110 protein-coding genes, 1 tRNA gene, 1 other RNA gene, 2 pseudogenes and 1 riboswitch (1 of these 115 only partly in view) are annotated in these 113,074 nt (G+C 73.8%); of the genes and pseudogenes, 71 read left to right on the top strand and 43 right to left on the bottom strand.

The window, feature by feature from the left end:
* Positions 1-475 carry the 3' end of a S1C family serine protease gene (locus ACI794_RS08315; protein WP_456601530.1) on the top strand. It extends 1,055 nt beyond the left edge of the window, so only the last 475 of its 1,530 coding nucleotides appear in the window; the start codon falls outside the window, past its left edge; its stop codon occupies positions 473-475.
* 61 nt (positions 476-536) lie between these two features.
* Positions 537-899, top strand: coding sequence for a twin-arginine translocase TatA/TatE family subunit (locus tag ACI794_RS08310; protein WP_456580761.1), 363 nt, complete (start codon positions 537-539; stop codon positions 897-899).
* A 219-nt stretch (positions 900-1,118) separates the two neighbouring features.
* On the opposite strand, the gene ACI794_RS08305 is transcribed toward ACI794_RS08310, so the two are convergent.
* Complete coding sequence (locus ACI794_RS08305) at positions 1,119-2,270, bottom strand: Mrp/NBP35 family ATP-binding protein (RefSeq protein ID WP_456601529.1); 1,152 nt, start codon at positions 2,268-2,270, stop codon at positions 1,119-1,121.
* A 154-nt stretch (positions 2,271-2,424) separates the two neighbouring features.
* Here ACI794_RS08305 and ACI794_RS08300 point away from each other — a divergent pair, with 154 nt between their 5' ends.
* Both ACI794_RS08300 and ACI794_RS08295 read left to right on the top strand, forming a co-directional pair.
* Positions 2,425-3,114, top strand: coding sequence for an AzlC family ABC transporter permease (locus tag ACI794_RS08300; protein WP_456580759.1), 690 nt, complete (start codon positions 2,425-2,427; stop codon positions 3,112-3,114).
* Positions 3,111-3,422: an AzlD domain-containing protein gene (locus ACI794_RS08295; protein WP_456580758.1), complete on the top strand. Its 312-nt coding sequence runs from the start codon at positions 3,111-3,113 to the stop codon at positions 3,420-3,422. The genes ACI794_RS08300 and ACI794_RS08295 overlap by 4 nt, the downstream gene beginning before the upstream one ends.
* 101 nt (positions 3,423-3,523) lie before the next feature.
* Here the strand turns inward: ACI794_RS08295 and ACI794_RS08290 are convergent, their stop codons facing one another.
* Positions 3,524-4,069 carry a DUF1003 domain-containing protein gene (locus tag ACI794_RS08290; RefSeq protein ID WP_456601527.1) on the bottom strand — a complete coding sequence of 182 codons (546 nt, stop codon included), beginning with the start codon at positions 4,067-4,069 and terminating at the stop codon, positions 3,524-3,526.
* Positions 4,062-5,300 carry a magnesium transporter MgtE N-terminal domain-containing protein gene (locus tag ACI794_RS08285; RefSeq protein WP_456616114.1) on the bottom strand — a complete coding sequence of 413 codons (1,239 nt, stop codon included), beginning with the start codon at positions 5,298-5,300 and terminating at the stop codon, positions 4,062-4,064. The genes ACI794_RS08290 and ACI794_RS08285 overlap by 8 nt, the downstream gene beginning before the upstream one ends.
* 24 nt (positions 5,301-5,324) lie before the next feature.
* Here ACI794_RS08285 and ACI794_RS08280 point away from each other — a divergent pair, with 24 nt between their 5' ends.
* From ACI794_RS08280 to ACI794_RS08265, 4 genes are all read left to right on the top strand, one after another.
* Complete coding sequence (locus ACI794_RS08280) at positions 5,325-6,200, top strand: PhzF family phenazine biosynthesis protein (protein ID WP_456616113.1); 876 nt, start codon at positions 5,325-5,327, stop codon at positions 6,198-6,200.
* Positions 6,197-7,165, top strand: a complete 969-nt coding sequence (locus tag ACI794_RS08275; protein ID WP_456601525.1) for a DMT family transporter — start codon at positions 6,197-6,199, stop codon at positions 7,163-7,165. The genes ACI794_RS08280 and ACI794_RS08275 overlap by 4 nt, the downstream gene beginning before the upstream one ends.
* Positions 7,166-7,269: 104 nt before the next feature.
* The gene (locus ACI794_RS08270; protein WP_456616112.1) at positions 7,270-8,223 is read left to right on the top strand and encodes an HpcH/HpaI aldolase/citrate lyase family protein; all 954 of its coding nucleotides are present in this window, start codon (positions 7,270-7,272) and stop codon (positions 8,221-8,223) included.
* Positions 8,224-8,456: 233 nt separating this feature from the next.
* Complete coding sequence (locus ACI794_RS08265; RefSeq protein WP_456616111.1) at positions 8,457-8,654, top strand: hypothetical protein; 198 nt, start codon at positions 8,457-8,459, stop codon at positions 8,652-8,654.
* 10 nt (positions 8,655-8,664) lie between these two features.
* Here the strand turns inward: ACI794_RS08265 and ACI794_RS08260 are convergent, their stop codons facing one another.
* Positions 8,665-9,027: a DUF4190 domain-containing protein gene (locus ACI794_RS08260; RefSeq protein WP_456601522.1), complete on the bottom strand. Its 363-nt coding sequence runs from the start codon at positions 9,025-9,027 to the stop codon at positions 8,665-8,667.
* A gap of 162 nt (positions 9,028-9,189) precedes the next feature.
* Here ACI794_RS08260 and ACI794_RS08255 point away from each other — a divergent pair, with 162 nt between their 5' ends.
* Positions 9,190-10,392 (top strand): acyl-CoA dehydrogenase family protein, encoded by a 1,203-nt coding sequence (locus ACI794_RS08255; RefSeq protein ID WP_456616110.1) that lies wholly within the window; start codon positions 9,190-9,192, stop codon positions 10,390-10,392.
* Positions 10,393-10,469: 77 nt separating this feature from the next.
* Here the strand turns inward: ACI794_RS08255 and ACI794_RS08250 are convergent, their stop codons facing one another.
* Complete coding sequence (locus ACI794_RS08250) at positions 10,470-11,174, bottom strand: DUF4230 domain-containing protein (RefSeq protein WP_456616109.1); 705 nt, start codon at positions 11,172-11,174, stop codon at positions 10,470-10,472.
* 324 nt (positions 11,175-11,498) lie between these two features.
* On the opposite strand from ACI794_RS08250, the gene ACI794_RS08245 reads away from it, so the two are divergent.
* From ACI794_RS08245 to ACI794_RS08235, 3 genes are all read left to right on the top strand, one after another.
* Positions 11,499-12,434, top strand: a complete 936-nt coding sequence (locus ACI794_RS08245) for a quinone oxidoreductase family protein (protein ID WP_456601519.1) — start codon at positions 11,499-11,501, stop codon at positions 12,432-12,434.
* 81 nt (positions 12,435-12,515) lie between these two features.
* On the top strand, positions 12,516-12,827 hold the full coding sequence (locus ACI794_RS08240; protein ID WP_456580748.1) for an EthD family reductase: 312 nt from the start codon (positions 12,516-12,518) through the stop codon (positions 12,825-12,827).
* An 82-nt stretch (positions 12,828-12,909) separates the two neighbouring features.
* Positions 12,910-17,250: an FtsK/SpoIIIE domain-containing protein gene (locus tag ACI794_RS08235; RefSeq protein WP_456616108.1), complete on the top strand. Its 4,341-nt coding sequence runs from the start codon at positions 12,910-12,912 to the stop codon at positions 17,248-17,250.
* Between the two features lie 69 nt (positions 17,251-17,319).
* On the opposite strand, the gene ACI794_RS08230 is transcribed toward ACI794_RS08235, so the two are convergent.
* A complete protein-coding gene (locus ACI794_RS08230) occupies positions 17,320-17,616 on the bottom strand; it encodes a WXG100 family type VII secretion target (RefSeq protein WP_456616107.1) in 297 nt (98 codons plus the stop codon).
* Between the two features lie 178 nt (positions 17,617-17,794).
* Between ACI794_RS08230 and ACI794_RS08225 the strand changes: the two genes are divergently transcribed.
* The 3 genes from ACI794_RS08225 (at position 17,795) to ACI794_RS08215 (ending at position 22,259) form a co-directional block, all read left to right on the top strand.
* A complete protein-coding gene (locus ACI794_RS08225; RefSeq protein WP_456616106.1) occupies positions 17,795-19,333 on the top strand; it encodes an acetolactate synthase large subunit in 1,539 nt (512 codons plus the stop codon).
* A gap of 101 nt (positions 19,334-19,434) precedes the next feature.
* The gene (locus ACI794_RS08220; protein WP_456580744.1) at positions 19,435-20,886 is read left to right on the top strand and encodes an esterase; all 1,452 of its coding nucleotides are present in this window, start codon (positions 19,435-19,437) and stop codon (positions 20,884-20,886) included.
* A gap of 179 nt (positions 20,887-21,065) precedes the next feature.
* Positions 21,066-22,259: an MFS transporter gene (locus tag ACI794_RS08215; RefSeq protein ID WP_456601516.1), complete on the top strand. Its 1,194-nt coding sequence runs from the start codon at positions 21,066-21,068 to the stop codon at positions 22,257-22,259.
* Positions 22,260-22,270: 11 nt separating this feature from the next.
* Here the strand turns inward: ACI794_RS08215 and ACI794_RS08210 are convergent, their stop codons facing one another.
* Positions 22,271-22,939: a hypothetical protein gene (locus tag ACI794_RS08210; protein ID WP_456616105.1), complete on the bottom strand. Its 669-nt coding sequence runs from the start codon at positions 22,937-22,939 to the stop codon at positions 22,271-22,273.
* Positions 22,940-23,080: 141 nt separating this feature from the next.
* Positions 23,081-23,218, bottom strand: coding sequence for a hypothetical protein (locus ACI794_RS08205; RefSeq protein WP_456616104.1), 138 nt, complete (start codon positions 23,216-23,218; stop codon positions 23,081-23,083).
* A 115-nt stretch (positions 23,219-23,333) separates the two neighbouring features.
* Here ACI794_RS08205 and ACI794_RS08200 point away from each other — a divergent pair, with 115 nt between their 5' ends.
* From ACI794_RS08200 to ACI794_RS08190, 3 genes are all read left to right on the top strand, one after another.
* Complete coding sequence (locus ACI794_RS08200) at positions 23,334-23,840, top strand: SDR family NAD(P)-dependent oxidoreductase (protein ID WP_456616103.1); 507 nt, start codon at positions 23,334-23,336, stop codon at positions 23,838-23,840.
* A 190-nt stretch (positions 23,841-24,030) separates the two neighbouring features.
* Positions 24,031-24,528 (top strand): GtrA family protein, encoded by a 498-nt coding sequence (locus ACI794_RS08195; protein WP_456616102.1) that lies wholly within the window; start codon positions 24,031-24,033, stop codon positions 24,526-24,528.
* 110 nt (positions 24,529-24,638) lie between these two features.
* Positions 24,639-25,145, top strand: coding sequence for an OsmC family protein (locus ACI794_RS08190; RefSeq protein WP_456601512.1), 507 nt, complete (start codon positions 24,639-24,641; stop codon positions 25,143-25,145).
* A 16-nt stretch (positions 25,146-25,161) separates the two neighbouring features.
* Here ACI794_RS08190 and codB read toward each other — a convergent pair whose 3' ends face one another.
* The 3 genes from codB to ACI794_RS08175 form a co-directional block, all read right to left on the bottom strand.
* Positions 25,162-26,469: a cytosine permease gene (codB, locus tag ACI794_RS08185; RefSeq protein WP_456616101.1), complete on the bottom strand. Its 1,308-nt coding sequence runs from the start codon at positions 26,467-26,469 to the stop codon at positions 25,162-25,164.
* Positions 26,466-26,954, bottom strand: a complete 489-nt coding sequence (locus tag ACI794_RS08180; RefSeq protein WP_456580737.1) for a nucleoside deaminase — start codon at positions 26,952-26,954, stop codon at positions 26,466-26,468. Before ACI794_RS08180 ends, codB begins: the two co-directional genes overlap by 4 nt.
* Before the next feature lie 152 nt (positions 26,955-27,106).
* Positions 27,107-28,483 (bottom strand): aminotransferase class V-fold PLP-dependent enzyme, encoded by a 1,377-nt coding sequence (locus ACI794_RS08175; RefSeq protein WP_456616100.1) that lies wholly within the window; start codon positions 28,481-28,483, stop codon positions 27,107-27,109.
* Positions 28,484-28,593: 110 nt separating this feature from the next.
* Between ACI794_RS08175 and ACI794_RS08170 the strand changes: the two genes are divergently transcribed.
* The 7 genes from ACI794_RS08170 (at position 28,594) to ACI794_RS08140 (ending at position 35,227) form a co-directional block, all read left to right on the top strand.
* Positions 28,594-30,801: a putative bifunctional diguanylate cyclase/phosphodiesterase gene (locus ACI794_RS08170; RefSeq protein ID WP_456601509.1), complete on the top strand. Its 2,208-nt coding sequence runs from the start codon at positions 28,594-28,596 to the stop codon at positions 30,799-30,801.
* A 202-nt stretch (positions 30,802-31,003) separates the two neighbouring features.
* Positions 31,004-32,224, top strand: a complete 1,221-nt coding sequence (locus ACI794_RS08165) for a CpaF family protein (protein ID WP_456616099.1) — start codon at positions 31,004-31,006, stop codon at positions 32,222-32,224.
* Positions 32,221-33,084 carry a type II secretion system F family protein gene (locus ACI794_RS08160; protein WP_456616098.1) on the top strand — a complete coding sequence of 288 codons (864 nt, stop codon included), beginning with the start codon at positions 32,221-32,223 and terminating at the stop codon, positions 33,082-33,084. Before ACI794_RS08165 ends, ACI794_RS08160 begins: the two co-directional genes overlap by 4 nt.
* Entirely contained in the window at positions 33,081-34,022 is a 942-nt protein-coding gene (locus ACI794_RS08155) for a type II secretion system F family protein (protein ID WP_456601492.1), read from the top strand. Before ACI794_RS08160 ends, ACI794_RS08155 begins: the two co-directional genes overlap by 4 nt.
* Positions 34,023-34,051: 29 nt before the next feature.
* The gene (locus ACI794_RS08150; RefSeq protein ID WP_456580731.1) at positions 34,052-34,258 is read left to right on the top strand and encodes a hypothetical protein; all 207 of its coding nucleotides are present in this window, start codon (positions 34,052-34,054) and stop codon (positions 34,256-34,258) included.
* Between the two features lie 70 nt (positions 34,259-34,328).
* Entirely contained in the window at positions 34,329-34,763 is a 435-nt protein-coding gene (locus tag ACI794_RS08145; protein WP_456616131.1) for a TadE family protein, read from the top strand.
* Positions 34,760-35,227 carry a hypothetical protein gene (locus tag ACI794_RS08140; protein WP_456616097.1) on the top strand — a complete coding sequence of 156 codons (468 nt, stop codon included), beginning with the start codon at positions 34,760-34,762 and terminating at the stop codon, positions 35,225-35,227. The genes ACI794_RS08145 and ACI794_RS08140 overlap by 4 nt, the downstream gene beginning before the upstream one ends.
* Positions 35,228-35,282: 55 nt before the next feature.
* Here the strand turns inward: ACI794_RS08140 and ACI794_RS08135 are convergent, their stop codons facing one another.
* The 6 genes from ACI794_RS08135 to ACI794_RS08110 all read right to left on the bottom strand — a co-directional run bounded on the left by ACI794_RS08135 (position 35,283) and on the right by ACI794_RS08110 (position 43,203).
* Positions 35,283-36,587 carry a class III lanthionine synthetase LanKC N-terminal domain-containing protein gene (locus ACI794_RS08135; RefSeq protein ID WP_456616096.1) on the bottom strand — a complete coding sequence of 435 codons (1,305 nt, stop codon included), beginning with the start codon at positions 36,585-36,587 and terminating at the stop codon, positions 35,283-35,285.
* Positions 36,588-36,768: 181 nt separating this feature from the next.
* Entirely contained in the window at positions 36,769-37,059 is a 291-nt protein-coding gene (locus ACI794_RS08130) for a hypothetical protein (protein ID WP_456616095.1), read from the bottom strand.
* 102 nt (positions 37,060-37,161) lie between these two features.
* Positions 37,162-39,375 (bottom strand): RiPP maturation radical SAM C-methyltransferase, encoded by a 2,214-nt coding sequence (locus ACI794_RS08125; RefSeq protein WP_456616094.1) that lies wholly within the window; start codon positions 39,373-39,375, stop codon positions 37,162-37,164.
* 336 nt (positions 39,376-39,711) lie between these two features.
* A complete protein-coding gene (locus ACI794_RS08120; protein ID WP_456616093.1) occupies positions 39,712-41,295 on the bottom strand; it encodes a helicase HerA-like domain-containing protein in 1,584 nt (527 codons plus the stop codon).
* A 67-nt stretch (positions 41,296-41,362) separates the two neighbouring features.
* Positions 41,363-42,970, bottom strand: coding sequence for an esterase/lipase family protein (locus tag ACI794_RS08115; RefSeq protein WP_456616092.1), 1,608 nt, complete (start codon positions 42,968-42,970; stop codon positions 41,363-41,365).
* Positions 42,967-43,203 (bottom strand): hypothetical protein, encoded by a 237-nt coding sequence (locus ACI794_RS08110; RefSeq protein ID WP_456616091.1) that lies wholly within the window; start codon positions 43,201-43,203, stop codon positions 42,967-42,969. The genes ACI794_RS08115 and ACI794_RS08110 overlap by 4 nt, the downstream gene beginning before the upstream one ends.
* Before the next feature lie 750 nt (positions 43,204-43,953).
* Here ACI794_RS08110 and ACI794_RS08105 point away from each other — a divergent pair.
* Together ACI794_RS08105 and ACI794_RS08100 are read left to right on the top strand one after the other, a co-directional pair.
* Positions 43,954-44,559: a DUF305 domain-containing protein gene (locus ACI794_RS08105; protein ID WP_456601477.1), complete on the top strand. Its 606-nt coding sequence runs from the start codon at positions 43,954-43,956 to the stop codon at positions 44,557-44,559.
* Positions 44,560-44,725: 166 nt separating this feature from the next.
* Positions 44,726-44,926 (top strand): hypothetical protein, encoded by a 201-nt coding sequence (locus ACI794_RS08100; protein WP_456601476.1) that lies wholly within the window; start codon positions 44,726-44,728, stop codon positions 44,924-44,926.
* Between the two features lie 91 nt (positions 44,927-45,017).
* On the opposite strand, the gene ACI794_RS08095 is transcribed toward ACI794_RS08100, so the two are convergent.
* Together ACI794_RS08095 and ACI794_RS08090 are read right to left on the bottom strand one after the other, a co-directional pair.
* Positions 45,018-46,529 carry a tannase/feruloyl esterase family alpha/beta hydrolase gene (locus ACI794_RS08095; RefSeq protein WP_456616090.1) on the bottom strand — a complete coding sequence of 504 codons (1,512 nt, stop codon included), beginning with the start codon at positions 46,527-46,529 and terminating at the stop codon, positions 45,018-45,020.
* Between the two features lie 341 nt (positions 46,530-46,870).
* Positions 46,871-47,107: a hypothetical protein gene (locus tag ACI794_RS08090; protein WP_456616089.1), complete on the bottom strand. Its 237-nt coding sequence runs from the start codon at positions 47,105-47,107 to the stop codon at positions 46,871-46,873.
* 68 nt (positions 47,108-47,175) lie between these two features.
* Between ACI794_RS08090 and cutA the strand changes: the two genes are divergently transcribed.
* The 3 genes from cutA (at position 47,176) to ACI794_RS08075 (ending at position 50,530) form a co-directional block, all read left to right on the top strand.
* Positions 47,176-47,502 (top strand): divalent-cation tolerance protein CutA, encoded by a 327-nt coding sequence (cutA, locus tag ACI794_RS08085; RefSeq protein ID WP_456601474.1) that lies wholly within the window; start codon positions 47,176-47,178, stop codon positions 47,500-47,502.
* Between the two features lie 127 nt (positions 47,503-47,629).
* A complete protein-coding gene (locus ACI794_RS08080; protein ID WP_456616088.1) occupies positions 47,630-49,396 on the top strand; it encodes a putative bifunctional diguanylate cyclase/phosphodiesterase in 1,767 nt (588 codons plus the stop codon).
* 111 nt (positions 49,397-49,507) lie between these two features.
* Complete coding sequence (locus tag ACI794_RS08075) at positions 49,508-50,530, top strand: esterase/lipase family protein (protein ID WP_456616087.1); 1,023 nt, start codon at positions 49,508-49,510, stop codon at positions 50,528-50,530.
* 23 nt (positions 50,531-50,553) lie between these two features.
* On the opposite strand, the gene ACI794_RS08070 is transcribed toward ACI794_RS08075, so the two are convergent.
* A complete protein-coding gene (locus ACI794_RS08070) occupies positions 50,554-50,844 on the bottom strand; it encodes a DUF6343 family protein (protein ID WP_456580718.1) in 291 nt (96 codons plus the stop codon).
* Positions 50,845-50,890: 46 nt separating this feature from the next.
* Between ACI794_RS08070 and prfB the strand changes: the two genes are divergently transcribed.
* The 11 genes from prfB (at position 50,891) to ACI794_RS08015 (ending at position 61,799) form a co-directional block, all read left to right on the top strand.
* A complete protein-coding gene (gene prfB, locus ACI794_RS08065; protein WP_456601470.1) occupies positions 50,891-52,000 on the top strand; it encodes a peptide chain release factor 2 in 1,110 nt (369 codons plus the stop codon).
* 209 nt (positions 52,001-52,209) lie between these two features.
* Positions 52,210-52,890 carry a cell division ATP-binding protein FtsE gene (gene ftsE, locus ACI794_RS08060; RefSeq protein WP_456601552.1) on the top strand — a complete coding sequence of 227 codons (681 nt, stop codon included), beginning with the start codon at positions 52,210-52,212 and terminating at the stop codon, positions 52,888-52,890.
* A gap of 57 nt (positions 52,891-52,947) precedes the next feature.
* Positions 52,948-53,832, top strand: a complete 885-nt coding sequence (gene ftsX, locus ACI794_RS08055) for a permease-like cell division protein FtsX (RefSeq protein ID WP_456580716.1) — start codon at positions 52,948-52,950, stop codon at positions 53,830-53,832.
* A 137-nt stretch (positions 53,833-53,969) separates the two neighbouring features.
* The gene (gene smpB, locus ACI794_RS08050) at positions 53,970-54,446 is read left to right on the top strand and encodes an SsrA-binding protein SmpB (RefSeq protein WP_456616086.1); all 477 of its coding nucleotides are present in this window, start codon (positions 53,970-53,972) and stop codon (positions 54,444-54,446) included.
* 58 nt (positions 54,447-54,504) lie between these two features.
* Positions 54,505-55,425 carry an NADP-dependent oxidoreductase gene (locus ACI794_RS08045; RefSeq protein ID WP_456616085.1) on the top strand — a complete coding sequence of 307 codons (921 nt, stop codon included), beginning with the start codon at positions 54,505-54,507 and terminating at the stop codon, positions 55,423-55,425.
* Positions 55,425-56,318 carry an amidohydrolase family protein gene (locus tag ACI794_RS08040; RefSeq protein WP_456601468.1) on the top strand — a complete coding sequence of 298 codons (894 nt, stop codon included), beginning with the start codon at positions 55,425-55,427 and terminating at the stop codon, positions 56,316-56,318. The genes ACI794_RS08045 and ACI794_RS08040 overlap by 1 nt, the downstream gene beginning before the upstream one ends.
* Positions 56,315-56,695, top strand: coding sequence for a VOC family protein (locus tag ACI794_RS08035; RefSeq protein WP_456616084.1), 381 nt, complete (start codon positions 56,315-56,317; stop codon positions 56,693-56,695). The genes ACI794_RS08040 and ACI794_RS08035 overlap by 4 nt, the downstream gene beginning before the upstream one ends.
* 45 nt (positions 56,696-56,740) lie before the next feature.
* Positions 56,741-57,739, top strand: a complete 999-nt coding sequence (locus ACI794_RS08030) for an N-acetyltransferase family protein (RefSeq protein ID WP_456616083.1) — start codon at positions 56,741-56,743, stop codon at positions 57,737-57,739.
* 9 nt (positions 57,740-57,748) lie between these two features.
* Positions 57,749-58,627, top strand: coding sequence for an SCO6745 family protein (locus tag ACI794_RS08025; protein WP_456616082.1), 879 nt, complete (start codon positions 57,749-57,751; stop codon positions 58,625-58,627).
* Positions 58,628-58,718: 91 nt separating this feature from the next.
* Complete coding sequence (locus ACI794_RS08020; protein ID WP_456616081.1) at positions 58,719-60,368, top strand: SLC13 family permease; 1,650 nt, start codon at positions 58,719-58,721, stop codon at positions 60,366-60,368.
* Between the two features lie 279 nt (positions 60,369-60,647).
* Positions 60,648-61,799: a magnesium and cobalt transport protein CorA gene (locus tag ACI794_RS08015; protein WP_456580709.1), complete on the top strand. Its 1,152-nt coding sequence runs from the start codon at positions 60,648-60,650 to the stop codon at positions 61,797-61,799.
* A 16-nt stretch (positions 61,800-61,815) separates the two neighbouring features.
* Here the strand turns inward: ACI794_RS08015 and ACI794_RS08010 are convergent, their stop codons facing one another.
* Together ACI794_RS08010 and ACI794_RS08005 are read right to left on the bottom strand one after the other, a co-directional pair.
* A complete protein-coding gene (locus tag ACI794_RS08010) occupies positions 61,816-62,715 on the bottom strand; it encodes an aminotransferase class IV (protein WP_456616080.1) in 900 nt (299 codons plus the stop codon).
* A gap of 4 nt (positions 62,716-62,719) precedes the next feature.
* Positions 62,720-63,457, bottom strand: coding sequence for a sulfotransferase-like domain-containing protein (locus ACI794_RS08005; protein ID WP_456616079.1), 738 nt, complete (start codon positions 63,455-63,457; stop codon positions 62,720-62,722).
* Between the two features lie 106 nt (positions 63,458-63,563).
* Here ACI794_RS08005 and ssrA point away from each other — a divergent pair.
* Positions 63,564-63,941: a transfer-messenger RNA gene (ssrA, locus tag ACI794_RS08000) on the top strand.
* A 34-nt stretch (positions 63,942-63,975) separates the two neighbouring features.
* Here ssrA and ACI794_RS07995 read toward each other — a convergent pair.
* Positions 63,976-64,860, bottom strand: a complete 885-nt coding sequence (locus tag ACI794_RS07995; RefSeq protein WP_456616078.1) for an alpha/beta fold hydrolase — start codon at positions 64,858-64,860, stop codon at positions 63,976-63,978.
* A 14-nt stretch (positions 64,861-64,874) separates the two neighbouring features.
* Positions 64,875-66,344: an NAD(P)/FAD-dependent oxidoreductase gene (locus ACI794_RS07990; RefSeq protein ID WP_456616077.1), complete on the bottom strand. Its 1,470-nt coding sequence runs from the start codon at positions 66,342-66,344 to the stop codon at positions 64,875-64,877.
* 856 nt (positions 66,345-67,200) lie between these two features.
* Positions 67,201-67,295: riboswitch (SAM riboswitch) on the top strand.
* Between the two features lie 6 nt (positions 67,296-67,301).
* On the opposite strand from ACI794_RS07990, the gene ACI794_RS07985 reads away from it, so the two are divergent.
* From ACI794_RS07985 to ACI794_RS07955, 7 genes are all read left to right on the top strand, one after another.
* The gene (locus tag ACI794_RS07985; protein ID WP_374201310.1) at positions 67,302-67,376 is read left to right on the top strand and encodes a putative leader peptide; all 75 of its coding nucleotides are present in this window, start codon (positions 67,302-67,304) and stop codon (positions 67,374-67,376) included.
* 137 nt (positions 67,377-67,513) lie between these two features.
* Positions 67,514-68,530 carry a methionine ABC transporter ATP-binding protein gene (locus ACI794_RS07980; RefSeq protein WP_456616076.1) on the top strand — a complete coding sequence of 339 codons (1,017 nt, stop codon included), beginning with the start codon at positions 67,514-67,516 and terminating at the stop codon, positions 68,528-68,530.
* Complete coding sequence (locus ACI794_RS07975; RefSeq protein ID WP_456583120.1) at positions 68,527-69,186, top strand: methionine ABC transporter permease; 660 nt, start codon at positions 68,527-68,529, stop codon at positions 69,184-69,186. The genes ACI794_RS07980 and ACI794_RS07975 overlap by 4 nt, the downstream gene beginning before the upstream one ends.
* Before the next feature lie 62 nt (positions 69,187-69,248).
* The gene (locus tag ACI794_RS07970; RefSeq protein ID WP_456616075.1) at positions 69,249-70,064 is read left to right on the top strand and encodes a MetQ/NlpA family ABC transporter substrate-binding protein; all 816 of its coding nucleotides are present in this window, start codon (positions 69,249-69,251) and stop codon (positions 70,062-70,064) included.
* Positions 70,065-70,185: 121 nt separating this feature from the next.
* Positions 70,186-70,749, top strand: a complete 564-nt coding sequence (locus ACI794_RS07965) for a TetR/AcrR family transcriptional regulator (protein ID WP_456601444.1) — start codon at positions 70,186-70,188, stop codon at positions 70,747-70,749.
* 22 nt (positions 70,750-70,771) lie between these two features.
* Positions 70,772-71,983, top strand: a complete 1,212-nt coding sequence (locus tag ACI794_RS07960; RefSeq protein ID WP_456616074.1) for an MFS transporter — start codon at positions 70,772-70,774, stop codon at positions 71,981-71,983.
* A gap of 40 nt (positions 71,984-72,023) precedes the next feature.
* On the top strand, positions 72,024-73,538 hold the full coding sequence (locus ACI794_RS07955) for an adenylate/guanylate cyclase domain-containing protein (RefSeq protein WP_456601443.1): 1,515 nt from the start codon (positions 72,024-72,026) through the stop codon (positions 73,536-73,538).
* A gap of 98 nt (positions 73,539-73,636) precedes the next feature.
* On the opposite strand, the gene ACI794_RS07950 is transcribed toward ACI794_RS07955, so the two are convergent.
* Both ACI794_RS07950 and ACI794_RS07945 read right to left on the bottom strand, forming a co-directional pair.
* On the bottom strand, positions 73,637-74,695 hold the full coding sequence (locus ACI794_RS07950; protein WP_456601442.1) for a potassium channel family protein: 1,059 nt from the start codon (positions 74,693-74,695) through the stop codon (positions 73,637-73,639).
* Positions 74,696-74,770: 75 nt separating this feature from the next.
* A complete protein-coding gene (locus ACI794_RS07945) occupies positions 74,771-76,513 on the bottom strand; it encodes a class I adenylate-forming enzyme family protein (RefSeq protein ID WP_456616073.1) in 1,743 nt (580 codons plus the stop codon).
* 82 nt (positions 76,514-76,595) lie between these two features.
* On the opposite strand from ACI794_RS07945, the gene ACI794_RS07940 reads away from it, so the two are divergent.
* From ACI794_RS07940 to ACI794_RS07930, 3 genes and pseudogenes are all read left to right on the top strand, one after another.
* On the top strand, positions 76,596-77,447 hold the full coding sequence (locus ACI794_RS07940) for a patatin-like phospholipase family protein (protein ID WP_456601440.1): 852 nt from the start codon (positions 76,596-76,598) through the stop codon (positions 77,445-77,447).
* Positions 77,448-78,099: 652 nt separating this feature from the next.
* Positions 78,100-78,636 (top strand): annotated as a pseudogene (locus tag ACI794_RS07935) (glycerophosphodiester phosphodiesterase family protein); the annotation flags it as partial.
* Between the two features lie 70 nt (positions 78,637-78,706).
* Positions 78,707-79,408 carry a glycerophosphodiester phosphodiesterase family protein gene (locus ACI794_RS07930; RefSeq protein ID WP_456616072.1) on the top strand — a complete coding sequence of 234 codons (702 nt, stop codon included), beginning with the start codon at positions 78,707-78,709 and terminating at the stop codon, positions 79,406-79,408.
* A gap of 88 nt (positions 79,409-79,496) precedes the next feature.
* On the opposite strand, the gene ACI794_RS07925 is transcribed toward ACI794_RS07930, so the two are convergent.
* Positions 79,497-81,092 carry a long-chain-fatty-acid--CoA ligase gene (locus ACI794_RS07925; protein ID WP_456616071.1) on the bottom strand — a complete coding sequence of 532 codons (1,596 nt, stop codon included), beginning with the start codon at positions 81,090-81,092 and terminating at the stop codon, positions 79,497-79,499.
* 62 nt (positions 81,093-81,154) lie between these two features.
* On the bottom strand, positions 81,155-81,808 hold the full coding sequence (locus tag ACI794_RS07920) for a TetR/AcrR family transcriptional regulator (RefSeq protein ID WP_456601436.1): 654 nt from the start codon (positions 81,806-81,808) through the stop codon (positions 81,155-81,157).
* A 108-nt stretch (positions 81,809-81,916) separates the two neighbouring features.
* Here ACI794_RS07920 and ACI794_RS07915 point away from each other — a divergent pair, with 108 nt between their 5' ends.
* The 3 genes from ACI794_RS07915 to ACI794_RS07905 are packed head-to-tail and all read left to right on the top strand — an operon-like array spanning position 81,917 to position 85,028.
* The gene (locus tag ACI794_RS07915) at positions 81,917-83,137 is read left to right on the top strand and encodes an acyl-CoA dehydrogenase family protein (RefSeq protein WP_456616070.1); all 1,221 of its coding nucleotides are present in this window, start codon (positions 81,917-81,919) and stop codon (positions 83,135-83,137) included.
* Complete coding sequence (locus tag ACI794_RS07910) at positions 83,134-84,132, top strand: acyl-CoA dehydrogenase family protein (protein ID WP_456616069.1); 999 nt, start codon at positions 83,134-83,136, stop codon at positions 84,130-84,132. Before ACI794_RS07915 ends, ACI794_RS07910 begins: the two co-directional genes overlap by 4 nt.
* Positions 84,129-85,028 carry an enoyl-CoA hydratase-related protein gene (locus ACI794_RS07905; RefSeq protein WP_456601433.1) on the top strand — a complete coding sequence of 300 codons (900 nt, stop codon included), beginning with the start codon at positions 84,129-84,131 and terminating at the stop codon, positions 85,026-85,028. The genes ACI794_RS07910 and ACI794_RS07905 overlap by 4 nt, the downstream gene beginning before the upstream one ends.
* An 89-nt stretch (positions 85,029-85,117) precedes the next feature.
* On the opposite strand, the gene ACI794_RS07900 is transcribed toward ACI794_RS07905, so the two are convergent.
* The 4 genes from ACI794_RS07900 to ACI794_RS07885 all read right to left on the bottom strand — a co-directional run bounded on the left by ACI794_RS07900 (position 85,118) and on the right by ACI794_RS07885 (position 89,306).
* Entirely contained in the window at positions 85,118-85,756 is a 639-nt protein-coding gene (locus ACI794_RS07900; protein WP_456601432.1) for a response regulator, read from the bottom strand.
* A gap of 1 nt (position 85,757) precedes the next feature.
* Positions 85,758-87,761 (bottom strand): sensor histidine kinase, encoded by a 2,004-nt coding sequence (locus tag ACI794_RS07895; RefSeq protein WP_456616068.1) that lies wholly within the window; start codon positions 87,759-87,761, stop codon positions 85,758-85,760.
* Between the two features lie 172 nt (positions 87,762-87,933).
* The gene (locus tag ACI794_RS07890; RefSeq protein WP_456616067.1) at positions 87,934-88,575 is read right to left on the bottom strand and encodes a hypothetical protein; all 642 of its coding nucleotides are present in this window, start codon (positions 88,573-88,575) and stop codon (positions 87,934-87,936) included.
* Between the two features lie 119 nt (positions 88,576-88,694).
* Complete coding sequence (locus ACI794_RS07885; protein ID WP_456616066.1) at positions 88,695-89,306, bottom strand: hypothetical protein; 612 nt, start codon at positions 89,304-89,306, stop codon at positions 88,695-88,697.
* A gap of 182 nt (positions 89,307-89,488) precedes the next feature.
* Here ACI794_RS07885 and ACI794_RS07880 point away from each other — a divergent pair, with 182 nt between their 5' ends.
* Positions 89,489-90,643, top strand: a complete 1,155-nt coding sequence (locus ACI794_RS07880) for a sensor histidine kinase (RefSeq protein WP_456616065.1) — start codon at positions 89,489-89,491, stop codon at positions 90,641-90,643.
* On the top strand, positions 90,640-91,320 hold the full coding sequence (locus ACI794_RS07875; protein ID WP_456616064.1) for a response regulator: 681 nt from the start codon (positions 90,640-90,642) through the stop codon (positions 91,318-91,320). The genes ACI794_RS07880 and ACI794_RS07875 overlap by 4 nt, the downstream gene beginning before the upstream one ends.
* A gap of 7 nt (positions 91,321-91,327) precedes the next feature.
* Here ACI794_RS07875 and ACI794_RS07870 read toward each other — a convergent pair whose 3' ends face one another.
* A complete protein-coding gene (locus ACI794_RS07870) occupies positions 91,328-91,828 on the bottom strand; it encodes a MarR family winged helix-turn-helix transcriptional regulator (protein ID WP_456601426.1) in 501 nt (166 codons plus the stop codon).
* 82 nt (positions 91,829-91,910) lie between these two features.
* On the opposite strand from ACI794_RS07870, the gene ACI794_RS07865 reads away from it, so the two are divergent.
* Complete coding sequence (locus tag ACI794_RS07865) at positions 91,911-92,480, top strand: YceI family protein (protein WP_456601425.1); 570 nt, start codon at positions 91,911-91,913, stop codon at positions 92,478-92,480.
* 124 nt (positions 92,481-92,604) lie between these two features.
* Here ACI794_RS07865 and ACI794_RS07860 read toward each other — a convergent pair whose 3' ends face one another.
* Positions 92,605-93,132 (bottom strand): GNAT family N-acetyltransferase, encoded by a 528-nt coding sequence (locus tag ACI794_RS07860; RefSeq protein WP_456601424.1) that lies wholly within the window; start codon positions 93,130-93,132, stop codon positions 92,605-92,607.
* 58 nt (positions 93,133-93,190) lie between these two features.
* On the opposite strand from ACI794_RS07860, the gene ACI794_RS07855 reads away from it, so the two are divergent.
* From ACI794_RS07855 to ACI794_RS07845, 3 genes are all read left to right on the top strand, one after another.
* Positions 93,191-93,532, top strand: coding sequence for a hypothetical protein (locus tag ACI794_RS07855; RefSeq protein WP_456601423.1), 342 nt, complete (start codon positions 93,191-93,193; stop codon positions 93,530-93,532).
* A 100-nt stretch (positions 93,533-93,632) separates the two neighbouring features.
* A complete protein-coding gene (gene typA, locus ACI794_RS07850; RefSeq protein WP_456601422.1) occupies positions 93,633-95,525 on the top strand; it encodes a translational GTPase TypA in 1,893 nt (630 codons plus the stop codon).
* Between the two features lie 316 nt (positions 95,526-95,841).
* Complete coding sequence (locus ACI794_RS07845; protein WP_456601421.1) at positions 95,842-96,279, top strand: DUF5994 family protein; 438 nt, start codon at positions 95,842-95,844, stop codon at positions 96,277-96,279.
* 152 nt (positions 96,280-96,431) lie between these two features.
* Here ACI794_RS07845 and ACI794_RS07840 read toward each other — a convergent pair whose 3' ends face one another.
* Entirely contained in the window at positions 96,432-97,409 is a 978-nt protein-coding gene (locus tag ACI794_RS07840) for a sulfite exporter TauE/SafE family protein (protein ID WP_456601420.1), read from the bottom strand.
* A gap of 340 nt (positions 97,410-97,749) precedes the next feature.
* Complete coding sequence (locus ACI794_RS07835) at positions 97,750-98,313, bottom strand: sigma-70 family RNA polymerase sigma factor (protein ID WP_456616063.1); 564 nt, start codon at positions 98,311-98,313, stop codon at positions 97,750-97,752.
* A 74-nt stretch (positions 98,314-98,387) separates the two neighbouring features.
* Here ACI794_RS07835 and ACI794_RS07830 point away from each other — a divergent pair, with 74 nt between their 5' ends.
* The 5 genes from ACI794_RS07830 to ACI794_RS07810 are packed head-to-tail and all read left to right on the top strand — an operon-like array spanning position 98,388 to position 103,323.
* Positions 98,388-99,032: a zf-HC2 domain-containing protein gene (locus ACI794_RS07830; RefSeq protein WP_456616062.1), complete on the top strand. Its 645-nt coding sequence runs from the start codon at positions 98,388-98,390 to the stop codon at positions 99,030-99,032.
* On the top strand, positions 99,029-100,810 hold the full coding sequence (locus ACI794_RS07825; protein WP_456601419.1) for a copper resistance CopC family protein: 1,782 nt from the start codon (positions 99,029-99,031) through the stop codon (positions 100,808-100,810). The genes ACI794_RS07830 and ACI794_RS07825 overlap by 4 nt, the downstream gene beginning before the upstream one ends.
* Positions 100,811-100,850: 40 nt before the next feature.
* Positions 100,851-101,582, top strand: a complete 732-nt coding sequence (locus tag ACI794_RS07820) for a YcnI family protein (protein ID WP_456616061.1) — start codon at positions 100,851-100,853, stop codon at positions 101,580-101,582.
* Positions 101,579-102,250: an SCO family protein gene (locus ACI794_RS07815; protein ID WP_456616060.1), complete on the top strand. Its 672-nt coding sequence runs from the start codon at positions 101,579-101,581 to the stop codon at positions 102,248-102,250. Before ACI794_RS07820 ends, ACI794_RS07815 begins: the two co-directional genes overlap by 4 nt.
* Entirely contained in the window at positions 102,247-103,323 is a 1,077-nt protein-coding gene (locus ACI794_RS07810; RefSeq protein WP_456616059.1) for a hypothetical protein, read from the top strand. Before ACI794_RS07815 ends, ACI794_RS07810 begins: the two co-directional genes overlap by 4 nt.
* Positions 103,324-103,340: 17 nt before the next feature.
* Here the strand turns inward: ACI794_RS07810 and ACI794_RS07805 are convergent, their stop codons facing one another.
* From ACI794_RS07805 to ACI794_RS07790, 4 genes are all read right to left on the bottom strand, one after another.
* Positions 103,341-104,063 (bottom strand): phosphocholine cytidylyltransferase family protein, encoded by a 723-nt coding sequence (locus ACI794_RS07805; protein WP_456601415.1) that lies wholly within the window; start codon positions 104,061-104,063, stop codon positions 103,341-103,343.
* A gap of 79 nt (positions 104,064-104,142) precedes the next feature.
* Positions 104,143-105,276 (bottom strand): CDP-glycerol glycerophosphotransferase family protein, encoded by a 1,134-nt coding sequence (locus tag ACI794_RS07800; protein WP_456616058.1) that lies wholly within the window; start codon positions 105,274-105,276, stop codon positions 104,143-104,145.
* Positions 105,273-106,046 carry an HAD family hydrolase gene (locus tag ACI794_RS07795; RefSeq protein WP_456616057.1) on the bottom strand — a complete coding sequence of 258 codons (774 nt, stop codon included), beginning with the start codon at positions 106,044-106,046 and terminating at the stop codon, positions 105,273-105,275. Before ACI794_RS07795 ends, ACI794_RS07800 begins: the two co-directional genes overlap by 4 nt.
* A gap of 41 nt (positions 106,047-106,087) precedes the next feature.
* Complete coding sequence (locus ACI794_RS07790; RefSeq protein WP_456601412.1) at positions 106,088-107,680, bottom strand: mannitol dehydrogenase family protein; 1,593 nt, start codon at positions 107,678-107,680, stop codon at positions 106,088-106,090.
* 425 nt (positions 107,681-108,105) lie between these two features.
* Between ACI794_RS07790 and ACI794_RS07785 the strand changes: the two genes are divergently transcribed.
* The 4 genes from ACI794_RS07785 to ACI794_RS07770 all read left to right on the top strand — a co-directional run bounded on the left by ACI794_RS07785 (position 108,106) and on the right by ACI794_RS07770 (position 109,955).
* Entirely contained in the window at positions 108,106-108,888 is a 783-nt protein-coding gene (locus tag ACI794_RS07785; protein ID WP_456616056.1) for a M23 family metallopeptidase, read from the top strand.
* A gap of 29 nt (positions 108,889-108,917) precedes the next feature.
* Positions 108,918-109,352: a helix-turn-helix domain-containing protein gene (locus ACI794_RS07780; RefSeq protein WP_456601410.1), complete on the top strand. Its 435-nt coding sequence runs from the start codon at positions 108,918-108,920 to the stop codon at positions 109,350-109,352.
* A 10-nt stretch (positions 109,353-109,362) separates the two neighbouring features.
* Positions 109,363-109,776 carry a VOC family protein gene (locus ACI794_RS07775; protein ID WP_456616055.1) on the top strand — a complete coding sequence of 138 codons (414 nt, stop codon included), beginning with the start codon at positions 109,363-109,365 and terminating at the stop codon, positions 109,774-109,776.
* Positions 109,777-109,882: 106 nt separating this feature from the next.
* A tRNA-Ala gene (locus tag ACI794_RS07770) sits at positions 109,883-109,955 on the top strand.
* Positions 109,956-110,155: 200 nt separating this feature from the next.
* On the opposite strand, the pseudogene ACI794_RS07765 reads toward ACI794_RS07770, so the two are convergent.
* The 3 genes and pseudogenes from ACI794_RS07765 to ACI794_RS07755 all read right to left on the bottom strand — a co-directional run.
* A pseudogene (locus ACI794_RS07765) lies at positions 110,156-111,178 on the bottom strand (site-specific integrase); the annotation flags it as partial.
* A 74-nt stretch (positions 111,179-111,252) separates the two neighbouring features.
* Complete coding sequence (locus ACI794_RS07760; protein ID WP_456616054.1) at positions 111,253-111,495, bottom strand: helix-turn-helix domain-containing protein; 243 nt, start codon at positions 111,493-111,495, stop codon at positions 111,253-111,255.
* A 171-nt stretch (positions 111,496-111,666) separates the two neighbouring features.
* A complete protein-coding gene (locus tag ACI794_RS07755) occupies positions 111,667-111,876 on the bottom strand; it encodes a hypothetical protein (protein ID WP_456616053.1) in 210 nt (69 codons plus the stop codon).
* Between the two features lie 607 nt (positions 111,877-112,483).
* On the opposite strand from ACI794_RS07755, the gene ACI794_RS07750 reads away from it, so the two are divergent.
* Positions 112,484-112,717 carry a hypothetical protein gene (locus ACI794_RS07750; RefSeq protein ID WP_456616052.1) on the top strand — a complete coding sequence of 78 codons (234 nt, stop codon included), beginning with the start codon at positions 112,484-112,486 and terminating at the stop codon, positions 112,715-112,717.
* The last annotated feature ends 357 nt before the right edge of the window (positions 112,718-113,074 follow it).

The following is a 113,074-nucleotide window of genomic DNA, read 5'->3' as shown; positions in this document are numbered from 1 at the left end:
CGCCGTCATCAGCGCCGTGCAGACCGACGCGCCGATCAACCCGGGCAACTCCGGCGGGGCACTGGTGGACGCCGAGGGCGCGCTCGTCGGCATCAACACGGCGATCGCCTCCACCGGGGCGGGCGGGTCCATCGGCCTGGGCTTCGCCATCCCGGTGGACACCATGAAGCGGATCGTCGAGCAGCTCATCGCGACCGGCTCGGCCGTGCACGCCACGCTCGGCGTCAACGCCCGCTCGGTCACCGACGGCACCCGCGACGGCGCCCTCGTGGTCAACGTCGAGCCGGGCAGCCCGGCGGCCCAGGCGGGGATCCGCGAGGAGGACGTGATCATCGCCGTCGACGACACGAGGGTCGGCAGCTCCGAGGAGCTCTCCGTCGCCGTCGACGCCCGGCAGCCCGGCGACGTCGTCGCGGTCGAGCTCGTCCGGGGCGGCAGCTCGCGCACGGTCGAGGTGACGCTCGGGGCCGCGTAGGCCGGCGGGGCGGCTACGCTGACCACCGTCAGCGCTGGCGGCCGGAGGAGCGGGGAGCGCGGTGTTCGACTCGATCGGCTGGGGCGAGATCCTGGTCCTGGCGCTCGCGGCGCTCTTCATCTTCGGGCCCGAGCGGCTCCCCGACCTCGCGAAGGAAGCGGCGGCCGGGCTCAAGCGCATGCGCGGTGCCATCACCGGCGTCCGCGCGCAGGTCAACGACTCCCTGGGTGAGGACTTCGAGGGCCTCCGCGACCTGGACCTGCGCAAGTACCACCCGCGCACCTTCATCCGCGAACAGCTGCTCGGCGACGACGAGCCGCCGGTCTCCGCGGCCAGGGCGGGCGGCGCGACGGCCGCGACGGTGGTCGCCGCCCAGGCCCGCGACCGCAGCGTCCCCCCGCCCTTCGACGTCGACGCGACGTAGTCCCAGGGGCCGGCACAGGCCTTCCAGGCCGCGCGCTCGCCCCCCGCCGCCGGGATCAGGTGACCTGATCGTCGCGCGTCCTCCCTCAGGGCAGACGGTGAGGGAGGACGCGCCGCGGGGAGGGAGGACGACGGCGCGAGCGGACGGGCCCGGTCCTGAGACGCCGCGGGGCCGGTCCCCGGACGTCCGGGAACCGACCCCGCGAGGGTCGTGCACCGCTCAGTGGCGGACCGGGGTCAGCCCCAGCGACATGCCCGAGAGCCCGCGCTGGCGGACGGCGAGGCCTTCGGCGATCTTCTCCAGCGCCTGCGCCGCGGGGGAGTCCGGGTCGGCGAGCACGATCGGCGCACCGGCGTCGCCGGCCTCGCGCAGCCGGGTGTCCAGCGGGATCTGGCCGAGCAGCGGCACCCGGGCACCGAGGGTGCGGGTCAGCGCGTCGGAGACGGTCTGCCCGCCACCGGAGCCGAACACCTCGACGCGCGAGCCGTCGGGGAGGTCCATCCAGCTCATGTTCTCGATGACGCCGACGACCTGCTGGTGGGTCTGGGTGGCGATCGCACCGGCCCGCTCGGCCACCTCGGCGGCGGCCAGCTGCGGGGTCGTGACGACGAGGATCTCGGCGTTCGGCAGCAGCTGCGCGATGGAGATCGCGACGTCGCCGGTGCCGGGCGGGAGGTCGAGCAGCAGCACGTCGAGGTCGCCCCACCAGACATCGGCCAGGAACTGCTGCAGGGCGCGGTGCAGCATCGGCCCGCGCCACACGACCGGGGTGTTGCCCGGGGTGAACATGCCGATCGAGATGACCTTCACGCCCATGGACTGCGGCGGCATGATCATGTTGTCGACCTGCGTGGGCTTGTCGTCGACGCCCAGCATCCGCGGCACCGAGTGGCCGTAGATGTCGGCGTCCACGACGCCGACCGAGAGCCCGCGCTTGGCCAGGGCCGCGGCGAGGTTCACGGTGACGCTGGACTTGCCGACGCCGCCCTTGCCGGAGGCGACGGCGTAGACGCGGGTGAGCGAGCCGGGCTGCGCGAAGGGGATCACCGGGTCCGCGGCGTCGGTGCCGCGCACCGTCTTCCGCAGCTCGGCGCGCTGCTCGTCGTTCATCACGTCGAGGGCGACCTGCACCGAGGTCACCCCCGGGACCGCGCCCACGGCCTGGGTGACCCGGTTGGTGATCGTCTCCCGCATGGGGCAGCCGGCGACGGTCAGGTAGACCTCGACGGCGACCGAGCCGTCGGGCCCGATCCGCACGTCCTTGACCATGCCGAGCTCGGTGAGCGGGCGGTTGATCTCGGGGTCCTGGACGGTGGCCAGGGCGGCGTTGACGGCGTCGAGCGCGGGTGTGCCGGTCAGCTGGTCGGACATCGTGTTCGTCTGTCTCCTCACGAGCGGGGGACCGGCGTCCGGTGGTCGCGGCCGGAGCGGCGACCCGCGCGATCGGTCGCCTGCCACTCTACGGCGGCACGCGGACCCGACGGCCCGGCGGAGGGTGATCTGGGGCGCAACTAGGGTCGTCGTCGTGCAGCCCGACCGTGCCGAGACCCTGCGGGACGCGGTGGGCCTCGGGCTCGCCGTCGGCCTCTACGGGGTGGCGTTCGGCGCCGCGGCCGACGCCGCCGGGCTGGACCTCTGGCAGGCGGTGGTGCTGTCGGCGGTGATGTTCACCGGCGCCTCGCAGTTCGCGCTCATCGGCGTGCTCGGCGCCGGCGGCAGCCCGCTGGCCGCCGTCGGCAGCGCGTTGCTGCTGGGCACCCGCAACACCGTCTACGGCGTGCGCCTGGTGCCGCTGCTGCGTCCCCGGGGCGCGCTGCGCCGGGCGGGCTCGGCGCACTGGGTCATCGACGAGACGACGGCCCTCGCGCTGGCCGCACCCGACCGCGCCCTGGCCCGCCTGGCGTTCCTCGTCGGGGGCGCCACCCTCTACCTCACCTGGAACGTGACGACGGCGGTCGGCGCGCTGGGTGCCGCGGCGCTCGGCGGCACGGCGCGGGCGGCCCTGGACGCCGTCGTCCCGGCGGCATTCCTCGCGCTGCTGTGGCCCCGGCTGGGACGTGGCTTCGCCGAGCCCGCGGTGCAGCGACGGGTCGCGGTCGGGGGAGCGGTCGTCGCGCTCGCGCTCACCCCGTACGTGCCGCCCGGGGTGCAGGTGGTCGCCGCGGTCGTCGCCGTGGCCCTGGCCGGGCGCCCGCGACGGGCGGTGGCCCCGTGAGCGCGACCTGGACCGCGGTGCTGGTCGCCTCGGCCGGCTGCTACCTGCTCAAGCTGGCGGGGCTCTCGGTGCCCGCGGCCTGGGTGGAGCAGCCGTGGGTGGCCCGGGTCGTGGACTTCGTGCCCGCCGCGCTGCTGGCCGCGCTGGTCGTCGTCCAGGGGCTGACCAGCGGTGACCGGATCGTGGTGGACGGCCGCCTGGCCGGCCTGGTGGTGGCCGCGCTGGCCCTGGCGCTGCGCGCGCCGTTCATCGTGGTGCTGCTGCTCGCCGGCGCGGCGGGCGCGGGGGTGCACCTCCTCACGGGCTGACGCGCGCGTCGGACTGCGCCGGCGCGCTGGTCCACCCGGTGCGGGGCGTGGTCGACGCCGTGGTGGCGCTGTTGCTCGTGGTCGTCCTGGGCCGGGCCTGGCTAGACCGGGGCCGCGCCGCCGCGCGCCTCGGCCTCCTCGCGCTCCCGCCTCTTGCGCTTCTTCTCGCGCTTCTCGCTGTCGTCGCCGTCCTCGCTGGCGAGGCGGTTGAGCTCGCCGCGGATGAAGTCGCGGGTCGCGAGCTCGCCGACGGCCACCCGCAGCGCCGCGAGCTCGCGGGCCAGGTACTCGGTGTCCGCGCGGGTCGACGCCGCCCGAGCCCGGTCTTCCTCCGCCTGCACGCGGTCGCGGTCGGCCTGCCGGTTCTGCGCCAGCAGGATCAGCGGCGCGGCGTAGGCGGCCTGGGTCGAGAAGGCCAGGTTGAGCAGGATGAAGGGGTAGGGGTCCCAGCGCAGCCGCACCGCGAAGACGTTGAGCGAGATCCAGACGACGACGAGGATCGTCTGGACGGCCAGGAACCGGCCGGTGCCCAGGAACCGTGCGATGCCCTCGGCGAACTGGCCGACGGCGTCGGGGTTGAGGCGCAGGAAGCTGCCGAACCGGTGGGCGCCGCTGCGGGGGACGTCGAGCCGCGGGCCGTCAGCCACGGCGGGCCCGCTCCCGCCAGTCGTCGGGGAGCAGGTGGTCGAGGACGTCGTCCACGCTGACCGCGCCCACCAGCCGGCCCTGCGCGTCGACGACCGGGGCGGCGACGAGGTTGTAGGTCGCGAAGTAGTGGGTGACCTCGGCCAGGGGGGTCTCGGGCTTGAGCGGTTCGAGGTCGTCCAGCACGCCGCTCACCAGCGTGGATGGTGGCTCGCGCAGCAGCCGCTGGATGTGCGCGAGCCCCAGGTAGCGGCCGGTCGGCGTGGCCGACGGCGGGCGGCAGACGTACACCTGGCTGGCCAGCGACGGGGTGATCTCCTCCTGTCGCACCCGCGCCAGCGCCTCGGCGATCGTCGCGTCCGGGGAGAGGATGACCGGCTCGCTGGTCATCATCCCGCCGGCGGTGTCCTCGGAGTACTTGAGCAGCTGGCGCACGGACTCGGCCTCGTCGGGCTCCATCAGCTCCAGCAGCCGGTTCCGGTCGACGGCGTGCAGCTCGGAGAGCAGGTCCGCGGCGTCGTCGGGGTCCATCTCCTCGAGGACGTCGGCGGCCCGGCTCTCCTGGAGGGTGCCGAGGATGGTGATCTGCTCGGCCTCGGGGAGCTCGCCGAGGACGTCGGCCAGCCGCTCGTCGTCCATGGCCTCGGCGACCTCGTGCCGCCGCTTGATCGGCAGCTCCTGCAGGGCGTGGGCCATGTCCGCGGCGTTGAGCTCGCGGTAGGTGGCGATCAGCGTCTCGGCGCCCTGCCCGGTCTGCGGCAGCGCGAGCCCGGTCACCTCGTCCCACTCCAGCTGGTGGAGCTGGCCGCGCCGGCCGAGCCGGCCGGGCTCCTGGACGGCGACGCGGGAGAGCAGCCAGTCGCCGGTGCGGGTCTGCTCGATGGCGGCGTCGACGACCGACGCGGGGCGCCCGGACTCGTTGATCGTCACCCGCCGGTCGAGCAGCTCGCCGAGCACCAGGGTCTCGCCGGCCCGCTGCTCGAACCGCTTGAGGTTGAGCGTGCCCGAGGCGAGCAGCACCGCGCCCGGGTCCAGGGTCGTCACACGGCCCATCGGGACGAAGATCCGCCGCCGCGCGACCACCTCGACCACGAGGCCGAGCACCCGGGGGCAGGCCGTCCCGACGCGCAGGCCCACGACGACGTCGCGCACCTTGCCGACCCGGTCGCCGTTGGGGTCGAAGACGGTCAGCCCGGCGAGCCGGGAGACGTACGCCCTCGTCGCCGTGGTCACGGTCGGAAGGCTACCGTCGGGGCCGTGGCTGCCCCGGTCGAGCTGGACTACGAGGTCGTCGACGTCTTCGCCCCGCGTGCGTTCGCGGGCAACCCGCTGGCCGTGGTGTTCGGGGCGGACGAGCTGACGACGGAGCAGTGCCAGGCCCTGGCGAACGAGTTCGCGCTCTCGGAGACCTCCTTCCTGTGCGCCCCGACCGAGCCCGGGGCCGACTACCGGGTGCGGATCTTCACCCCCTACGCCGAGCTCCCGTTCGCCGGCCACCCGAGCGTCGGTGCGGCGCACACGCTGGTGCGCACCGGGCGGCTGCCGGCGGGCCTGCTGCGCCAGGAGTGCGGTGCCGGGGTGCTCGACGTCGTGGTGGACGGCGAGGGCGCGACCCTCTCCGGCGGCCGGCCCACCCTCGACGACGGTCCCCCCTCCGCCGCGCTCGCCTCGGCGCTCGGCCTGGACGCGGACGACCTCACCGGTGTGCCCGCCGACGTCGCCGGCTGCGGCCTGCCGTTCGCCTACCTCTCGGTCTGCCCCGACGCCGTCGACCGCGCCGCCCCCGAAGCCAAGGCGCTCGCCGGGTTCGACGTGGGGGAGGGAGTGTCGGTGCTCTCCTGGGACGCCGCCACGGCCACCGCCCGCGCGCGGGTTTTCGCCCGCGACCTGGTCTGGGGCGAGGACCCGGCCACCGGCTCGGCGGCCCTCGGCGCCGGGGTGTGGCTGGTGGAGAGCGGCTTGCTCGCCGGTGAGGGCACGTCCGGCTACACCGTGCGGCAGGGGGAGCGGATGGGGCGTCCCTCGGTCCTCGAGTGCACCGTCACCGCCGCGGGCAGCCGGGCGGTCGCCGCCACGGTGCGTGGCGCGGTCGTGCCGGTCGCGTCCGGCCGCATCCGGGTGCCCCGCTGGTGAAGGACCCCGTTCCCCTCGCACCTCGCTCCGCTCGGCGGGAACCTCTGGACGGGGCCGGCACCGCCTGGGCGCTGCACCGTCCGGGGGGCCGGGAGTTCGGCCTGCTCGCCCTCGCGGTCGTCGGCGTCTCGCTGTCGGCGCCGCTGACCGCGATGGTCGCCGCGCCGATGCTGGCGCTGGCCTTCTGGCGCAACGCCGCCGGCGCCGCACTCCTCGTCCCCGTGCTCCTCACCGGTGAGCGGTCCACCCTCACCGGGCTCCGGTGGCGCGACCTGCGGAGCTCCGTCGTCGCGGGGTTCTTCCTCGCGGCGCACTTCGCCGCGTGGCTGCCCAGCCTGTCGATGACCACCGTCGCCGCCTCGGTCGCGCTGGTCACCACGACCCCCATCTGGACGGCGCTCGCCGCGCGGGTCTCCGGGGTCCGGCTGCCGGCCGCGGTGTGGTGGGGGCTGCTCCTCGCGTTCGCCGGCGTCGTCCTCATCGTGGGGGTGGACGTGACGGTGAGCGCGGAGGCGCTCGCCGGTGACGCGCTGGCCCTGCTCGGGGCGATCTGCGCGGGCGGGTACGTGCTCGCGGGGGCCCGCGCTCGGCAGCGGCTGGCGACCTCCGCGTACGCCGTCGTCTGCTACTCGGTCTGCGCGGTCGTGATCGCCGTCGCCGCCCTGCTCGTCGACGCGCCGCTGACCGGGTTCGAGGCGCGCGACTGGTGGCTGATCGCGGCGATCACCGTCTCCGCCCAGCTGTTCGGCCACACGCTGCTGAACCTGGTGCTCTCCTCCGTGGGCCCCACCGTGGTGAGCCTCGCCGTCCTGCTGGAGGTGCCGGGCGCGCTCCTGTTCGCCCTGGTGCTGCTGCAGCAGGTGCCCCCGCTGCTCGCGCTCCCCGGGGTGCTCCTCGTGGTGGCCGGGGTGGCGCTGGTGGTGCGGGCCGGCCGCCCGACGACGCTGGTCGAGCCCGCCACCTGAGAAAGGCCACCGTCGCCCGACGGCCGATGATCAATGCGGGTCCGTGGCCGGGGATCGTCGTCGCTACCCTCCGGTGACCAACGTCGTCGACCAGCGGAGGCACCGTGGCCGAGCTCCGATCCCGTCGTTCCAACCTCGCCGTCCCGGGCAGCAACCCCCGGTTCCTGGAGAAGGCCAAGGGCCTGCCGGCCGACCAGGTGTTCCTCGACCTTGAGGACGCCTGCGCGCCGCTGGCCAAGCCCGGCGCCCGCAAGAACATCGTCGCGGCGCTGAACGAGGGCGGCTGGGGCGACAAGATCCGGACCGTCCGCGTCAACGACTGGACGACGGAGTGGACGTTCCAGGACGTGCTCGAGGTCGTGGGCGACGCCGGCGCCAACCTCGACTGCATCATGCTGCCGAAGGTCCAGGACGCCGCCCAGGTCAAGGCGCTGGACATGCTGCTCACCCAGATCGAGAAGAGCAACGGGCTCGAGGTCGGCCGCATCGGTATCGAGGCGCAGATCGAGACGGCGCAGGGCCTGATCAACGTCAACGACATCGCCTTCGCCAGCAACCGCATCGAGACGATCATCTTCGGCCCCGCCGACTTCATGGCCAGCATCAACATGAAGTCGCTGGTCGTGGGCGCGCTGCACCCCGACTACCCGGGGGACCCGTTCCACTACATCCTCATGCAGATCCTCATGGCCGCCCGCGCCCGCGGCGTGCAGGCCATCGACGGCCCCTTCCTGCAGGTCCGCGACGTGCCCGCCTTCGAGGAGGTCGCCAAGAGGTCGGCGATGCTCGGCTTCGACGGCAAGTGGGTGCTGCACCCGGGCCAGATCGACGCCGCCAACGAGATCTACGCGCCGTCGCAGGAGGACTACGACCACGCCGAGCTGATCCTCGACGCCTATGACTGGGCGACGTCGGAGGCCGGTGGCAAGAAGGGCTCCGCGATGCTCGGCGACGAGATGATCGACGAGGCCAGCCGCAAGATGGCCCTGGTCATCGCCGGCAAGGGGCGGGCCGCCGGGCTGCAGCGGACGTCGTCCTTCACCCCGCCGGAGGCGTGACCTCCTCCGAGGGACACGAGACGGCGGCCGCCCGGTGGGTCCGGGTGGCCGCCGTCGTCGGGCCGGTGTGAAGTCGATACCGAACCGACCGCAAATGCGGGGACGCGCCCGGTGACGACCCGTCGCCGAGTGGTCCGGCGGGCGCCGTGATGGCTTGTGGTGCCGGCGGCCTGCGCGGACCGTGTCCGCTGGAGCACCGTCAGCGCCCGGAAGCGTGGCGAGAGGTGAGGTCGATGGCCGAGGACGTCATCACGCGGGAAGCCGACCGCACGATCCATGCCATGTTGGCGGCGTCGGGCGGCAAGCCCGTCATCCAGATCATCGTCGACCCCGAGGCCGACACCACCACCATCCAGAGCGTCGGGTTCGAGCACGCGAAGATCCCGAACATCATCCACACGCTCGGGCGCGTGCTCGTCGGCGAGATCTAGCCGGGGCGCCTCAGGGGCCGAAGCCCCCGCTGGAGAGGGCCGCGAAGGCGACGATCCAGAGCAGGATGATCAGCACGAAGAAGCCGGTGACCAGGCCGCCGACGATGATCCCGGCCAGCGCGAGCCCGGCGCCGTCCTCGCCGGTCTGGCGGATCTGCCGGCGGGCGACGATGCCCAGGACCAGCCCCGCGGGCGCGAAGACGAACGCCATGATCAGCGCGAGGATCGCCAGGGTGTTGGTGGGCCGGCCCCACTGCGGGGGGCCGTACCCGGGTGGCGGGCCGTAGGGCTGCCCGTAGCCGGGCGGCGGCCCGTAGCCCGGCGGGGGGCCGTAGCCGGGGCCGCCCTGGGGCGGCTCGTCGCGGGAGGTCACGCGGGGCACGCTAGCTCGCGCCGGCCGCCGGCGGTCCGACCCCCGCGAGTTCGCCTGCACGCCGTCGCCCGCGGGGAGTGACCGAGGGCACGCAGAGCCGGGGGGCCGGGTGCTCCATACTCACCGGTAACCCGGACACCGGAGTCCCCGAGGAGCGAACCTGTGACCCGTCTGGCCCAGACCGCCGACCTGACCGACATCCAGCAGGAGATCCTGTCGACGGTCAGGAGCTTCGTCGACAAGGAGATCATCCCGCACGCGCAGGAGCTCGAGCACGGCGACGTCTACCCGCAGGAGATCGTCGACGGGCTCAAGGAGCTCGGGATCTTCGGGCTGATGATCCCCGAGGAGTACGGCGGCCTCGGCGAGTCGCTGCTCACCTACGCGCTCGTGGTCGAGGAGATCGCCCGCGGCTGGATGAGCGTCTCCGGCGTCATCAACACGCACTTCATCGTCGCGTACATGATCAAGCAGCACGGCACGCAGGAGCAGAAGGACCACTACCTGCCCCGCATGGCCACCGGTGAGGTGCGCGGTGCGTTCTCGATGTCCGAGCCGGGCCTCGGGTCCGACGTCGCCGGCATCCGCACCAGGGCAGTACGTGACGGCGACGGTGACACCTATGTCATCGACGGCCAGAAGATGTGGCTGACCAACGGCGGCAGCTCCACCCTCGTCGCGGCGCTCGTGCGCACCGACGAGGGCGCGGACAAGGCCCACCAGAACCTCACCACGTTCCTCGTCGAGAAGCCGGCCGGCTTCGGCGAGGTCAAGCCGGGGCTCACCATCCCCGGCAAGATCGACAAGATGGGCTACAAGGGCGTCGACACCACCGAGCTGGTGTTCGACGGCTACCGTGCCGAGGCCGCCGACATCCTCGGCGGCGCGCCGGGCAAGGGCTTCGCCCAGATGATGGACGGCGTCGAGGTCGGCCGGGTGAACGTCGCCGCGCGCGCCTGCGGCATCTCCATCCGCGCCTTCGAGCTCGCCGTCGCCTACGCCCAGCAGCGGGAGACCTTCGGCAAGCCGATCGCCCAGCACCAGGCGATCGCCTTCCAGCTGGCCGAGATGGCGACCAAGGTCGAGGCCGCGCACCTGATGATGGTCAACGCCGCCCGCCTCAAGGACGCCGGCAAGCGCAACGACGTCGAGGCCGGCATGGCCAAGCTGATCGCCAGCGAGTACTGCGCCGAGGTGACCACGCAGTCGTTCCGCATCCACGGCGGCTACGGCTACTCCAAGGAGTACGAGATCGAGCGCCTCATGCGCGAGGCGCCGTTCCTGCTCATCGGCGAGGGCACCAGCGAGATCCAGAAGACGATCATCAGCCGGGGTCTGCTCAAGACCTACAAGCTCAAGGGCTGAGGACGCACTTCTGCGGGGTCCCACCACGCGCAGGCTCGCGGCGGGGCCCTGCAGAGGGCGGGCGGACGGGGCCCGTCTCAACCGGCGTCGCGGGCCGGTGGCTCGAACTCGACGGTGACGTCGTCGACCCCGAGGGAGCGGGCCAGCGCGCCGAGCATGGCGCGGGTGTTGGTCTCCGCCCGCTCGAGCACGTCGCTGTCGGCCGCGGCGGCGGCGAGGCGCCGCTCGGCCACCGCGTAGAGGTCGCTGTCGTCGGTCGGGTTCTCCACCAGCGCGCTGCCGACCCGCTGCACCAGCCCGCGATCGCGGTCGACGACCCGGCTGCTGTCCGCATCGATCCGGACCTCGGACAGCTCCGGCGCGGGCAGCACGATGGTCGCCGACCCGCCGTCGGGGGAGAGCGTGACGGCGCCGTCGTCCAGGCCCTCGAAGTCGACATAGGCGTTGGCGGTGCCGGTCGCGAGGAAGTGCACCCGCTCGCCGCTGATGACCGACGGCACCCAGGGGGTGTCGACCTCGAGGTCGACCATCACCTGCAGGTCCGCCGTGGCGGCGTGGTACTCGGAGAGGTCGTCGAGGGCGATCAGCAGCGCCGGGGTGCTCCGGTCGACGACCTGCGGCTCCAGCGGCGAGCCCCAGTCGGACATCCAGCCGCCCACGGCGGAGACGACGGGAACGGCGACGGCCACGGCGACGCCGGCACCGATCAGCCGGACGGGTACGCGGCGACGGGCGGCCGGGGTGGCGGGAGCGCTGGGACGGTCGGTCAGGAGTGCGGGCACGCGGACACCTCGCGAATCGGGCCAGGGATTGCGACGGGATGATCGGATGTGTGAGCGCCGCCACGGTCGTCGGTATTCCGCCGGTGGGCGTGTCGGTCGGGTCCGCCCGGGCCACGCCCTCCGAGCTGCCGGGGTCGCGGCCGACGCTGCCACCGCCGTGGCGGCCGCCGCCTCGACCGGGTCGGTGAGCCGGGCCGATGCATGTCCGGGCACAGTCGGTGTCTGCCCACCCGGGCTGGGCAGAGGGCGACTGTGCCCGGGACCGGGACCGTCGCCCTGGGCGTCGCTCGCTGCCGGTGCGGCACCGGGGTGTAGGCAAGAGTCATGCGCGCAGCCGGAGTGACCGAGTTCGGCGGGCCCGAGGCCCTGCACATCGTCGACGTGGAACCCGAGCCCCTGGGGCCGGGGCAGGTGCGGCTGCGGGTCCAGGCGGCCGCGGTGAGCCCGACCGACACCCACGCCCGGAGCGGCGCCTACGCCGGGCGCGACCCCGTGAAGACCCCGCCGTGGGTGCCGGGCATGGACGTCGCCGGCGTCGTCACCGAGCTCGGCGAGGGCGTCGACCACCTGGCCGTGGGTGACCTGGCGATGGGGATCGTCGTCCCGTTCGGCCCCTACGGCGGCTACCGGGAGGACAAGGTCCTGCCGGGCGACTCCGTCGTCCGCGCGCCGGCCGGGGCCACCGCCGTGGAGGCCTCGACCCTGCCGATGAACGGGCTCACCGCGCGGCTCTCGCTGGACCTCATGGGGCTGCGGCCGGGAGAGGTGCTGGCGGTGACGGGCGCGGCCGGGGCCTACGGCGGGTACGTCGTCCAACTGGCGAAGGCCGACGGGCTCACCGTGGTGGCCGACGCGGCGGAGGCCGACGAGGAGCTGGTGCGCGGGCTCGGTGCCGACGTCGTGGTGCGGCGCGGGGACGACGTCGCCGGCCGGATCCGCGAGCACTACCCCGAGGGCGTCCACGGGCTGGCCGACGGCTCGGTGCAGGACGAGGTGGTCCTTCCGGCGGTGCGCGACGGGGGAGCGGTCGCGACCGTCCGCGGCTATCGAGGCAACGGCGAACGCGGGCTGCGGTTCTTCCCGACCCTCGTGCGCCGGGTGGCCACCGACCGCGCCGCGCTGGACCGGCTCCGCCGGCAGGTGGAGGAGGGAGTGCTCACGCTGCGGGTGGCGGGCACCTTCCCGGCCGAGCAGGCGGCCGATGCCCACCGGCTGCTCGAGGCCGGCGGCGTGCGCGGGCGCCTGGTCCTGACCTTCTGAGGTCGCGCCGGGGACCGCTGACCTGGTTGGCTGCGCGGACGGACCGGGCGACGGAGCCCGGGAGAGCGGAGGTCGGTCGAGATGGTGCACAGGCTGGTGGTCAGCTACGGGACCCCGGAGGACCCGGCGGCGTTCGACGCCTACTACCGGGAGACCCACGTGCCGCTGGCGCTGAAGCAGCCCGGCCTGGTGCAGGTCACCTTCGGGCACGGCAAGGCCATGGACCCGGCCCAGCCGGCGCCCTACCTCGTCGCCGAGCTGGACTTCGACTCCGAGGCGGCCATGGGCGAGGCGCTGTCCTCGCCCGAGGGCCGGGCCGCCGGCGCCGACCTCGCGAACTTCGCCACCGGCGGGGTGTCCTTCGTGCACTTCGAGGTGCAGACCGCGACCTGACCCGCCCGGGCGGGTGTCCCGCGCCCGGGCGTTTTCCACAGGCCGACGGCCCCGGAGCGGCGCGTCCGCCTACCGTCCGGGCGTGCGGGTCCAGCTGAGCGTCGCCCAGGACGACGGCACGTCGCTCGACGTCGTCGTCGACGTGGACGACGACGCGCCGGTCGGCCGGGTCGGCGAGGAGCTGGCCCGGGTGGCCGGCGTGCCCGCCCAGGGCCTGTGGCTGGCCGGCGCGCGGCTGGACGACGACCAGCCGGTGGGGGAGAGCGCGCTCGTCGACGGCATCGTCGTGCACCTGGCCCCGGTCACGGCCGACCGGTCTCCGCGCGGGTGGCAGCTGCGGGTGCTCAGCGGCCCGTGCAGCGGCCTGGTCGCCGGGCTGCCGATGGGTGAGCACCAGCTCGGCCGCGACGGCGGCTTCGGCCTCGCCGACCGGGCGGTGTCCCGGCGGCACGCCCTGCTGCGGCTGGGTGCGGACGGCGCGAGGCTGCGCGACCTCGGCTCGGCCAACGGCACCACGCTCGAGGGCGCGCCGGTGCCCGAGGACGACGACGTGCCGGTGGCGCCCGGTCAGGTGGTGCAGCTCGGCCACACCCAGCTGGTCATCGGTCCGGCCCCGGTCGCCGACGCCGCGGTCGAGCCCGCCGGCCCCGGGGCGCGCGCGTTCGTGCGGGCTCCGCGGCTGCTCCCGTCGGCGCGCGAGGTGCGCATCGAGCTGCCGCAGGCGCCGAAGGGGCGGGAGCCGCGCCGGCTCCCGTGGGTCATGGTGCTGGCGCCGGTGCTGGTCGGCGTCGTGCTCGCCGTCGTCATGCGCTCGCCGCTGTACCTGGTCTTCGCCGTCGCCGGCCCGGTGATGATGGTCGGCAGCACCGTCGCCGACCGCCGGCAGAGCGCCCGTGACCAGCGCCGGGAGCGCGAGGAGCACGAGCGGGCGCTCGCCCTCGCCCACCAGCGGATCGAGCAGGCCATCGCCGAGGAGACCGCTCGCCGGCGCGACGCCCACCCCGACCCGGCGACCGCGCTGCTCACCGCCCTCCTGCCGGGCCGGCGGCTGTGGGAGCGGCGCCGCACCGACCCCGACGCCCTCGACCTGCGCCTGGGCGCCGCCGATCTCCCGGCCCGCGTGGTGGTCACCGTCCGGTCGGGCACCGGCGAGCCGCCGGAGCAGCGCACCGTGCACGCCGTCCCGGCCGTGGTGCCGCTGCGCGAGGCGGGCGTCGTCGGGCTGGCGGGGCCGGCCGGGCCCCTGGCGGGACTGCTGCGCTGGGCCGTGCTGCAGCTGGCGATCGCGCACCCGCCGCGCGACCTCGCCCTCACCCTGCTGGCCGCGCGGGGGAGCGCGGACTGGGGCTGGGTGCGCTGGCTGCCGCACGTCCGCCCGGCCGACGGCGAGGGACCGGTCGCCTCGGTGGGGAACGACGCGGAGACGGTGACCGCCCGGGTCGCGGAGCTGACGGCGCTCATCAAGGCCCGTCGCGCCGCGAGCACCGGGAGCGGGCGTGCCCTCCCGGAGTCCTTCCCGGCGCACGTGCTCGTCGTGCACGGCTTCCGGGCGCTGCGGGCCACCCCCGGCCTGGCCCAGGTGCTGCAGGACGGCCCCGCCGTCGCCGTCTACGCCGTCTGCGCCGACGAGGAGGAGCGCTTCCTCCCCGAGGCGGCGACCGCGACCGCGGTGCTGGACCCGGCCGAGGAGGCCCGGCTGGTCCTCCGGCGCAGCGGCCACGACCCGGTGCCCGCGGTGCTGGCCGAGCCCGTGCCCGCCGAGCTCGCCGAGCGGGCGGCGCGGGCGCTGGCCCCCCTGCGCGACGTGAGCCTGGAGGAGGACGACGCCGTCCTGCCCGGCAGCGCGCGGCTGCTCGACCTGCTCGGGCTCGAGCCGCCCAGCGTCGACGGCGTGCGGGCGCGCTGGCAGCTGGAGGGGCGGACCACCCGGCTCGTCGCCGGTGCCGGCATCCACGGGCCGTTCACCCTCGACCTGCGCACCGACGGGCCGCACGGGCTGGTCGCCGGCACCACCGGCGCGGGCAAGTCCGAGCTGCTGCAGACGATGATCGCGTCGCTGGCGGTGGCCAACCGGCCGGACGCGCTCAACTTCGTGCTGGTCGACTACAAGGGCGGCAGCGCGTTCAAGGACTGCGTCGACCTGCCCCACACCGTCGGCATGGTCACCGACCTGGACGCCCACCTCGTGCAGCGGGCGCTCACCTCGCTGCGGGCCGAGCTCACCTACCGCGAGCACCGGCTGGCCGCCGCAGGGGTGAAGGACGTCGACGACTACGTCGAGTCGCAGGTGCGCGAGCCCGGCCGCCCGCCTCTGCCGCGGCTGCTCATCGTCATCGACGAGTTCGCGTCGATGGCCCGCGAGCTCCCCGACTTCGTGAGCGGGCTGGTCGACGTCGCGCAGCGGGGCCGGTCGCTGGGCATCCACCTGCTCCTGGCCACGCAACGGCCCAGCGGCGTGGTGTCGCCCGAGATCCGGGCCAACACCAACCTGCGCATCTCGTTGCGGGTCACCGACGGCGCGGACAGCAGCGACGTGCTCGACGCGCCGGACGCGGCGCGGATCCCGAGGTCCGCGCCGGGCCGCGGGTTCGCGCGGCCGGGGCACGGCGCGCTGGTGCCCTTCCAGGCGGGCCGCATCGGAGGACGCCGGCCCGGCCAGGGCGCCGTCGCCGCGGCCGCGCCGTTCGTCGTCCCGCTGGGCTGGCATCAGCTCGGGTACGCGCCACCGCGGAAGCCGGCGACGGCGACCCGCGCGTCCGACGTCGAGGTCACCGACCTGTCGGTGCTGGTCGACGCCGTCCGCGGCGCGGCGGAGGCCGAGGCCGTGCCCGCGCAGCGCAGCCCGTGGCTGCCGGCGCTGCCCGCCCGGGTGCAGGCCGCCGACCTCGCGGCACCGGCCGGGGCCCCGGCGACCTGGCTGCCCTACGGCCTGCAGGACCTGCCGGCGAGCCAGGAGCGGCGGGTGGCCGCCTTCGACCCCGCGGTCGACGGGCACCTGCTGGTGATCGGCTCGCCGAGGAGCGGGCGCTCGCAGCTGCTGCGCACGCTGGCGGGGGCGGTCGGCGCGCGGTGCTCGACCGCCGACGTGCACCTGTACGCCCTCGACTGCGGCAACGGCGCGCTGCTGCCGCTGACCGACCTGCCGCACTGCGGCGCCGTGGTGACGCGTGCGGAGACCGAGCGCGCGGCCCGGCTGCTCGACCGGCTCGCCCGGGAGCTGGAGCGCCGGCAGCAGGTGCTGGCCGAGGACGGTTTCGCCGACGTCGCCGAGCAGCGCCGCTCGGTGCCGGCGGAGGAGCGGCTGCCGCACGTGCTCCTGCTGCTCGACCGCTGGGAGGGGTTCACCCCGGCGCTCGGCGAGGTGGACGGCGGCCGGCTCACCGACGTCCTGCTGGCGATCGTCCGCGAGGGCGCTTCCGCAGGCATCTCCGCCGTGGTCACCGGCGACCGGTCGCTCGGCACCGGCCGGCTCTCGTCGCTCACCGACGGCAAGCTCGTCATGCGCCTGGCCGACCGTGGCGACTACCCGCTGGTCGGCGTGGCCGGCCGGCAGGTGCCCGGGTGGCTGCCACCGGGCCGGGCGGTCGCGGTCGACGGGGCGGTGGAGACGCAGGTCGCGCTGCTCGCGGAGGACGAGTCGGGGCCGGGGCAGGCCGCGGCGCTCGCCGGGATCGCCAAGGACGCCCACGTGCGCGACGCGCTGGTGCCGCGCTCGGCCCGGCCCTTCCGCGTCGACGTGCTGCCCGCGCGCCCGGGCTTCGAGGCGGCGTGGGACCTGCGCCCGGCCGGCGCCGGGGCCGGGTTCGCGCTGGTCGGGGTCGGCGGCGACGAGCTGGTGGGCGCCGGACCCGACCTGGTCGATCGGGGCCCGGCCTTCGTGGTCGCGGGGCCCGCGCGCTCGGGCCGCAGCACCGTCCTCGTCGTCATGGCGGAGTCGCTGCTGCGGCAGGGCACCCCGGTCGTCCTCTGCGCGCCGAAGGCCTCGCCGCTGCGCGCGCTGGCCGGGCGGCCCGGCGTGCTCGACGTCGTCGTCGACCCCGCCACCCCGGCCGACCGGTGGTGGGAGCTGCTCACCGCCGACCCCGGCCGGCCGCTGGTGCTCCTCCTCGACGACGGCGAGGTGCTGCGCGACTGCCCCGCGGCCGAGGTCTTCCGCGAGGTTCTGCGGGGAGCCGTGCCCCGCCGCGCCCTGGTGCTGGGCGGGAACGCCGACGCCCTCTGCACCGGGCTGTCGGGCTGGCAGGTCGAGGCGAGGAAGGCCAGGCAGGGCGTGCTGCTCTCCCCCCAGGGCAGCACCGACGGCGACCTGATCGGCGTGCGGGTGCCCCGCAGCGCCGTCGGCGGGGCGGTCCGGCCCGGGCGCGGGCTGCTGCACCTGGGCGACGGCGCCCTGCTCACCGTCGCCGTCCCCACCGCACCCTGACCGCGGCCGGCCCGGGAACGGCGACGGCCGCCTCGCGCGGGGCGAGGCGGCCGTCGGGTGGTGCTGCGGTCAGCGGCCGAGCGCCCCCGCGAGCTGGGCGTCGGCCTCACGGAACGTGGCGGCGGCCTGGGTCAGGTACTGGGCCATGCCGTCGAGGCCGGCGACCGTGGTGCGGGCGCCGGTCGTGAATTCGTCGTAGGAGGCCTGGAAGCTGCGGCTGGAGGAGTCCGTGACGTAGCCGTCCGCGACGAGCTGGTCGACCAGGCTCTTGAGCTGCGCGAGCATGCTGTCGATCTCGACCCGCCCGTTGGTGAGCCGGCCGGCGGCGTCCTCCATCTGGTGGTAGGTGACGTTGACGTTCGCCATGTGAGTCCAATCGGGAGGTCCGGGTGCACCGGGCACCGGCGGGAGCGGATGTGCGGCGGAACGTAACAGCGGGAACAGCGCCACTTCGGGGGTTGTCCACAGGCCCGAGGGGGCCCGTGCGGACGCCGTCGGGGGCTCCGGTCGCTCCCGCGCGGAGGGCGTGCCAGTGTCGGCAGGTGTGAACGGCGCACAGGCACTGATCCGGACCCTCGTCGACGCGGGCGTCGACGTCTGCTTCGCCAATCCCGGGACGTCGGAGATGCACTTCGTCGCCGCCCTGGACGACGTCCCCGAGATGCGCGGCGTGCTGACCCTCTTCGAGGGGGTCGCGACCGGCGCGGCCGACGGCTGGGCGCGCATGACCGGCCGGCCCGCCGCGACGCTGCTGCACCTGGGCCCGGGCATGGGCAACGGGCTGGCCAACCTGCACAACGCCCGCCGCGGCCGGGCGCCGATGCTCAACGTCGTCGGCGACCACGCGCGCTCGCACAAACGGCTCGACGCGCCGCTGGAGTCCGACATCGACGCCGTCGCGGGCACCTTCTCCACCTGGGTGCGGCGCTCGCTCTCGCCCGCCGACGTCGCCGCCGACGCGGCCGAGGCGGTGGCCGCCATCGCGAACGGTGGCGTCGCCACGCTGGTGCTCCCGGCCGACGTCTCCTGGGAGGAGGGCGCCGCCGTGGCCCGGCCGCGCCCGGTGCGCCCGCGGCCGCGGGTGGCCCCGTCGGTCGTGGACGACGTCGCCGCGGTGGTGCGCTCCGGCGAGCCGGTGGTGCTCATGCTCGGCGGCGACGTCATGGGCGAGGACGGTCAGCTGGCCGCCGCGCAGGTCGCCGCGGGCACCGGCGTCCGACTGATGGTGGAGACCTTCCCGGCCCGGTCGACCCGGGGCGCCGGCCTGCCCGACCTGCACCGGCTGCCCTACCCGCCGGAGATGGCGATGGCCGCCCTCGCCGGCACCCGGCACCTCGTGCTCGCCGGCGCCACCGCACCGGTGCACTTCTTCGGCTACCCGGGCGTGCCCGGCCATCCGGTGCCCGAGGACTGCGCGGTGCACGTGCTCAGCGCCCCGGGGGAGGACGGCACCGCCGCGCTGCGGGCGCTCGCCGACGTCGTCGCGCCCGACGCGAAGCCCGAGGTCGCCGACTTCGAGCGACCCGAGCTGCCCACCGGTGCGCTGACCCCGCGCACGATGGCCGCGGTGGTGGGCGCGCTGCTGCCGGAGGACGCGATCGTCGTCGACGAGGCCCTCACCTCCGGCGCCGGGCTGACGGAGATGACCTCGGCCGGGCCACGGCACGACTGGCTCGCGCTCACCGGCGGCGCGATCGGCGACGGGCTGCCGATGGCGCTCGGTGCGGCGGTGGCGTGCCCGGACCGTCCCGTGATCGGCATCCAGGCCGACGGCAGCGCGATGTACACGATCTCGGCGCTGTGGAGCTACGCGCGCGAGCAGGCCGACATCACGACGATCATCTGCGACAACGGCTCGTACAAGATCCTCGAGCACGAGCTCTCGCGGGTGGGCGCGGCCAACGACGGCGAGCGGGCCCGCAAGCTGCTCGACCTCGGCGGCCCGCGGCTGGACTTCGTGTCGATCGCGCAGGGCATGGGGGTGCCGGCGAGCCGGGCGGGGACGGCCGAGGAGCTGGCCGAGCAGCTGCGCCAGGCGCTGGCCGAGCCCGGCCCGCACCTGATCGTCGCCACGCTGCGCTGAGCGTCCTCGTCCCGAGACCCGGCTATCCGGTTCCCTCGGTCGTGGGGTAGACAAGGGCGCCCTAGTGACCCGCAGCACAGTGCCGACGAAGGAGTCGCATCTTGTCCCTGCACCGCAACCGGTTGGTCCCCCTCGCCCTCGCCGCAGGCGTCGGGCTCGGGACGTTCACCCTCGGGGGCTCGGCCCTCGCCGCTCCCCAGTCGTCGAACCCGGAGTGGCAGCCGGTCCAGCAGTCCCCGAAGGAGCCGGTCTACAACCTCCGCTGGACGGTCGCCGACCCGCAGTACGACTACGTGAACGGGGGGCAGGGCGCGGAGTTCGTGCCGCTCACCGACGAGGCCGGCAACCCGATCAGCAAGGTGCTCTACGGCATCGACCGCGGCTCGGCCTACCGCATCGAGGTGCCGCTGGACTGGAACGGCGACGTCGTCTTCTGGGAGCACGGCTACCGGGGCACGGGCACGACCGTCTACGTCAGCGACCCGAGCTACGACCTGCGGCGCACCTACATCGAGAACGGCTTCGCGTGGGCGGCGTCGTCCTACGGCGAGAACCGGTACGACATCGAGGCCGGCGCGCTCGCGACCGAGCGGCTCGCGCAGGTCTTCGACGCTCGCGTCGGCAAGGCCGACCAGCGCTACCTGCAGGGCGTCTCGATGGGTGGGCACGTCATCGGCACGCTGCTCGAGCGCGACCGCGGGGTCGAGTGGGACGGGGCGGCTCCGATGTGCGGCGTCATGGGGGACTACGAGCTCTACGACTTCTTCCTCGACTACAACCTGCTGGCGCAGACCCTCTCCGGGGTGGACGCCTACCCGTTCCCCTCGCAGGCGGAGTACTTCTCGCAGGCCGTGCCGCAGTTCAAGGCCGCGCTCGGCACCCCGACCACGGCGACCCCGGTGTACTCGGGCCTCACCGAGGCCGGCGAGGTCTTCCGCGACAACATCACGGCGATCACCGGCGGCGAGCGCCCCGGTGACGACGAGGCCTTCGGTTACTGGGAGGGCCAGAACTTCGTCTACGCCGTCGTGACCAACGAGCCCGCCGGGCTCGACGGCGTGCTGCCGGGTGCGGTGTGGATGAACGCCGACCAGGACTACCCGGTCGACTACACGTTCGAGGACGGCAGCACGCTCGACCAGCGCATCGAGCGGGTGGCGCCGGCGCCCAAGACCCGGAGCACCTACCAGGCGGTCCCGGTGCCGGCGATCACCGGCGACATCGACGTCCCGGTGCTCTCCTCGCACACCCTGGGTGACTACTACGTGCCGTTCTCGATGGAGCAGTACTACGCCCGCGACGTCGCCGCCCAGGGCAACGCGGACCTGCTCGTCCAGCGGCCGATCCGGGCCGCCGGGCACTGCGAGTACACGCCCGAGGAGGCGGCCAGCCAGTTCCTCGACCTGGTGAACTGGGTGGAGAACGGCGTCAAGCCTGCCGGGGCCTCCGTGCTCGACCCCGAGGTCGTCGCCGACCCGAACTACGGGTGCGAGTTCACCACCCCCGTGCGCACGGGTACGCGGGCCTTCTACGAGGAGTGCCCGACCCCGTAACGGCGTCGCCTGACGCGCACCAGCACGGCATGACCTGAGGGCCCTCCTCCCCACCCGGGGAGGAGGGCCCTCGGCCGACCCGGGTGGCCGGTGCCCGGCGGCGCTGCCTAGATTGCGTGGCAGTGGACGGCGGAGGAGAACCGGAGCCCGGGCCCGCCGCACCCCGCCCGTCGCGGCGGTTGATCACCGACCCCGTCTTCGGCCCCTACTGGGCCGGCAAGCTGCTCGCGAACGTCGGCATCTGGATCCAGAACATCGCCAGCGCGGCGCTGGTCTGGCAGCTGACCTCGTCGGCGTTCCTCGTCGGTCTGGTGAGCTTCGCGCAGTTCGTGCCGCAGCTGGTGCTGACACCGCTCAGCGGCGCGATGGCCGACCGGGGCAGCCCACGCCGGCAGATCCTGCTCGGCCGCGCGCTCTGCACCCTCGGCGCGGCGGTCCTCTCCGGCTGGGTGCTGCTGACCCCCGAGATCACCGACGTGCCCGCGTGGGTGGTCATGGTGACCGCGCTGATCGTGGGGCTCGGCTTCTCCGTCGGCGGGCCGGCGATGCAGGCGCTGCTCCCGTCGCTGGTGCGGCCGGGTGAGGTGGCGCGGGCCGTGGCCCTGGACAACCTCACCTTCTCGGTGGGCCGGGCCGTCGGGCCGGCCGTGGGCGGCGTCGTGGCCGCCACCGCCGGCTACGGCGTCGCGTTCGGGCTCGCCGCCGTCGGCCACCTCGTGTTCCTCGTGGCGGTCTTCCGGCTGCGGACGCCGGGGGCCCCCACCGCACCCGGGCCGCGGCTGTCGGTCATCGCGGGGGTGCGGTACCTCCGCACCGACCCGGTGGTGGGCGTGCTGCTGCTCGGGGTCACCGCGGTGGGCGTCGGCGCCGACCCGGCCGTGACGCTGGGGCCCTCGCTGGCCGACGTCCTCGGGGGCGGCCCGGAGCTCGTCGGTGTGCTGGCCTCGGCCTTCGGCGCGGGCGCGTTCCTCGGCTTCTTCGCGCAGGTGGCGCTGATCCGGTGGCTCGACCACGCCCAGATGGCGACGACGGGGCTCGTGCTGCTCGCGGGCTCAGCGGTGGGCGTCGCGGCGAGCTGGAACGTGCCCGCCGCCGTCGTCGCCTTCGTCGTCGGTGGCGTCGGTCTGACGCTGGCCATGAACGGCATCACGACGCTGCTCTACGACCGGGTGCCGCGGGAGTTCATCGGCCGGATCATGGCGCTCTGGCTGATGGGCTTCGTCGGGTCGCGGCCGCTGGCCGCGGCGCTCAACGGCGCGCTGGCCGACCTCCTCTCGGTCGGCGCGGCCCTCGTGGTGACGGCGGTGATGGTTCTGGGTGCGGCCGTGGTGTGCCGCCCCTCCGTGCTCCGGCGCCCTGCGCCCGGGAGCTGACGTCGCGCCGCTCAGCGGGCGGGTGCCCCGCGGGGTGCCTCCCGGGCGAGGAGGAGCGACGTCACGACGAGCCACAGCCCCCCGAACACGAAACCGAGCAGCCCGGAGGGGCCGACGGCGGTCAGGGCGACGAGCAGCGGCACGAGGGTCGCCGCGCTGAACCAGGTGAACCAGCGGGGGAAGGAGCCGGAGCCGAACCCGGCGACCACCACCGCGAGCACCATGACCAGCGACGGCACGGCCGCCAGGCGCGCGCTCTCCCAGCCGGTGGTCAGCAGCGCCTGCGCCGCGGCGCCGTTGCCCAGGTCGGCCGCGGTGGCCAGGCCGATGCCGTCGGCGGCGAAGGAGAGCCACAGCGCGGCGGCGAGGACCGCCCCGGCGGCTCCCACGACCGCCACCCCGTCGGACGCCGCCCTGAGCCGCTGCCACAGCGGCCCGGCGAAGACGGCGGCGAGCACCGCGCCGACCGACAGCAGGGAGGCGCCCGCGCGCAGGGCGCCGGCGTGGTCCTCCAGGCGGGCGGCGAGCACGTCGGGCGCCATCGTCGGGCTGATCCCCGCACCGCCCAGGTCACCCAGCGAGGCGCCCGCGTAGGCGACGACCACGGAGGCCGCACCGGCCAGCGGGACCAGTCGCCGGAGGGCGCGGGCGCGGTGCACGGTGGCGGTCTCCGTCGTCATGCCTGCTCCCCGGTCAGCGCTCCCGCCTGCGTCGGCGGTCGCAGCACTGTGGGGCACGCGCCGCCGCTCCGCAAGGAGTTGGGCGGCGGTGTCGACGTGGGCACCTGCGCGGGGCTCCGGCTCGGTGGGCCGGAGCGGACGTCAGTGCTTCTTGCCGTGGGTCAGGTTGTCCATCTGCGAACTGGTGTCGGCCTTCGCCTTCTTCTCGATCCGCTTCTCCTTGATCGACTTGCCGCTGGCCTTCTTGGTCATCGACTGTCGCGGGGACTTGTCACCCATGGTGCGCGCTCCCTCATCGGGAGCCTGGACGGCTCCGTGCGGCGGACGCTACGCCGCCGACCTCACCGGCGGGGGCGGGCGCGCGCGGCCGGCTCTGCGTGGCGTGGTCCACGGGGTGCACGCCGCCTACCCGGTGATGCTCCGCCAGGGGTCCGGGCACATCGTCAACGTCGCCTCCGTGGCCGGCCTGCTGCCGAACCCCGGGTTCACCCCCTACGCGGCGACGAAGTGGGCGGTGGTCGGGCTGTCGCTGTCCCTGCGTGGCGAGGCCGCCTCGCGTGGCGTGCGGGTCAGCGTGGTGTGCCCCGGCGGGGTGGACACCCCGATGCTGGACAAGGGCATGCCCTCCGACCTGCCCCGTGTGCCGACGGTGGAGGCCGCCGACGTCCGTGCGGTGATCACCGCGCTCAGCGGAGGACGCCTCTACAGCGCCGACGCCCTGGCCGCCGACGTGCTGCGTGGCGTGGACCGCAACCGGGCGGTCATCGTCGCGCCCCGGCAGGCGCGGCTGGCGTGGTGGCTGATGCGCCTCTCGCCCTCGCTGCTGGGCCGCCTCGCCGCCGCGAGGCCCCTCCGCGCCGCGGCCACCGGACCGGCCGGCGTGGACCGCTCCGCCGGCTGACCTGTCACGGATCGACGCCACCGCCGGACCCACCACGTTCGGACGGGGCGCGCGGACGGCGCCGCGCTGCTGGCCGCCGTCCGCGTGCCCGCCGGCGCCGGACCCGGGTCGGGGTCAGGGGGCCGGGATCAGGGTCCGGCCAGGGTGCTCCCGGATGTGGCGGGAGGGCCGGGGCGCGAATGCTCGAGGCATGACAGCAGCGGTCCTCGAGCGCCCCCCGGTCACCCGGGCGGGCATGGGCATCGAGGTCCGACCCGCGCCGGTCGCGGCGTGGCTGCGGAGCGACCGGACGCCGGCGCAGTTCGCCCGGTTCGTCCTCGTCGGTGGCTCGGCCAACGCCGTCTACCTGGGGCTGTTCCTTCTCCTGGCAGGCCTGGGCGAGCAGGCCGCGAACCTCGGGGGCGTCGCCGTCTCCACCGCCGTCGCCAACGAGCTGCACCGCCGGCTCACCTTCCGCGCCACCGACCGCGCCGGCTGGGCGACGGCGCAGTGGGCCGGTGGGGGGCTGGCGCTCGCGGGGCTGGCGGCCACCAGCCTGGCGCTGGCCGCGCTGGACTCGTGGACCGCCTCGGCGGGTCCGCTGGGGGCGGTGGCGGTGGTGTGGACGGTGACCGCGGCCGTGGGGGTCGCCCGGTTCGTGGGACTGCGGTGGGCGGTCGGCGGTGCGGTCGGCCGACCCGGACCGTGATCCAGTGGGTGAGGCCCGCAGGGCCGCCCCCCGAGCACTGGCGGAGCACCTCCGCACCCCCGACCATGGCAGTGCCGCCCGTCGAGGTCGGTGACGCACCGGGAGGTCGGATGGACGCCGCACGACTGCGCGAACTGCAGGCCCCGCTCAAGCAGCGCTACCGGGACGACCCGCCCTCGGCGTGCGCGCAGATGGAGGCGCGCGCCGACTTCGCGGACCCGGGCATCACGTGCACGGTGCAGACGTGGTCGGGACCGGCCCGTGCGGGCCTGCACCCCGCCACCGGTGGTGACGGCTCGGACGCCTGCTCGGGCGACATGCTGCTGCAGGCGCTCCTGGCCTGCGCCGGCGTGACCATGCGCAGCGTGGCGACGGCGATGGGCGTCGACATCCGGTCCGCATCCCTCACGGCGCGCGCCGACATGGACGCCCGCGGCACGCTCGGCGTCTCGAGGGAGGCACCGGTCGGGCTCGGCCCGGTCGCCGTGGACGCCGAGCTGGACACCGACGCCGACGACGCGACGCTGGCGAGGCTCGCCCAGCTCACCGAGCGCTACTGCGTGGTGGCGCAGTCGCTGGCCGCTCCGCCCCGGCTCACGGTGCGCCGCACCGGCTGACCGGTCCGGCGCCGGGTCAGACGGCGGCCGGCTCCTGCGCCGGTCGCCGTCCGCGCTGCACGAGCACCACCGCGGCCACCGCGACGAGGACGCCGACCACCGGCGGGATGAACCAGCCGGCCTCGTTGCTCCACCAGGCGGCCACCGCGGCGACGACGTAGGCGCCCAGGTTGCGCCACTCGAACGCGGGGAGCACCGACGCGCTCGGCATCCCGCCCCGCCAGCGGGCGAGGAAGTCGCCGATGACGACGCCGCCCAGCGGGGGGATGAGGATGCCGAGCCAGACCAGGTACTCGATGAGGTTGTCGTAGATGCCGGTGATCGCCAGGAGCGTGCCCAGGACGACGCCGCCGATGACGAACGGCTTCTTCGACCGGGAGTTGGCGATCTCCGCGCCCGCGACGCCGAAGTTGTAGGCGGTGTTGTCGTTGGTGGTCCACAGGTTGGCGACCAGGAACACCAGCCCCCAGCCGACCAGGCCGAGCTGGTAGAGGACGAGGACGAAGTCGCCCTCGCCGAAGGAGATCGCGCCGATCGCGCCGAAGCCGAGCATGAGCAGCTCGCCGATCAGGAAGGCGACGACGCAGGCCCAGAAGCCGGCCGACGGCGTCCGGGCGAAGCGGGTCCAGTTCGGCGCCTGGGTGCCGCCCGAGGCGAAGGTGCCGACGACGATGGTGACCGCGGCGGCGATCGTCATGGTCGACGAGGGCTCGACGGCGGTCAGGCCGCTCCACCCCCCGACCTCCTCCAGCGACCGCCAGGTCACCCAGCCGGCGAGGATCAGCAGCAGCGGGACGGAGACCACCGAGAGGGCGTACATGCCCTTGTAGCCGTAGTAGGCGGTGACGCCCATGACGGCGCCGCCGGCGATCATGAGCGCGATCTCGACGCCCCGGCCCGACCAGTCCAGCGCGCTCGCCGTGAGCCCGGCCAGGGTCGCGACCGTGACGCCGTACCAGCCGACCTGCGTGCCGCCGAGCAGGAGCGAGGCGAACTTGGCGCCGGTGGTGCCGAGCGAGTAGCGGCACATCATCACCGTGGTGAGCCCGGTGCGGGCGCCGATGCCACCGATGGCGGCGACGTAGACGCCGAGGACGGCGCTGCCGAGCAGGAGCACCCAGATCAGCGTGCCGACCTCGAAGGCGGCCCCGATCTGGGCGCCGGCCAGCATCGTCGGCGTGAAGAAGGTGAAGCCCAGCAGCACGATCGCCAGCGAGAACAGCGACTTGCGGGCGTGCCGGGGGACCGGGTCGATGGGGTAGTCGGGGTCGATCTCGCCGGCCACCGGCGCGACGTCGTCCCGACTGCTCGTGCTGCTGCTCATCTGCCGGCCTCCTGCGTGGTGTCGTCTTCGCCGATGTCCTCGTTCCACAGGCGCGGGTGCGCGGCGATGAACTCCGTCATCAGCTGCACGCACTCGGGGTCGTCGAGGACCAGGACCTCGACGCCGTTCTCGGCCAGCCAGTCGTGCCCGCCGGTGAAGGTGCGGGACTCCCCGACGACGAGCCGGGAGATGCCGAACTGGCGCACCAGCCCGCTGCAGTACCAGCAGGGGGAGAGGGTGGTGACCATCGTCGTGCCGCGGTAGGTCGCCTGGCGGCCGGCGTTGCGGAAGGCGTCGGTCTCGCCGTGCACCGAGGGGTCGTCGTCCTGCACGCGCCGGTTGTGCCCGCGGCCGAGCACCGTGCCGTCCGGCCCGATGAGCGCACCGCCGATCGGGATGCCGCCCTCCGCGAGCCCGGCCCGGGCCTCCTCGATCGCGACCGCCAGCCACCGCCGGGCGGTCTGCTCGTCCAGTGGGACCGTCATGCCTGGTTCACCCCGTTTTTCCGTCGGCGTGGTGCCGAACCTTGGCAGGGACGGTGCCCGCCGTCCATGACCTCCTCGTTCCCGTCAGGTCACGACTGGGCATCGGTCAGCCCCGCGAGCACCTCGCACACCCTCGCCGCGACCGTCGCCGGTCAGGCTCCCGCCGGGATCTGGCGGTGGGCCTCGTCGAGGACGTGATCACCGTGCTCGTCGATGCGGTAGCGCACCCCGGCCTCCGGCGTCGCGGCGATGGCCCGCAGCGCCTCCCCGAGGGCAGCGACGTCCCCGCTGCCGGTGGCCCTGTTGGCGCTGGCTCGCACGGCACCGGGGAGCACGCCTCCGCCCCTGCGTGCATCCCGGTGGAACTGGTCGACCTGCTGCTCGGTCAGGCCGAGCAGCCGGGCCATGTAGGGATGCGCGCAGAAGCAGCCGCTGCGCACACCGATCCCGTGCTCGGCGGACAGCCGGGCAGCCAGCAGGCCGTGCGGGACGCCGTCGAGGTTGAACACGGCGACCGGCAGCCGCTCGCCTGCCGCGGGGCCGTAGCGGCGCAGCCCTGGAACCGTGCGCAGCTCGGCGTCGAGCGCCTCGGTGAGCGCCTGCTCGTGGGCGAGCAGCCCGGGCCAGTCGCTCCCCAGCTCCTGGGCGGCAGCGGCCAGGGCGATGGCGCCGACGACGTTGGGCGTCCCGGCTTCGTCCCGGTCCGGGGCGTCGGCCCAGACGACGTCGTCGAAGGAGACGGCCTTGACCGCGCCGCCGCCGACGAGCAGTGGCTCCCCGGAGCGGAGCACGTGCCGTGGTGCGACGAGCGCTCCCGAGCCGAAGGGTGCGTACATCTTGTGGCCGGACAGGGCGAGGGCGTCCACCCCCAGGGCCGTCATGTCGATGGGCCGGTGCGGCGCCAGCTGGGCGGCGTCCACCACCACGAACACACCCCGTGCCCGCGCGGCCGCCGCGATGGCGGCCAGGTCGGGCAGCCAGCCCGTGACGTTCGAGGCCCCGCTCACTGCGAGGACGCGGGGCGTGGGCCGCTGGTCGAGTGCGGCCACGACCTGGTCCACCGAGAAGGTCCCGCGTGCGTCGACGTCGACGATCCTGAGCCGCGCGTGCCGACGCCACGGCAGGACGTTGGCGTGGTGCTCGATGGCCGTGGTGACCACCACGTCGTCCGGCTGCAGGTCGAGCCGGAAGGCGAGGGCGTTGAGGGCCTCGGTGGTGTTGCGGGTGAAGACCGCGACGTGCGAGCACGGCTCGGCCCCGACGAAGCGCAGCACGCTCTCCCGTGCCTCCTCGTAACGGGCGCTGGTGTACCGGGATTTCGCGCCGGCGCCCCGGTGCACGCTGGAGTACCAGGGCATGAGGTCCTGGACGGCCTGCATGACCTGTACGGACGCCGAGCTGGTCGCGGCGGCGTCCAGATCGACGTAGCGGGAGTGACCCCCGACGGTGGGCACGTGGATGCTGTCACCGATGAGCCGGTTCGGGGTCGTGTAGCGGACCGGGTGCATGGTGGTCGTATCGGCCGCCACGCTGCTTTCTGAAGTGCAGGTCACGGGTGCCCGCCTTGGTGTGGCCCCTTGTGGTGAGGTGGGCGTCACAGGGCTCAAGACTCCCCCTGTCGTCTGACGACTGACCGGGCATGAGTGGAACCCGGGCCTTGGGCGCCCTCGGGCACCGTCGTCGTCGCGGCTTCCGGCTGACGACCCGGGTGTTCTGGGATCTGGCTGTCTGGATGGTCGGCCTCGGCCTGACGGTCGGGCTGATCTTCCCGCCGTTCGCCACGGGGCTCGGCGTGCCCGCCGAGTTCGCGCAACGCCCGTTGTTCCGGGCGGCCTGCCTGGGCGCCGGCTTCCTCGTCGGCGCACTCAGCTACCTGGTGTGCCGGTGCGTGGTCGGTGGTCGACTCGCCGTCCTCAGCAGTCACCTGCGATCGGTGGCCCAGGGGATCTCGGAGGCCAGCCGCACGGGTGACTGGGCCCAGTCGACGTCCCAGCGCATCCAGGTGGACTCCGACGACCAGCTGGGGGAGACCGCCCAGGCGTTCAACAGCCTGCTCGACGCCCTCGAGGCCGGAGAGCACTTCCGCTCACTGGTGCGGAACGCCTCGGACGTCATCACCGTCGTCGATTCCGCGGGGACGATCACGTACCAGACCCCGTCGGTCGGGTGGGTGCTCGGCTATCCGCCGGGGACGCTCATCGGCACCGACATCCAGGACCTGGTGCACCCCGAGGACGCGCCGGCCTTCCGCGATCAGCTCACCTCTGTCGTCCGCGGTGCTCCGACCAGTTCGTACCCGGCGGCCCGGATGCGGCACCGGAACGGCTCCTGGCGCTGGACCGAGACGGTCGTCAACCACCTCCTGGACGATCCGGCCGTGAACGGCGTCGTGCTGACCACGCGCGACGTCAGCGATCGCAGGGAGCTCGAGGAGCGGCTCCGCACGCAGGCCTACTACGACCCGCTCACCGGCCTGCCGAACCGGGCCCTGTTCATGGAGCGGCTGCGCAGGGCGGAGGAGAGCCAGCGCACCACCGGCGCGCCGGTGGCGGTGCTGTTCCTGGACCTGGACAACCTGAAGACGGTCAACGACACGCTGGGTCACGACGGCGGCGACGCACTGCTCGAGGTCGTGGCCCACCGGATCAGCGGGTGCCTGCGTCCCGGGGACACGCTGGCCCGTCTCGCCGGCGACGAGTTCGCCGTCCTCCTCGTCGGTCCGCGGAGCGAGGAGATGGCACCCGGTGTGGCCGGACGCATCCTGGCGGCGCTCCGCGAACCGGTGATCGTCCTCGATCGCGCGATCCGTGCCGGCCTCAGCATCGGCCTCGCCACCACCACCGGCTGCGCCGCCAGCGGTATCGGTCTGCTGAGCGCGGCCGACATCGCCATGTACGTGGCGAAGACCAACGGCAAGGGACGCTGGGAGACCTTCCAGCCGAGCCACCACGCCGCCCAGCTCGACCGCGAGCGCCTGCAGGCCGACCTGTACCAGGCGGTGGAGCGGAACGAACTCGTGCTGCACTACCAACCGATCATCGACCTGGCCAGCCGCCGGGTCAGCGGCTACGAGGCGCTGGTGCGCTGGCAGCACCCGGAGCGAGGGCTGGTGTCGCCGGCGCAGTTCATCGACCTGGCCGAGGAGAGCGGCCTCATCGTGCCGATCGGCCGCTGGATCCTCCGCGAGGCCACCCGCCAGGCCGCCGCCTGGCAGCAGGCCGACGGCGCCGGCCCGCGGATGAGCGTCAACGTCTCCGTGCGCCAGTTCCAGCACCCCGAACTGGTCGACCACGTCACCGAGGCCCTGCGCGGCTCGGGTCTCGACCCCCGGCAGCTCACCCTCGAGATCACCGAGTCCCTGTTCGCCGAGGACACCCACGCCACAACCGAGAAGCTGGAGCAGCTCAAGTCCCTGGGGGCACGGCTGGCTCTCGACGACTTCGGCACGGGCTACTCGTCCCTGAGCTACCTGCGCCGCTTCCCCATCGACATCCTCAAGATCGACAAGTCCTTCGTCGACGGCGTCGCCACGAACGACGAGGACCGGGCCGTCATCGGCGCCATCGTCCAGCTGGGGCGGACCCTGGACCTCGCCCTCGTGGCCGAGGGCATCGAGACGAGCGAGACGCTCGCTGCACTGGAGGCGCTGGGTGTCCACTACGGGCAGGGGTACCACCTCGGTCGCCCCGCCGCCCCGCCGGTGGATCCGCTCGCCCTGCCCAGCGCCGAGCGTCGTCGTCCGAGCAGCCCGGGCACCCCGATGCGCGCCGCACCCGAGCCCCGGGGGGGCGTGGAAGCGCTGACCGGGGAGCAGATCGACGTCCGGGAGGCCCCCTTCCCTGCCTAGCCCCGCACGGGCGGGATCCCGCCGGAGCGCAGCCGGCTCCCCGGTGCTTCCACCTCGAACCGGGCCCGTTCACCCGGCCGGGTGTTCGTGCCCCCGATCGGGCCGTGGTCTGTCCACAGATCGCCTGACGTCACCCCATGGGACCGGTCCGTTTCCCTACAGTCCCCGGCGTTCGACTGCTCGCGGCTCGACGGGGATGGGTGTGCCGACTGCTCTGGACGTCGTGGACGGTGAGGTCCGCGAGCTGATCCGCCGGCGTGGGCTGGACCCGTTCACCGATCCGGGCCCGGTGCGGTTGCTGGTGCGCGACGTCGTCGCCGACTACTCCGAGCGGTCGCTGACCTCGGCGCTGCCGCCGATCGGTGACGTGGAGTCCGTGGTGCGGGACGTGCTGGACCGGGTGGCCGGGTTCGGGCCGCTGCAGCGCTACCTGGACGACCCGGAGGTCGAGGAGATCTGGGTCAACGAGCCCGGCCGGGTGTTCGTCGCCCGCCGGGGGCGCAGCGAGCTGACCACGACGATCCTGGCGCCCGGGGAGCTGGCCGACCTGGTCGAGCGGATGCTGCGCACCTCGGGTCGGCGGATCGACATGTCGACCCCGTTCGTCGACGCGATGATGCCCGACGGCTCCCGGCTGCACGTGGTCATCCCCGACATCACCCGGCGCCACATGGCGGTCAACATCCGCAAGTTCGTCCTGCAGGCGCACTCGCTGGACGAACTGGTCGCGCTGGGCACGTTGACCGCGCAGGCCGCCCGTTTCCTCGAGGCCGCGGTCGCCTCCGGACTGAACATCCTGGTCTCCGGGGGCACCCAGGCCGGCAAGACGACGCTGCTCAACTGCCTGTGCGCCGCCGTGCCGGCCCGGGAGCGGGTGATCACCTGCGAGGAGGTCTTCGAGCTGCGGGTGCCGCTGCCCGACGTCGTCTCCATGCAGACCCGCCAGCCGAACCTCGAGGGTGCCGGGGAGATCCCGCTGCGCCGGCTGGTGAAGGAGGCGCTGCGGATGCGGCCCTCCCGGATCGTGGTGGGTGAGGTGCGGCAGGAGGAGTGCCTGGACCTGCTCATCGCGCTGAACTCCGGGCTTCCGGGCATGTGCACGCTCCATGCCAACAGCGCCCGCGAGGCCGTGGTGAAGATGTGCACGCTGCCGCTGCTGGCCGGGGAGAACATCGGGACGTCGTTCGTCGTCCCGACCGTCGCCGCCAGCGTCGACCTGGTGGTCCACGCGGGCACCGACGCCGATGGCCGACGCCGGGTGCGCGAGATCGTCGCGCTGCCCGGCCGGACCGAGGGCGGGGTCGTCGAGACCGCCGACGTCTTCACCAGCCGCGAGGGGCGCCTGGTGCGGGCCGACGGCTACCCCCCGCACGCCGAGAGGTTCGCCGCCGCCGGGTTCGACCTCGCCGGCCTGCTGGCATGACGCAGTCCGGCGCCCTGCTGGGGCTGCTGCTCGGGGTGGGCCTGCTGCTGATCTGGCGCAGCGGGTCCCGTGCACCCAGGCCGCGCACCGACCCGCGCCGGCCCGGGCGGCGGCAGGAACTGCTGGCCGCCGCGGGGCTCACCGGCATCAACGGCGCCCAGCTGCTCGCCCTGCAGATCGGGCTGGGGGTGCTGGTCACCGTCGTCGTCCTCGTCGCCACCGCGACCGTGACGGTCAGCCTCGTGTTCGGCCTGTTCGGCTTCCTGCTGCCGCAGGTCCAGGTGCGGCGGCTGGCCGGCAAGCGCCGGGCCGACCTGCGCGAGGTCTGGCCGGAGGTCGTCGACAACCTGGCCTCGGCCGAGCGCGCCGGGCTTTCCCTCCCCGAGGCGCTCACCGTGCTCTCCACCCGCGGCCCGGAGGTGCTGCGCCCGCCGTTCGCGCGGTTCGCCGCCGAGTACCGCTCCAGCGGCCGTTTCGGTACCGCGCTGGACCGGCTCAAGGACGACCTCGCCGACCCGGTGGGCGACCGCATCGTGGAGACGCTGCGGGTGGCTCGCGAGGTGGGCGGCACCGACCTCGGCCGCGTCCTGCGCACGCTCTCCACCTTCCTGCGCGAGGACGCCCGCGCCCGCGCCGAGCTCGAGACCCGGCAGGGCTGGGTGGTCTCGGCCGCGCGGCTGGCCGTCGCCGCGCCGTGGGGTGTGCTGCTCCTGCTGGCCACCCAGTCGACGACCCTCGCCGCCTACGACTCCGCCCTCGGCACGGCGGTCCTGCTCGGCGGCGGGGCGGTCTGCCTGGTCGCCTACCGGCTGATGCTGCGGATCGGCCGGCTGCCCGAGGACGTGCGGGTGCTGCGGTGAGCGCCGGCGTTGTCGGGATGCTGCTCGGCCTGCTGGCCGCGAGCGGGCTGGTCCTGGTGCTCACCTACGCGCCGCCGTTCCGCTCGGTGCGGCTGGTCGACCGGCTGGCGCCCTACGTGCACGACACCCCGCCGCCGTCGCGGCTGCTGGGGACCGCCACCGAGCCGGGCATGCTGACGGCGGTGCGCCGGATCGCCGGGCCCTCGATCGCCAACGGCGCACGGCTGATCGACCGCGTGCTGGGCGGGCGGGCCGCGGTGCGCCGCCGGCTGGACGCCCTCGGTGGCGAGCTGACGGTCGAGGACTTCCGCATCGAGCAGGTGGTGTGGGGCGGGCTGGGGCTGCTCGCGGCAGGCGTGGCCGCGACGCTCGGGGCGGTCGCCGCCGGGAGCCTCAACGTGCTCTCGGCAGGGCTGCTCTGCGTCGCCGGCCTGCTCGGCGGGCTTCTGGGGCGGGACTGGTGGCTCACCCAGCAGGTGCACAAGCGCGAGGAGTTGCTGCTCGCCGAGTTCCCGGTGGTCGCCGAACTGCTGGCGCTGGCGGTGACGGCGGGGGAGAGCCCGGCCGCGGCGATCGCGCGGGTCACCCGGCTCTCCGGCGGGGAGCTGGCCCGCGAGCTCGGCGCCGCGCTGGGCCGGGCGCGGGCCGGCGTGCCGCTGACCGACGCGCTGCAGCAGGTCGCCGACCAGACCTCGCTGGACGCCCTGGCCCGGTTCGTCGACGGCCTGCTCGTGGCGATCGAGCGGGGCACGCCGCTGGCCGAGGTGCTGCGCGCCCAGGCCGCCGACGTCCGCGAGGCCGGCAAGCGCCGGCTGCTCGAGGCCGGCGGCCGCAAGGAGATCGCCATGATGGTGCCGGTCGTCTTCCTGGTGTTGCCGGTCACCGTTCTCTTCGCCCTGTTCCCGGGGTTGATCAGCATCGTCTCGCTGTCGCAGTGAGCAGCGGACGAACGACAGGAAGGACGACGATGCGTGCACTCGCGCACCTCGATGCCGCGCTGCAGGCGCTGGCGGCCCGCATGCGGGGCGAGGACCCCGAACGGGGTGACGTGCCCGGCTGGGTCATGGTCACGGTGATGACCGCGGCCCTGGTGGTGGCGATCCTGGGGGTCTTCCAGGACGCCATCGTCACGGCGGTGCAGAACGCGCTGACCTCCGTCACCGGTGCGGGCTAGAACAGGAAGAAGGACCCCGTCCTCCCCACCCCTCGCAAGCTCGCGGCGGGACCCGGGACGGGGCCGCCCGCTGCTCGCGCGCTCGCGGCGGGCCCCTGCTGCGAGGCCGTTCCAGCGCCTCGATGACGAGCGCGGGAGCGCCGTCGTCGACTTCGTCATGGTCTCGGTGCTGATCATGACGTTGCTGTTGGCGGTGCTGCAGGTGGCGGTCTACGTGCACGTGCGCAACGTGGTCACGGCGAGCGCGCAGGAGGGCGCCCGGTACGCGGCCAACGCCGACGTCGACTCCGCGGCGGGGGCCGCCCGGACGGTGGAGATCGTCGCCCGGGCCACGTCGGAGCAGACGGCGCTGGGGTTGGCGTGCACGTCGGGGGAGGAGGCCGAGCCCTCGGGCGCCACGCTGGTCGTGGTGCGTTGTTCGGGGTCGGTGCCCGCGCTGCTGGCGGCGCTGGGCAACCTGCTGCCGCTGGAGGTCACCGGCCGGGCGATGAAGGAGGCGGCGTGAGGTGGCTGCGTGCCCGGCTGGGGCTGATCGACGGCGAGCGCGGGTCGGCGCTGGTGGAGTTCGTGTTCGTCGCGTTGGTGGTGTTCGTGCCGCTGGTCTACGTGGTGGCGGGGTTCTCGGCGGTGCAGCGCGGGGTGTTCGCCTCGCAGGCCGCGGCGCGGGAGGCCGGCCGGGCGATGGGCACCGCCCCGGACGCGGTCACCGGGCAGGATCGGGCGTTGCGGGCCGCGCGGCTGGCGGTGGAGGACCAGTCGGTGGACCTGGCCGACCTGCGGGTGGCCTACGCGCCGGCCGGTGCCGGGTGCGATGCGGCGGGCGGCTACATGCCGACGCTGGCGCCGGGGGAGGAGTTCTCCGTCTGCGTGACCGTGACCGTGCGCATCCCGCTGCTGCCGGAGTTCGTGGACGCCAACACCGCCACCGGCCAGTTCGTCGTGGAGCGCGACCGCTACGTCGATGGCTGACGCCCCGGGCTGGGTCCGGACGCCGCTCAGCGACCTGCCGGCCCCGGCTGAGGCATCACAGGCAGGACTGAAGGCGGTCGAGGGCCCATGCCTCGGCGTCGGACCGGGGCGACCGCCGAGCCAGCTCATGTAGGACGACCTCACGATTGGGCTCGTCACTCCCCTCCACAGCCGCGTACTCCCACACGACGGATGTCAGGAAGTGCAGTCGATCCCATGTCGGGCCATCGACCTCCGGAGCGTCCTGCAAGGCGAAGGTGCGGAGGCGGGGCACTTCACCCGGTGCGGCGCCCGCGACCCGAGCGCTCTCGAAGTCGACGATCCGGATGGCCCCGCGTGGATCGCGCAAGCAATTGGCCAACTTGGCATCGCCGATGACCATGCCGTGACGGTGCAGCGTCGCGATCTGCTGCCACGCGCCCTCGAGGTCGGACCGCGTCAGCTCGCCCTTGAGCTTCAGGGTCAGCAGGTCTTCCCCGGGGATCCGCTCCAGGACGAGGGCCACCCGGTCGCCGTCGTCATAGCTGTCGATGGCGCGGGGTGCGACTCCCTGCACGCCCTGCGCCGCCAGTGCGCAGTAGATGCGGATCTCGTTGCGCAGGAACGAGCGGCCGTCGCTGCCGTCCGGCTGGACGGCACCTCGGGGATACGCCAGCTTGAGGACGACCTCCTCGAAGCTCTCCGAGCTGACGTTGAGGGCGAGGAAGACTCCGGACTTCCCCTGCTGCCGAAGCGCCGTGTGGGTCGGGTACCGGAGGAGGAAGGAACGCATTTTCGCCGACGTCGCCGGCGGTGTGCTCAGCGGAGCGAGCCAGTCCGCGACACCGGGCGGCACTGCGGCGTCGTAGTCGTCGCGCGAATCCGCGCGCTCGACACCGTTCACGACGAGGGCGCCGCCGTCGTAGGAGCCGAATCGGTAGTAGAGGGCCAGACCGGCGTGCAGCGGCCGGCAGTAGGGAACCGCCGGTCCGCGGCCCGGCAAGCCGGAGACCGCGTCGGACAACTCCTCGATGAATCGCCGGTTCTCCCCAGGTAGGTAGCAGACCAGGCACTTGCCGATCTGCGAGTAACCCAAGGCGCCTGCATTCAGGCGGTAGACGTCCCCGACACGGCGGAGGTACTTGAAGTGCACGTGATGGCGGGCAAGTAACGGGACCAGGCGCTCGATGACGACGTTCGCGGCATACGGGGTGAAGGACACGTAGACCTTCCAGCCCTGGCGGGCAGCCGGCGCGGATCCACCGTAGAACCAAGGTCCGCGCTCGGCCACCGCGAGGCCCTCGACGAAATGGTCCGGTCGGGGCAGGGTCGCCCCGCGCGCTGTCGACGCCGCCACGGCGGCACTGAGCTGGACCGACATGACCTCCCCGTTCCGGCGCTCGACGCCTACGGTGGTCCGCCACCCGAAGGCCGCCGCGGACACGCGCCACGCTCACAACCACGATGAGCGCACGTACGCCGCCGGTGCGACCGTGGCGCGTGTCCAGGGACCTGGACGGGTCTCCGCCCTGAACAGGTTCCTGCTCGATCGCCGAAACCGCTCAGACCGTCGTCACCGTCGTCACCGTCACCGTCGTCACGGTCGGTGTCGCTGCGAGCTCCTCGCCTTGCACGACATCGGGGCGCAGCCGCGACAACGCTCCCTCCGACGTCGCGAAGTCGACGAGGATCTTCACCCGATCGTCGTCGGTCTGGGCGTTCTGCAACTGGTCACGGAGTTCCTTCCAGGTGGTGTCGTCCTGGCGGAAGTTCCGTACCACCGCCTCGATGTCCTGCTTGGCCCGTTCCTGACGGACCTCGAGGCTGTTCGTTCCTCCTGTGGGCCTCTCCATGTGTCACTCCTCCTCTGCAACGCCCCGGCTGGGACGGCCATCGGGATGCGTACGTCTTGTCGAGCCTGAGCAGCGGCGACGACCCGCTGGTCGGGTGCCCTCCTAGAGGAAGGGGATGTCCGTCGCGGTCGCCTTCCACTTCGCCCGCTCGACGCTGTCGACCGCCAGGGCCAGCACGCGGCCACGGTCTTCGAAGACGAGCGCTGCATCGCACCAGCGCTGGACGAGCCGGTCGACCCCGCGGTCACCCCCGAGAGCCTCGAACACGTCGGGCTCCGTGGCGGCGAACTCCTTCGCCAGCGACCGACGGGCACGAGCCGTGTCCAGGTACCGGTAGAGCCGGGCCTCGTCGGCATCGAGGACGGTGGTGGTCGCGGCGACGCTCTGCCGGGTGTCCGTTATGACGGCGTGGCCCTCATCGGACCCAGCGATGTCGAGGACGGCTCCTCGCCGGTTGGCGGCGCGCCACTGCTCCACCACCTCCTCGAGCTCCGCGCGGATCTCGCCGGTCGGATCGCCCCCGACGTGCTCGAACTCGTGCAGATACACCAGATCCCGGAGGTCGTCCTCCGCCACGGGGAAAACAGTGCGGTAAAGGGGGTGGGGTCCCCGGTACCGGACCCCGTACTTCTCAGGCTCGTCGAAGTACGGGCTGAAGCGGTGCAACTGGACATCGCCGCATCCGCTGGGAGCCAGGAGGTGGAACAGCAGAGGGATCCGCCCGATCATGCGCTCGTACATCGCCCGGGTTGCGCCCGGGATCCCGGTGAGCAGGTTCCAGCTCGCCCGGATGCCCAGTTCCTGGCTCCACCGCAGGAGTTGGATGTTGTGCGCCGGCCACGTGCCTTTCCGGATCAGGCGCAGGAGGTCGTGGTCGAGGCTCTCGATCCCCGGCTGGATCCAACGGATCCCTGCGGCGGCCAGCCGTTCGGCGTCGGCGCGGGACATGTCCGCCTTGACCTCGTAGAAGAGCGTCCAGCGTTCCTCGCGGCTCGCCAGCTCCGGCAACAGGCTCTCGTGGAACTCCTTCGGCAGGATGAGGTCGACCGCGAAGAACCGGGACAGCCCGTGCTCGCGGTAGAGGTGATCCAGTTCGGCCAGGACGTCCGCCGGCTTCCAGTCGCGGAACCGCATGATCTCGTGCAGTCCGCAGAAGGCGCACTGCACCTTCTGCCCCCACCAGCAGCCGCGACTGCCTTCGAACGGCACCCACACCTGGAGCCGGTCGGTGAGGCCGAGACGGGCGATCCGCTGAAAGTACGGCTGGTAGTCGATGTGCGGGCGGTCGTGACGGTTGCGGTAGAGCTCGACGCCGACCGAAGGGCTCGAACCGGTGGGCGTGGTGGTCCGCGCGCTGACCCCGGCCAAACCGTCGAGAGGCTGTCCGGCCTGCACCCTGCGGACCAGATCCGGGAGCACGGACTCACCCTCCACGTGCACGACCGCGTCGACGTAGGGGCTGACCCGGAGGATCGCACGGCCCATGATCCCGGCGCAGCCGGCGCCGCCGAAGACGATCGTCACCTGCGGGTGGCGCCGTTTGATCAAGCGCGCGAGTGCGAGCGAGGATGCGACCTGGGAAATGGTCAGGGAGAAGCCCACGACCGCGTACGAACCCCAGTCGACGGAGTCGATCGCGTCGAGCAGGAATTGGTGGGTGACCGGGCCGAGGACATCGAGTACTTCCTCCTCCACGGTGCCGGTGAAGTATCCCGAGCGCGGGTGCTCATCCCAGAAGCCGAGCAGGTAGTCACCCTTTTCCGGCCCGAAGTAGTGTCGCGCGAACAGCCATTCGGCCGTGAATGGCAGCGTGTTTGCGATGAGTTTGTAGAGTTCCACGCCGATGACTGCGGCGTAGTCCACGAAGAGTTCATGCCGGTCGCAGGAGATGTCCGCGCCGCGAAGGCTCGCGGCGAGCGTGCCCAGCTGGATGGAGGGCATGGCCGGTGCCATCCACGGCATGCTGACCAGGGCGACGGAGACCTCGTCGCCGGACCGACCCGCCGCGTGCACGGCGCGCTGCACGTGCTCGTCGATCACGGCCGACTCGTCGCTCGGCACAGGGGGTGCCAGTTCGGCCCGAAGTCGATCGTCCAGCTCGCGCAGATATGCCCGGGCCAGCCTGTGCTGCAGACGCGTCAACTCGTCGTCCGGCATCCGCATTGCGTACGACCGCACTTGTGCGGTCAAGTCGCTCACGTCCCCGGCGTGCGGTAGCTCCCGCGTCAATGGGTCCAGTCGTCTGCGGCGCGCGATGTCGCTGACGATGGCAAAGAGGCTGTACTGCAGCCGTAACGATTCCGTGGTGGTAGGCATGCGGCAGTCCCCATTCGAGACTCGCGCTCGATACCGTCAATGCCTCGGCTCCGGGTCGAGGAGTCTTCACGTTCCCAGTGGGGAAAAAGGTCGTCAAGCGTATCTTCGCTGCATTTCGGACGGTTACGGCGTGTCGGGGCTGTACTGACTCCCCGCGGTCCACCGTGCACCGTGTGTTGCCGCGGTCGACGCTCCCGGAAGCGGGGCTCGGTCTGCGTGACCGTGACCGTGCGCATCCCGCTGCTGCCGGAGTTCGTGGACGCCAACACAGCCACCGGCCAGTTCGTCGTGGAGCGCGATCGCTACGTCGACGGCTGACCCGAGCCGTCTCCGGCGTCAGCGACGGCGACGCCGGGTGCCGAACAGCCCGCGGGTGAGCTCCCGGCCGAGCGCCGACGCCGCCGACCGGGCGAACGAGCGGAAGACCGGTGACTCGAGCACCCGGCTCAGGCCGCCTTCCTCCGGCTGGGGCTCCGGGGAGGCGCGCCGGCGAGGCGTCGGTGGCTCGGAGGCTTCTGGCGGCGCACCGGTCTCAGGGGGAGAGAGCCGGGCCGCCAGCCGTTCGTACGCGGAGTCGCGGTCGACCGGCTGCCCGTACTTCTGCTGAAGCGGCGATCCCGCCACCGCCTGCGCCATCGCGGCCGGCTCGATCGGCGCCATGAGCGAGCGCGGTGCCCGCAGCATCGTCCACGCGACCGGGGTGGGCGTGCCCCGGTCGGACAGCACGGTCACCGCCGCTTCGCCGATGCCCAGCCCGGTGAGCAGCTCCTCGAGGTCGTAGTCCTTCGTCCGCGGGAAGGTGGAGACCGTCTTCCGCAGCGCCGTCGCGTCCTCGGGGGTGAAGGTCCGCAGCGCGTGCTGCACCCGGTTGCCGAGCTGACCGAGGACGGCGCTGGGTACGTCGGTCGGGTTCTGCGTGACGAAGAAGATCCCGACGCCCTTCGAGCGGATCAGCCGCACGGTCTGGGTCACCGACTCCAGGAACGCCTTGCTCGCGTTGCTGAACAGCAGGTGCGCCTCGTCGAAGAAGAACACCAGCTTGGGCTTGTCGAGGTCGCCGACCTCGGGCAGCTCCTCGAACAGCTCGGCGAGCAGCCACATGAGGAAGGTCGAGAACAGCGCCGGCCGGTCCTGGACGGCGGCCAGCTCGACCGCGGTGATGACGCCGCGGCCGTCGTCGGTGGTGCGCAGGACGTCGGTGGGCTCGAACTCGGGCTCGCCGAAGAAGACGTCGCCGCCGAGCTCGGCCAGCGCGATGAGCTTGCGCAGGATGACCCCCGCGGTGGCGGTGGAGAGCCCGCCGAGGTTCTTCAGCTCGGGCTTGCCCTCGTCGGACAGCAGCCACTGGACGACCGCACGGAGGTCCTGGTGGTCGAGCAGCGGCAGCCCGGCGGCGTCGGCGTAGTGGTAGATCAGCCCGAGCGAGCTCTCCTGGGTGGCGTTCAGGTCGAGGACCTTCGACAGCAGCAGGGGGCCGAAGTCGGTGAGGGTGCAGCGCACCGGAACCCCCGTGCCGAGCCCGCCGAGCGCGAGGAACTCCACCGGGTAGGCCGTGGGCTGCCAGTCGTCGTCGGTGTGCGCCGCCCGCTGCGTGATGCGGTCACCGGAGACGCCCGGTCGGGCGAGCCCGCTGAGGTCACCCTTGACGTCGGCGAGCACGACCGGCACCCCGGCGGCCGAGAGCTGCTCGGCGATCAGCTGCAGCGTCTTGGTCTTGCCGGTGCCCGTCGCGCCCGCGATGAGGCCGTGCCGGTTGAGCATCGCCAGCGGTACGCGCACGGCGGCTCCCGGGTGCGGAACCCCGTCGTGGACCACCGAGCCCAGCTCCACCGCCGGCCCCGTGGTGGCGAAGCCGGACGCGATCCGGCCGGCCGGGTCGTCGGAGGTCGCGGCGCCGGCTGCGGCGTTCTGGTCACTCACACCGCGGACCGTATCCGCAGGTGCTGCCGAGCGCGGGCGGAGAGCCGCTCCTTCGGCGGAGGCGGGATCAGACGGCGCGCCCGATCGCCCAGGCGACCCCGACGCCCACGGTCGCGGCCGCCGCCCGCGACCGCCCGCCCCGCGGACGCGCCCACCGGGCGAGCAGGACGGCGCCGCCCAGGGCCAGGGGAGCGGACAGCACCCCGGCCAGCCGGCCGACCAGGCCGAACCAGTACGGCGACGCACCACCGGGGTCGGGTCCGCGGCGACCGTCCACCAGGAAGTCGGACACGTGCGGCAGGACGTCGGGCTGGAGCGCGGCACCGTGGTTGCCCCGGTAGGCGCCCGGTTGCTCGACCACGCGCGCCGGGCGGTCGTCGAAGCCGTCGACCCCGGCCGTCCCGACGTCGCGCATGCCCAGGCCGCGGAGGGCGGCGCACAGCCAGCCGACCGGCGTGTCGTGGGTCGCGCGGTCGTTGAGGACGAGGTCGGTCACCTGGCCGCGAGCGACGACCTCCGTCCACGGGTACTCCCGCGGCAGCACGGAACCTGCCAGGTAGATGCGGTCGAAGTAGAGCGCGGGCACCGCCTCGAGGGCGCGACCGAGCAGGTAGGTGCCGTTGCTGTGCCCGGCGAAGTGGCGGAGGCTGCCGTGGTGGACGACGTGCACCTGGCCGTACCACTCGAGGAAGCGGCGCAGGTTCCGCGACCGGGTGAAGGGCAGCGCGAAGTCGATAGCGCTGAAGTAGCCGTAGCTGGGCGCCCACACGACCGGGGGGCTGCTGCCCGGTTCTCCCGCCGGCCGGGAGAGCCGGCTGGTCAGCTCGCCGACCCAGGTCGCGTACCTGCTGGTCCGGATCCCGTGCAGCACGACGTACACGGGAGCGTCCGACGTGCCCTCGGCGCGCAGCAGCTCGGTGTCCAGGTCCCCGAGCAGCGCGTGGCGCAGGATGCCGTACCGCTCGGGGTCTCCGGTGACGTCCACCAGGCTGCTGTGGTCGGCGCCCGGGACGTCGATCCGCATCGCACCCGCCATGTACTCGATGTCGAGGCTGTCCTCCCGGGTGACGAGGTCGTCGCGGTCGCCGAGCACCTGCACCACGAGCACCGCCGGCGGTGCCGGGGTGCGGAAGGCGTTCACCCAGCGCAGCCGCAGCTCGGTGAGGTAGGGCGACCCCGACTGCAGGTCCTCGGCGGTCAGCCGGCCGACTGCGGCGGCCAGCGCGTACGGCCCCCGCATCACCAGCGGCAGCCGGCTGGTCCGGAAGCCGGCGTTCGGCGCGGCCAGGAGCACCATGCGCGCCACCTTCGACGTCCAGGGCTGGGCGGCCGATCCGCCTCCGGCGACCCCGGCGTCGAGCAGGAACGCGTGCCGGACCAGCAGACCGCCGAGGCTGTGGCCGACCAGCAGGATCCGGTCGACCGGCCGGCCGACACCGTTGTCGCCGGCCCAGGTGCGCACCTGCACGGCGAGCCGGTGCGCGGCGTCCTCCATCCGCTGGGAGCTCAGCGGCGTCAGCCCGTGCGGCCAGACGCGCACCTGCCACCCGGGACCGAGGTCCGCGCCCACCTGCCGGAGGAGTTCCGCCGACCGGCTGGCCGCGCCGAGCCCGGGGACGTAGACCAGCAGCCCGGTGGCGCCGTCGCTGCCGGGCGGGATGGTGTCGGTGCTCATGACGATTCCTCCTGCTGGTCGACGACGGGTGCGTGGCCGAGCTGGACCTCCGAGAACGCGCCGGTGAGGGAGAGGCGGGTGAGGAGGTAGGCATCGAGGAAGCCGACGACGGCGAAGAACAGCAGGGTGCTGCCGATCACGTGCTCGGCGTCGCTCAGCCCGAACGCGCCCGCGACGGCGTCGACGAGCCGGCCGAAGGCGCCCGGGGCCGGGGCTGTCTGGATCAGGCCCACGCTCACCCTCCCCGCCGCCCGGGCGCGGTATCGGGACGGGGCGCCGCCGAGGGGAGCGGCGGCCGGGTGCCGGGACCGTCCGGGCCGAGGCGCAGAAGGTACGGGGCCTGAGACCTACGCGCGTGGCGCTCGGGGTCGGCCGCTGCCACGTGACCCCACTCCTCCGCGCGGCGGTACCCGCTGCGCACGTCACCTCCGTCCGGGGTGACCGGAGCACGAGCCCGGTCCTCTCAGGAGGGCCGCCGCCCTGTGCCGGATCCCCGGCCCTGGCGACGAGCAGCCGGTACCGCTGACGTAGGTCGCCTGCTCGGGAGTCGCGAAGCCGTCGGAGATGGTCTGCGCGTTCTGCCAAGTCGGTCGACACCCGGTAGACGACGTCGTCGCCGTCGTCCCGCCGGAGCTCCTGCTCGTGTCGTCCGGGCAACCGTCGTCGGGCTGTCGATGCCGACGATCCCCGGCGCGCCCAGCCGCTCCTGACTCGCTCGTCCGGGAGCCGTGTGACAGTCCCGTGACATCTACCGGCGGTAGGACCGCAGCCCCGTTGCGTTGCCCCGCGAGCGTGTTTGTCCTCCGGATGCAGGGGCAGGCGGTCGTCGCCCCGATCCAGGGTGCCGCCCTCCACCTCCCACACGGTCAGCGAACGGCGAGGCCGGGCCGCCGCCGCACCGGCCGGCTCGCGGGAGGCCACGGCGGCACCGCCGGCGCGGAACGGGTGACGCGCCGGCCGACGAGAGAGCGGAGACCTCAGCGATGGCTTCCACGCACGACGACGAGCAGCAGCAGGAACGCGAGCAGGGCGGCGGCAAGCTGTCGCACGAGACGAAGATGTACCTGCGCTTCGCGGCCATGATCCTGACGGCGATGGTCGTCATGTACTGGACCATGTTCGTCAGCTCCTGGGAGTGGAGTCACGTCCGCTTCAGCGAGAGCCGCGTCTTCATGGCGCTGACCATGGGCGGGACCATGGGGCTGGTCATGCTCGCGTGGATGCTCAACATGTACAAGAACGTGAAGGGCAACATCGCGATCGTCGTCGGCAGCCTGCTGCTGTTCGGCGGTGCGGTGTACCTGGACCGCAGCCAGGCCACCGTGGACGACCGCAACTGGATGAGCGCGATGATCCCGCACCACTCGCTGGCCATCACCCGCTCCGAGCGTGCGGACATCGACGACGTCCGCGTGTGCCAGCTCGCCGTCGACATCATCGTCGCCCAGAAGAAGGAGATCGCCGAGATGGAGTGGCTGATCGAGGACATCCGGGAGAACGGCGAGGCGGAGACGCTCGAGGAGGCCCGAGAGCGGCCGGTGCCGGAGTTCACGGCCGAGGCGCTGCGGGACTGCCCTCCGGCCGGCTGACGTCGTGAGAGGCCGGCCGCGGTAGAGCGGTAGAGCGGTCCGCCCTCGCGGACGGGGACTCTCGACCCTCGTGCCGGGGCCGTGGCGGGAGCAGTCTGGAACCGGGCCCGCAGAGGGCCCGTCCGGGCGCCGGCCGGCGCCCGTCGGTCCTGCACAGGGAGCCGTCATGAGCGTCCACGCCCACACCCCCGGCCTCGTCGAACCGCCCACCGCGCAGGAGGCGGAGGCCCCGCACCCGGCGGTGAAGCTGGCAGCGGAGGACCACGCCTGGCTGCTGGGCCTCGGCGTCCTCGCCGCGGTCGTCCTGGTCTTCGTCGCCATGGTCGTGCTGACGGCGCTCGCCGGCGGGAGCGGCTACGTGCGGTGAGCCACCGCGCTGAGCCGGGGGCGCGCGGGAGAGGACGGGGAAACCGCCGCACGGCCACGGGGGCATGCCGTGCGGCGGTCGTCCTCCCCGGTCAGCCGACGACGTACTCCGGCACCACGCGGGTGCTCACCACGTCGCCGTCGGCGAGCTTGCTGGCGGTCACCTGGTCCGGCGCCTCGCCGTGCTCGACCCACCGCTCGATCGCGGTGAGCCAGTCCACCGTGTCCTCACCGGGGCCGCCGGCGCAGTGGTAGACGCCGGGCAGCAGGAACAGCCGCATCCAGTCCTCGGTGGCCGCCCGCCCACCGTTGGCCGCGACGGCGTCCCGCACGTAGTCGATCGTGCCCTCGGGCGTGATCAGCGGGTCCGCCCAGCCGTGCCACACCAGCAGCTTTCCGCCGGCGCGCTCGAAGCGGTGCATGCGCACCTCGTCGGCGTTGTAGATCTTCGCCATCGACCGCAGCTTGGGGGCGTCCCGCGTGGGGTCGAAGTCGAACAGCGAGTAGTCCGGACCGGGGTCCCGCGGGAAGGCCAGGTACCGCAGCACCGACTCGGCGAAGGTGCCACCGCCGGAGAGCGCCGTGTCGGTGCCGATGGACCAGCCCGGCCAGCCCGCTTCGGACCCGACCACGAGGCCGCCCGGGTAGAGCTGGCGGCCGCGGTCGTCCACCGGCGGGGCGTAGAAGGCGCGCACGACGTCGACCTGCGCGGAGGTCAGGCAGGTCGGCTGGTCGACGTCGTCCGGGCACTGCAGCGTCCCCGGGTCGAAGTCGCAGCCCTCCGGGTCGGCGATCACGCCGTCGACGACGCCGTCCAGGCCGTCGCACCGGGCCAGCGCCGCGGCGGCGACCACCGGTGCCTTGGTGCCGGGCAGGATCACCGTGCCGTCGGGGTTGCGGTTCACGGTCTCCAGGTGTCCCTGGGAGAGCGGGGCCAGGTAGTTCTGGTAGAGCGCCGGGGCACCGGCGACGATGCCGTCGAAGTCCTCCGGGTATCGCTGCGCCTCCGACAGGGCCTGCCGCCCGCCGGTGGAGCAGCCCTGGAAGTACGAGTAGGCCGGCCGCTGGCCGTAGAACTGCTCGACGTACTGCTTGGCCGCCATCGCCACCACGTGCGGTGAGCGGTGGCCCCAGTCGATCTCCGCCCGCCTGTTGTCCAACGCCCAGGACCCGTCGCTCTGGCCCTGGTGGCCGCTGTCCTCCGCGGCGACCGCGTACCCGCGCGACAGCGCGTCCCCGCAGGCGTCGATGGGGATGAATCCGCAGAAGCCGCCGCACCCGGTCTGGAAGTACTTCTGGTTCCAGCCGGTGGTGGGGAACTGCATCCGGAAGCGGATGTCGCCGATGGCGCCGGTGATGTCGCAGTGCTCGGGGGTCCCGGCGGTGCCGGGGACGACGGCGGCCGTGTCGACGACCGCGCGGCCACCGTCCACCCGGACCGCGCTGCCGACCAGTGCGGCGCACCGCTCGGTGCCCGACGCGCCCGGAGCCGGTCCACCGGGGGGTGCGGCCGACGCCGGTACGGCGAGCGCCACGAGGATGACGAGGGCGAGGAGCACGGCACCCGCCCGTCCTCTCCCGGTGGTGTGCGGAGCCTTCGTCATTCGGGCCTCCCAGAATGCGGGCGCATCCTGTTCCGCTGATCGGAACAATGGTCGCCCGGTATGACGGGCATTCAAGGAGGCGGCCTATTGCATCGCAAGTCCAAGGGTCCAGAAAATGCGTCGACGCGCCGAGAAATCCACACAGGCGCCGCCATTGTTCCGATGACCGGAACGAAGCGCAGCCGATCCGGTCCGGGACCGGTGGCCCGCGGGGGGACGTCGAGCGCCGGCTGCAGGAGCCGGCCGACCGGGTCGACGACGTCCGCGACCACCGCCCCGCGAGCGGCGGCAGCGGCGCGGCGGTGGTCGCGGAGGGCTGACCGACCCGGTCGGCCCGGGGGTCAGGCGCCCCGCTCGACCTCGGCCTGCACCACGCCGCGCACCGCGCGCAGCAGCGACTCGTCGGAGGTGTCCCCGTTCGAGAGGGCGGCGCGCGCCTGGTCGTCGAGCAGGCTCCCGTCCACCGACTCGAGCCAGGTGACCTCGCCGCCGACGCGGCGCCCGACCCGCAGGCCCTCGCCCTCCGGGCTCACCACGTACTCGTCCCCGTCCAGCTGCATCGTTATCTCGTCGCTCATGCCCGCCCCCCTACCCGCGCCGCCCCCGGTTCCACGCAGGGAGGGCGCCGCGCGGGCAGGATCCGGCCATGGACGAGGAGTGCTGCGAGGTCGTGATCACCGCCGCGGACGCCGACTGGCTGGCCGGCTTCACCCGCACGCTGGTCGAGGAGCGGCTGGCCGCCTGCGGGCACCACACCGCCCCCATCCGTTCGGTGTACCGCTGGCAGGGCGTGGTGCACGACGAGCCGGAGGCGCGGGTGGCGCTGCACACCCGCCGCGCCCTGGTGCCCCGGATCGTGGCCCGCACCCGCGAGCTGCACCCCTACGACGTGCCGTGCGTCATCGCCCTCCCGCTGGTCGGCGGCAACCCCGACTACCTGCGCTGGATCGACGAGGAGACGCGGCAACCCTGACCGGGCCGGTTGTCCGGGCCATCCTGTGGGGGTACGGGACGGCCGTCGGCTCATGGCACCCGCCGCTCCTGCCGATGCAGACGGTGCGCCGTACCGGACGGTGCACAGCGACCCGGCGGAGGGGGATGTGGCGAGAGCACCTGGCGAGCGCGAGCTGCCCCTCGACGTGCGCCGCAGCACGGGCTCGTCCGGTCGGGACGCCGCGCTCGTGGAGGCGGTGCTCGACGCCCTGGCCTCACCGACCGTGCTGCTCGACCCCGCCGGCCGGGTCGTGCTGGCGAACTCCGCGTGGACGGCGGCGGGGCGGGAGCGCCGGGCGCCGATCCTGCCGGGTGCGGACTACCACGACCTGGCCCTGCAGCTCTGCGACGACGACGCCGCCCGCCGCCTGGTGCGCGAGCTCCGCGAGCTGGCCGACGGCGAGCGCGCCGAGGTGTCGGTCGACCGCTCGGTGCCCGACCCCACCGGCGCCGGCACGAGCTGGTTCCACGTGCAGGCCTCCCGCGTCGACCAGGCGGGCCACGTCGTCGTCACCCACGTCGACATCACCGCGCGTGTGCTGGCCGAGCGCGCCTCCTCCTGGCAGGCCCGCCACGACGCCCTGACCGAGCTGCCCAACCGCACGCACCTGCACGAGCTCATCGACGCCGAGCTGCGCCGCCCCGGCCGCCCCGCCGTCGCCGTGCTGTTCCTCGACGTCGACGGCTTCAAGGACGTCAACGACTCCCTGGGCCACGACGTGGGGGACGAGCTGCTGCGCCAGCTGGCGGGACGGCTGCTCGCCGTCACCCGCGGGCAGGACACCGTGGGCCGGCTCGGCGGTGACGAGTTCGTCGTCCTGTCCCGGGACTGCGAGGCCGACGGCGCCGAGCTGCTGGCGCAACGCTGCCAGGCCACCTTCGAGCAGCCGTTCGACCTGGGCGGCCGCACGCACCGGCTCAGCGCCAGCATCGGCATCGCCGCCGTCCCCGCCGGCTCGCCCGCCGAGGTGCGCTCGACGGACCTGGTCCGGGACGCCGACCTCGCCATGTACGCGGCCAAGGCCGCCGGGCGCAACCGGGTGCGGGTGTTCAGCCCCGACCTGCGCGACAGCGTGCAGCGCAAGGTGCAGCTCGCCGCCGAGCTGCGGGACGCGATCAGCGACGGCCAGCTCCTGCTGCACTACCAGCCGGTGGTGGAGGTGGCGACGGGGCGGATCACCGGTGCCGAGGCGCTCGTGCGCTGGCAGCACCCCGAGCGCGGCTGCATCGGGCCGTGCGACTTCGTGCCGGTGGCCGAGCAGCACGACCTGGTCATCCCGCTCACCCGCTGGGTGCTCGGGGAGGCGTGCCGGCAGACCGCGGCGTGGCGCGACGCGGGCGTCTCCGTCGTCACCGCGGTCAACGTCAGCGCCGCGCACCTGGTGAACGGCACGCTCGTCGACGATGTCCTGACCGGGCTGCAGGGCGCCGGCCTGGCCCCCCGCCAGCTGGTCGTGGAGCTCACCGAGAGCAGCGCCGCCGAGGACCCGGCCCGGGCGGCGCAGCAGTTCCGGCGACTGCGCGAGCTCGGGGTGGAGTCCGCGATCGACGACTTCGGCAGCGGCTACTCCTCGCTGAGCCAGCTCGTGTCCATCCCCACCGGGCTGCTGAAGATCGACCGCAGCCTGGTGACCGGCGGCGACGGGCCCGGCAGCCACGCCACCGCCGCCATCGCCGCGGTGGTCGGGCTCGCGGAGGCCTGCGGGATGCGCAGCCTCGCCGAAGGCGTGGAGACGGCCGCGCAGCTGCAGCGCGTCGTCGACCTGGGGTGCTGGTACGCCCAGGGCTTCCACCTCGGCCGGCCCATGCCGGCCGACGAGTTCCTCCGGTGGGCGCGGGCCAACGGCGGGCGGCTGGACCTCTCCGGCCGCTGAGGCGTTCCCCCGCCCGGACTCCGGTGACGCCGGCCACAACCCTCCGGGCGCTCGCTCGTTGTGCTCGGCGAACGGGGCGAGGACGCGCCCCCTGCCCCGAGGAGACACCCGATGCCGAGGTCCCGGCTGCTGACCGCACTGACCGCTGCGCTGGCCACCGCCCTGCTGGGCGGCGGTGTGGCCGCGGCGGCGCCGTCGACGGGGGAGTACGCCCCGCTCGACCAGCGCGGCCCCGCGCTGTCGGTGGCGAAGGCCGACCTCGAGGCGAGCCTCACCTGCAACGGACCGCTGCGCGACCTGCGGCAGGACCCGATCCTGCTCGTGCCCGGCACCACGATGGACCCGTACGCCGGGTTCGACTGGAACTACATGCGGGCCTTCGACCAGCGCGGCTGGCGCTGGTGCGCGGTCACCCTGCCGCACGACGCCACCGGCGACATCCAGGTGGCCGGCGAGCACCTGGTGCACGCCATCCGCACCGTGAGCCGGGAGGCCCGGCGCGACGTCGACGTCGTGGGCTGGAGCCAGGGCGGGATGGTGCCCCGCTGGGCGCTGCGCTTCTGGCCCGACACCCGCGCCCTCGTCGACGACCTCGTGGGCCTCTCGCCGTCCAACCACGGCACGGTGCTCGCCGACACCTCGTGCAGCACCGGGCCCTGCACGCCGGCGAACCACCAGCAGGCCTCGCAGTCGGAGTTCCTCGAGGCGCTCAACAGCGGGGCGGAGACCTTCGACGGGGTCGACTACACCGTCGCCTACACCGCCGCCGACGAGATCGTCGTCCCCAACACCCCGCCGGCGGCCAGCTCCGCGCTGCGCACCGGCGCCGGCCGGATCGCCAACATCGCGACCCAGGAGGTCTGCCCGGCCAATGCCGCGGACCACTTCGCGATCGGCAGCTACGACCCGGTCGGCTACGCGATCGTGGTCGACGCGCTCACCCACGACGGACCGGCGGTGCGCGGGCGCATCCCGCTGACCACCTGCGCCCAGGTGTTCCAGCCGGGGGTCGACCCGGCGACCTTCACCGCCGACTACGCGGCCTTCGTCGGCTACGCGCTCGACGACGAGGGGAACGCCCCCGAGGTCGACGACGAGCCGCCGCTCGCGCCCTACGTGTACGCCCGCCGCTGACCCCGCAGCGCCGGCCGGTCACCTCAGCCGGGTTCGCCCCGTGCCTTGCGGCGCACGATGATCACCAGGTCGACGGCCGCGATCACGGCGAGCACGAGCAGGACGACGCCGGGCCAGGTCGGGAGGTCCTCGACGGCGAGCCAGCCCAGCCCTGCCAGCAGGCAGAAGACCAGGCCGAAGCCGGCAAGGAACAGCCGCAGGGTGAGCGCGGAGCGGGCCGGGCGCGCCCCGCCGATGCCGGCCGTGGGGTCGTGGTGGTCGGGCAGGCCGCGCGCGTAGTCCTCCCGCGAGCGGGGCCGGTCAGGTTCGCTCATGGCACGCCTGCCTACCCGGGGCGGGGGCGCACTACCCTGGGTCGACGTGGCCGCTGACTTCTCCGTCGTCCTGGACGAACTCGACACGACCCTGAAGTCGATCGAGGCCGTCCTCGACGTCGACCGACTCCGCCGGGAGGTCGCCGAGCTGGAGCTCCAGGCGGCCGCCCCCGACCTCTGGGACGACGTCGAGGCCGCGCAGGCGCTGACCTCCAAGCTCTCCTACATGCAGGGCGACGTGCGCCGGGTCGAGGAGCTGCGGAGCCGGCTCGAGGACGTCGGGCTGCTGCACGAGATGGCCGCCGAGGAGAACGACGAGGCCACGACCGCCGAGGCCGAGCGGGAGCTGGAGAGCCTGCGCAAGGCGATCGACGAGCTCGAGGTGCGCACCCTGCTCTCCGGCGAGTACGACTCCCGCGAGGCGCTGGTGACGATCCGGTCCGAGGCCGGCGGCGTCGACGCGGCCGACTTCGCCGAGATGCTCATGCGCATGTACCTGCGCTGGGCCGAGCGCCACAAGTACCCCACCGAGGTCCTCGACATCAGCTACGCCGAGGAGGCCGGCATCAAGTCGGCCACCTTCTCGGTCAAGGTGCCCTACGCCTACGGCACCCTCTCGGTCGAGCAGGGCACCCACCGGCTGGTGCGCATCTCCCCCTTCGACAACCAGGGCCGCCGGCAGACCTCGTTCGCCGGCGTCGAGGTGCTGCCCGTCGTCGAGCAGACCGACCACGTGGAGATCCCGGAGAACGAGATCCGGGTCGACGTCTTCCGCTCCTCGGGCCCCGGCGGGCAGAGCGTGAACACCACCGACTCCGCCGTCCGGATGACCCACATCCCGACCGGCATCGTGGTGTCCTGCCAGAACGAGAAGAGCCAGATCCAGAACCGCGCCGCGGCGCTGCGCGTGCTCCAGGCCCGCCTGCTCGTCGTCCGCCAGCAGGAGCAGAAGGCGGAGATGGACGCGCTCAAGGGGGAGGGGAGCAGCTGGGGCAACCAGATGCGCTCCTACGTGCTGCACCCCTACCAGATGGTCAAGGACCTGCGGACCGAGCAGGAGACCGGCAACACGACCGCGGTGCTCGACGGCGACATCGACGCGTTCATCGAGGCCGGCATCCGGTGGCGCCGCCAGCAGGAGACGGCCGCCGCCTAGCGGCTCCGGGTGCCGTTCCGGCCCGTCGCGGCGGATGCCAGGGAACTCACAGTCGGGCGCCGGCGGAGCCGGATGCGACTGTCCGTCACCGGGTGACCTGGCCGTTGCCGCCGCCCTGGTGACGCAGGGCGAGAACGAGTCCGGTGCGTTCCGTGGCGATCGGGCCGCAGAGGCCCCCGGGACTAGTACCGTGGCGCCTCGTGATCGAAATGCAACACGTCACCAAGCTGTACCCGGCGAGCGGCCGGCCCGCCCTCGACGACGTCTCCACGGAGATCGACAAGGGCGAGTTCGTCTTCCTCATCGGGTCCTCGGGTTCGGGCAAGTCGACCTTCCTGCGGCTGCTGCTCAAGGAGGAGGACCCGACGTCGGGCACGATCACGGTGAACGGCCAGACGCTGAACACGCTCAGCAAGTGGAAGGTGCCCAAGCTGCGCCGGACCATGGGCTGCGTCTTCCAGGACTTCCGCCTGCTGCGCAACCGCACGGTGGCCCAGAACGTCGCCTTCGCCCTCGAGGTGATCAACAAGCCGCACCGGACCATCAAGCGGGTGGTCCCCGAGGTGCTGGAGATGGTCGGGCTCGAGGGGAAGGCCAACCGGCTCCCCGGCGAGCTCTCCGGTGGTGAGCAGCAGCGGGTCGCGATCGCCCGCGCGTTCGTCAACCGGCCGCTGGTCCTCCTGGCCGACGAGCCGACCGGCAACCTCGACCCGGAGACGAGCGAGGGCATCATGCTGCTGCTCGAGCGGATCAACCGGACCGGCACCACGGTGCTCATGGCGACGCACGACTACCACATCGTCGACTCCATGCGGCGCCGCGTCATCGAGCTCAACGGGGGAGCCCTCACCCGCGACCAGTCGCGCGGTGTCTACGGCGTGGGCCGCTAGCAGCGCCCGCCGCACCGCCGCCGATCGCGTCTCAACGCACTCCACGACAGGGAATCCATGCGCGTCAACTTCGTGCTCTCCGAGGTGGCCACCGGGCTTCGTCGCAACCTGACCATGACGGTCGCGATGATCCTGACGACGGCCATCTCGCTCGGCCTCATGGGCACCGGCCTGCTCATCGCCGGGATGATCTCCGAGATGAAGGAGATCTACTACGACAAGGTGCAGGTCTCCATCTTCCTCGCCGACGACGTCACCGACGAGCAGCGGCAGGCGATCCAGACCGAGCTGGAGTCCTCCGACGAGGTGGCGAGCTTCCTCTACGAGTCGCGGGAGGAGGCGTACGCGCGCTTCCAGCAGCAGTTCAGCCAGCAGCCCGAGCTGGTCGCGAACACCCCGCCGGACGCGCTGCCGGAGAGCTTCCGCGTCGAGCTGGTCAACCCCGAGCGCTACGAGGTCATCGCCGCGCAGTTCCCCAACGGGGCGGACGGCGTCGACCAGGTGCGCGACGAGGGCGAGTTCCTCGACCGCCTGTTCAGCCTGCTCAACGGCGCGCGCAACGCGACGATCGCCGTCGCGGTGGTGCAGGCGCTCGCGGCCCTGCTGCTGATCTCCAACACCATCCAGCTGGCGGCGTTCAACCGGCGCAACGAGACCAACATCATGCGGCTGGTCGGCGCCTCCCGCTGGTACACCCAGCTGCCGTTCATCCTCGAGGCCGCGATCGCCGGTCTCATCGGTGGCCTCCTCGCCGCGGGCGGCCTGATCCTCACCAAGGTGCTCTTCATCGACCGCACCCTCTCCGGCCCGATCCGGGCGGGGATCATCCCGCAGGTCGAGTGGGACGCGATCATCACCAACAGCGTGATCGTCTCCGGGGTGGGCGTCGCCCTGGCCGGCATCGCCGCCTACGTGACGCTGCGGTTGTACGTAAGGTTGTAGGGAGGAAAGGCGAGGCGCCCCGCGGGGCGGGTCGAGGAGCGGGGGCCGGAGGCCTCCGCGAGGAGGCCCGGGACGCGCTCGTCGCACAGGGGTACGGCACCTGGCCGCGGTGTCGTCCGGAGGACGACGGAGGAGCATTGCCGCGGGAGCAGGGGCGCAAGTTCATCGCCCAGAACAAGAAGGCGCGGCACGACTACTCGATCCTCGACACCTACGAGGTGGGCCTGGTGCTCACCGGCACCGAGGTGAAGAGCCTGCGGGCCGGCCGTGCCTCGCTCGTCGACGGGTTCGCCTCGATCGACGACGGCGAGGTGTGGCTGCAGCACGTGCACATCCCCGAGTACACGCAGGGCACCTGGACCAACCACGCCCCGCGCCGCAAGCGCAAGGTGCTGATGCACCGCGAGGAGATCGACAAGCTGACGGGCAAGACCCGCGAGGGCGGCCTGACGCTGGTGCCGCTGGACCTGTACTTCAAGGACGGCAAGGTCAAGGCGACCCTCGCCCTGGCCAAGGGCAAGAAGTCCTACGACAAGCGGCACGACCTCGCCGAGCGCGACTCGCGCCGGGAGATCCAGAAGGCGTTCGGCCGCTACGTGAAGGGCCGTCGCTGAGCCACGCCCGAGCGGCGTCCCGGCACGGGCTGACGGCGGCGCGCATACGGTGATGCCCATGAGAGGCATCGCCTACGACCGGTTCGGCGGGATCGACGTGCTGGAGCTGCGGGACGACCTGCCCGAGCCTCCCGTCGGCCCCGACACCGTGCTGGTGCGCACCCGCGCCGCCGGGGTCAACCCGGTCGACATCGGCATCCGCGAGGGCAACCTGGCGGGTTTCTTCCCGCACCACTTCCCGATCGTGCCGGGCTGGGACCTCGCCGGGGTGGTGGAGGCCGTCGGCCCCGCCGTCGTCGACTTCGCCCCCGGCGACGAGGTGTTCGGCTACCTGCGCCGGGACGACGTCCAGTGGGGGACTGCGGCCGAGCTCGTGCCGGCCCCCCAGCGCTGCGTGGCGCACAAGCCGGAGTCGCTGTCGTTCACCGAGGCCGGGGGCGTGCCGCTGGCCGGGCTCACCGCCTACCAGGCGCTCACCGAGGCGCTCTCCGTCGGCGAGGGCGACCGCGTGCTCGTCCACCGCGCCGCGGGTGGCGTCGGGTTCTTCGCCGTCCAGATCGCCGTCGCCCTCGGCGCGCACGTCATCGGCACCGCGAGCGCGCGCAACCACGGCTTCCTCACCGAGGCCGGCTGCGCCGAGGTGCTCGACTACTCCGCCGGCCCGATCAGCGGGCAGCTCTCCGAGCCCGTCGACGCGGTCCTGGACCTCAACGGCGGCGACACGCTCTCCGACGCACCGAAGCAGGTCCGCGACGTCTCCCGCATCGCCAGCGTCGTCGACCCCTCGGTCAACGGGATGGGCGGCCGCTACGTCTTCGTGCGCCCCGAGCGGCACGAGCTCGAGGAGCTCGCGCGGATGGCCGACGCCGGCCAACTGCGGGTCGCCGTCGCCAAGGCGTTCCCGCTGGCGCAGACCGCGCAGGCGCACGAGCTCGTCGCCGGCGGGCACGTGCGCGGCAAGGTCGTCGTCACCCTCTGATGGCGATCCGGCCACCGGTCGACGACGGCGACGTCCCGCGGTACTGGCGCGAGCTGGGCCTGCCCGGGCTGGTCGACGTGCACGTGCACGTGCTGCCCGAGCGGGTGCAGGCCAAGGTCTGGCAGTACTTCGAGGCGGCCGGCACCCACTACGGGGCGGAGTGGCCGGTGGCCTACCGGCTGCCCGAGGAGGAGCGGCTCGCCGTCCTGGAGCGGCTGGGGGTCCGCGCCTTCCCGACGCTGCCCTACCCGCACAAGCCCGGCATGGCCGCCTGGCTCAACGACTGGTCGGCCGGGTTCGCCGCGGGCCGCCCGCAGGTGCTCCAGTCGGCGACCTTCTTCCCCGAGCCGGGCGTCGCGGGCTACGTCGCCGAGGCGCTGGACCGGGGTGCTCGGGTGTTCAAGGTGCACGTGCAGGTCGGCGCCTTCGATCCGCGCGACCGGCTGCTCGGCGAGGTCTGGGCGCGGCTCGAGGAGACCGGCACACCGGTGGTCATCCACTGCGGCTCCGGGCCGCTGGCCGGCGAGCACACCGGGCCGGAGCCGATGGAAGGGCTGCTCGAGCGCTTCCCGCGGCTGCAGCTGGTGATCGCGCACCTGGGCATGCCCGAGTACCGGGAGTTCCTCGACCTCGCCGAGCGGTACGAGCGGGTGCACCTGGACACCACGATGTTCGCCACCGACTTCACCGAGCGGCTGATGCCCTTCGACCGGGCGGACCTGCCGCGGCTGGCGGCGCTGCGCGACAAGGTCCTCCTCGGCAGCGACTTCCCGTCCATCCCCTACCCCTACGCCCACCAGCTCGCTGCGCTGCACCGGCTGGGGTTGGGGGACGAGTGGCTCCGCGCGGTCCTGTGGCGCAACGGCGCCCGGCTGTTCACGATCGGGGCGTGACCCCGAGCGCCCGGCTGACCGCGACCGTCCTCGGCACCCCGGACCCCCAGGGGCTGGCCCGCTTCTACCAGCGGCTGCTGGGCTGGCCGCTCCGCGACGACGACCCGCAGTGGAGCACGCTGCGCCCCGAGGACGGCGGCCCCGGGCTCTCCTTCCAGCTGGAGGAGGACCACGTGCCGCCGGTGTGGCCGCCGGTGCCGGGCACCCAGCAGATGCAGCTGCACCTCGATCTGCAGGTCGACGACCTCGACGCGGCCTCGGCGGTCGCGGAGGAGGTCGGTGCCCGGCGGGTCGGCGGGCACACCGACGACCGGGAGGACGTCCGCGTCTTCACCGACCCGGCCGGCCACCCGTTCTGCCTGTTCGTGCGGCTGTAGAAAACCGCTGGCCCCGCGCCGGGCGGCTGCCTACCCTCGGCTCCCGTGCCCGCACTCCCCGCCGCCCCCGACGGCCTGACCGTCCGCCCGCTGAGCGCCGACGACGCGCCGGCGGTCGCCGAACTCCTGGTCGCCGCCGAGGCCCTCGACGACACCGGGGAGTTCCCCGACGCCGACGACGTCGCCGAGGAGTGGACCGGCTGGGGCGTCGACCCAGGGCGCGACGGGGTCGCCGTCATCGGTGCCGACGGGGCGCTCGCCGCCTACGCGGTGGTCTCCGCCAGCCCCACCTTCCGCGAGTCCTACCGGATCAACCTCGACGGCCGGGTGCACCCCGACCGGCGCGGCCAGGGCATCGGGACGGCGCTGCTGGACTGGGAGCTCGCCCGGGGCACGGAGGTGCACGCCGAGCGGCACCCGGAAGCCCCGGCGCACCTGGTCGTCAACGTCACGGGGACCCAGCCGCGCCTGGAGCGGTTGGTGGAGCAGCGCGGGCTGACGGCGGAGCGCTGGTACCGCACGATGGAGCGTCGGCTCGCCGACCTTCCCGACACCCGCGGGGTCTCCGGCGTCGAGTTCGTCCCGTTCACCCGGGACCGCGACGACGAGGTGCGTCGCGCGCACAACGCGGCGTTCACCGAGCACCACGGATCCAGCGAGCGCGACGCCGAGTCGTGGCAGCGGCTGTTCACCGGCAGTCGCGCCTTCCGGCCCGACCTCTCGGTGCTGGCGGTCGCCGACGGCGCCGTCGCCGGCTACGTCCTGGCCTACGTGTACGAGGCCGATACCCGGGCCCGCGGGTACCGGGAGGTGGTGCTCGGCCAGATCGGCGTGCTCCCCGGCGCCCGGGGGCGCGGCCTGGCCTCGGCCATGATCGGCGGCAGCCTGCGCGCGGCCGCGTCGCGGGACTGCGCGGTGGCCGCCCTCGACGTCGACAGCGACAACGTCACCGGCGCGCTCCGGCTCTACGAGAGCCTCGGCTTCACCACGGTGCGGACCCGCGTGGCGTGGTCCCGCTCACTGCCGCCGGTGGCCGCTGGCTAGGGTGCGCCCATGGTCAGCGCCGATCGAGCCGAGCCCGTCTTCGACCCCGCCCTCGTCGGCCGCGCCCACCGCGCGATCGACCCGCTGCACTCGCACCTGTACTTCGCGCCCGAGCAGGACGAGTACCTCGCTGCCCTCGGGCTGCGGCCGGGGCGGATGGTGTACTTCGCCGGCCGGTCGGCCGCCATGGGCGCCGTCGGCGCCGGCGTCGTGACGGCGACCTTCTACAACTTCGCGCCGTCGCTGGTGGCGCACATGATCCCGCGCGCCTGGACGCTCGCCACGCCCGAGCAGGTGGTCGCCGCCCGCCTGGAGGCCGCGCGGGCGTCGCTGACCCGGCTGCTCGGCGAGGAGATCACCGGGTCGCCGGAGGTCGTCGAGCTCGCCGGGCTGCTGCGCGAGGCGAGCGAGGGGCTGAGCGCCGAGGGCCGGCCGCTCTACGCAGGGCACGCCGACCTCCCGTGGCCCGAGGAGCCGCTGCTGGCGCTGTGGCACGGCACGACCCTGCTGCGCGAGCACCGCGGTGACGGGCACGTCGCCGTCCTGGTGCACGCCGGGCTGACCGGGCTGGAGGCGCTGATCACCCACTGCGCCACCGGCCGGGGCTTCACCGTCCCGGCGGCCAAGGCGACCCGCGGGTGGAGCGACGAGCAGTGGGACGCCGCGTGCGCGGCGCTGGCCGAGCGCGGCCTGCTCGACGACGCCGGGCTGACCGAGGAGGGGGAGGAGCTGCGGGCCCGGATCGAGGTGCAGACCGACGCGCTCGCCGCGGACCCGTGGCTGCAGCTGGGGGCGGAGAAGACCGCCCGTGTGGTCGAGCTGGGCAAGGGGATGTCCCGCGTCCTGACCGCCAACGGCGCGTTCGGCCAGGGGGTCTTCGGCCGCTGATCCGGCCCCGGCAGGCGCCGCGAGCGGGCGACTGGTGGGCCGTGGGGAGTGCTCCTAAGGTCGTGGCCGGGTCCAGCCCCAGGGAGGCGCCATGACCGCGACCGAGCGCGAGCAGGGTGGCGTCCAGGCCGCCGCGCACGGCGGGCCCGGGTGGCAGCGGACCGACGTGGACGCTGCGTTCCGCGGCAGCGCGACGTACCGCAGCCTGGGCGAGCAGCAGCTCAGCCCGGCCGAGGAGCGGTTCGAGAAGGGCCGCCGCACCGTCGGCCTCTTCCTCGCGCCGCTGGTCACCCTCGTCTTCGCGTTGGTGCCGATCGACCTGCCCCGCGACCAGCACCTGCTGGCCGCGATCCTGCTCGGCGTCATCGTCCTGTGGATCACCGAACCGGTCCCGATCCCGATCGGCGGCCTCATCGGCGTCGGCGCGATCGCGGTGCTCGGTGTGGTGCCGGCCGACGACGCGCTCGCGCCGTTCGGGTCGACGACGGTCTTCACCTTCATCGGCGCGTTCATCCTCGCCGCGGCCATGCTCAAGCACGGGGTGGCGCGGCGGTTCGCGATGTTCATCCTGTCGCTGACGTGGGTCGGCGCCTCCACCGCGCGCGTCATCATCGCCTTCGGATTCATCACCGCGGTGCTCTCGGCGTTCGTGTCCAACACCGCGACCGTCGCCATGCTGCTGCCCACCGCCATCGGCATCCTGTCGGTCATCGCCAAGCTGCTGCAGGACAAGGAGCTGGTGAAGCCCGACTTCGACCCGCTGCGCCTGCGGGTCGGCGTCGCGCTGATGCTGATGCTGGCCTACGGCGCCGGTGTCGGCGGCCTGCTCACCCCCGTCGGCAGCCCGCCGAACCTGATCGGCCGCGGCCTCATCGAGGAGGCGACCGGCGAGCGCATCGGCTTCCTCGACTGGATGCTCATGGCGCTGCCGATCTGCGCGCTGATGTTCGTCGCGCTCGTCATCGTGCTGCTGCTGGTCAACAAGCCGGAGATCAAGCGGATCGAGGGCGTGCACGAGTACGTGCAGAAGGAGCGGGGCGAGCTCGGCCGGTTCTCCGGTGCCGAGCGGAACACGCTCATCGCCTTCGGCGTCACCGTGGCGCTGTGGATCTTCCCCGGCGTCATCGCGCTGACCGCCGGGACCGAGTCCGACCTGTACGCGACGATCAGCGACCGCCTGGACGAGGGGATCGTCGCCGTCCTCGGGGCCTCGCTGCTGTTCCTGCTGCCCACGGACTGGAAGCGCCGGGAGTTCACGCTCAACTGGAGCGACGCGGCCACCATCGACTGGGGCACGATCCTGCTGTTCGGCACCGGCATCATCTTCGGCTCGCTCCTGGCGAGCACCGGGCTGGCCGAGACGATCGGCCAGGCCTCCGCCGACGGCCTGGGCCTCACCAGCACGATCGCGATCACCGTCTTCGCGGTGATCCTGGCGATCATCATCAGCGAGACGACCTCGAACACGGCATCGGCCGCCGTCGTGGTGCCGATCATCATCCCGGTGGCCGTGGCCGCGGGCATCAACCCGTTCGTGCCGGCGCTGGCGGCGACCTTCGCGGCGTCGTTCGGGTTCATGCTCCCGGTGTCGACGCCGCAGAACGCGATCGTCTACGGCTCCGGCGTCGTGCCGATCACCAAGATGATCCGGTCCGGCATCTCCTTCGACGTCCTGGGCGCGATCCTCATCGTGCTGCTGCTCCCGCTGCTGGTCGACCTCGTCCTGGGTGCGGTGGGCTGACGCCACGGGCTCACCCGTGTGGGCGATCGCACGTCCGGCGATCGGCGCCGGACGTGGGACGATGGTCGACGGCCGAGAACGCGCGGGCGAGGGCAGCCCGGACCGGGAGGGGGGACGTTGTGCGCAGCGAACCTCCCAGTACCGATCCCGAGTAGAAGGACCACCCTTCCCCCCACGCCTCGCAGGCTCGCCGCGGGCCCCTGAAGGGTGGCCGTTCAGCGCCTCGCCGCTTGCGCGAGCACCTGTCGCCCTCGCCGTCCCTCGCCCCGGGAGCCCGTCATGACCGAGCGCCGACTTGCGCCGCTGACCGCCCTGACCACGCTGACCCGCCGTCCCGCCCGACCCGGACCGGCGCAGCCACCGAGTGGCGCCACGGCGTCCGCGGTGCTCTCCGACGCCCCGGCCGTGCCGTCGCGGATCGTGGACAACGCCGTGTACTCCGAGGGGCGCCGCGTGGCGACGCCGGACTCTCCTGCCGACAGCCGGGAGGAGCTCCTCCACGGGGAGGGGCGCCTGGCCTGGCTCGGGCTCTACCGGCCGGGCCCGGGCGAGCTGGGGACCCTCGCGGAGCTGTTCGACCTGCCGGAGCTGGCCGTCGAGGACGCGATCAAGGCCCACCAGCGGCCGAAGTTCGAGCGGTACGGCAGCACGGTCTTCGTCGTCCTCAAGGCCGCGCGGTACCTGGACGCCGCCGAGGAGGTCGAGTTCGGGGAGCTGCACCTGTTCCTCGGGCAGGACTTCGCGATCACCGTGCGGCACAGCGAGTCGCCTGACCTGTCGCGGGTCCGGCGCCGGCTGGAGAGCGACCCGGAGCTGCTGGCCAAGGGCAGCGAGTCGGTGCTGTACGCGACCCTGGACGCCGTCGTCGACGGGTACCGCCCGGTGGTCGACGGGCTGGCCAACGACATCGACGAGATCGAGACGCAGGTGTTCGGCGGGGACCCCGGCGTCTCCCGGCGCATCTACGAGCTCTCCCAGGAGGTGCTGGAGTTCCAGCGGGCGGCCCAGCCGCTGAGCGGCATCATCGCCGCGCTCACCGCGGGGTTCGACAAGTACGGCGTCGACGAGGAGCTGCGCAGCTACCTGCGCGACGTCGCCGACCACGTCATCCAGGTCAACGAGCGCGTGGAGGGCTTCCGGCTGCAGCTGCGCGACATCCTCACCGTGAACGCGACCCTGGTGGCGCAGCGGCAGAACGACGAGATCCGCGAGCTCACCGAGGCCTCGATCGCGCAGGGCGAGGAGGTCAAGAAGATCTCGGCCTGGGCCGCCATCCTGTTCGCGCCCACGCTGGTCGGCACGGTCTACGGCATGAACTTCGACCACATGCCCGAACTCGACGAGGTGTGGGGCTACCCGTTCGCGCTGCTGCTCATGGTCGGCGTCAGCCTGACGCTCTACCTGGTCTTCAAGCGCCGCGACTGGATCTGAGGACCCCGATGCTCCGTCAGGTCACCAGGGTGCCGCTGCTGGCGGTCAGCTCCCCGTAGGCGGCCGACAGCTGCCGCGTCAGGGCGCCCGGCTCACCGGTGCCGATGCGCCGGCCGTCGACGGCGAGGACGGGCGTGAGCTCGCCCATCGTGCCGGTGACGAACACCTCGTCGGCCGCGTAGAGCTGGGTCGTCGAGAAGTCGCCGACCTCGGTGGGGACGGCAGCCCCGGCGGCCAGCCGCAGCACGGTGGCGCGGGTGATGCCCTCGGGGCACGCGCCGGTCGTCGGGGTGCGGAGGACACCGTCGGCCGCGAAGAAGACGTGCGTCGCGTTGGTCTCGGCGACGAAGCCCCGGGCGTCCAGCATCAGCGCGTCGTCGGCGCCGGCGACGTTGGCCTCGATCTTGGCGAGGATCGAGGTGAGCAGGTTGTTGTGGTGGATCTTCGGGTCGAGCACGTCGGGGGTGGGCCGGCGGACGCTCGACGTGATCAGCGTGATCCCGCCGGTGTCGTAGACCGGCGGCTTGTGCTCGGCGAGCACGATGAGCGTCGGGCCGCTCCGGTTGAGCCGCGGGTCCATGCCGCTGGTCACCTTGACGCCGCGGGTCAGGGTGAGCCGGATGTGCACGCCGTCGGTCATGCCGTTGGCGGCCAGCGTGGCGCGGATCTGCTCGACGATCGCCGCGTCGTCCGGGATGTCGGTGAAGGCCAGCGCCTGCGCCGAGCGGCGGAGCCGGGCGAGGTGCTCCTCGAGCGCGAAGATGCGGCCGCGGTAGAGCCGCAACCCCTCCCACACCGCGTCCCCGCCCTGCACGACGGAGTCGAACGGGCTGACGCCGGCCTCGTCGCGGTGGGCCAGCCGGCCGTTCACGTTGACCACCAGGTCGCGGTTGCGCTCGTCGAACTGCTGCAGCACGGGGTCAGCTCCTCAGCCGGTTCTCGGCCAGCTCGTCGTAGTAGGGGAGGCACTCGGCGGCGAGACCGGCCAGCGACCCGGGCAGCTGGACGGGGGAGTCGCGGTACGGGCCGAAGCCGGTGGACGCCTCGACGCTCGCGTACCAGTGCGGCGCCCACACCCCGTCGCTGTCCCGCGGGCCGGGCGGCCAGGAGAGCATCCGCTCGTCGAACGGGACCTCCAGCGCCGAGCAGAGGGCGGTGAGCACGCCGCGCGGGTCGCGCAGCAGGTCGTCGGAGTCCACGACCGGTCCGCCGAAGCGCCGGTGCAGCGCGACCTGCTGGGCGAGGCCGAGGTCGGCCAGCGTGGGGCGCTCGCGCACCCGGGCGTAGGAGGCCAGCAGCCGGCGCGCGTCGCGGATCAGGAAGGCGTGCCGCAGCCCGGCGAAGGCGTCGAGGTCGACCTCGGGGAGCACGTGGTGGGTCATGTGTTTCTGGTAGGAGATCGTGGCGTCGTCGGGCAGGTCGCCCTCGGTCAGCGTGCGGACGACGGTGCGCCAGTCGGTCGGCTGGCTGGCGACCACCTCGTCGCGGCCCGGGTGGTCCAGGCCGGTCGCAGCGAGGTAGTAGGCGTACAGCGGCTCGTCGACGACGACGGTGTCGGGACGGTTCTCCCAGGCGCGCATCGTCGCCGTCGACAGGGTGCGGGGCCCCGACCACATCGCGATGCGCACCGGCGTCGTCGTCCGGCCGGCCCCTGTCATGCCCGCATCGTGCCGGACCCCGAGCCCGGGGGCACCCGGCGCGGCCGGCGTCCCGCCGGGAACATCCGGCTGGACAGGGCCGTTACCATGACTGCACAACTACACAGGGGGTGAATGGTCTCGACTTCGGTCGGGTGTCCAGGGGAAGCGAGCCGAGGAAGCCGACGATGAGCTCGTTAACCATGCGTCGGAAAAAACACAAGCGCCGACTCTGATCGCGCTGAGCACTACGCCCTCGCTGCCTGACAGCGGGTCGTAGTCTCTGTCAGCCCGGGTTCGTCATCGGCCCGGATCCTGGCATCAGCTAGATGACTCACCGTGCGTGCCGGTCGCGGGTGCGCGCGGGACATCTCACAGCGACTGGGCCCGTCACACCGACTTGTCCGTGTGATCGGTGGGGCCGAGAGAGGCATAGCGGACTGCGCTCGGAGAAGCCCTGGTCATGCGTCGAAGGACGCGGGTTCGATTCCCGCCACCTCCACCACACCACCACCCCTGTTGCACCACGGAGGGCCCGGTCAGCTGACCGGGCCCTCCGCGCGTCCGGGTGCGGTCGCGCCGGTCAAGAACTCCGTGACCAGTTGCTCCACGGCGACGGGGTTCTCGAGCATCGGCCAGTGCCCGCTGTCGTCCAGCACGACGACCTGCGCCCGTGGGAAGGTCTCCCGCTGCCGTTCGGCCCAGCGGACAGGTGTGTACGGGTCCCGGGCACCCCAGAGGACCAGGACCGGGCGGTCGAACCCCCGCAGCCTCCGGTGGAGGTCCTCGGACACCGCAGCGAGGTCGGTCGCGCGGTAGAGCCGGAGCACGGCCCGGCAGGCAGCCCTGTCCCGGGAGGCGCGGTAGATGCGCTCTACCGCGTCCAGCGGCATCCCGCGCGGATTGCCCCGGCGGAGGAGTGCCTTGATGGCGGGGAGGGTGGTCGTGGCCATGAAGGCTTCGCCGAGCCCGGTCGTGCGCCAGATCCGCGCCAACGAGTGCCACGAGTAGTCGCGCATCACGCCGATGTCCACCAGTGTCAGGCTGGCGCACTGCTCCTGGTGGTCGGCCGCCCAGGTCAGGCCCCAGGGGCCACCGAAGTCGTGGAGGACCAGGTGCACCCGGCGGATGCCGAGCTCGTCGAGGAACACCTGCAGGTGCCGGGCGTAGCCGTCCACGGTGTAGACGAACCGGTCCGGCTTGTCGGACTCGCCGAAACCCGGCATGTCCGGAGCCACCCCCCGTGCGAAGGCGCCGGTGCGGGACACCAGCCGGCGCCAGTCCTCGGCGGGGCCGGGGTTGCCGTGGAGGAACACCACGGCCTCGTCGGCATCGGCCTGGCCGGCGTGCAGGAACGACGTGCGGACGCCGGCGACGGCGATCTCGGAGCGCCCGACCTCGGCCAACCGCGTCAGCGTCGTCACGGGAGCGTCCTCGCTCAGTGCCGGGCGTGAGCCGACGTGGGCCCGGTCGCGGCGGATGTGGACTCGGCCGCCCGCCGAGGAGGCGGGATGACCGCGCGGTGGTCGTGGTCCGGAGGGGCGCCGGCGCGGGCCGCTGCGGCTAGGACTCGCGGGCTGAAGACGGCGGTCGGTGCCGCCAGCATGCCCAGCAGTCGGACGTAGACATCGGCCACCGCCGGGTCGTGGGTCGCGGCGGCCACCACGCGGTCCAGGTAGCGGTGCTGCGCGCGCATCGCGGCGCCGGCGTGGGCGCCGGTGGTCGTCGGGAACCGCAGGTCCTCCCCGGTGGAGAGCATCCAGGGAGCCGCCATCGCGCGCGCCAGCGCCCGTTGCGTTGCGGCCGCGAGGCCGGCTCGGTCGTCGGCGCGGTGATCTCGCCGGTGCTGCCGCAGGCGGCTGCCGAGGGTGTCGGCGGCGACCGCGGCCACGCTCATCCCCTGCCCGTAGATCGGGTTGAACGCGCAGGCGGCGTCTCCGAGGACGATCAGTCCTTCCGGCCAGCGGGCCATCTTCTCGAAGCGCAGCAGCCGGTTGGTGGTGCCGCGGTGGGCCCGGATCGGCGACACCGGCTCTGCGTCGGCGACGGCATCCGCGATCACCGGGTGGCGCAGGCTGCGGGCGAACGCCCTCCAGCCGTCCTCGTCCGTCGGCGGGTGCTGGCCGGCCGCGCCCATCAGGCAGACCATCCACTGCCCGTCCTCGATCGGGAACAGGTAGCCCGTGCGTGGGATCGACGGCGGCTTGGAGGAGAGCATCACCGCCTTCCAATCAGCGCTGAAGCCGTCCGGCATCCGGAAGACCCGGGTGGCGTAGGCGATCTTCGGGTCCACCTCGGTCACCGGTGGAGAGGGATGACCCAGCTCCCGCAACCAGGCCACGGCTCGAGAGCCCCGCCCGGCGGCATCGACCACCACGTCGGCCGGGAGTTCGAACGGGGATCCGGCCCCGCTCACCGGACGCACCCTGACGCCGGTGACACCGCTGCCGTCCCGAGCGGGACGCACACCGGTGACCTCGTGGCCGTCCAGGACGTCGACCCCGGGCAGCTGCCTGACCCGGCGGCGCACCGTCGTCTCGAACACCGGACGGCTGGCCGAGACCACCTCCCAGCCGGGCGCCCCCCGGTCCAGCCACCCCGCCGGCGTCAGGATCAGGATGTCGCTGGGGACGCGCATCTGCACGGCGCCGGCCGCCTGCAGCTCGGTGACGTATCCCGGGAGCAGGCCGTCGATGAGCCGCAGGCCCCGAGCGAGCATGACGTGGAACTGGTGATCCTGCGGCACGCCGCGCCGGTGCTGGGTCCCGTCGGGCAGAGTGTCCCGGTCCACCACGACGACGTCCTCGAAATGGTCGGCGAGCACACGCGCGGCCAGCAGCCCCGCCATGCTGCCGCCGACCACCACCGCACGGCCCGTTGCCTGCTCCTGACCACCCGGAACAGCCATGGTGCCCTCCTCCGGTGCGAAGCCGGTCCCGAGGCGGCAGCCTGGCACGGGCCCGGAGGCGGTGACAGGCCTCCTACCACGCACCACCGCCCGTCCGCGTGGTCCTCACCGTCACGGAGAGGCGCGGAGACGCTCGGTGAGACGGCGGCTCCGGGGCGGCGCAACGACCACTCGGGTGCAGCCGGCCGCACGTAGCCGGATCGAGGGGCCTGCGTGACGATCGAGCCCATGCACGCCGGATCGGTCGCGAGGTCTCATCCGGCGGTGACGCGGCCACGGGTCCGAGGCGCCTGATCAGAAGCCACCCACACCGCCACCGCCGAGGACGGCTCCCGGTACGTCTCCGAACGGGGCGCCGGTGCGCTTCCCGCACCGCCGGCAGATCTTGTCGTCCGGTCCCGACGGCCGCTCGCTGCCCGGGTGTCGCTGGACGTAGGAGTGGAAACCGAACCGACACCGCAGTGGCTTCCGAGTCATGGGCGAATGCTAGGAGCCGCCGGTCCCGCCAGGGAGGGTCGTACGGCCCGGCGAACCGGGCCTGCGCCGAGGACGTCGGGCCGGTTGGATCCGTCGCCCGGGTAGGGGCCGGCGGTCTCGTCGGGGATCTCGCCGGACGCCGTGGTCGCCGACGCCGACGATCCGGCAGCGCCGGACGAGCCGCCGGAACCGGTACCGCAGGCGGCCAGGCCGACCCGCGGGCTGAGCAGCGTGACATGGCTGCTCCTCGGTCGGGGTGGTCGGGATCGCGGACCACGCTCGGGCGCCGGCCCGCCCACCGGCTGCAGATCTGCTGTGTGAGTGACGTCGCAGGTCGCGGACGGGAAAGCCTCTGATCCGCTCCGTAGACTCGGCCCCGCAACCATCCGGAGCGGCTGAGAGACCTGGCTCGTCGACGTCGCAGCAACCCCCCGCATCGGCGGGCGCGGGTGCTACTGCCAGGACCGATGGAGGAACACCATGCGGTACGAGCTGCTCTCGTGGGCCCGCCGGCACGTCGACCTGTGCCGCACCGGCACAGCCATGTGCCGCTGAGGCCTCCCGCCTCCTAGCGACGCCCGCCCTGCTCGACGGCGGGCGTGCAGCCCCAGCCGCCACGCACCGCGGGCCGCCACGCCGTCGCCGGCGTCGCCGCCCGCCCGTGCCTGCTCAATCCCCGAGGACCGCATCCCGTGATCGAACTGAAGGACGTCCGCAAGGTCTTCCCCGCCCGCGGGCGGGCCGGCGAGGTCGTCGCCGTCGACGGCGTCAGCCTGTCCGTGGCCCGGGGCGAGTTCGCCGGCGTCGTCGGCCCCAGCGGCTCGGGCAAGAGCACGCTGGTGCGCCTGGTCAACCTGCTGGAGCGGCCCACGTCGGGCTCGGTGACCGTCGACGGGCAGGTGCTCACCGAGCTGCCCGACGAGCAGGTCCGGCAGGCGCGGCGCTCCATCGGGATGGTCTTCCAGCACTTCGAGCTGCTCGACTCGCGCACCGCGGCGGGCAACGTGGAGCACCCGCTGGAGCTCTCGGGCGTGGGCCGGACGGAGCGCAGACGGCGGGCCGGCGAGCTGCTGGACCTCGTGGGGCTCGGCGACCGCGCCGACGCCCGCCCCGCCCAGCTCTCCGGCGGCCAGAAGCAGCGCGTGGCGATCGCCCGCGCGCTGGCCGTCCGCCCGAACGTGCTGCTCTGCGACGAGGCCACGTCCGCGCTGGACCAGGCCAGCACCACCGGTGTCCTGGAGCTGCTGCGCCGGGTGCGGGACGAGCTCGGCCTCACGGTCCTCCTGATCACGCACGAGATGTCCGTCGTCAAGGCCGTGTGCGACAGCGCCGTGCTCCTGGACCGGGGGCGGGTGGTCGACGGCGGCCGGCTGGCCGACGTCCTCACCCGGCCGGGCTCCCCGCTGGGTGATGCCCTGCTCCCGGCACCGGTCGCGGACGCCGGTGCCGGGCACGACGGCGCCCTGCTGCGGGTGACCGTCACCGACCGGACCCCGGAGACCGTCGTCCTCCGGACGTTGATCGGGGAGCTCGGCCTGGCCGTCGAGATCGCCGGCGGATCGGTGGAGACCGTCGCCGGTGGCCGCTACGGCCGGCTGCTCCTGCGGGTCAGCGGGGGGATGGCGGGCCTCGACGACGCCGTGCACCGGCTGCGGGCCGGCGGCGTCCTCGTCGAGCGCGTGGCCGCGACCGCCGAGGTGGCCCGGTGAGCGACTGGAACCGCATCTGGCCGCAGCTGCTGGACGCCACCTGGGAGACCCTCTACATGGTCGGCGTCGCGGCGCTGGTCACCGTGCTGCTCGGCGTCCCGCTGGGCGTGCTGCTCACCGTCACCGCGCCGGGCGGGCTGGCCCCGCGGCCGTTGCTGCACCGGCTCGTCGGCCTGGTCGTGAACCTCGGCCGTGCGCTGCCGTTCATCATCCTGCTGGTCCTCGTCGCCCCGGTCACCCGCGGCATCGTCGGGACGACGATCGGCTCCACCGCGGCGATCGTGCCGCTGACCATCGGCGCCGTCCCGTTCCTCGCCCGGCTGGTGGAGACCAGCCTGCGCGAGGTCGCGGAAGGCAAGGTCGAGGCGGCGCTGTCCATGGGTGCCCGCCGGCGCGACGTCGTCCGCACCGTGCTGCTGCCGGAGGCCCGGCCGTCGCTGGTCGCCGGCGTGACGATCACCGTCGTCGCGCTGATCAGCTACTCGGCCATGGCCGGTGCGGTCGGTGGTGGCGGGCTGGGCGACTTCGCCATCCGCTTCGGCTACCAGCAGTTCCGCACCGACATCACCCTCGCGACCGTCGTCCTCCTGCTGGTCATCGTCCAGGCCCTCCAGTGGGCCGGCGACCGCTGGGCGCGCTCGCTCGCGCACGCCTGACCCGACCTCCACGGCGGCCACCCGGCCGCCGTCGCACCCCACTCCCGAGGAGAACCACCACCATGCGCACCCGCTTTCCCGCCCTGCTCGCCGCCTCGGCGATGACGGCCCTGCTCGCCGCCTGCGGCGGCGACGCCGAGCTCTCCGCGGCCGACGAGCCGCTGCGGGTCGGCGCTTCCCCGGTCCCGCACGCGGAGATCCTGCGCTACATCGACGAGAACCTCGCCGAGGACGCCGGCCTGGACCTGGAGATCGTCGAGTTCACCGACTACGTGCAGCCCAACGTCGCCCTGGACGACGGCTCCCTGGACGCCAACTACTTCCAGACCATCCCGTACCTGGAGGAGCAGGAGGCCAGTGCCGGCTACGACTTCCAGGCGCTGGAGCCGGTGCACATCGAGCCGCTCGGCATCTACTCGAGCACGCTGACCGACCTCGCCGACCTGCCCGACGGCGCGACCGTGGCGATCCCGAACGACCCGACCAACGCCGCGCGGGCGCTGCGGCTCCTCGAGGCCAACGGCCTGATCGCCCTCGCCGACACCGGCGACGCCGCGCCGACCTCGCTGGACATCGAGGGCAACCCGAAGAGCCTCGAGATCTCCGAGGTCGAGGCCGCGCAGGTGCCCCGGTCGCTGGCCGACGTGGACATCGCGGTCATCAACGGCAACTACGCCATCGAGGCCGACCTGGTCCCGGCCGAGGACGCACTGGCGCTGGAGGAGGGCGAGGGCAACCCCAACGCCAACCTCCTGGTGGTGCGCACCGGCGACGAGGGCGACGAGCGCATCCAGGAGCTGGAGGAGCTGCTGCACTCGGAGGACGTGCGGCAGTTCATCGAGCAGAACTACGAGGGCGCCGTCCTCGCCGCGTTCTGACCGGGGCATCCTGACCGCCGGGGCGGGGCGCCCGCTCGGACGCCCCGCCTCGCGCACCGCCCCGGGGCGCATCTGTACGCTCGTTCCTATGAGATCTCCGCCGGCTGGACGAGCCCGCCCCGTGGGCGCCGGTCCGGCGCCGGTCCGCCGTCCGCGCCGGCACGACCCCGGCCGGCGCGACCGCCTGGTCGACACGACCCTCGACGTCATCGCCGCACGGGGCGTCACGGCGGCCACGCACCGGGCGATCGCGCGCGCCGCCGACGTGCCGCTCGGGTCGCTGACTTACCACTTCGGCTCGCTCACCGAGCTGCTCGCCGCTGCCTTCACGCGGCACGTCGACGACGTCGCCGCCCGGTTCGACGCCCGGATGGCGGCCGCCCCCGACCGCGCGGCGGCGCTAGACGCGCTGGTCGAGCACCTCACCGGCGACCTGCTCGGCTCGCAGCGGGACCTGGTGCTCGCCGTCGAGCTCTACGTCGCCGCGGCCCGCGACGCCGACCTGCGCGCGGTGACCCAGGACTTGATGTCCCGGAGCCGCCGCAGCCTGGAGCGCCACCTCGACCCGGTGACCGCCCGGGAGGTCGACGCCCTCGTCGAGGGGCTGGTCCTGCACAGCGCCCTCTCCACCGACCCGATGGACGCCGCGCAGATCCGCGCCGCGCTGTTCCGGTTCGCCGGCTGAGCCCAGGAGCCCCGACCCCGCCATGTCCTCCGCCTCCGCGACCGTCGAGCCCGCGCGACTGCGCCGCGTCCGCATCGCCGTCGCCGCCTGCTTCTTCCTCAACGCCGTCTTCTACGCCGGGCTCGTGCCACGGCTGCCGGCGGTCAAGGCCGAGCTCGAGCTGAGCAGCACCGCACTGGGGGCCGCGCTGGCGGCGGTGCCGCTGGGCGCACTGCTGGCCGGGCTGTCCTCGGCCGCGCTCAACCGCCGGTTCGGCTCCGGCCGGGTCGCCTCCTACGGGCTTGCGCTGCTGGGCGTGGTCGTGTGGACGGTCTCGGTCGCGCCGAACTGGCCGGCCCTGGCCGCCGCCTTCCTGGTGGTCGGCGCTCTGGACGCGGTCGTGGACGTCGCGCAGAACGCGCACGGCCTCCGGGTCCAGCGGCTCTACGGCCGCTCGATCATCAACTCGCTGCACGGCGTCTGGAGCATCGGCGCGGTCACCGGCGGGCTGCTCGGCGCCGCGGCGGCCGGGCTCGACATCCCCTTGACCGTGCACCTCGGCGTCTCCGCCGTGGTCTTCGGCGCGGCCGCCCTGGTCGTCTCCCGCGGTGTCCTCCCCGGCACGGACGAGCCCGAGCCGGTCGCCGAGCAGGTGCCGCTGGCGCGCCCCAGGCGTCGGGCCGCGGTCCCGGCGCTGGCGGTGCTCGGCCTGCTCGCCGCCTGCGGCGCGCTGATCGAGGACGTCGGTGCGTCGTGGAGTGCCCTCTACCTGCGCACCGAGCTCGACGCCGGCGCCGCGACGGCCGGCCTGGGCTTCGTCGCCCTCATGGCGGCGATGACCGTGGGTCGGCTGACCGGCGACCGCGTCGTCGACCGGTTCGGGGAGCGCCGGGTCGCGCGGGCCGGGGGAGCGATGGCCGCGGTGGGTCTCGGGCTGGCGCTGGCCGTCCCCTCGGTGGCCACCACGCTGGTCGGCTTCGCGCTGGCCGGCCTGGGCGTCGCCACGCTCATCCCCGCCGTCTACCACGCCGCGGACGAGCTCCCCGGCCTCCCGCACGGCCAGGGCCTGATGGTGATCAACTGGCTGCTGCGGATCGGGTTCCTGCTCTCCCCGCCGCTGATCGGGATCCTGGCCGATGCGTTCAGCCTGCGGGTCGCGCTGATCGGCGTCGTCCTCGCCGGGATCGGCGCGCTGGCGCTCGGGCGCACGCTGCCGGGGCGGCCCGCGGCCGCCCGCCCCGCCCCGACCGGGTGAGCGGCCGTGCCGTGCGCGCCCCGCGCTCGTTGAGCCGGTCGTGACCATCGCGGGTGACGACGTGCGCCGTCGGCTCACCGACATGGCCGAGTGGGCGCCCAGCGGCCGCCTCGCCGTCCCGGTCATCGTCGGACTGGTCGTCGGCGCCAACCTGATCGGCGTCGGCACCGTGGTCCTGCTGCTCCTCGGGGTGGAGGGCAGCCGGGGGAGCGGTGGTCGCGCCGAGGTGCTCTGGGCGGCCGCGGGCTACCTCGCCGTCGCCCTGCCGCTGGCGGTGGTCGCCGGGCTGCGGCGGCAGCGCGCCACCAACCGCTGGCTCGTGGCCGGCCGCGAGCCCTCGGGTGAGGAGGCGCGGCAGGCGCTGCGGCTCCCGCTGGACACCGCCCTCGTCGCCGCCGTCGTCTGGCTGCTGGGCGCGGTGCTCATGGGGGCGGTCGCGGCGGTCACCTTCCCCGACGCCCGGGTCGGCGCCCGGATCGCCGTCGCCGTCGTGCTCGGTGGCGTGGTCACCGCCGGCGTCACCTACCTGCTGGTCGCCCGGGCCGCCCGCGCCGTCACCGCCCGCGCGCTGGCCGCCCACCCGCCCGACGGGGCGCTGACCCTCGGGGTGCGCATCCGGTTGCTGCTGACCTGGGGGCTCACCAGCGGGGTGCCGATGATCGGCGTCGTCCTGCTGTACCTGGACCCGAGCAACCCCGAGGGGCCCGGTCGCGCCGCCGTCGTCTTCCTCGTCGTGGTCGCGCTGCTGGTCGGCGCGCTGGCCACCGTGCTCACCGCTCGCGCCGTGGGCCGGCCGCTGCGCGACCTGCGGCGCGCGGTGCAGCGGGTGGGGGCGGGGGACTACGACGTCGACGTCGTGGTGGACGACGCCGGGGAGATCGGCCTGCTGCAGGAGGGGGTCAACTCCATGGCCGCCGGCCTGGCGGAGCGGGAACGTTTGCGCGACCTGTTCGGCCGGCACGTCGGGACGACGGTGGCCCAGCGGGCGCTGGCGACCGGGGTCTCGCTGGGCGGGGAGGAGCGCACCGTCGCGGCGCTGTTCGTGGACGTCGCCGGCTCCACCGCGCTGGTGCGCCGCACGGGCCCCGAGGAGATGGTCGGCCTGCTCAACCGCTTCTTCGGGATCGTCGTGGAGACGATCGAGGGCGAGGGCGGCCTGGTGAACAAGTTCGAGGGCGACGCCGCGCTCTGCGTGTTCGGCGCCCCGGCCGACCACCCCGACCCGGCGGGTGCCGCGCTGCGGGCGGCCCGGCGCATCTGCGACGCCGTCGCCGCCGCCGGGGAGGTCGACGTCGGGGTGGGCGTGGCGTGCGGCCGGGTGTGGGCCGGGCAGGTGGGGGCGGCCAGCCGGCTGGAGTACACCGTGATCGGCGACCCGGTGAACGAGGCGGCGCGGCTCACCGACCTGGCCAAGGACCACCCGGGCCGCGCGATCGCCAGCGAACCGACCGTGCTGGCAGCGGCACCGGAGGAGCGGGGGCACTGGCACCCGGCGGGCGAGGTGGAGCTCCGCGGCCGCGACGAGCCGACCCGCACGTGGGTGCGGGTCCTATAGATCGCCCCCCGACTGCAGGGTCGCGCAGGCGCGACGGACGCGCTCGTCGCAGCAGGGGAACGGCACCTGGCGGCGGTGTCGTCCGGAGGACGACAGAACTACTGCGTGGGCGGCTGCATCGTCTTCCCGGGCTCGTGCGCCTTGACGACGACGAGCACGTCCTCGGGCTGCAGGGTGCCGATCAGCGGGTCGTCGAAGCGCAGCGTGCGCCCGCCCCGGGTCACCGAGAGCACGATGTCGCGCAGCTGCCGCGGCCCGAGCCCCACCTCGTCCCTGGTCGCGGTCCGCTGGTGCAGGTCGAGGCCCTGGCCACCGGTCACGAGGTCCTCGACGACGGCGACCACGCGGGGGCTGTCGGTGGAGAGGCCGAGCAGGCGGCCGGACGTCGCCGAGGTGGTGATGACGGTGTCCGCGCCGGACTGCCGCAGGAGGTTGGCGTTCTCCTCCTCGCGGACGCTCGTGGTGATCGGCACGCTCGGGTTGAGCTGACGCACGGTGAGGGTGATGAGCACCGAGGAGTCGTCCCGGTTGGCCGCCACGATGACCGACCGGGCGCGCTCCACGGCGGCCCGCCGCAGCACCTCGGTGCGGCCGGCGTCGCCGACGATGCCGGTGAGGCCCAGAGCGTTGGCCTCGTCGATCGCCCGTGGGTCCGGATCGACGACGACGATCTTCTCCAGCGGGGTGCCGCTGGCCTGCAGGGAGCGGATGGCGCTGCGGCCCTTGGTGCCGTAGCCGCACACGATGACGTGCTGGCGCACGCGGGACCTCCAGCGGTGGATGCGGAACTCCTCGCGCGAGCGCGCGGTGAGCGCCTCGAGGGTCGTTCCGATGAGGACGATCAGGAACATGATCCGCAGCGGCGTGATCAGCAGGACGTTGGTCAGCCGCGCGCCCGGGGTGACCGGTGTGATGTCGCCGTAGCCGGTGGTGGAGAGGCTGACCGTCGCGTAGTAGGCGGCGTCGAGGAACGAGATCTCGTCGCCACGGCTGTCGGCGTAGCCGTCGCGGTCCAGGTAGACCACGACCACGACGACGAAGAGGACGACCGCCGCGATGACGACGCGACGCAACACCTGGCGGACCGGCGACTGCTCGGTGTGCGCGATCCGCACACCGGTGTGCTCGGTCTCCAGCCCGTTCCGCTGTTCCTCCACGCCGCGGACGATAGTGAGCGCAGAGCGCGGCCGCGTGCCGCCGCACCCGAACGGGGTGCGGCGGCACGCACCGGCTCAGCCCCCGACGGCCTCGCGCTCGCGGGCGGCGAGCTCCCGCTTGAGCACCTTGCCGGCCGCCGAGACGGGGATCGCATCGATGAACCGCACGTCGCGCAGCCGCTTGTACGGGGTCACCTTGTCGTTGACCGCGGCCATGACCGACTCTGCGGTCAGTGCCGCGCCGGTGGCGTCGTCCTTGCGGACGACGTAGGCCACCGGCAGCTCCCCGGCCTCCTCGTCGGGCCGGCCGACGACCGCGGCGCCGGCGACGCCCGGGACGCCGAACAGGATCTCCTCGAGCTCGCGGGGGAACACGTTGTAGCCCTTGTAGAGCAGCATGTCCTTGGTGCGGTCGACGATCGAGAGGTAGCCGTCCTCGTCGAGGATGCCGACGTCGCCGGAGTGGAACCAGCCGTCGGCGTCGATCGACTCGGCCGTGGCCTCGGGGCGGTGCGCGTAGCCCCGCATGACCTGGGGCCCGCGGATGCAGACCTCGCCGCGCTCGCCGGCCGGCAGCGGGTCGCCGCCGCCGATCGGCCGGATGCTGATCTCGGTGTCGAAGATCGGCACGCCGACGGTGCCCGGCTTCCGGGTGCCCGAGCGGAAGGACGGGTTGCCGGTGGCCATCATCGTGACCTCGGTCAGCCCGTAGCCCTCGCCGATCGTGGCGTTCGGCATGAGCGCCTGCATCCGCTCGATCAACGTGACCGGCAGAGGTGCGGCGCCGCTGCTGATCCCGCGGACGTGGGAGAGGTCGGCCTCGGCGAACCCGGGCACCTGCAGCAGCGCCACGAAGACCGGCGGCGCCCCGCCGATGGAGGTGACCTCGTGCTTGATCATGTCCTCGACGTACTTCGCCGGGTCGAACCGCATGTGGATGACGGTCATCGTGCCGCCCATGACCATGCCGTTGAGGTAGCCGATCGCCCCCATGGCGTGGAACCAGGGCGTCAGGTTGATGATCCGGGCCTCGCCCAGGCGGGTGGGGCATTCGTCGGGGCCGAGCACCTGCTGCAGCGTCACGTCCCCCTCCTCGTCGAGGGCGGGGAGGCTCCCGGAGGTCCAGCAGCCCGACTGCAGGACGTTGGTGACGACCTGGCGGTGCGGCAGCTCCACGCCCTTGCTGACGCCGGTGGTGCCGCCGGTGTAGGCCAGGTGCGCGAGGTCGTGCTCGACGTCGACGCCGGCGTCGAGGTGCCGGTCGGTCGGGTCGCCGGCCAGCAGGTCGGCGAGGTCGACGTCGGTGGGCTCGAGGCCGTCGATGCGGGCGGCGAAGTCGAGGATGTGCGCCTCGCCGGTGACGACGACCGTCCCGACCCCGGTCTGCCCGATGGCGCCCCGGACGAAGGGCAGCACCTGGTCCCAGGTGACGACCACCGTCGCGCCGGCGTCGTCGAGCTGGGCGGCGAGGTCGGCGGCGGGCAGCAGCGGGTTGGTGGGGGAGAAGGTGGCTCCGGCCAGCAGGATCCCGTAGTAGAGCGGCGGGTACTGCCGGCAGTTGGGGATGTGGACGGCGACGACGTCGCCGCGCCCGATGCCGTGGTCGGCCAGCCAGCCCGCCACCGCGTGCGCGCGGGCCCCGAGCTCGGTGAACGTGAGCGGCACGTCGTGGTCGACGAACGCCGTCCGGTCGCCCCACCGTCGCACGGCGGCCCGGAGGACGGAGCCCACCGGGACGCTCGGGTAGTCCAGGGACCGGGGCAGCCCGGGCGGCCAGCTGGCCGCGGTGGGTGCCGGGGCGGACTGCACGGTGGTCATTCGTTTCCTCTCGTCGGGTGACCTGAGCCACAGGGTGGCCCAGCTCACAGGCTGTGTCGAGGATTCTGTGAGGATGTCGCCCATGAGCGACCAGCGGACCGCCCTCGTGCTCGGCGGGGGCGGCATCACCGGCATCGCCTGGGAGATCGGCGTGCTCGCCGGCCTGGCCGAGGCGGGTGTCGACCTCACCGGGGCCGACCTCGTCGTCGGCACGTCGGCCGGCTCGGTCGTCGGCGCGCAGCTCACCGGCGGCGCCCCGCTCGAGGCGATGTACGCCCGGCAGCTCGAGCCGCCGACGCAGGAGAAGGTCGCGCGGATGACCCGCGGGAACCTGATTCGGTACGGCTGGGCGATGGTGGCCAGCCGCGGCCGCGACGTGGAGTTCCGCCGGCGGATCGGCACCCTGGCGATCGCCGCGGAGAAGGCGGGGCTCACCCCGAGCGAGGAGGAGCGGATCGACGTCATCGGCTCCCGGCTGGTCTCCCGCGACTGGCCCGAGCGGGCGCTCGTCATCACCGCGGTGGACGCCGCCACGGGCGAGTTCCGCACCTTCGACCGCGAGTCCGGCGTCCCGCTGGTGCAGGCGGTGGCCGCGAGTTGCGCGGTGCCCGGGGTCTACCCGCCGGTCACCATCGACGGCCGCCGGTACGTCGACGGCGGGATGCGCTCGGCGGCCAACGCCGACCTCGCCCAGGGCTACGACCGGCTCGTCGTGCTCGCCCCCATCCCGCGCGGGGTCGGCCCGCTGGCCAGCGTCGACGCCCAGGTCACCGGCATGGTGTCGCGCGTCGCGGTCGTCTCGCCGGACCAGGCGGCCCGGGCGGCGATCGGCCGCAACGTCCTCGACCCCGCCGCGCGGGAGCCCGCGGCCCGGGCGGGGCGGGTCCAGGCGGCCGCGGTCGCGGCGCGGGTCGGCGAGGTCTGGGCCGGCTGAGCGGCGGCAGGTGAGGGTGACAGATTGGGCCAACTCCGGGGATGCGACCGCCGGAGGTGCCGCTAGGGCGTCCGTTGGGGGGAGCCTGCGGATCGCCCTAGCGGCCCGCTCTGAGGCGGCTGATCGAGTGGTCCGGCGGCCAGTGCCCAACTGGGGAAAAGGGGCCCGGGTGAGCGTCCGAGCATCAGCACGCCGGACGACGCAGACGGCCAGTCGTCGGTCTGAGCTCGTCTCGAGCGCGTGGATGGGGAAACGCCGATTGGATGCCAGGCCCCATGGCGCTCATCTCGGCGGGTTTCACGGTCCTTGTCATCCCGATGCTGGCGCGCACTCTCGGTCAGTCGTTGCCTAATGCGGCCTTGCGGGTGTCATCTGCTTGCCCGCGGGCTTCGGGATCCGTCGACTGGCTCGGTACTGGTTGAGCCGGCGCAAGCCCTGAGCTCGAGTGGTCTGCCCTAACTCCAGCCGTGTCGTCCCAGATCCAACTGCGGCAGAAGGCGCCGTGAATCAACACGAAGCTGGTCATGGGGAGAGGGTCCTCCCGCCAGCGTTGCGCCAACAAGGGCTGTCGGTGCGACCGGTGTCGCCACTCCTCTGAAGCCGCCTTCTGGGCGAGTCCGCGACGGACTGCTAGCCCGATGCCATCACCCTCATGGGCCGTACTCAGGGGCTGGCTGAGGGGCGGCACCTGGGTGCCACGCGTTGGTCACCGGGAGTTGCTGCTCACGACTGGCCCCGGGCACCTGGTGCCGCTGGGATGACCTCGCGGAGCCGACGGCGATGGTCGCCGTCCGAGCCCGCGGGAGCCCCCATGTCCCCAGCACGCCGCCTGCGTGCCGCGGTCGCCGCCGTCGCGGTCGCCGTCCCCCTGTCCCTCGCCGTCCCGGCGGCCGTCCCCGCGACCGCGGCGCCGCGGCCGCCGGTCCCCGAGCCGGCGACGGCGCTCGCCGAGGACCTGCTCGTCGTCGGCCACCGCGGCGCCTCCGGCTACCGGCCGGAGCACACGCTGGCCTCCTACGAGCTCGCCGCCCGGATGGGGGCCGACTACATCGAGCCCGACGTGGTGAGCACCCAGGACGGCGTCCTCGTCGCCCGGCACGAGAACGAGATCTCCGGGACCACCGACGTCGCCGACCGGCCGGAGTTCGCCTCCCGCCGCACCACCAAGGTCATCGACGGCGCCCCGCTGACCGGCTGGTTCACCGAGGACTTCACCCTCGCCGAGCTGCGCACCCTCCGCGCCGTCGCGGCTTCCCGAGGTGCGCGAGGAGAACACCCTCTACGACGGCCTCTACCAGGTGCCGACCCTCGACGAGGTGCTCGAGCTGCGGGCCCGGCTCTCCAAGGAGCTCCGCCGAGAGATCGGCGTCTACGTCGAGACCAAGCACCCCACCTACTTCGACGGCATCGGGCTCTCCCTCGAGGAGCCGCTGATGACCGACCTGCGCGAGGCGCGCGTGCACAAGCACACCTCGCCGGTGTTCATCCAGTCCTTCGAGACGGCGAACCTGCGCGAGCTGGAGGAGCAGGGGGTGCGCGTGCCGCTGGTCCAGCTGCTGTCGGCCTCGGGGCAGCCCTACGACTTCACGGCCGCCGGTGACCCGCGCACCTACGCCGACCTCACCACCGCCGAGGGGCTGCAGGAGATCGCCACCTACGCCGAGGGGGTCGGGCCGGAGAAGAACCAGGTCATCCCGCGCGAGGCCGACGGGACGCTCGGCACCCCGACCGCGCTCGTCGACGACGCGCACGAGGCCGGGCTGCTGGTGCACCCCTACACGTTCCGCAACGAGAACGTGTTCCTGCCGCCGGCGCTCCAGGACGGGGCCGCCCCCGACGACTACGGCCGCGCGCTGGCCGAGCACGTCGCCTTCTGGGAGGCCGGCATCGACGGGATGTTCACCGACAACCCGGACACCGGCGTGGTCTCCCGCGACCTGTTCGACACCGCCACCGGCTGACCAATTCCCCGTGATCATGGCGCCGTGACCACTCCCCGGGGTCCCGGGGCGGTCACGGCGCCATGATCGCCGGGAGAGGGGGGCGGGTTCAGACGACGGGCTCGGCGACCAGCGACCCGGCCGAGTGCTCCTGCCGCAGCGCCGTCTTGAGCACCTTCCCGCTCGGGTTGCGGGGGAGCGCGGCCACCACCGAGTACTCCCGCGGGTTCTTGTAGCGGGCGAGCCGCTCCCGGCAGAACGCCGCGAGCTCCTCCGACGTCGGGGGGTCGGCGGCGTCGCGGGGGGCGACCACGGCCAGCGGCGCCTCGCCGTAGCGGGTGTCCTGCACGCCGATCAACGCGACCTCGGCGACCTTCGGGTGGGCGGCCAGCACGTTCTCCACCTCGGCGCAGTAGATGTTCTCGCCGCCGGAGATGATCATGTCCTTCTTGCGGTCGACGACGTAGAAGTAGCCGTCCTCGTCCTGGCGCACGAGGTCCCCCGAGTGGAACCACCCGCCGGCGAAGGCCTCCGCGGTCGCCTCCGGCTTGCCCCAGTACTCCTTCATCACCATCGGGCTGCGGTAGACGATCTCGCCGACCTCACCCCGCGGCACGTCCTCCATCGCCTCGTCGACCACCCGCACCTCGACGTTCAGGATCGGCGTGCCGACCGAGCCGATCTTGCGCACGGAGTCCTCGCCGCGGAGCAGGCAGGTGACCGGGCTGCACTCGGTCTGCCCGAAGGCGGTGACCACCTCGGCCTGCGGGAAGGCGTCGATCAGCGCGCGCAGCAGGGTGGTGGAGGCCGGCGCCGCGCCCCAGGAGATTCGGCGCAGGGAGGAGAGGTCACGCGCGGCCAGGTCGGGCACCGCCAGGACGGCCGCCCACATGGCCGGCACCAGGAAGATGCTGGAGACCTCCTCCCGCTCCATCAGGTCGAGGGTCGCGGCCGGGTCGAACGCGCCGGACCGGAGGATCACGTGGACCCCGCCGAGCAGCAGCGGCGGCAGCCCGCCGGCCAGCCCGGCGATGTGGAACAGCGGCGCCCCGGGCACGGAGACGCGGTCGGCCGGGTCCCAGCCCAGCGTGGTGATCTGGCTGAACACGTGCATGGTCAGGTTCCGGTGGGTCAGCACCGCGCCCTTGGGCCGCCCGGTCGTGCCGGAGGTGTACATGATGAACGCGGCCTCGTCCTCGTCGACGACGACGTCGAGCCGCTCGCCGTCGGCCGTCGCGAGCGCGGCCGCGTAGTCCTCGCTGCCCGGCCCGGCGTCCCCGCCGCCGATCACCAGCGCCGTCGTGACCGCCCGTGCCTGCTCGCGCGCCTTGGCGGCGACCTCCGCCAGCGGGTTGTCCACGACCAGGGCGACGGCGCCGGAATCGGTGAGCACGTAGGCGACCTCGTCGGCCACCAGCCGGAAGTTGACCGGGACGACGACCGCGCCCAGTCGCACGCCGGCGAGGTAGGCCTCCCACGTCTCGGGGCCGTTGAGCGCGAGCACGGCCACCCGGTCGCCGGTGCGCACCCCGCGCGCGTGCAGCGCCCGGGCCAGCCGGTCGACCCGCTCGTCCAGCTCGGCGTAGGAGCGGCCCGACCCCTCGAAGCGCAGCGCCGGCGCGTCCGGGGTGGTCCGGGCGTGCCGGGCCAGCATGTCGCTCATCGTCATGCCGCGGCCCTGCAGGACGGGGATCTGGACGCTCACGGGCTTCTCCTCAGCCAGGCACAGTGTGACCTGCGTCATGCTGGTGGCCGGGGAAGGGGCGGTCAACCCTGACTGTCGAGCGCGAGCAGCCGCGCGGAGAGCCGCTTCCAGAGCGCCAGGTGCGGGTCGGTCGCGGCCGGCCGGTCCTCGAAGGCGTAGACCAGCGCCACCCCGCGCATGCTCGTGAAGAGCAGTTCGCAGAGGTCGGCGTACACCGGGGCGCCGGCGATCTCCGGGCCCCAGATCCCGTCGGCCACCGCGGCGATCGAGGCGCGCAGCCGGCGCTCCTCGCCGCGCAGCGCCGCCCGGAGGTCGGGGTCGGTGCGCGCCGCCGTCCAGAGCTCCATCGCCGCCCAGAACGGGGGCTCCTGGAACGTCGCCCACATCAGGTCGATGGCGCGGTCGACCCGCTCCCGCCCGGTCGGCTCGTCCTCCATCAGCGCGGCGGCCCGGCGCCGCACCTCGTCCAGCTGGGTCGTGGACAGGTGCGCGGCGGCGGCGACCAGCAGCTCGGCCCGGGAGGGGAAGTGGTGCAGCAGCCGGCCCCGGGACACCCCGGCCCGGGCCTGGACGGCGAGCGTCGAGGCCCCGGCGAAGCCCTCCTCGACCAGGCAGGCGACGGCGGCGTCGAGGATGAGCAGGCGGCTGCCGGCGGTCCGCTCCGAGCGGGAACGCGGCCCCGGGGCGGGGGCGCTTCCGACGGGCTCGGCGCTCATCCGCGGAACAGTAGGCCGCGCGGGGCGCCCGCAACAGTCACCGTTGACCGCTCCGGGTGACGCCTGTCACGCTGCGGCCGACCCGCCCACCCGACGAGAGGCGTGCCCGTGGACTTCGACGACAGCCCCGACGAGGCCGAGTACCGGGCGCGGGTGCGCGCCCTGCTCGAGGAGCACGCCGGCGAGCTGCTGCACCTCGAGCCGGGTCAGGAGGGCATCGACGCCCGCACCCACGAGGCCGAGATGCGCCGCACCCAGCGGGTGCTCGCCGAGGCCGGGCTGGTCGGCGTCACCTGGCCCCGCGAGTACGGGGGCCAGGGCGGCACGCTGGTGCAGCAGGCGATCGTCGGCCAAGAGCTCGCCCGCTCCCGGGTGCCCACGCTGATCAACCACATCGGCATCGGCATGTGCGGGCCGACGGTCATCGCCCACGGCAGCCCGGAGCAGCGCGAGCGCTACCTCGCCCGGCTGCTGCGCGCCGACGACGTGTGGTGCCAGCTGTTCAGCGAGCCGGCGTCGGGCTCGGACCTCGCGGCGCTGCGCACCACCGCCGTCCGCGACGGCGACGGCTGGGTGGTCAACGGGCAGAAGGTGTGGACGACGCTCGCGCACGTCTCCGACTTCGGGATCCTGCTGACCCGCACCGACCCGGAGAAGCCCAAGCACGCCGGCCTGACGATGTTCGTCGTCGACATGCACGCCCCCGGCGTGACGGTGCGCCCGCTGCGCCAGATGGGCGGGCAGGCCGACTTCAACGAGGTCTTCTTCGACGACGTCCGCATCCCCGACGAGGAGCGGCTCGGCGAGCCGGGCGAGGGCTGGCGGGTCGCGCTGACGACGCTCATGAACGAGCGGGTGGCGATCGGCGGGGCCGGGGGCGCGATCGGCGCGCCGGTCGAGGAGTTCGCGCGGCACGCGCGCGAGCGGCTGCCGCACCTGCCGCCGGAGCGCCAGGTGCTGGCCCGTCAGGCGGTCGGGCGCGCGGTGGTCGCCGCGCTCGCCGCCCGCTACACCGGCTACCGGCGGCTCACCGTGCTCAGCCAGGGCGGCATCCCCGGGCCGGAGGCCAGCGCCGGCAAGCTCGCCGGCACCGAGGCCGGCCTGCTCATGGCCGACGCCGGGGTGCGGCTGCTGGGCGACGACGCCGTCTACGCCGCCACCACCGACGGCGACGACCGCTGGCAGCGGACCCAGTCCTGGCTGCCGGGCATCAGCATCGCCGGCGGCACCGACCAGGTGCTGCGCAACATCCTCGGCGAGCGCGTGCTGGGCCTGCCGCCGGAGCCCCGCAGCGACAAGACCGCTCCTTTTTCGGGAGGGACGCGATGAACTTCGACCTCGACGCCGACCAGCGCGACATCGCCGACGGCGCCCGCGAGTTCTACCGCGGCAACGCCTCGCCGGCCGCGGCGCGGGGGGGCCTGGAGGGGGGTCGGCTCGAGCCCGGGCGCAAGGCGCTGGCCGACATCGGCTTCCTGGGCATCACCGTCCCCGAGTCCGCCGGCGGTTCGGGCCGCCCGCTGCTGGACCTCGCCGTGGTGGCCGAGCAGGGCGGTGCCGTGCTCGCGGCGCCCTCGCTCGTCACCGCCGCGCGCGCCGCCGTCCTGCTCGCCGACGCCCCGGACCTGGCCGCGCAGCTCGCCGACGGCTCGACGGCGTTCGCCGTGCTCGACGGAGGCGTCGACGGCTCCGCCCCCTCGGTGGACGCCGCCGACGCCACCCTCTTCCTGGGTCTGGACGGCGGTGACCTGGTCGTGGGTGAGGGCGAGGTCCTGGCCGGCCGGCCGATGGACGCCACCCGCGGGCTGGCCTCGGTGCGGCTGACCTCCCGCCGGGTGCTGGCCCAGGACGCCGGGGAGCTGTGGGCCCGCGCCCGGCAGGTGGGTGCCGTCGTCATGGCCGCCGAGGACCTCGGCGGCGCCGAGCGGTGCGTGCAGCTGGGCGTGGCCTACGCCCAGGAGCGCGAGGCGTTCGGCCGCCGGATCGGCTCCTACCAGGCGATCAAGCACATGCTGGTCGACGCGTGGGTGGGCGTGGAGCAGCTGCGGTCGCTGGTCTGGTGGGCGGCGTGGGCGGCCGACTGCGACCCGGCCGAGCTGCCGCTGGCGGCGTCGGCGGCGAAGGCCTGCGCGGCGGCGACCTTCGAGCGGGCGGCCACCACGCTCATCCAGGTGCACGGCGGGATCGGCTTCACCTGGGAGCACGACGCCCACCTGTACTGGCGGCGGGCGAAGGTGGACCGGCTGTTGCTCGGCGACGAGGCCGAGCACCTCGACGCCGTCGCCCGCCTGGCCGTCACCGGAGCGCTGGGAGCAGGCCGGTGACCGACCAGCTGACCGAGCTGCGGTACGAGGTGGCCGACGGCGTCGCCACGGTGACGCTGCACCGACCCGACCGGCTCAACGCCTTCACCCTCACCATGGCCGATGAGCTCGCCCGGGTGGCGGCGGCCGCCGACGCCGACGCCGACGTCCGCGTGGTCGTCGTGACCGGTGCCGGCCGCGCGTTCTGCGCCGGGGCCGACCTCGCGGGCGGGCCCGACACCTTCGGCGACCGGCGCACCCGCGTACGCCCGCCCGGCCCGCTCAGCGAGGACATCGGCGGCTACCCGCGGGACGCCGGAGGGGTCGCCTCGCTGCCGTTCGCCGCGCTGCGCAAGCCGGTCATCGCCGCGGTCAACGGCCCGGCGGTGGGCATCGGGGCGACCCTCACCCTGCCCATGGACATCCGGATCGCCGGGGCGTCGGCCCGCTTCGGCTTCGTGTTCGGCCGGGTCGGCATCGTGCCGGAGGCGGCGTCCTCGTGGTTCCTGCCCCGGGTGGTCGGTATCAGCCAGGCGATGGAGTGGGTGGCGACCGGGCGGGTGTTCGACGCGGCCGAGGCGCTGCGCGGCCGGCTGGTGTCCCGCGTGGTGCCCGACGACGAGCTGCTGCCCACCGCCCACGCGCTGGCGCGGGAGATCGTCGCGAACACCAGCGGTCTCGCCGTGGGCGCCGCCCGCCAGCTGCTGTGGTCGATGCTCGGCGCCGCCTCGCCGTGGGACGCGCACCGGGCCGAGTCGCGGGCGCTGGTCGAGCTGGGGGAGGGGCCGGACCCGGCCGAGGGGGTGGCCGCCTTCCTGGAGAAGCGTCCGCCGCGCTTCGCCGGCCGGCTGCCCGACGGCGCCGTCGCCGGGGTGCCGCGCTGGCCGCTGCCCCCGGACGACGTCACGCCGGCCTAGCCCCCGCCGGGAACGTCACCGCACCGGTGCCGGTCGCTGGGCCCGCGCCCGGCGTGCCGCACCCGCGATTCCTCGGCCGGCGGGCGTGGTCAGCGGCCGAGCCCCGCCTCGCGCGCGCGGATCATCGCCTCGGCCCGGTCGGTGACCTGCAGCTTGGCGAAGATCGCGGAGACGTAGTTCGCGACCGTCTTGGGGCTCAGCGACAGGGCGCGGGCGATGGACGGGTTGGGGTGCCCCTGGGCCAGCAGTTGCAGGATCTCCCGCTCGCGGTCGGTCAGCGACGGGAACACCTTGGGAGCCGGCCGGGGCTGGGCGAAGTACGCCAGCACCCGGCCGGCCACGGGCGGGCTGAAGATCGCCTCGCCGCGTGCCACCGCCCGGATCGCCCCGGTCAGCTCCTCCTCGTCGGCGTCCTTGAGCACGTAGCCGCGGGCGCCGGCCCGCAGCGCCATGAACACCGAGTCCTCGTCCTCGAACAGGGTGAGCACCAGCACCCGCACGTCGGGGACAACGGCCGTGATCGCCCGGGTGGCCTCGATCCCGCTCATGCCCGGCAGCTGCAGGTCCATGAGGACGACGTCGGGCCGCAGCTGCGCGGCCTGCGCCACCGCCTCCTCGCCGGAGACGGCCACCCCGACCACCTCGAGGCCGGCCGCGGTGTCCAGGAGCGCCAGCACGCCCTTCCGGAACAACGGGTGGTCCTCGACCACCAGCAGGCGTGCGACCACGTCAGTCCCCTCCGCTCAGCGGGAGCCGTGCGAGCACGCGGGTGCCACCGCCCGGCGCCGGTAGCACCTGGCACCGGCCCCCGGTCTCGGCCGCCCGTTCCCGCATCGACGACGTCCCCACACCGGGGACCGGCTCGGCCGGCAGACCGGCCCCGTCGTCGAGCACCTCGATGGTCAGCTCGGCCTCGTCGGCGGCCAGCCGGAGCGTGCAGGTGCGGGCCGCCGCGTGCCGGACGACGTTGGCCAGCGCCTCCTGCGCGATCCGGTAGGCCGCCACCTCGACCGCCGCGGGGAGCGGGGGCAGCTCGCCGTCGACCTCGACGCCCGCCCGGAGGCCGTCGCCGTCGGTGCTGCACCGTTCGGTGAGGCGCTCCAGCGCGCCGACCAGCCCCAGCTCGTCGAGGGCCGGTGGGCGCAGGTCGTGCACCAGCCGGCGGACGTCGGCGATCGCGGTGCGCAGCTCGCCGCGCAGCTCCCCGGCCAGGGCCTCCGCGCGCGCCGGGTCGCGGGGGATGAGGGCGCGGAGCACGCCGGTCTGCACGGTGAGCCCGGCCAGCTGGGCACCGAGGCCGTCGTGCAGGTCCCGGCGCAACCGGCGGCGCTCCTCCTCCCGCGCGGTGACCAGCCGTTCCCGCGAGCGCCGCAGGTCGGCGGTGAGCCGCACCGCGGAGACCGCCACCCCGGCCTGGCGGGCGAGGTCGGACAGCAGCCGCCGGTCGGCGGAGGAGAACGCGGTCTCCCCGGGGCGCAGGCCCAGCCGCAGCTCGCCCACCTGCTCGCTGCGGTAGAGCAGCGGCAGGGAGCGGGTGCCCGACACCGGTGAGCCGGACTCGACGGCCGGCTCGTCGTCCCCCAGGACGATCGCGGCGTAGGGCAGGCGGAGGGACTCCCGGACGGTCGTGACGATCGCCGGCAGGACGTCGTCGGGAGCCAGGGTGCCCTCCAGCCGCGCGCCGAGGCGGGACAGCGCGGCGTAGGGCTCGGACCGCCGGCCGTACATCAGCCGGTTCACCGCCCGTTGCAACCGGTCGTGCGCCGGGGCGAAGAGGACCGCGACCAGACCGGTCGCCACCAGCGAGACGAGCAGGTCGTCGTCCCGGTGGAGGAGGGCCCCGAGGTAGCCGACGACGAGCACGTACCCGCCGACGACGAGCGCGGTGAGGCTGCCGAAGACCAGGGTCCGGTTGAGGACCACGTCGATGCCGTCGAGCCGGTACTTCAGGACGGCGACCGCGATCGCCACCGGCAGGGCGAGCATCAGCCAGGCGAACACCGCGCCGCTGACCAGCGGGAGGACGCCGTCCAGCGGCGCGAGGACCGCCGGCGCCACGGCGAAGACGAACCACTTCATCTGCAGCCGCTCGTCCCCGCGCGAGCGCCGGAACCGCACGACCACGGCGACGACGGCCCCGACGATGCCGGCGGCCAGGACGATGCCGAGGACGGCGAAGACGGGCAGCTGCTCCACCGGCGCCAGGCCCGGGAGCCCGATCGGGTTGTCGATCCGGTAGTCGACGTCCTGCCCGCTGAGCGAGTCGGTGAGCATCCCGAGGACGCACGTCGCGCCCAGGGCCGCGCCGGGCAGCACGGCGACCGGCCACCAGCGAGGGGAGGGCAGCCGCCCGTCGGGGAACAGCAGCGGCAGGTAGAGGAAGAGCAGCCCGAGGACCACGTACCAGTACCAGCTCTGCATCCAGGCACCGGCGACGGCGAGGGCGTCGGGCCGGCCGCTGGTGGTCATCACCCAGGCGGCGTAGGCGTCACCGGCCGGGACGACGCCGACGAGCAGGGCGGCCCAGGCCATGAGCCAGCCGACCGCGTTGTGCGGGCGGCGCAGGACCAGCAGCGCGCCCAGGGCAGCGAAGAGGCCGAAACCGCCGAGGACCGGGACCGCCTCGGCCGGATCGAGGCCCGGGCCGCCCAACCGGGTGTCGAGCACGGCGTACGCGGTGGCACCGGCCACGTACACCGGGACGACCGCCCAGGCGAACAGCCGGGGCAGCACGGCGGCGCCCCTCCGTCGGCCGCCGGCAGTCCGACCGGGCGGGACGGGGACGGGGGCGGTCACCTGGATCGTCACCTGGTCGCTCCCTTCGGCCTGCGCACGATGCGCGCCGGGACGGCCCGGCGTCAACGGAGGGCCGCGCCGTGCGCGCGGCCCTCCGCGAGGGCGCCGGTCAGAACGCCGGTGCCGGGTCGTGCCGGGTCGCCGGAGCGACCTGCAGCGACCGGCCGAGCAGCACCCAGGCGAGGCCGGCGGGCACGCTGATCGCCGCCCAGAACCACGCGTCGTTGTCGGCGCTCACCAGACCGCCGAGGGCGCCGATCGCGATGCCGAGCGGGAGGGCGGCGGCGAGCAGCGCGCCACCGGTGCGGGGCAGCGATCCGGCGCACCGCCGGATCACGACGACGCCGAGGAGCAGGCCGCCGACGGTGGAGACGAGGAACCCGAGGAGGAAGATGACGTGCCCGAGCGCCACCTCACCGCCGCCCGCGGTGATCGACGCGACCTCGATCCCGTTGCCGACGGCCATGGCGGCCAGCCCGACCCCGGTCAGCGCCGTTGCCACCGCGCCGACCCGTCCCGCGTCGCCGCCGAGCGCCCGGCGGAGCGCGGCCAGCCCGGCGAGGATCAGCACCGGTGGCAGGACGAGGAAGACCCAGGCGGCCGTCGCGGCCGCGAGGGAGACGGAGTCGGCGTCGTCGGCAAGGACGGTGGCCCAGGCGACCGGCAGCAGCGCCCAGAGGGCGCCGCCGACGAGGCCGGCGGTGGCGCGCCGGTGAGCGGTGGTCTCGGGGGCGGTGGTCGTGGTGGTCATCGCGGAACTCCTCCGTGGTCGGGACTCGCTGGTGTCGATCACGGTCCGGTTCGGGAACTCCCGGGCGACAGGGGACGGACTCCCGGATCGACCGGGAAGTCCGTCCCTGCTCGCCGTGCTCAGGCGTGCGTGCGCGCGCCCTCGGACACGGTCGCGGGGTGACCGGACAGCAGCCGGAGGCCGAGTGCGGCCCAGGCGGCGTCGAAGGTGAACAGGCCGATCTCGTGCAGCGGTGCCTGGGCGGACATCGCGACGGCGGCCGCGATCCCGGCGACGAGCACGGTCACCCACCAGGCGCCGACGACGGGGGAGCGGCGCAGCCCGAGGGCGAGCGGGACGGCGCCGGCGATCAGCAGCAGGAAACCGAGGAAGAAGGCCCAGAACGAGGCCTCCAGCGGGGTGCCGGTGGCCAGCCCCGTGCCGAGGTGGACGACGGCGAACACGGTGAGCAGCCCGGCGCCGGTCAGGCTGATGGAGCGACCGATCCGGCCGGCGCGGGAGAGCGCGGCCCCGGTCCGGCCGCGGCCGAGGCCGTGGACGGCCACCGCCAGGGCCACCGTGCCGAGGGCGAACCCCCCGAGGAAGAGGACGTAGCCCGGCACGTCGGACACCGAGCCGTCCGGCCGCTGCACGTTCCAGATCAGTTCCGTGGCGACGGAGACGAACATCAGGACGCCGGCGATCAGCGCGGCTGCCCCGGTACGGCGGTCGACGGCGGTGGGGTCGGTCATCGGATCTCCTCGGTGGGCGGACCCACGGGCGGGTCCGGGCAGGGACGAGCCTGGGCGGCGGCGGCCCGGCAGTCGTCGGGCCCGCGGGCGACTCGCGCCGTCCCCCGCAAGGCGGAGACGACCGGCCGGATCCGTCGTCCGGAGGACCCGGGAACGGCCTCCGGCTGGCTACCGTTCGCCGCATGGACTGGGCCCGGTCAGCGCGGGCGGCGGACGCCCTCGTGGTGGCGGTGCTCGTCGTGTGGGGCCAGGCGTCGGTGTGGTCGACCGACGTCCCCTCCGCCGTCGCCGCCGACCGGCCCGTGCACGCGCTGCTGGCCTTCGCGGCGACGGCGCCGCTGTTCGTCCGCCGCTACCGGCCTCTGCTCGCGCTGCTGCTCGTGCTCGGCGCGGGGTGGCTGCACGACCAGCTCGGTGGCACGTCCGGTCTGCTGTGGTTCGGCCTCTGCCTGGCTCTCTACGCCCTCGGCGCCCACGCCGACAGGTGGTCGGTCGTCGTGGGCTCGGGAGTCGTCGCGGCGGGCATCCTCACCTACGACGTGCCGCGGTTGCGGGCCGGTGACCCGCTCGACGAGGTGCTGCCCGCGTGGTTCATCCTCGCCGGACTCGTGGGCCTCGGGCGCTGGATGCGGTACCGCCACCGCGAGACCCGACAGCTCCAGGCACGCGCCTCCCTGACCGACCGGGAGGTGGCCGAGCAGGCGGCCCGCGCGGTCTCCGACGAGCGCGCCCGCATCGCCCGGGAACTGCACGACCTCGTCGCCCACAGCATGGGGGTGATCGTCATCCAGTCGCAGGCGGCCCAGCGGGCGATGGAGGGCCGTCCCGACCTGGCCCGCAGCGCGCTCGCCTCGATCGAGACCGCGGGTCGCCAGGGCATGGCCGAGATGCGCCGGCTGCTGGGCCTGCTCACGGGTGGGGACGACGGTGCGGTCGCCCCCCAACCGGGCCTCCGGGACCTCGGCGGACTCGTCGCCCGCGTCCGCGACGCCGGCGCACCGGTGCGGTTGGTCGTGGAGGGTGACCTCGCGTCGCTGCCGGCGGGAGTGGACCTGGCCGCCTACCGGATCGTGCAGGAGGCCCTGACCAACGTGCTCAAGCACGCCGGGCCGGCCACCGTCCAGGTCACCGTCCGCGCGGTCGGCGGGGTGGTGGACGTCGAGGTCCGTGACGACGGCCGGGGGAACCCCGGGGAACAGGGGACGGGCACCGGCCACGGCCTGGTGGGCATCCGCGAGCGCGTCGCTCTCTACGGGGGCACGGTGGACGCGGGCCGGCTGCCGGACGGCGGCTACCGGGTACGGGCGCGGCTCGCGGTCGACGGGACGCCGGTGTGACCATCCGCGTGCTGATCGTCGACGACGAGGAGCTCGTCCGCACCGGCCTGCGGCTGATCCTCGAGGCCGAGCCCGACCTGACCGTCGTCGGCACCGCCGCGGACGGCGCCTCGGGGGTGACCGCGGTGCGGCGGTTCCGGCCGGACGTCGTCCTCATGGACATCCGGATGCCGGGCACTGACGGGCTGGCCGCCACCCGCCGGCTCCTGGGGGACCTCGACGGCGTCCCGTGCAAGGTGGTCGTCCTGACGACCTTCGACGTCGACGAGCACGTCTACGAGGCGCTCTGGGCAGGGGCCAGCGGCTTCCTGCTCAAGGACGTCCCGGCCGATCAGCTCGTGCACGCGATCCGGGTCGCGGCGGCGGGGGAGGCGCTGCTCGCACCGTCGGTGACCCGGCGGCTGATCTCCGCGTTCACCCGCCGCGCGCCGGTCCCGACCGGGTCGCCCCCGGCCGGGCTGGCCGACCTGACGCCCCGGGAGGTCGAGGTGCTGGAGCTGCTCGCGGAGGGGCTGTCCAACGCCGAGATCGGCCGCCGGCTGTTCGTCGGCGAGGCCACCGTGAAGACCCACGTCGCGCGCATCCTCACCAAGCTGGGCGTGCGCGACCGCGTCCAGGCGGTGATCGTCGCGTTCCGCTCGGGGCTGGTGCCCGTCGACCGGGATCCGTCCGTGTGATCCGGTGTCAGGGGATCCGCGACGGGTCGAGGTGCTGCAGCAGGGTCTCGCCGAGATCGCGCATGGCGACCACCTGGGCGGGGGAGAGCTGGTCGAACAGCTCCCGGCGCACCCCCTCGACGTGCACCGGCGCCGCGCCCTCCAGCGCGGCGAAGCCCTCCTCGGTGAGGACGGCGAGCTGGCCGCGCCCGTCCTCGGCGCACACCTGCCGGCGCACCCAGCCGCGCTCCTCCAGGCGGGAGACGGCGTGCGAGAGTCGGCTGCGGGAGGAGAGGCACCGGTCGGCCAGCTCGCTCATCCGCATCATGCGCTCGGGGGTCTCGGAGAGGGCGACGAGGATCTCGTAGTACGCGTGCGAGATCCCGGTGCGGTGGTTCAGCTCGCGGTCGAGCCGGTCGAGCAGCAGCTGGGCGCTGTAGAGCCAGGCGCGCCAGGCCTTCTGCTCCTCCGGGTCGAGCCACCGCGGCTCACCCGTGGGGAGGGACTCCGGCGACACCGACGTGGTCATGCCCTCAGAATACTGGCGGAATAGTCAAGCGCTCAACTACGCTGTCGGCGGAGACCCACCCCGCAGGACCAAGGGAGACACCATGACCACCAGCAGCAGCACCACCGTCCAGATCCCCGGCTACATCGCCGGCACCTGGGACATCGACGCCAGCCACTCCACCGTGGGCTTCTCGGTCCGCCACATGATGGTGAGCAAGGTCCGCGGCTACTTCCGCGAGTTCTCGGGCGAGATCGTGACCGCCGAGGACCCGACGCAGTCCCGCGTCACCGCCCAGGTGAACATGGACTCGATCGACACCCGCCAGGAGCAGCGCGACGCGCACATCCGCTCCGCCGACTTCTTCGACGTGGGCAACCACACCGAGATGACCTTCCGCTCCACCGCGGTGAAGACCGACGGCGCCGACTGGACCGTCGAGGGCGACCTGACGATCAAGGGCATCACCAAGCCCGTCGTCCTGGAGCTCGAGCTCAACGGCTTCGGCCCGGACGCCTACGGCGGCACCCGCGCCGGCTTCAGCGCCAAGACCGAGATCTCCCGCAAGGAGTACGGCGTGGACATCGACATGCCGATGGACGGCGGCGGCGTCGTCGTCGGCGACAAGATCAACGTCGAGCTCGAGATCGAGGCCGTGCTCCGCACCGCCTGAGAGAGGACCCTCTGCCCCCCGCGCCTCGCAGGCTCGCCGAGGGACCCTGCAGAGGGGCCGTTACAGCACGTCGCCGGGGCCCCGGACGGTTCGCCGTCCGGGGCCTCCTGCACGTCCCGGACGGCTACGGCGTCGCGGGGTCGAGCACCTGGAACAGGACGTGGTCCTGCCACCGGCCGGCGATGCTGAGGTAGCGCGGCGCGAGCCCGTAGCGGGTGAACCCGTTGCGCTCGAGCACCTTCTGCGAGGCGGCGTTGTGCAGCAGCGTGCCGGCCTCCACGCGGTGCAGGCCCAGGTCGCCGAACGCCCGCCGCAGCATCTCGCCGACCGCGCGGGTGGCCAGCCCCCGGCCGTTGGCGGCCGAGGCGACCCAGTAGCCCAGGCTGCAGGACTGGAAGGCGCCGCGGACGACGTTGTTCAGCGTGACCCGCCCGACGACGGCACCGTCGTCGTCCAGGACGACGCAGGGGAGTGACAGCCCGGCCGCGTGCCGCTCCAGGGCGGCCCGCACGTCGGCCCGCTGGCCCGCCTCGGTGTACCACCGCTCGTCGCGGGCGGGCTCCCACGGCGCCTGGAACTCCCGGTCCTCGACGACGAGCCGGGTCAGCGCGGGGGCGTCGTCGAACGTCAGGAGGCGGGTCCGTGCGGGCACGCCCGCGACCCTGCCAGGTGGCGGCGCGGTCGACTCGTCGACAGGGACACTGGGGAACATGTCGACCTCCGCTCTCGCCCGCGTCCCCGCCTCGCTCCTGGTCGCCGTCGGGCTGGCCGCCGGCTTCGGGATCGCGCAGGGCACCGGCATCCGCGCGCTCGGCGGGGCGGTCTTCGCCGTCTGCGGCGTCGGGGCCGCCTGGATCGCCGCCCGCCGGCGCGGTCCCGCCGTCACCGCGGGGCTGGCCGCCCTCTACGTCGGTGCCTTCGTGCTCGCCCACGTGCTGGCCCTGGGCGCCGGGTTCCCGGCCTGGTTCGCCGTGAGTCTGGTCACTGTTGCCGCCGCAGGCCTCACCTTCGGGGTGGTCGACCGCTCGCGGGAGACGGCGCCCGCCCGCTGAGCACCTAGAGTGGAGGGAAGGTCGCGGCTCCGGTTGCTGTTGACCTGATGCCCGCGCGCGTCCGCGCGGCGCCCCCGACCTGCCTGAGGTGCCCTTCCGCATGCCCACCCGCAACGACCTGCGCAACGTGGCGATCGTCGCCCACGTCGACCACGGCAAGACGACCCTGGTCGACGCCCTCCTCCGTCAGGCCGGCGCGCTCGGCCGCGCCAAGGGCGAGGGGACGGACAACGACTCCACGCAGGACCGCGTGATGGACTCGATGGACCTCGAGCGCGAGCGCGGCATCACCATCCTGGCCAAGAACACGGCGATCCGCCTGGCGGACGAGGACGGCAACCCCGTCGTCGTCAACATCGTCGACACCCCCGGCCACGCCGACTTCGGTGGCGAGGTCGAGCGCGGCCTCTCCATGGTCGACGGCGTCGTGCTGCTCGTCGACGCCTCCGAGGGCCCGCTCCCGCAGACCCGCTTCGTGCTGCGCAAGGCGCTCGGCAAGGGGATGCCGGTCATCCTCGCGGTCAACAAGACCGACCGCGGCGACGCCCGCATCGAGGAGGTCGTCGACGAGAGCTACGAGCTGTTCATGGAGCTGCTCGAGGACACCGGCCTGGACGTCGACGCGCTCGAGTTCCCGATCGTCTACTGCAACGGCCGCACCGGGCAGGCGTCGCTCAACCGCCCGGAGAACGGCACCGTCCCCGACAGCCCGGACCTCGGCCCGCTGGTGAAGACGCTGCTGGACACCATCCCGGCGCCGGAGTACGACGCCGAGGAGCCGCTGCGCGCGCAGGTCACCAACCTCGACGCCTCGCCGTTCCTGGGCCGGCTGGCCCTGCTGCGCATCCACTCCGGTGAGATGAAGCGCGGCCAGCAGGTCGCCTGGTGCAAGACCGACGGCACCATCAAGAACGTCAAGATCACCGAGCTGCTGGTCACCGAGGGCCTCACCCGGACCCCGGCCGAGAGCGCCGGCCCCGGCGACCTGGTCGCCATCGCCGGCATCGAGGACATCATGATCGGCGACACCCTCGCCGACCCGAACGACCCGCGCCCGCTGCCGCCGCTGACCGTCGACGAGCCGTCGATCTCGATCACCATCGGGATCAACACCTCGCCGCTGTCGGGCAAGTCGGGCAAGAAGCTCACTGCCCGGCTCATCAAGAACCGGCTGGACCAGGAGCTGGTCGGCAACGTGTCGGTGCGGATGCTGCCCACCGACCGCCCCGACACCTGGGAGATGCAGGGCCGCGGCGAGCTGGCGCTGGCCATCCTCGTCGAGCAGCTGCGCCGCGAGGAGTTCGAGCTCACCGTCGGCCGGCCGACCGTCGTCACCAAGGAGATCGACGGCAAGCTCCACGAGCCGGTCGAGCGGGTCACGATCGACGTCCCCGGCGAGTACGTCGGCACCCTGACCCAGGCGCTCGCGGTCCGCCGCGCACGGCTGGAGAACCTGGTGCACCACGACACCGGCTGGGCGCGGATGGAGTACATCGTCCCCTCGCGCGGCCTCATCGGGTTCCGCACCGAGTTCCTCACCGAGACCCGCGGCACCGGCGTCCTGAACCACAACCTCGAGGGCTACGAGCCGTGGATGGGTGACATGCGCGCCCGGCCGACCGGCTCGCTGGTCGCCGACCGCCAGGGCGTGGCGACGACCTACTCGATGTTCTCGCTGCAGGAGCGCGGCTCGCTCATGGTCGAGCCGGGCACCGAGGTCTACGAGGGCATGATCGTCGGTGAGAACTCCCGTCCGGACGACATGGACGTGAACATCACCAAGGAGAAGAAGCTCACCAACATGCGCAAGTCCACCTCCGAGGAGCTGGAGCGGCTCATCCCGCCGAAGATCCTCAACCTGGAGCAGGCGCTGGAGTTCTGCGCCGAGGACGAGTGCGTGGAGGTCACCCCGGCCGGCGTCCGCATCCGCAAGGTCGTGCTGGACCAGACCGAGCGCGGCAAGGCCAAGAACCGCAAGCCCAAGCCCAGCTGAGCCGCCCTCCCGCCCGGCGGGAGTGATCGGGCACGCTCTGCCCCCGGCTGCTCCGGCACCCGGGGGCAGAGCGCTGTCCAGGCCCGCGAGGCGCGGTGGCGTGGTCGTCAGGTCACGAATCGTGATGACCGGCCGGGGGAGCGCGGCGCGCCCGTCGTGTGGTCCCCGGGACGGGTGTGTCGGCACGCCTACGTTCTCCTCGGGGCCATGTGCCGTGGCCCGGGGACGAGTGGACGAGAGGCGGCCGACGCTCATGGCGACGATCACCCGTACGGTTCCGGCGAGCGATGGCTTCCGGGGTGGGATCGACGTCCGGGTGAGCCTGCGCGCGGACGCGGGGTCGGGTGGTTCGTCCTTCGACGGGGCGTGGTTCCCGCGCAGCCGTGACCTCGCCGTGGAGCTCCCCGAGCTGATCGCGGCGCTGGAGCGGCGTGGGGTGCGGGTGGAGCGCTTCACCTATCCCCTGGACGCGTGGGAGCCGGCGCCCCGCAAGCTGGAGGTGCTGGGCCGGACGGTGCGCGCCGGTGGCTTCCGCAGCATGGACCCGCAGGTGGTCTGCCTCACCTGGGCCGGCGGCAACCGCCGCGCCGACCTGCTCGTCGTCCCCCCGGAGACCGACGTCCTCACCGGCGCCCGGGCGCTGCGGCTGTGCACCCGGCGCGGCCTGCCCTCCTCACCGCAGATGGTGCTCGCCGCGGCCCGCTCGACGCCGCTCCCGCAGGTGCCGACCATGCAGGGGTCCCGCGCGGTGTAGCGCCGCTCCGCCCTGGGCGGGGTCCGCGGTCGCGCCTGTCCTCCTCGCGATGATCAGCTGACCTGATCATCGAGCGTCCTCCCTCACGGTGCGCGGTGAGGGAGGACACCCCACGATCAGGTCCCCTGATCCCAGCCCACGGGCGGGGGTGTTCAGTCGCGCGGGGCGCTGGGCCGGCCGGCGCCCACGGGCTCCTCGGCGGTCACGTCAGCGATGACGTCGTTGCGCTCGGCGACCTCGGCGACGGCGTCGGCCGACTCGACCGCGGTGTCCCGCCGGTACTGCCGGTAGGAGTGGACGACGGCCAGCACCCAGACCGCGGCGAGGACGATGTAGACCACGGCGCTGACGGTGGCCCCGGCGTCGATCCAGTCGCTGCGCAGCAGGGTGCGGGCGTTGGTGAGGACGATCATCCCGCCGACCAGGGAGCCCAGCAGCCGGGGCGGGATGTGCCGCACCAGCCACGCGGCGATGGGGGCCGCGACCAGGCCGCCGGCGAGCAGCCCGGCGACCCACATCGGGTCGATGCCCTGGGAGCCCAGCGCGAGCAGGAAGCCGGCGCTGGCGGCGAGCGCCACGAGGAACTCGGAGGTGTCGATCGAGCCGATGACCTTGCGCGGCTCCATCCGGCCGCTGGCCAGCAACGCGGGAGTGCCCACCGGGCCCCAGCCGCCGCCACCGGTCGCGTCGACGAAGCCGGCGACCAGGCCCAGCGGGCCCAGGAAGCGCTTGCGGATCGGCTTGCCCACGTTGCGCCGGTCGATGCCGCGCAGCGTGAACCGCACCAGGATGTACGCGCCCAGCGAGACCAGGATCAGCGACATCACCGGGGCGGCGATCTCGGTCGACAGGCCGGACAGGAAGTGCGCTCCGGCGAACGCGCCGACGGCGCCGGGCAGGCCCACCCGCGCGACGACCTTCCAGTCGACGTTGCCGAACTTCCAGTGCGAGAGCCCCGAGGCGAGCGTGGTGCCGATCTCGGCCAGGTGGATGGTCGCCGACGCCGCCGCCGGGTTGGTGCCGATGGCGAGCAGCAGCGTCGTCGAGGTGACGCCGTAGGCCATGCCCAGGCTGCCGTCGACGAGCTGGGCGCCCAGGCCGGCGAGGGCGAGCAGGATCAGGGTCTTCACGGGGCTCTGACTCCGGGTCTCACGGGCGCGGGCGCGCAGGGGCGACCGCGTGGAGGGGGACGATACGGGTCCCGCAGGGGTGGCGGGAAGGAATCAGCAGCCCGGACAGGCGGCGGTGCAGACGCGCAGCAGGTCGACGTGCCGGCGGCTCACCAGGAGCAGCATCGTCGTCCGCGTCACGGCGCAATGTCTACCAGATCGATGCACTTAGGCGCATGGCCGGTCCCGGTGGATGGGACGGGGGCGTGGAAGGAGCCGCCGGACGTGCTCGGCCGGGCCGGATCGGGAACCGGCGGCGCGGCCGTCGGGCAGCACGGTCTCCGCGAGGTGCCCGCCGCGGTCAGCTGCGGGCGGTCTCGCTCCGACCGGGGTCCGCGCTCACCCGGGCGAGGGAGTCCACGAGGTCGGCGCGCGCCCGCGCCACCCGCGAGCGGATGGTGCCGACGGGACATCCGGCGACCTCGGCGGCCTCGGCGTAGGGGAGGCCGAGCAGCTGGGTGAGCACGAAGGCCTCGCGCCGATCGGGGTCCAGGCGGGCCAGCAGGTCGGCGACCGCGGCGCTCTCGCCGACGGCGTCCGCGGCGCCCGACGGGGCCAGCTGCTCCAGGTCCGCGGGCTCCCGGACCAGGGTCAGCCGGCGCCGGCGGCGGAAGCGCAGCGCGTCGGCGCAGACCCGGCGCGCGATCGCCAGCAGCCAGGTGCGCACCGAGGACCGGCCCTCGAAGCGGTGCAGCGCGCCGAACGCCCGCAGGTAGGTCTCCTGCGTCAGGTCGTCGGCCGAGGCGCGGTCGCCGAGCGCGGCGCAGAGCCGCCAGACGTCGGACTGGGTCTCCCGCACGAGGGTGGCCGCAGCCAGCGGATCACCGTCGGCGGCGTCCGCGGCCACGCGTGCCAGGTCGTCCATGTCCTTCTCAGGGTGTCACGGGAAAGTCCGCGGGAGGCGGGAACCCGACGCCGCCCGGAGGAGACTAATGAACCATGTCCTGCTCCTCCTGCCGCGAGGCGCTCTCCGCGCGCCTCGACGGCGAGCCCTCCGGCGTGCCCGCCGCCGAGCTCGACGCGCACCTGGCCGCGTGCGCCGGCTGCGCCGGCTGGGCGGCCGCCGCCGAGCGCGTGACCCGGCGCGCGCGGCTGGCCCCGGCGCCCGAGGTGCCCGACCTCACCGCGGCGGTCCTCCGGGCCCTGCCCCGCGAGCTGCCCGGCGCCCGGACGGCCGCGCGCACCCGGCTGGCCGGCACGGCGCTGCGCCTGGCACTGCTGGCCGTGGGCGTGGCGCAGGCCGCCCTGGCGTGGCCGCTGCTCGCCTCCGGCGCGGGCGCGATGAGCGCCCCGGTGCACATGGCCCGCGAGAGCGGCGCCTGGAACCTGGCGCTGGCCGCGGCCTTCCTCGCCGTCGCGGCCGGCCCGCGGCTGGCCTCGGGCGCGCTGCCCTTCCTGGGGTCCTTCGTCGCCCTGCTGGTGCCGGTGACGCTCGCCGACCTGCAGGCCGGGCACGTGCACGCCGACCGCGCCGCGGCCCACCTCCTGCTCCTCGCCGGCACTCTCCTGGTCGCGGCGGTCGCGTGGCGCGGCCGCCGCCGCCGTCCCGCCGCCGTGGTCGCCGACCGACGGGTGACCGCGTGAGGCGCACCCTCCTCCTGCTCGCGCTGCTGGTCGCCGCGTGGCTCGGCGCCGGCATCGGCACGGCGGGCCCCGCCGCCGCGCACGCGACGCTGGTCTCCACGACGCCGGGAGAGGGCGCCTCGATCGAGGAGGCGCCCGGCGAGGTGACCCTCCGGTTCAGCGAGGGCGTGTCGCTGGGCGCCGGGTACGCGCGGGTGCTGGGCGCCGGCCAGGAGCGGGTCGACGCCGGGAACGCCTCGGTCGACGGCGACGTCGTCACCATCCCCCTGCGTGGCGGGCTGCCCGACGGCGGGTACCTCGTCACCTACCGCGTCATCTCGGCCGATTCGCACCCGGTCTCGGGTGCCTTCTCCTTCGCCGTCGGCGACGGCGAGCTCCTGGCCACCGGCCCCGCCGACGCCGGTGCCGCCACCGACCCGGTCGTCGGGGCGCTGCTGCCCGTGACCCGCTGGGCCGGGTACGCCGGGCTGGCCCTGGCCATCGGTGTGCCGGTGCTGGTCGCCGTCTGCTGGCCCGCCGGGCGCGCGGCCGAGCGGCTGCGGCGGATGGCCCTCGGTGGCGCGGCGGCCGTCGCCGTCTCCGCCCTCGCCGGGTTCCTCCTGCAGGGCCCCTACGCCGCGGGCACCGGGCTGGGCGGGATCACCGACCCGGCGCTGCATGGCGCGACGGCGCAGTCGGGGGCGGGCTGGGCCGCGCTGGCGCGCGCCGCCCTGGCCGTCGCCCTGCTGCTGGCGCTGCGCCGGGCGTGGCGGGCGACCGGGCCCGGGCGCGGGACGACGGTCGCGGTGGTGGTGCTCGGCGGCGGGCTGGTGCTGGCCACCGCGGCGGTCGGCCACCCGGTCGCCGGGCCGTGGCCGGTCCTGGCCGTGCTCGTCGCGGCGGTGCACGCGGCGGCGATGGCGGTGTGGCTGGGCGGGCTCGCCGGTCTGCTCGTCGCCGCGGTCCGGCCGGGAGCCGGGCCCGGCGGGGCGGCGGCCGCGCTGCCGGCGTTCTCCCGGCTGGCGTTCGGCGCCGTCGTGGCGCTCGTCGTGTCGGGCGTCGTGCAGTCGGTGCGCGAGGTCGCCTCGCCGATCGCGCTCGTGGAGACGACGTACGGCCGGCTGCTCGCGGCGAAGCTGCTGCTCGTCGTGGTCATCCTGGCCGCGGCCGGGATCTCCCGCGTGTGGGTGCAGCAGCGGCTGGGCGTCCGCCGGCCCCCGCGCCGCCGCACGGCGACCGTGCACGCCTTCGCGTCGGGCGTAGCGCCGGAGCGGACCGAGCCCGCTCCGGAGGAGGTCGAGGCCGCCGCGGAGCGCGACCGGCTGCAGGCCGAGGCCGCGGCCGAGCACCTGCCGGCGCTGCGCCGCTCGCTGCTCGTGGAGGCGGTGCTCGCGGCCGTCGTCCTCGCGCTGTCGGCGGTGCTCGTCGCGACCCCGCCGGCCCGGACGGCGCTGGCCCAGCCGGTGGAGGTCGTGCTGCCCCTGCAGGGCGGCTCCGGGGCCGCGTCGGGCAGCCTGCAGGTGCAGGTCGACCCCGCGCGGCCGGGCGAGAACTCCCTGCACCTCTACCTCTTCGACGACGCCGGGCGGCTCACCCAGCCGGCGGAGATCCGGGTCACCCTGACCGAGCGCAGCCAGCAGATCGGCCCGCTCGACGTCGACCTGCAGCCCGGCGGCCCCGGCCACTTCATCGGCGACGGGATGACGATCCCGGGCGCGGGCACGTGGACGCTGACCGCCACCGTCCGGCTCGACGAGTTCACCGCGCTCACCGCGGCCACCGACTTCCCCGTGCGCTGACCGCCCTCGGCGGTCCGGCCACCCCCCGAGAAGGAGATCCATGTCCTCGACCCGTCTGCTCGGGCGGACGGCGGCCGTGCTGCTCGCCGTCCTCACCGCGGTCGCGGCCGCGGTGGTCCTCGCCGCCCCGGCCGCCGCGCACGTCACGGTCTCCTCGAGCGACGCCGCCCCCGGCGGGTTCGGCAAGCTGACCTTCCGGGTGCCCAACGAGAGCGACACCGCCGGCACCGTCGCGCTGCGGATCCAGATCCCCGAGGAGGCCGCGATGGGGTCGCTGCGGGCCCAGCCGGTGCCGGGCTGGACCATCACCACGGAGACCGCCGAGCTGGCCGAGCCCGTCGAGGTGCACGGCCGGGAGATCAGCTCGTACGTCGCGGTCGTGGAGTACCGCGCGACCGACGGCGTCGGCATCGCCCCCGGCCAGTTCCAGGAGTTCGCGCTCTCCGGCGGGCCGTTCCCGGAGTCGGAGCAGGTCAGCTACCCGGCGGTGCAGCGTTACAGCGACGGTAGCGAATCGGCCTGGATCGAGCCCACGCTCGCCGGCCAGGCGGAGCCCGAGCGCCCCGCCCCGGTGCTGTCGCTGGCCGCCGGCGTCCCGGACAGCGGGCAGGACAGTGCGGACGGCGAGGTCGCGGTGGCCGCCGACGAGCACGCCGGGCACACCGCCGACCCCGGCGCCCTCGCGCTCTTCTTCTCCATCCTCGCGCTGATGACCGCTCTCGCCGGTGTAGTCCTCGGCGTCCGCGCCTCCCGACGTACCGTGTCCTCGTGACTCCCGCCGTCCGACGTCCCCGCCGGGCCGCACCGGCGCTCCTGCTCACCGCGGGCCTGCTGCTGACCGGCTGCGGTAGCTCGGCGGATGACGCCGCCGAGGACCACGACCACTCGGACTCCGGCCTCGCCGCGGCCGTGGTGGAGGGCCCCGAGGACCGGTTCGCCGGGCTCGACCTGCCCGAGCCCTACCGCCGCCCGTCGTTCACGCTGACCGACACCACCGGTGCGCAGTACGACTTCCGGGCCAACACCGCGGGTCGCCCGACGATGCTGTTCTTCGGCTACACCAACTGCCCCGACATCTGCCCCACCACGATGGCCGACGTCGCGGTGGCGCTGCGGGGTGTCGACCCGGCGCTGGCCGAGCAGGTGCAGGTCGTCTTCGTGACCACCGACCCGGCGACCGACACCCCGGAGGTGCTCGGGGAGTACCTCGACCGCTTCGACGCCGACCTGCCCACCTCGTTCGTCGGCCTCACCGGCGACCAGAAGGCGGTGGAGCAGGCGCAGCTCGCCGCCGGGGTGCCGCAGGCCGAGGACGACGGCCGGCTGCACTCCACGCTGCTGCTCCTGTACGGCGGTGACGACGAGGCGCACGTGGCGTTCGACGCCGGGAACACCCACCAGGACATCGCCGAGGACCTCCAGGTGGTGGCGGGCGCGTGAGCCGTGGCCCCGGCCGCCTGCTGGCGGTCCTGGCGGCCGTGGTGGCGCTCCTGGCCCTGGCCGGGCCGGCGTCGGCGCACGTCGGCGGCGGGGCGGCCGGGAGCGACTTCGACGCCCGCGTGGTGGCGGTGACCCCGCAGCTGCCGGGGGTGAGCGTGCGGTCGCTGCAGTTCGGTGACGAGCTCGAGCTGGTGAACACCACCGACGTCGAGGTGCTGGTCCCGGGCTACTCCGACGAGCCCTACCTGCGGATCGGCCCCGACGGCGTCTGGCGGAACGCCAACAGCCCGGCCACCTGGATCAACCTCGACCGCTACGGGCGGACGGCGCTGCCCGCCTCCGCCGACGCGGACGCCGCGCCCGACTGGGAGCAGGTGAGCACCGAGCCCGCCTACGTCTGGCACGACCACCGCACCCACTGGATGAGCGAGGGCGTGCTGCCGCCGCAGGTCGCCGCCGACCCCACCCGCGAGCACCTCGTCTCGGAGTGGGTCGTGCCGCTGAGCCACGGGGGGACGGAGGCCCAGGTCGCCGGCGTGCTGACCTGGACCCCGCCGCCGTCGCCGTGGCCGGTGTGGCCGCCGGTGGCCGTGCTCGTGCTGGCCGCGGCGGCGGCGGGGCTGCTCGCCCGCACGCCGCTGCCCCTGAGCGTCCTCCTCGGCGTGGGGGCGCTCGCGGCGCTCTGGCACGCGGTGGCCACGCCCGAGCCGCCGGTCACCGTGGGCTCCCACACCGGCGCCGTCGTCTCCGCGCTCCTGTCGGCGGGGGCCGCGCTGCTGTGCGCCGTCCTCGGGCTGCGGGCCGCCCGCCGGGGGCAGGGCGCCATGACCGGGCTGCTGGCGGTCGTCACCGGGTGGCTCCTGCTGGTGCAGGGCCTGCCCGACGTCGACGTGCTGTGGTCGGCGAACGTGGTGTCGGCCGGCCCGGAGCCCTTGGCGCGGCTGGCCGTGGGCGTCTTGGCGTCCCTGGGCGTGGGCCTGGTCGCCGGCGGCATCGCGGCGGTGCGCCGGTTCCGGGACACCTCGCCGGCGCCCGCGGGAACCGCCGTCGACCGGCCGGTGCCGGCGGCCTGACGGCGGTTCCCGCGCGGTCAGGCGATCTCGGCGACGACGTTCGCCGGCCCGCCGCCGAACAGGGTGTTCGCCCGCTGGAGGTCGCCCTCGAAGTCCACCTCGACCGCGGCGTACGCCGAGATGTCGACGGGCTGCACGCGCAGGCCCGTCCGGGCGATCGCCGTCTCGATGCCCCGCTCGAAGTAGTCCTCGTGCGAGCAGGCCTCGAGGTGCTCGATGAGCGTCGCCTTGTCGCCGGAGGAGATGTAGTTGATCCCCACCGCCTCGCCTAGCCCGCCGCGGACGATCTTGGACAGCTCGCGGATGCAGCCGTCGCCGTCGAGGGTGTACTTGACCTCCTCCTCGGCGACGGTGCTGGTGTCGACGCAGACGAAGCTCTGGTCGGCCGCCATGAACGGGAGCGCGACCTCGAGCACGGCCGGGTCGAACACCACATCGCCGTTCAGCCAGAGCACGCCCCCCTCGCGGGTGGTCCTGAGCCCGCGCAGCAGGCTCTTCGACGTGTTGGTCACGGAGAAGTCCGGGTTGTACGTGAACAGGAGGTCGGGCGCGGCCTTCATGATCCGCTTGCTGCGGTAGCCGACCACCGCGGTGATCGACACATCGGCGCCCAGGACGGCGCGCAGACCCTCGAGCTGGCGCTGCAGGATGCTGCGCCCGTCGTCGAGCCGGGTCAGCGGCTTGGGGTCCTGCCGGCCCAGCCGGGTGCCCATGCCGGCGGCGAGGATCACGACCTGCACCGACGGCGTCTGCGGCGGTCGGGGGGTCGTGCGGGCCGTCAGGGGGGATCCACCCAGACGGACGGGCTCGAGGACGTGGTCACCGGTCCGCACGGACATCATCTCCCTCGGAGTTCGAGCTGGTGGTCGGCCCTGCCGCGGCTGCGGTCGGGAGGATCAGGTCGAGGACGCGCCGGGTGGCGCCGCCGTCCTCGAGGTGGCAGAACGTCTTGCGGAACCGGGCGTAGCGCCCGGCGTGCTCCGCGGTGACGGTGTCGATGTCGGCGATCGCCGAGATCAACTCGTCGCTCGTGGCGACGAGGGGACCGGGCGCGACCTCGGCGAGGTCGAAGTAGAAGCCTCGCAGCTGATCCCGGTACCGGTCCAGGTCGTAGGTGTAGAAGATCTGCGGCTTCCCGGTGATGGCGAAGTCGAACATCGTCGACGAGTAGTCGGTGACCATCAGGTCGGCGGCCAGGTACAGGCCGGCGATGTCCGGGTGGTTGCACACGTCCCGGACGGCCGACCCGTCGACGACCTCGAGCCGGCTCATGACCATGTTGTGCAGCCGCAGCAGCAGCACGTGGTCCTCGCCCAGCCGCTCGGTGAAACGGTCGAGGTCGATCGGGAACTCGAAGTCGCGCTCCCCGCTGCCCTCGAACACCAGGTCGTCGCGCCAGGTGGGCGTGTAGAGCACCACGGTCTGGTCGTCGGCGATGCCCAGGTCCCGGCGGACCTCGGCCCGGATCTCGTCCTTGCGCGGGCTGCTCAGCAGATCGTTCCGGGGGAGGCCGGTCTCGTGGATGGGGCCGCCGTACCCGAACGCCTTCCGCAGCCGCTCGGTCGTGGCCGCGTTCGGCGAGAGCAGCAGGTCCCACCGGGCGATGTCCTGGTCGAGGTAGGCCAGCCGGCCCTCCGGTGCCCACAGCACGTCGTTGTGGATGCGCTTGAGCATCGTGCCGTGCCAGGTCTGCAGGTACGTGGCGCCCGGCCGCTTCTCCCAGTCCAGGGGGATGTGGTCGTTGCTGATGACCAGGTCGGCGGCCTCCAGCGCGGCGATCGACTCGGGGCTGCCGAAGGTCACCGTGCGCACGTCGGCCGGGAAGCCCGCCTGCGTGTGCGGCGCGGACAACCAGGTGTGCTCGGCCGGGGTCCCCTGCGCGCGCAGGGCCTCGTACAGCGCCCGCGGGCTGTCGGAGAAGTGGCCGCGAAAGGTGACGTAGACGATCTTCACCGGGTGGCCCCCCTCAGGGCGTCGTGGGAGCGGGGCGGGCAGGCGAGCACCAGGTCGGCCAGCTCCTGCCAGGAATCGACGACGGCGAGCGCACCGGCGGCGAGCAGGGCCTCGGCGCGGGCGGCCCGCTCGTCGGGGAGCACGAACAGCAGGTTGCCGACGGTGGGGCAGCCGGCGCCCACGGCCGAGCGCACCCCGGCGACGGCGTCCTCGACCGCGAGCCCCTGCTCCGGGGCGATGCCGAGCTCCGCGCAGGCGTGCGTGTAGACGGCGGGATCGGGCTTGCTGGTGGGCGTGGGCAGCGAGTCCTCCGCGCTGAACCGGCGCGCGGGCGGGATGAGCTCGTCCAGCCCCGTCGCGGTGAAGCACGCGGCGAGCCGGGACAGTGCGCTGGAGCTCACCGCGGCCAGCTCCAGCGGACCGGCGAGCGCGCCGAGCGCCTCGAGCGTGGGGGGGTGCGGCCGCAGCGTGGATCCGAGGTGCGCGGTGACGGCGCGGCGCTCCTCGGCGACCCACGGCTCGACGTCGGCGTCGGGGATTCCGGCCTCGGTGGCCAGCGCCAGGGCGGTGGACCGGAAGTTCATGCCGGTGGCCGCGTGGCGCAGCTCGTCCGCCGTGTAGCGGCGGTCGATGCCGAGGGACGCGAGGAAGGCGTTCGTGACCTCGGCGGAGGCCTCGAACGCCGGCTCCTCGGAGGGGAAGAGGTTGCCGTCGGCATCGCAGAGCAGGTACTGCACCCGTTCGACGAGCGCCGGCGGGAGGGTCGGCACCAGGTTGTCTCCCTTCGAGGACGGGGTGGGCGGGGAGGCGGTCACCGTGGCGGTGCCGCCGGGTCGGGCGTGCGGGCGGCCACGGTGGCCCGGACGCCGTCGCGGTCCAGGGCCGTCAGGGCCGCTCCGAGGTCGGCCACGAAGGCGGGCCGGGAGCCGAGGTCCCCGAACACCGCCGTCTCGCCGAGCAGGGGGCGCGGGTCGTTGCCGCCGGCGCGGGCGAGCTCCTGCAGCCGGTCGGCGAGGTCGTCCTCGACGGTCAGCGGACGGCCGGCCTCGTCCGTGCCGCGCAGGTACCGGAACCACCCGGCGACGGCGAGGGTGAGCAGGCCGTGCGGCCGCCCCTCCTCGATCGCCTGGCGCAGCGAGGGCAGCAGGTGGTGCGGCATCTTGGTGGAGCCCCGCCGGCACAGCCGGGGCAGCCCGTCGGCGATCGCCGGGTTGGCGAACCGTTGCAGGAGGGTGCGCTTGTAGCCGGCGAGGTCGATCCCGTCGGGCGCCGGCAGCAGCGGCGTCACCTCGACGTCCATCAGGCGGGCCATGTAGCCCGCGAGCACCGGGTCGGCCATCACCTGGTCGAGGCTGGCGTACCCGGCCAGCGAGCCCAGGTAGCCGAGGGCGCAGTGGCTGGCGTTCAGCAGCCGGGTCTTCATCAGCTCGTAGGCGCCCACGTCCGGGACGAACCGCACGCCGACGGCGTCGAGCGGGGGGCGGCCCGCGGAGAAGGTGTCCTCGATGACCCACTGGGAGAACGGCTCGGTGATCACCGGCCACCGGTCGTCGACCCCGTAACGGCTGGCCACCGCGGCCCGCTCGTCGGCGCTCGTGTGCGGCGTGATCCGGTCGACCATGCTGCTGGGAAAGGCCACGCGGTCGGCGATCCACCGGGCGAGGACCTCGTCGCGCAGCCGCGCGAACCCGACGACGGCGGCGCGGGCCGCGTCCCCGTTGCGGTGCATGTTGTCGCAGGAGACGACGGAGAACGGGTCGAGCCCGGCCCGGCGGCGTCGGTCGAGCGCCTCCACGAGGTAGCCGAACACCGTGCGCGGGGAGGACGGTTCGGCCACGTCCTGGCGGATGTCGACGTCGTCGGCGTCGAACAGCCCGGTCCGCGGGTCCACCCGGTAGCCGCTGTCGGTGATGGTCAGCGACACCATGCGCGTGCGCTCGTCGGTGAGCAGGTCGAGCACCGCGGCCGGGTCGTCGGGCGCGAAGTGGTAACCGACCATGACGCCGACGACGCGTGCACGCTCGCCGTCGGGGCTGCGCTCGACGACGGTGTAGAGGTGGTCCTGCGGGGCCAGGGCGTCCTTCATCGTGCGGCTGTGCAGCCCGACGCCGACGACGCCCCAGTCGTCGCTGATCCGGCGCTCGGCGAGCTCGTCGAAGTAGAGGAGCTGGTGGGCGCGGTGGAAGCCACCGACGCTGAAGTGGACCACGGCCGGGGTGAGCGCTGATCGGTCGTAGGTGGGCACGGCGAGCTGGGCCTCGTGCAGCGGCAGGGTGGCGTCGGTCAGCGGGTGCACCTCGGCGGCCGCCACCGCTGTGGCGGCCGGCGGGACGGGGGACCCCGGATGCCCGGCCGGAGCCGTCCCGGCGGGTCCCCGCAGGGACAGGAGCTCGGCCTGTGACATCGCGTCCCTCCTTCTCTGTCCTGAGCGCGGCGCACTGCCGACCGGTTCCGGGTCTCCGGGGGTCAGCAGTACACGGGTCATACCGGGTGCCGCGCAACGAGGTCCGGCGCCGCGTCGCAGATGCGGAGGCGCCGGAGCGGCGCGGATGTTTCACGCCGAGTGAGGGAAATGCCCGTTGCGGGGCACTCGAAACGCGTCCCGGACCCGTGCTGCGCGTCCATGATCGTCGATCGGTCCGGGGCCCCGACAGGCGGGTCGAAACACACGGGTGTCATTCCCTCCTGTGACTCGTGGGGTTCGCGGGACAGGTGGTGCGGCTCACCTCGGCGTGTCCCGGAGGACGCGCCGGACGCTTGGTCACGGATGCGTCACGCAATGTTTCGATGGGTGAGCGCAGGTGGTGGAACGCGAGACGGACAGGGTGCATGGACGCTGGTATCGGCCCGGAGGCCCGCACGGCGGTGCTGGCGGCGGTCGGCCCCGGGACCGGTCGGGCGGCCGAGCGGAGGGCGGGCCGGCGCGCGCCCCGGGCGCAGACCCGGCGCAGCCCGGCGCTGCTGCTGGGCTCGCTCCTGCTGGGCGGCGTGCTCGCGGCCGGGATGAGCCTGCAGGGCGCGCCCGCGGCCGAGGCCACCTCCGTGATGGCGGCCCAGGACGCGCTGCTGACCGCCGAGGAGGGCGTCGAGGTGCTGCCGCAGGCCTCGATCACCCTCGCCGAGGCCCAGGCGCGCCTGCAGGAGGTCGCCGCCTCGCGCGCAGAGCGGCAGGCCGCCGAGGAGGCCGCGGCGGCCGCCGCCGCCGAGGCTGCGCGCCCCAAGGCCGTCCTGCCCGTCGCGGGGGCCCGGCTCACCAGCGGCTACGGCAGCCGGTGGGGCACCTTCCACTACGGCATCGACCTCGCCGCGCCGATGCGCACCCCCGAGTACGCCGCCGTCGACGGCGTGGTCCTGCGGGCCGGCTCGGCCAGCGGCTTCGGCCTGGCCGTCTACATCCTCCACGAGAACGGCGACGTCACCGTCTACGGCCACATGGACAAGATCCTGGTCACCCCGGGGCAGTACGTGGAGGCGGGGGAGACCATCGCCCTGCTGGGCAACCGCGGCCAGTCCACCGGCCCGCACCTGCACTTCGAGGTGCACAAGGGCGGCCTGGACGGCAAGCGGATCGACCCGATCCCGTGGCTGGCCGCGCGCGGCGTCCACATCTGACGCAGGTGCCCGCGTGGTCTGATCGCCACGTGGCCGGCGCCGTCGAGGAGAGCAACCGGCGGCTGCTGCGCGCGCGGGACGCCATCGACCGCCACTACGCCGAGCCGCTCGACGTCCCGACGCTGGCCCGCATCGCCCTCGTCTCGCCGGCCCACTTCATCCGCTCGTTCCGGACCGCGTTCGGCGAGACCCCGCACCGCTACCTGCAACGCCGCCGGGTGGAGCGGGCCATGTTCCTGCTGCGCACCGGCGACCGCAGCGTCACCGACGTCTGCATGGAGGTCGGCTTCTCCAGCCTCGGCACGTTCAGCCGCGTCTTCCGCGACGTCGTCGGGGAGCCGCCCAGCGCCTACCGGCGTCGCGGGCCGCTGCCGCCGGTGCCCACCTGCTTCGCGATGGCCTGGGCCCGGCCGGCCACTGATCGAGCAGTTTCGGAGAAGCGGTTCCCCGCCCCGGCTCCCTAGCGTTCGCCCCATGCTGACGACCATCTCCATCACCCAGATCTACGTCCCCGACCAGGACGCCGCCCTCGACTTCTACGTCGGGAAGCTCGGCTTCGAGGTGCAGTCCGACATGCACTTCGGGCCGATGCGCTTCCTGACCGTCGCGCTGCCCACCGACCCCGGGCACGCGGTGCTGCTGGAGAAGCCCGGCGCCCCCGCGATGAGCGAGGAGACCGCTGCCCAGGTGCGCGAGCTGGTGAGCAAGGGGGCGGCCGGCGGCCACCTCTTCTTCACCTGCGACGACGCCTGGAAGACCCACGCCGAGCTCCGGGAGCGCGGCGTCGAGATCACCGAGGAGCCGGTCGACCAGCCCTACGGCATCGACTTCGGCCTCCGCGATCCGTTCGGCAACCACGTGCGCGTCGCCCAGATGAAGCGGGCCTGAGCACGGGCCCGCCATGCGATCCGCGGCACCGACCCCCTCCGTCGGTCGCGCCGACCCGCCCTGTACAGTTGCTCCCGGCTCGGAGGAAGGACGCCGGGCCGGGATCGGGGCTGTGGCGCAGCTGGTAGCGCACCACACTGGCAGTGTGGGGGTCAGGGGTTCGAGTCCCCTCAGCTCCACCCGAATGACCAGGCCGTTCTCCTTCCGGAGGACGGCCTGAGTCGTCTCTGGTTGCAGTCGTGGTTGCAGTTCGCCCACCCTCACCTGGCAGCAGCAGGGCGCTCATCCGGTCGGCGGCCTCGCGGGCGAGGGCGGGCATGACGTGGCTGTAGATGTCCATCGTCGTGCGCATCTGGCTGTGGCCGAGCAGCTCCATGACCACCCTCGGGTGCACGTTCTCGCTGAGCAGCAGGGTGGCGGCAGTGTGCCGGCCGTCGTGCAGGCGCACGTGCCGGACGCCGGCTTTGTGGAGCAGGCGGGTCCAGTCGTCGTAGTCGGTCTTCTTGTCGATCGGCCGGCCGTTGGGTTGTGCGAAGACCAAGTCCTCGTCGTGCCACTCGGAGCCGGCGAGCATCCGCTCGCCGAGCTGGGCGGCCCTGTGACGGTGCAGCTCGTTGACGAGAGGCATCGGCAGGGCGAGCGTGCGCTGGCTGCGTCGGGTCTTGGGCTCCTCGTAGATGAGCCCGCCGCGGACGCGGTGGATGCTGCGCCGGACCGTGAGGGTGTTGTTGAGCAGGTCGATGTCCTTCCACTGCAGCGCGAGGGCCTCGGACTGGCGCAGGCCGAGGGCGAGGGCAACGGTCCAGCGGGCCGAGTTGCGCACGGTGGCGGCGGCTTCCAGGACGGCGCGGGCCTCGTCGAGGTCGAGGGCGGTGGCCAGGTCGCTCCGCCGCTGGGCGGGAGGGTCGACGAGTGCTGCGACGTTGCGCGGGACGTGGCCGCGCTGGACCGCGACAGTGAGAGCCCGGGACAGGATGCGGTGATGGCGTAGCACGGTGGCGGGGGAGTAGCCGGCGTCGAGGAGCGCGGTGTAGAGCTGATCGAGGTGCTCGGGGCGCAGCCGGTCGAGGCGGTGCCGTCCGAGTCCGGGGACTAGGTGCTTGCGGACGGCGGACTGGTAGCTCTCCAGGGTCCGCTGCCGCACCCGGCGCGGCGCGATGGTGGTGAGCCAGTGCTCCAGCCAGTCGGCGGCGGTCGGGGTGGAGACGGCGCTGAGGGTGCCGGCGTCACGCTTGCGCTCCAGGTCGCGGACCTTCGTGACCACGACGCCGCGGCTCTTGCTGCTGACGTGCCGTCGGTCCGGCTTGCCGTCGAGCTTGACGCCAACCGACACGTACCCGTGCCAGCGCCCGTCGGCGCCCTTGTAGATCGTCGACTCACCGTTCGACGCACGTCCCGCCATCCGCTACCCCTTAGGGCCCTTAAGACAGCTCAGTCTTCTGGAAGACGCCAGTAGGGGGCAGGCGCGCTGTGGACTCACGCGGCGTCCGGCGAAGGCTGTGGACGAGAGTGGGAAGCCTCGAGGCGGCGGACGTAGCGGTCCAGCTCTGCCTGAGAGATCCGGCAGCTGCGGCCGATGTGTACGGGACGCAGCTCCCCGCTCTTCATGAGCGCGTACACCGTCGTGCGGCCGATGCGGAGGACCTCCGCCGCCTCCCCCGGCGTGAGGAGGAGCCAATCGGCGGCCATGGCGTCCCGAAGCGGCTGCGGACCATCCATGTCGAGACCTCCTGGATCAATTGCTGCCTGTGGCGGTTGCAGTACGACGATGGTGGAGCGGCCTGCCGAACGTCCCCAGTCGGTCTCCAGCCAGGGATTGCGGCCGTTGCCGTGAGCGACTGGAGAATTGAGCGCGGCCTCGTGCCAACTGGAGAACTTTGAGCCTCAAGCTCAGCGGACGTCGAGGGCGCCGGTGAGGTGGGCGCGTCTCCGGTAGGCCTCCAGTACGGGCTGAAGAGCCCGCGCCAGGGCGGGCAGGTCCCGGTCGTAGACCCGCCCGTCGTTCAGCTGGCTGGCGAGCTCGCCGAGCAGTCGGGGCCAGTCACGGCGGGTGGGAACGAGAGGAACCTGGACCTCGAAGCGCCGCTCGACGAGCTCCACCGCTGACAGACCGGAGGCCGCGGCCCTGGCCTGCTCCCAGGCGCGGTGCCGGCAGGTGGCCGAGCACCACTTCGGGATAGGCCCCCGGCTTCCCGGCGTGATGGGTCCACCGCACCACCCGCAGGCCGCCGCCGCGACCCGGCGTTCTTTACCTTCGACGCTGGCGCTGCGCTTCGCCGCGCGGGCATGCCTCGCCGGCGTGTGCTGAGACTGCAGGCGCCGTTGCTGCTCCCGCTCCCGGCGCCGAGCCCGGTAGGGGCTTCCACTGTTTCCCATGACGACGACCGTGCACACGATCCTGCAGCAACCCGCCACAACGAGTCCCGAGACCCTAGATGCAAGAGGTGTGATGCCTCGTGATCTTGGAGTCTCCGGTGCTGCTTGGTCCCCGGGGTGGTCCTCCGCGTAGAGGGTGGCAAGCGAAGCCTCGTTGGAGGGCAGCTCAGGCCTCGAGCCCGGGTGTCTCTGAAGGCGGCCTATGGGACAGCCGAACTGGGCGGTCCGACCGTGGGATGAGACTTCCGTCTGACACGCTGTCTAGGTGCCGAGCCGGGAGGACCCGCTCACCGAATAGTGAGAGAACATGCGACGGGAGGTCGGCCAGACGGTGGACAAGATCGACCCGGAGAGACTGCTCGCTATTGGCGCGCCGCCTGGCGACTGCGAGAGCGAGAGGCGCACGTCCTTTCTCGCCCATGTCGACGTCAGTGAACAGTCCGTCTTCGCAGTCTGCGAACGCGCGTTCGGCCCCGAGAGCTACCTTTCTCGTCGTCTGGGCATGTTGACCCTCCTGACTCATCAGTTGCACAAGGCACGCGACCAGCGGACCCAGCCCTCCTAGCCCACGGGCGGACCGTCATCCTCGATGGGCCGCCAGAGGCGTCTGGTCGCCCGCGCGGGGAAGAGCCTGAGTCACGTGTCCCCCGGTCGAGGACAGGTGAGGAGGTCGACTTTCGTGGCATGTCGACTTGCGACCGCCACAACGCCCGCATCGAAGTCATGGCCGTCACCCGGGGCACCCGCAGGCGACGGCCGGAGACCGGACACTGCAGGGTTGGCGGCGACCGAGGCGGACAGGGTAGGTGTGGCCAGCAGGCCCTCGGCCTGCTCGGGCGTGAGGAGGGCAGCAGTGTTGGAGCATGACTTAGCTCCAAAGAGAGGTGAGCCCACGTGCCTGTGGGACACCTCGGGCCACGGA

This window comes from Blastococcus sp. SYSU DS0541, from assembly GCF_054050875.1.
This window is presented reverse-complemented; position numbering and strand designations above follow the sequence as displayed.

Coding starts and splice junctions, on each gene's coding strand:
- ACI794_RS08090 (WP_456616089.1), bottom strand. CDS start 47,107: ATGAGCGACGAGATAACGATGCAGCTGGACGGGGACGAGTACGTGGTG.
- ACI794_RS08070 (WP_456580718.1), bottom strand. CDS start 50,844: ATGAGCGAACCTGACCGGCCCCGCTCGCGGGAGGACTACGCGCGCGGC.
- ftsX (WP_456580716.1), top strand. CDS start 52,948: ATGCGCGTCAACTTCGTGCTCTCCGAGGTGGCCACCGGGCTTCGTCGC.
- ACI794_RS07865 (WP_456601425.1), top strand. CDS start 91,911: ATGACCACCAGCAGCAGCACCACCGTCCAGATCCCCGGCTACATCGCC.
- ACI794_RS07885 (WP_456616066.1), bottom strand. CDS start 89,306: ATGACCGACCCCACCGCCGTCGACCGCCGTACCGGGGCAGCCGCGCTG.
- ACI794_RS07870 (WP_456601426.1), bottom strand. CDS start 91,828: ATGACCACGTCGGTGTCGCCGGAGTCCCTCCCCACGGGTGAGCCGCGG.
- ACI794_RS08160 (WP_456616098.1), top strand. CDS start 32,221: ATGACGCAGTCCGGCGCCCTGCTGGGGCTGCTGCTCGGGGTGGGCCTG.
- ACI794_RS07835 (WP_456616063.1), bottom strand. CDS start 98,313: ATGGACGACCTGGCACGCGTGGCCGCGGACGCCGCCGACGGTGATCCG.
- ACI794_RS08115 (WP_456616092.1), bottom strand. CDS start 42,970: ATGAGCACCGACACCATCCCGCCCGGCAGCGACGGCGCCACCGGGCTG.
- ACI794_RS07775 (WP_456616055.1), top strand. CDS start 109,363: ATGCTGACGACCATCTCCATCACCCAGATCTACGTCCCCGACCAGGAC.
- ACI794_RS08040 (WP_456601468.1), top strand. CDS start 55,425: ATGGCGATCCGGCCACCGGTCGACGACGGCGACGTCCCGCGGTACTGG.
- ACI794_RS07945 (WP_456616073.1), bottom strand. CDS start 76,513: ATGACCACCGTGCAGTCCGCCCCGGCACCCACCGCGGCCAGCTGGCCG.
- ACI794_RS08245 (WP_456601519.1), top strand. CDS start 11,499: ATGCGCGCAGCCGGAGTGACCGAGTTCGGCGGGCCCGAGGCCCTGCAC.
- ACI794_RS08075 (WP_456616087.1), top strand. CDS start 49,508: ATGCCGAGGTCCCGGCTGCTGACCGCACTGACCGCTGCGCTGGCCACC.
- ACI794_RS08005 (WP_456616079.1), bottom strand. CDS start 63,457: ATGACAGGGGCCGGCCGGACGACGACGCCGGTGCGCATCGCGATGTGG.
- ACI794_RS08190 (WP_456601512.1), top strand. CDS start 24,639: ATGGACGCCGCACGACTGCGCGAACTGCAGGCCCCGCTCAAGCAGCGC.
- ACI794_RS08305 (WP_456601529.1), bottom strand. CDS start 2,270: ATGTCCGACCAGCTGACCGGCACACCCGCGCTCGACGCCGTCAACGCC.
- ACI794_RS08095 (WP_456616090.1), bottom strand. CDS start 46,529: ATGACGAAGGCTCCGCACACCACCGGGAGAGGACGGGCGGGTGCCGTG.
- ACI794_RS07790 (WP_456601412.1), bottom strand. CDS start 107,680: ATGTCACAGGCCGAGCTCCTGTCCCTGCGGGGACCCGCCGGGACGGCT.
- ACI794_RS07760 (WP_456616054.1), bottom strand. CDS start 111,495: ATGGATGGTCCGCAGCCGCTTCGGGACGCCATGGCCGCCGATTGGCTC.
- ACI794_RS07920 (WP_456601436.1), bottom strand. CDS start 81,808: ATGAGCGCCGAGCCCGTCGGAAGCGCCCCCGCCCCGGGGCCGCGTTCC.
- ACI794_RS08100 (WP_456601476.1), top strand. CDS start 44,726: ATGAGCGTCCACGCCCACACCCCCGGCCTCGTCGAACCGCCCACCGCG.
- ACI794_RS08105 (WP_456601477.1), top strand. CDS start 43,954: ATGGCTTCCACGCACGACGACGAGCAGCAGCAGGAACGCGAGCAGGGC.
- typA (WP_456601422.1), top strand. CDS start 93,633: ATGCCCACCCGCAACGACCTGCGCAACGTGGCGATCGTCGCCCACGTC.
- ACI794_RS08125 (WP_456616094.1), bottom strand. CDS start 39,375: ATGCCTACCACCACGGAATCGTTACGGCTGCAGTACAGCCTCTTTGCC.
- cutA (WP_456601474.1), top strand. CDS start 47,176: ATGGACGAGGAGTGCTGCGAGGTCGTGATCACCGCCGCGGACGCCGAC.
- ACI794_RS08170 (WP_456601509.1), top strand. CDS start 28,594: ATGAGTGGAACCCGGGCCTTGGGCGCCCTCGGGCACCGTCGTCGTCGC.
- ACI794_RS07880 (WP_456616065.1), top strand. CDS start 89,489: ATGGACTGGGCCCGGTCAGCGCGGGCGGCGGACGCCCTCGTGGTGGCG.
- ACI794_RS08135 (WP_456616096.1), bottom strand. CDS start 36,587: ATGTCGGTCCAGCTCAGTGCCGCCGTGGCGGCGTCGACAGCGCGCGGG.
- ACI794_RS08230 (WP_456616107.1), bottom strand. CDS start 17,616: ATGGCGAACGTCAACGTCACCTACCACCAGATGGAGGACGCCGCCGGC.
- codB (WP_456616101.1), bottom strand. CDS start 26,469: ATGAGCAGCAGCACGAGCAGTCGGGACGACGTCGCGCCGGTGGCCGGC.
- ACI794_RS08025 (WP_456616082.1), top strand. CDS start 57,749: ATGGTCAGCGCCGATCGAGCCGAGCCCGTCTTCGACCCCGCCCTCGTC.
- ACI794_RS07890 (WP_456616067.1), bottom strand. CDS start 88,575: ATGACCACCACGACCACCGCCCCCGAGACCACCGCTCACCGGCGCGCC.
- ACI794_RS07910 (WP_456616069.1), top strand. CDS start 83,134: ATGAACTTCGACCTCGACGCCGACCAGCGCGACATCGCCGACGGCGCC.
- ACI794_RS08195 (WP_456616102.1), top strand. CDS start 24,031: ATGACAGCAGCGGTCCTCGAGCGCCCCCCGGTCACCCGGGCGGGCATG.
- ACI794_RS08130 (WP_456616095.1), bottom strand. CDS start 37,059: ATGGAGAGGCCCACAGGAGGAACGAACAGCCTCGAGGTCCGTCAGGAA.
- ACI794_RS07940 (WP_456601440.1), top strand. CDS start 76,596: ATGAGCGACCAGCGGACCGCCCTCGTGCTCGGCGGGGGCGGCATCACC.
- ftsE (WP_456601552.1), top strand. CDS start 52,210: ATGCAACACGTCACCAAGCTGTACCCGGCGAGCGGCCGGCCCGCCCTC.
- ACI794_RS08015 (WP_456580709.1), top strand. CDS start 60,648: ATGACCGAGCGCCGACTTGCGCCGCTGACCGCCCTGACCACGCTGACC.
- ACI794_RS07970 (WP_456616075.1), top strand. CDS start 69,249: ATGCGCACCCGCTTTCCCGCCCTGCTCGCCGCCTCGGCGATGACGGCC.
- ACI794_RS08180 (WP_456580737.1), bottom strand. CDS start 26,954: ATGACGGTCCCACTGGACGAGCAGACCGCCCGGCGGTGGCTGGCGGTC.
- ACI794_RS08205 (WP_456616104.1), bottom strand. CDS start 23,218: ATGGGTGACAAGTCCCCGCGACAGTCGATGACCAAGAAGGCCAGCGGC.
- ACI794_RS07785 (WP_456616056.1), top strand. CDS start 108,106: ATGGACGCTGGTATCGGCCCGGAGGCCCGCACGGCGGTGCTGGCGGCG.
- ACI794_RS07990 (WP_456616077.1), bottom strand. CDS start 66,344: ATGGCTGTTCCGGGTGGTCAGGAGCAGGCAACGGGCCGTGCGGTGGTG.
- ACI794_RS08020 (WP_456616081.1), top strand. CDS start 58,719: ATGACCGCGACCGAGCGCGAGCAGGGTGGCGTCCAGGCCGCCGCGCAC.
- ACI794_RS08265 (WP_456616111.1), top strand. CDS start 8,457: ATGGCCGAGGACGTCATCACGCGGGAAGCCGACCGCACGATCCATGCC.
- ACI794_RS08210 (WP_456616105.1), bottom strand. CDS start 22,939: ATGACGACGGAGACCGCCACCGTGCACCGCGCCCGCGCCCTCCGGCGA.
- ACI794_RS07830 (WP_456616062.1), top strand. CDS start 98,388: ATGTCCTGCTCCTCCTGCCGCGAGGCGCTCTCCGCGCGCCTCGACGGC.
- ACI794_RS08150 (WP_456580731.1), top strand. CDS start 34,052: ATGCGTGCACTCGCGCACCTCGATGCCGCGCTGCAGGCGCTGGCGGCC.
- ACI794_RS08045 (WP_456616085.1), top strand. CDS start 54,505: ATGAGAGGCATCGCCTACGACCGGTTCGGCGGGATCGACGTGCTGGAG.
- ACI794_RS07820 (WP_456616061.1), top strand. CDS start 100,851: ATGTCCTCGACCCGTCTGCTCGGGCGGACGGCGGCCGTGCTGCTCGCC.
- ACI794_RS07960 (WP_456616074.1), top strand. CDS start 70,772: ATGTCCTCCGCCTCCGCGACCGTCGAGCCCGCGCGACTGCGCCGCGTC.
- ACI794_RS07855 (WP_456601423.1), top strand. CDS start 93,191: ATGTCGACCTCCGCTCTCGCCCGCGTCCCCGCCTCGCTCCTGGTCGCC.
- ACI794_RS08240 (WP_456580748.1), top strand. CDS start 12,516: ATGGTGCACAGGCTGGTGGTCAGCTACGGGACCCCGGAGGACCCGGCG.